General features: G+C 70.1%; 79 protein-coding genes and 3 pseudogenes (1 of these 82 running past the window's edge). 42 read left to right on the plus strand and 40 right to left on the minus strand.

The window, feature by feature from the left end:
* The 3 genes from ACIQVL_RS44395 to ACIQVL_RS44405 all read right to left on the minus strand — a co-directional run.
* Nucleotides 1-1777 carry the 5' portion of a flavin-containing monooxygenase gene (locus ACIQVL_RS44395; protein WP_403478330.1) on the minus strand. The gene continues 23 nt to the left of window position 1, outside the view, so only the first 1777 of its 1800 coding nucleotides appear in the window; its start codon is at nucleotides 1775-1777; the stop codon falls past the left edge of the window.
* A gap of 79 nt (nucleotides 1778-1856) precedes the next feature.
* Nucleotides 1857-2648, minus strand: a complete 792-nt coding sequence (locus tag ACIQVL_RS44400) for an SDR family NAD(P)-dependent oxidoreductase (protein WP_403478331.1) — start codon at nucleotides 2646-2648, stop codon at nucleotides 1857-1859.
* 46 nt (nucleotides 2649-2694) lie between these two features.
* The gene (locus ACIQVL_RS44405) at nucleotides 2695-3717 is read right to left on the minus strand and encodes an SGNH/GDSL hydrolase family protein (protein WP_403478332.1); all 1023 of its coding nucleotides are present in this window, start codon (nucleotides 3715-3717) and stop codon (nucleotides 2695-2697) included.
* 102 nt (nucleotides 3718-3819) lie between these two features.
* On the opposite strand from ACIQVL_RS44405, the gene ACIQVL_RS44410 reads away from it, so the two are divergent.
* Nucleotides 3820-4602, plus strand: coding sequence for an SDR family NAD(P)-dependent oxidoreductase (locus ACIQVL_RS44410; RefSeq protein ID WP_403478333.1), 783 nt, complete (start codon nucleotides 3820-3822; stop codon nucleotides 4600-4602).
* An 85-nt stretch (nucleotides 4603-4687) separates the two neighbouring features.
* On the opposite strand, the gene ACIQVL_RS44415 is transcribed toward ACIQVL_RS44410, so the two are convergent.
* Nucleotides 4688-6625: a flavin-containing monooxygenase gene (locus tag ACIQVL_RS44415; protein WP_403478334.1), complete on the minus strand. Its 1938-nt coding sequence runs from the start codon at nucleotides 6623-6625 to the stop codon at nucleotides 4688-4690.
* A gap of 185 nt (nucleotides 6626-6810) precedes the next feature.
* On the opposite strand from ACIQVL_RS44415, the gene ACIQVL_RS44420 reads away from it, so the two are divergent.
* The gene (locus ACIQVL_RS44420; protein WP_403478335.1) at nucleotides 6811-7731 is read left to right on the plus strand and encodes a cyclase family protein; all 921 of its coding nucleotides are present in this window, start codon (nucleotides 6811-6813) and stop codon (nucleotides 7729-7731) included.
* Nucleotides 7732-7767: 36 nt separating this feature from the next.
* Here ACIQVL_RS44420 and ACIQVL_RS44425 read toward each other — a convergent pair whose 3' ends face one another.
* Nucleotides 7768-9465 (minus strand): AMP-binding protein, encoded by a 1698-nt coding sequence (locus ACIQVL_RS44425; protein WP_403478336.1) that lies wholly within the window; start codon nucleotides 9463-9465, stop codon nucleotides 7768-7770.
* A 190-nt stretch (nucleotides 9466-9655) separates the two neighbouring features.
* Between ACIQVL_RS44425 and ACIQVL_RS44430 the strand changes: the two genes are divergently transcribed.
* The 3 genes from ACIQVL_RS44430 to ACIQVL_RS44440 all read left to right on the plus strand — a co-directional run bounded on the left by ACIQVL_RS44430 (nucleotide 9656) and on the right by ACIQVL_RS44440 (nucleotide 11735).
* The gene (locus tag ACIQVL_RS44430) at nucleotides 9656-10480 is read left to right on the plus strand and encodes a mycofactocin-coupled SDR family oxidoreductase (RefSeq protein WP_403478337.1); all 825 of its coding nucleotides are present in this window, start codon (nucleotides 9656-9658) and stop codon (nucleotides 10478-10480) included.
* Nucleotides 10481-10570: 90 nt separating this feature from the next.
* Nucleotides 10571-11245 carry a TetR/AcrR family transcriptional regulator gene (locus ACIQVL_RS44435; protein ID WP_403440760.1) on the plus strand — a complete coding sequence of 225 codons (675 nt, stop codon included), beginning with the start codon at nucleotides 10571-10573 and terminating at the stop codon, nucleotides 11243-11245.
* A 103-nt stretch (nucleotides 11246-11348) separates the two neighbouring features.
* Complete coding sequence (locus ACIQVL_RS44440; RefSeq protein WP_403478338.1) at nucleotides 11349-11735, plus strand: carboxymuconolactone decarboxylase family protein; 387 nt, start codon at nucleotides 11349-11351, stop codon at nucleotides 11733-11735.
* A 77-nt stretch (nucleotides 11736-11812) separates the two neighbouring features.
* Here ACIQVL_RS44440 and ACIQVL_RS44445 read toward each other — a convergent pair whose 3' ends face one another.
* Nucleotides 11813-12652: an SDR family oxidoreductase gene (locus tag ACIQVL_RS44445; protein WP_403478339.1), complete on the minus strand. Its 840-nt coding sequence runs from the start codon at nucleotides 12650-12652 to the stop codon at nucleotides 11813-11815.
* A 25-nt stretch (nucleotides 12653-12677) separates the two neighbouring features.
* On the minus strand, nucleotides 12678-13484 hold the full coding sequence (locus ACIQVL_RS44450) for an SDR family oxidoreductase (protein ID WP_403440753.1): 807 nt from the start codon (nucleotides 13482-13484) through the stop codon (nucleotides 12678-12680).
* A 224-nt stretch (nucleotides 13485-13708) separates the two neighbouring features.
* Between ACIQVL_RS44450 and ACIQVL_RS44455 the strand changes: the two genes are divergently transcribed.
* Nucleotides 13709-14062, plus strand: coding sequence for an isochorismatase family protein (locus ACIQVL_RS44455; protein WP_403478340.1), 354 nt, complete (start codon nucleotides 13709-13711; stop codon nucleotides 14060-14062).
* A 317-nt stretch (nucleotides 14063-14379) separates the two neighbouring features.
* Nucleotides 14380-15282: an HAD family hydrolase gene (locus ACIQVL_RS44460; protein ID WP_403478341.1), complete on the plus strand. Its 903-nt coding sequence runs from the start codon at nucleotides 14380-14382 to the stop codon at nucleotides 15280-15282.
* A gap of 48 nt (nucleotides 15283-15330) precedes the next feature.
* Here the strand turns inward: ACIQVL_RS44460 and ACIQVL_RS44465 are convergent, their stop codons facing one another.
* From ACIQVL_RS44465 to ACIQVL_RS44485, 5 genes are all read right to left on the minus strand, one after another.
* Complete coding sequence (locus tag ACIQVL_RS44465; RefSeq protein ID WP_403478399.1) at nucleotides 15331-15696, minus strand: tetratricopeptide repeat protein; 366 nt, start codon at nucleotides 15694-15696, stop codon at nucleotides 15331-15333.
* Nucleotides 15697-15800: 104 nt separating this feature from the next.
* Nucleotides 15801-16907, minus strand: a complete 1107-nt coding sequence (locus ACIQVL_RS44470) for an LLM class flavin-dependent oxidoreductase (protein WP_403478400.1) — start codon at nucleotides 16905-16907, stop codon at nucleotides 15801-15803.
* A 91-nt stretch (nucleotides 16908-16998) separates the two neighbouring features.
* Complete coding sequence (locus ACIQVL_RS44475; protein ID WP_403478342.1) at nucleotides 16999-17403, minus strand: MarR family winged helix-turn-helix transcriptional regulator; 405 nt, start codon at nucleotides 17401-17403, stop codon at nucleotides 16999-17001.
* Nucleotides 17404-17475: 72 nt separating this feature from the next.
* A complete protein-coding gene (locus ACIQVL_RS44480) occupies nucleotides 17476-17814 on the minus strand; it encodes a GNAT family N-acetyltransferase (protein ID WP_403478343.1) in 339 nt (112 codons plus the stop codon).
* Between the two features lie 22 nt (nucleotides 17815-17836).
* The gene (locus tag ACIQVL_RS44485; protein ID WP_403478344.1) at nucleotides 17837-18760 is read right to left on the minus strand and encodes a pirin family protein; all 924 of its coding nucleotides are present in this window, start codon (nucleotides 18758-18760) and stop codon (nucleotides 17837-17839) included.
* 121 nt (nucleotides 18761-18881) lie between these two features.
* Here ACIQVL_RS44485 and ACIQVL_RS44490 point away from each other — a divergent pair, with 121 nt between their 5' ends.
* Complete coding sequence (locus tag ACIQVL_RS44490) at nucleotides 18882-19370, plus strand: carboxymuconolactone decarboxylase family protein (protein WP_403478345.1); 489 nt, start codon at nucleotides 18882-18884, stop codon at nucleotides 19368-19370.
* Nucleotides 19371-19490: 120 nt separating this feature from the next.
* Here the strand turns inward: ACIQVL_RS44490 and ACIQVL_RS44495 are convergent, their stop codons facing one another.
* On the minus strand, nucleotides 19491-19958 hold the full coding sequence (locus ACIQVL_RS44495) for a MarR family winged helix-turn-helix transcriptional regulator (protein ID WP_403440736.1): 468 nt from the start codon (nucleotides 19956-19958) through the stop codon (nucleotides 19491-19493).
* 109 nt (nucleotides 19959-20067) lie between these two features.
* Nucleotides 20068-21018 carry an NmrA/HSCARG family protein gene (locus ACIQVL_RS44500; protein WP_403440733.1) on the minus strand — a complete coding sequence of 317 codons (951 nt, stop codon included), beginning with the start codon at nucleotides 21016-21018 and terminating at the stop codon, nucleotides 20068-20070.
* 384 nt (nucleotides 21019-21402) lie between these two features.
* Here ACIQVL_RS44500 and ACIQVL_RS44505 point away from each other — a divergent pair.
* Nucleotides 21403-21783: pseudogene (locus ACIQVL_RS44505) on the plus strand (transcriptional regulator); the annotation flags it as partial.
* 119 nt (nucleotides 21784-21902) lie between these two features.
* Nucleotides 21903-24593: a cellulosome protein gene (locus ACIQVL_RS44510; RefSeq protein ID WP_403478346.1), complete on the plus strand. Its 2691-nt coding sequence runs from the start codon at nucleotides 21903-21905 to the stop codon at nucleotides 24591-24593.
* 319 nt (nucleotides 24594-24912) lie between these two features.
* On the opposite strand, the gene ACIQVL_RS44515 is transcribed toward ACIQVL_RS44510, so the two are convergent.
* The 3 genes from ACIQVL_RS44515 to ACIQVL_RS44525 form a co-directional block, all read right to left on the minus strand.
* Nucleotides 24913-25890, minus strand: a complete 978-nt coding sequence (locus ACIQVL_RS44515; protein ID WP_403478401.1) for a threonine/serine dehydratase — start codon at nucleotides 25888-25890, stop codon at nucleotides 24913-24915.
* Nucleotides 25887-27518, minus strand: a complete 1632-nt coding sequence (locus ACIQVL_RS44520; protein ID WP_403478347.1) for an ISL3 family transposase — start codon at nucleotides 27516-27518, stop codon at nucleotides 25887-25889. Before ACIQVL_RS44520 ends, ACIQVL_RS44515 begins: the two co-directional genes overlap by 4 nt.
* A gap of 414 nt (nucleotides 27519-27932) precedes the next feature.
* Nucleotides 27933-28436, minus strand: coding sequence for a TetR/AcrR family transcriptional regulator (locus tag ACIQVL_RS44525; RefSeq protein ID WP_403478348.1), 504 nt, complete (start codon nucleotides 28434-28436; stop codon nucleotides 27933-27935).
* 187 nt (nucleotides 28437-28623) lie between these two features.
* Between ACIQVL_RS44525 and ACIQVL_RS44530 the strand changes: the two are divergent.
* Nucleotides 28624-29044: pseudogene (locus ACIQVL_RS44530) on the plus strand (TetR/AcrR family transcriptional regulator); the annotation flags it as partial.
* 513 nt (nucleotides 29045-29557) lie between these two features.
* Here ACIQVL_RS44530 and ACIQVL_RS44535 read toward each other — a convergent pair.
* Together ACIQVL_RS44535 and ACIQVL_RS44540 are read right to left on the minus strand one after the other, a co-directional pair.
* Nucleotides 29558-32062 (minus strand): SpoIIE family protein phosphatase, encoded by a 2505-nt coding sequence (locus ACIQVL_RS44535; RefSeq protein WP_403478349.1) that lies wholly within the window; start codon nucleotides 32060-32062, stop codon nucleotides 29558-29560.
* Nucleotides 32063-32364: 302 nt separating this feature from the next.
* Nucleotides 32365-33135 carry an SDR family NAD(P)-dependent oxidoreductase gene (locus ACIQVL_RS44540; RefSeq protein WP_403478350.1) on the minus strand — a complete coding sequence of 257 codons (771 nt, stop codon included), beginning with the start codon at nucleotides 33133-33135 and terminating at the stop codon, nucleotides 32365-32367.
* Between the two features lie 125 nt (nucleotides 33136-33260).
* Here ACIQVL_RS44540 and ACIQVL_RS44545 point away from each other — a divergent pair, with 125 nt between their 5' ends.
* The gene (locus tag ACIQVL_RS44545; RefSeq protein WP_403478351.1) at nucleotides 33261-33908 is read left to right on the plus strand and encodes a TetR/AcrR family transcriptional regulator; all 648 of its coding nucleotides are present in this window, start codon (nucleotides 33261-33263) and stop codon (nucleotides 33906-33908) included.
* A gap of 1199 nt (nucleotides 33909-35107) precedes the next feature.
* On the opposite strand, the gene ACIQVL_RS44550 is transcribed toward ACIQVL_RS44545, so the two are convergent.
* The 7 genes from ACIQVL_RS44550 to ACIQVL_RS44580 all read right to left on the minus strand — a co-directional run bounded on the left by ACIQVL_RS44550 (nucleotide 35108) and on the right by ACIQVL_RS44580 (nucleotide 41694).
* Nucleotides 35108-35602 carry a GAF domain-containing protein gene (locus ACIQVL_RS44550; RefSeq protein ID WP_403478352.1) on the minus strand — a complete coding sequence of 165 codons (495 nt, stop codon included), beginning with the start codon at nucleotides 35600-35602 and terminating at the stop codon, nucleotides 35108-35110.
* Between the two features lie 63 nt (nucleotides 35603-35665).
* Nucleotides 35666-37033, minus strand: coding sequence for an alkaline phosphatase family protein (locus ACIQVL_RS44555; RefSeq protein ID WP_403478353.1), 1368 nt, complete (start codon nucleotides 37031-37033; stop codon nucleotides 35666-35668).
* Nucleotides 37030-38187 (minus strand): metabolite traffic protein EboE, encoded by a 1158-nt coding sequence (gene eboE, locus ACIQVL_RS44560; protein WP_403478354.1) that lies wholly within the window; start codon nucleotides 38185-38187, stop codon nucleotides 37030-37032. Before eboE ends, ACIQVL_RS44555 begins: the two co-directional genes overlap by 4 nt.
* A gap of 7 nt (nucleotides 38188-38194) precedes the next feature.
* Complete coding sequence (locus ACIQVL_RS44565; RefSeq protein WP_403478355.1) at nucleotides 38195-39049, minus strand: TatD family hydrolase; 855 nt, start codon at nucleotides 39047-39049, stop codon at nucleotides 38195-38197.
* Nucleotides 39050-39051: 2 nt separating this feature from the next.
* Nucleotides 39052-39798: an EboA domain-containing protein gene (locus ACIQVL_RS44570; RefSeq protein WP_403478356.1), complete on the minus strand. Its 747-nt coding sequence runs from the start codon at nucleotides 39796-39798 to the stop codon at nucleotides 39052-39054.
* Between the two features lie 46 nt (nucleotides 39799-39844).
* A complete protein-coding gene (locus ACIQVL_RS44575) occupies nucleotides 39845-40690 on the minus strand; it encodes a sugar phosphate isomerase/epimerase family protein (protein ID WP_403478357.1) in 846 nt (281 codons plus the stop codon).
* 23 nt (nucleotides 40691-40713) lie between these two features.
* Nucleotides 40714-41694, minus strand: a complete 981-nt coding sequence (locus ACIQVL_RS44580) for an SCO3242 family prenyltransferase (protein ID WP_403478358.1) — start codon at nucleotides 41692-41694, stop codon at nucleotides 40714-40716.
* A 783-nt stretch (nucleotides 41695-42477) separates the two neighbouring features.
* On the opposite strand from ACIQVL_RS44580, the gene ACIQVL_RS44585 reads away from it, so the two are divergent.
* The gene (locus ACIQVL_RS44585) at nucleotides 42478-43365 is read left to right on the plus strand and encodes an MBL fold metallo-hydrolase (RefSeq protein WP_403478359.1); all 888 of its coding nucleotides are present in this window, start codon (nucleotides 42478-42480) and stop codon (nucleotides 43363-43365) included.
* A gap of 545 nt (nucleotides 43366-43910) precedes the next feature.
* Here ACIQVL_RS44585 and ACIQVL_RS44590 read toward each other — a convergent pair.
* Nucleotides 43911-44567: a TetR/AcrR family transcriptional regulator gene (locus tag ACIQVL_RS44590; protein ID WP_403478360.1), complete on the minus strand. Its 657-nt coding sequence runs from the start codon at nucleotides 44565-44567 to the stop codon at nucleotides 43911-43913.
* Between the two features lie 158 nt (nucleotides 44568-44725).
* Here ACIQVL_RS44590 and ACIQVL_RS44595 point away from each other — a divergent pair, with 158 nt between their 5' ends.
* Genes ACIQVL_RS44595 through ACIQVL_RS44610 form a run of 4 tightly spaced genes read left to right on the plus strand, consistent with a single transcriptional unit; the run spans nucleotide 44726 to nucleotide 48119 of the window.
* Nucleotides 44726-45931: a cytochrome P450 gene (locus ACIQVL_RS44595; RefSeq protein ID WP_403478361.1), complete on the plus strand. Its 1206-nt coding sequence runs from the start codon at nucleotides 44726-44728 to the stop codon at nucleotides 45929-45931.
* Nucleotides 45932-45973: 42 nt separating this feature from the next.
* The gene (locus ACIQVL_RS44600; protein ID WP_403478362.1) at nucleotides 45974-46171 is read left to right on the plus strand and encodes a ferredoxin; all 198 of its coding nucleotides are present in this window, start codon (nucleotides 45974-45976) and stop codon (nucleotides 46169-46171) included.
* Nucleotides 46168-47355, plus strand: coding sequence for an NAD(P)/FAD-dependent oxidoreductase (locus ACIQVL_RS44605; RefSeq protein ID WP_403478363.1), 1188 nt, complete (start codon nucleotides 46168-46170; stop codon nucleotides 47353-47355). Before ACIQVL_RS44600 ends, ACIQVL_RS44605 begins: the two co-directional genes overlap by 4 nt.
* The gene (locus ACIQVL_RS44610) at nucleotides 47352-48119 is read left to right on the plus strand and encodes an SDR family NAD(P)-dependent oxidoreductase (RefSeq protein WP_403478364.1); all 768 of its coding nucleotides are present in this window, start codon (nucleotides 47352-47354) and stop codon (nucleotides 48117-48119) included. The genes ACIQVL_RS44605 and ACIQVL_RS44610 overlap by 4 nt, the downstream gene beginning before the upstream one ends.
* 151 nt (nucleotides 48120-48270) lie before the next feature.
* Here the strand turns inward: ACIQVL_RS44610 and ACIQVL_RS44615 are convergent.
* A pseudogene (locus ACIQVL_RS44615) lies at nucleotides 48271-48992 on the minus strand (demethylmenaquinone methyltransferase).
* Nucleotides 48993-49274: 282 nt separating this feature from the next.
* Here ACIQVL_RS44615 and ACIQVL_RS44620 point away from each other — a divergent pair.
* Nucleotides 49275-49400, plus strand: a complete 126-nt coding sequence (locus tag ACIQVL_RS44620) for an SDR family oxidoreductase (protein ID WP_403478402.1) — start codon at nucleotides 49275-49277, stop codon at nucleotides 49398-49400.
* A gap of 78 nt (nucleotides 49401-49478) precedes the next feature.
* Here the strand turns inward: ACIQVL_RS44620 and ACIQVL_RS44625 are convergent, their stop codons facing one another.
* The 3 genes from ACIQVL_RS44625 to ACIQVL_RS44635 form a co-directional block, all read right to left on the minus strand.
* A complete protein-coding gene (locus ACIQVL_RS44625) occupies nucleotides 49479-50948 on the minus strand; it encodes a carboxylesterase/lipase family protein (RefSeq protein ID WP_403478365.1) in 1470 nt (489 codons plus the stop codon).
* Between the two features lie 589 nt (nucleotides 50949-51537).
* Nucleotides 51538-53223, minus strand: coding sequence for a molybdopterin-dependent oxidoreductase (locus ACIQVL_RS44630; RefSeq protein WP_403478366.1), 1686 nt, complete (start codon nucleotides 53221-53223; stop codon nucleotides 51538-51540).
* An 11-nt stretch (nucleotides 53224-53234) separates the two neighbouring features.
* The gene (locus tag ACIQVL_RS44635; protein WP_355724604.1) at nucleotides 53235-53438 is read right to left on the minus strand and encodes a hypothetical protein; all 204 of its coding nucleotides are present in this window, start codon (nucleotides 53436-53438) and stop codon (nucleotides 53235-53237) included.
* 218 nt (nucleotides 53439-53656) lie between these two features.
* On the opposite strand from ACIQVL_RS44635, the gene ACIQVL_RS44640 reads away from it, so the two are divergent.
* A complete protein-coding gene (locus ACIQVL_RS44640; RefSeq protein WP_403478367.1) occupies nucleotides 53657-54916 on the plus strand; it encodes a sensor histidine kinase in 1260 nt (419 codons plus the stop codon).
* Nucleotides 54913-55548 carry a response regulator gene (locus ACIQVL_RS44645; protein ID WP_403478368.1) on the plus strand — a complete coding sequence of 212 codons (636 nt, stop codon included), beginning with the start codon at nucleotides 54913-54915 and terminating at the stop codon, nucleotides 55546-55548. Before ACIQVL_RS44640 ends, ACIQVL_RS44645 begins: the two co-directional genes overlap by 4 nt.
* A 229-nt stretch (nucleotides 55549-55777) precedes the next feature.
* On the opposite strand, the gene ACIQVL_RS44650 is transcribed toward ACIQVL_RS44645, so the two are convergent.
* The 4 genes from ACIQVL_RS44650 to ACIQVL_RS44665 all read right to left on the minus strand — a co-directional run bounded on the left by ACIQVL_RS44650 (nucleotide 55778) and on the right by ACIQVL_RS44665 (nucleotide 60742).
* Nucleotides 55778-57430 (minus strand): family 20 glycosylhydrolase, encoded by a 1653-nt coding sequence (locus ACIQVL_RS44650; protein WP_403478369.1) that lies wholly within the window; start codon nucleotides 57428-57430, stop codon nucleotides 55778-55780.
* A gap of 112 nt (nucleotides 57431-57542) precedes the next feature.
* Nucleotides 57543-58457, minus strand: coding sequence for a carbohydrate ABC transporter permease (locus ACIQVL_RS44655; RefSeq protein ID WP_403478370.1), 915 nt, complete (start codon nucleotides 58455-58457; stop codon nucleotides 57543-57545).
* Nucleotides 58454-59365: a carbohydrate ABC transporter permease gene (locus ACIQVL_RS44660; RefSeq protein ID WP_403478371.1), complete on the minus strand. Its 912-nt coding sequence runs from the start codon at nucleotides 59363-59365 to the stop codon at nucleotides 58454-58456. Before ACIQVL_RS44660 ends, ACIQVL_RS44655 begins: the two co-directional genes overlap by 4 nt.
* A gap of 3 nt (nucleotides 59366-59368) precedes the next feature.
* A complete protein-coding gene (locus tag ACIQVL_RS44665; RefSeq protein ID WP_403478372.1) occupies nucleotides 59369-60742 on the minus strand; it encodes an ABC transporter substrate-binding protein in 1374 nt (457 codons plus the stop codon).
* A 505-nt stretch (nucleotides 60743-61247) separates the two neighbouring features.
* On the opposite strand from ACIQVL_RS44665, the gene ACIQVL_RS44670 reads away from it, so the two are divergent.
* From ACIQVL_RS44670 to ACIQVL_RS44685, 4 genes are all read left to right on the plus strand, one after another.
* Nucleotides 61248-62225, plus strand: a complete 978-nt coding sequence (locus ACIQVL_RS44670) for a LacI family DNA-binding transcriptional regulator (RefSeq protein ID WP_403478403.1) — start codon at nucleotides 61248-61250, stop codon at nucleotides 62223-62225.
* A gap of 27 nt (nucleotides 62226-62252) precedes the next feature.
* Nucleotides 62253-64370 carry a beta-galactosidase gene (locus ACIQVL_RS44675; RefSeq protein WP_403478373.1) on the plus strand — a complete coding sequence of 706 codons (2118 nt, stop codon included), beginning with the start codon at nucleotides 62253-62255 and terminating at the stop codon, nucleotides 64368-64370.
* A gap of 135 nt (nucleotides 64371-64505) precedes the next feature.
* Nucleotides 64506-66017, plus strand: coding sequence for a family 43 glycosylhydrolase (locus ACIQVL_RS44680; RefSeq protein WP_403478374.1), 1512 nt, complete (start codon nucleotides 64506-64508; stop codon nucleotides 66015-66017).
* 117 nt (nucleotides 66018-66134) lie between these two features.
* Complete coding sequence (locus ACIQVL_RS44685) at nucleotides 66135-67748, plus strand: DUF5597 domain-containing protein (protein WP_403478375.1); 1614 nt, start codon at nucleotides 66135-66137, stop codon at nucleotides 67746-67748.
* A gap of 34 nt (nucleotides 67749-67782) precedes the next feature.
* Here ACIQVL_RS44685 and ACIQVL_RS44690 read toward each other — a convergent pair whose 3' ends face one another.
* Together ACIQVL_RS44690 and ACIQVL_RS44695 are read right to left on the minus strand one after the other, a co-directional pair.
* Nucleotides 67783-68460, minus strand: coding sequence for an SDR family NAD(P)-dependent oxidoreductase (locus ACIQVL_RS44690; RefSeq protein WP_403478376.1), 678 nt, complete (start codon nucleotides 68458-68460; stop codon nucleotides 67783-67785).
* A 101-nt stretch (nucleotides 68461-68561) separates the two neighbouring features.
* Nucleotides 68562-70274 (minus strand): IlvD/Edd family dehydratase, encoded by a 1713-nt coding sequence (locus tag ACIQVL_RS44695; protein WP_403478377.1) that lies wholly within the window; start codon nucleotides 70272-70274, stop codon nucleotides 68562-68564.
* Nucleotides 70275-70322: 48 nt separating this feature from the next.
* On the opposite strand from ACIQVL_RS44695, the gene ACIQVL_RS44700 reads away from it, so the two are divergent.
* From ACIQVL_RS44700 to ACIQVL_RS44725, 6 genes are all read left to right on the plus strand, one after another.
* Entirely contained in the window at nucleotides 70323-71150 is an 828-nt protein-coding gene (locus tag ACIQVL_RS44700) for an IclR family transcriptional regulator (RefSeq protein ID WP_403478378.1), read from the plus strand.
* A 135-nt stretch (nucleotides 71151-71285) separates the two neighbouring features.
* Nucleotides 71286-72146, plus strand: a complete 861-nt coding sequence (locus ACIQVL_RS44705; protein ID WP_403478379.1) for a fumarylacetoacetate hydrolase family protein — start codon at nucleotides 71286-71288, stop codon at nucleotides 72144-72146.
* A gap of 11 nt (nucleotides 72147-72157) precedes the next feature.
* A complete protein-coding gene (locus tag ACIQVL_RS44710) occupies nucleotides 72158-73192 on the plus strand; it encodes a zinc-binding dehydrogenase (RefSeq protein WP_403478380.1) in 1035 nt (344 codons plus the stop codon).
* A gap of 152 nt (nucleotides 73193-73344) precedes the next feature.
* On the plus strand, nucleotides 73345-74016 hold the full coding sequence (locus ACIQVL_RS44715) for a TetR family transcriptional regulator (RefSeq protein ID WP_403478381.1): 672 nt from the start codon (nucleotides 73345-73347) through the stop codon (nucleotides 74014-74016).
* A 101-nt stretch (nucleotides 74017-74117) separates the two neighbouring features.
* On the plus strand, nucleotides 74118-74990 hold the full coding sequence (locus ACIQVL_RS44720) for an LLM class F420-dependent oxidoreductase (RefSeq protein ID WP_403478382.1): 873 nt from the start codon (nucleotides 74118-74120) through the stop codon (nucleotides 74988-74990).
* 530 nt (nucleotides 74991-75520) lie between these two features.
* A complete protein-coding gene (locus ACIQVL_RS44725; RefSeq protein ID WP_403478383.1) occupies nucleotides 75521-75844 on the plus strand; it encodes a hypothetical protein in 324 nt (107 codons plus the stop codon).
* 266 nt (nucleotides 75845-76110) lie between these two features.
* On the opposite strand, the gene ACIQVL_RS44730 is transcribed toward ACIQVL_RS44725, so the two are convergent.
* Both ACIQVL_RS44730 and ACIQVL_RS44735 read right to left on the minus strand, forming a co-directional pair.
* Nucleotides 76111-77544: an ATP-binding protein gene (locus ACIQVL_RS44730; RefSeq protein WP_403478384.1), complete on the minus strand. Its 1434-nt coding sequence runs from the start codon at nucleotides 77542-77544 to the stop codon at nucleotides 76111-76113.
* The gene (locus ACIQVL_RS44735; protein ID WP_403478385.1) at nucleotides 77541-78230 is read right to left on the minus strand and encodes a response regulator transcription factor; all 690 of its coding nucleotides are present in this window, start codon (nucleotides 78228-78230) and stop codon (nucleotides 77541-77543) included. Before ACIQVL_RS44735 ends, ACIQVL_RS44730 begins: the two co-directional genes overlap by 4 nt.
* A gap of 173 nt (nucleotides 78231-78403) precedes the next feature.
* Between ACIQVL_RS44735 and ACIQVL_RS44740 the strand changes: the two genes are divergently transcribed.
* Entirely contained in the window at nucleotides 78404-80809 is a 2406-nt protein-coding gene (locus tag ACIQVL_RS44740; RefSeq protein ID WP_403478404.1) for an MMPL family transporter, read from the plus strand.
* A gap of 291 nt (nucleotides 80810-81100) precedes the next feature.
* Nucleotides 81101-81406, plus strand: coding sequence for a transposase domain-containing protein (locus ACIQVL_RS44745; protein ID WP_403478386.1), 306 nt, complete (start codon nucleotides 81101-81103; stop codon nucleotides 81404-81406).
* A gap of 685 nt (nucleotides 81407-82091) precedes the next feature.
* On the opposite strand, the gene ACIQVL_RS44750 is transcribed toward ACIQVL_RS44745, so the two are convergent.
* Entirely contained in the window at nucleotides 82092-83882 is a 1791-nt protein-coding gene (locus tag ACIQVL_RS44750; RefSeq protein ID WP_403478387.1) for a substrate-binding domain-containing protein, read from the minus strand.
* Between the two features lie 361 nt (nucleotides 83883-84243).
* Here ACIQVL_RS44750 and ACIQVL_RS44755 point away from each other — a divergent pair, with 361 nt between their 5' ends.
* The 10 genes from ACIQVL_RS44755 (at nucleotide 84244) to ACIQVL_RS44800 (ending at nucleotide 102803) form a co-directional block, all read left to right on the plus strand.
* The gene (locus ACIQVL_RS44755; RefSeq protein WP_403478388.1) at nucleotides 84244-85779 is read left to right on the plus strand and encodes an ABC transporter substrate-binding protein; all 1536 of its coding nucleotides are present in this window, start codon (nucleotides 84244-84246) and stop codon (nucleotides 85777-85779) included.
* Nucleotides 85780-85815: 36 nt separating this feature from the next.
* Nucleotides 85816-86757 (plus strand): ABC transporter permease, encoded by a 942-nt coding sequence (locus ACIQVL_RS44760; RefSeq protein ID WP_403478389.1) that lies wholly within the window; start codon nucleotides 85816-85818, stop codon nucleotides 86755-86757.
* Entirely contained in the window at nucleotides 86754-88541 is a 1788-nt protein-coding gene (locus tag ACIQVL_RS44765) for a dipeptide/oligopeptide/nickel ABC transporter permease/ATP-binding protein (RefSeq protein WP_403478390.1), read from the plus strand. Before ACIQVL_RS44760 ends, ACIQVL_RS44765 begins: the two co-directional genes overlap by 4 nt.
* A gap of 3 nt (nucleotides 88542-88544) precedes the next feature.
* Entirely contained in the window at nucleotides 88545-89399 is an 855-nt protein-coding gene (locus tag ACIQVL_RS44770; protein WP_403478391.1) for an ATP-binding cassette domain-containing protein, read from the plus strand.
* Nucleotides 89400-89526: 127 nt separating this feature from the next.
* Nucleotides 89527-92223, plus strand: coding sequence for a GH116 family glycosyl-hydrolase (locus ACIQVL_RS44775; protein WP_403478392.1), 2697 nt, complete (start codon nucleotides 89527-89529; stop codon nucleotides 92221-92223).
* A 50-nt stretch (nucleotides 92224-92273) separates the two neighbouring features.
* A complete protein-coding gene (locus ACIQVL_RS44780) occupies nucleotides 92274-95087 on the plus strand; it encodes a family 78 glycoside hydrolase catalytic domain (protein WP_403478393.1) in 2814 nt (937 codons plus the stop codon).
* A 35-nt stretch (nucleotides 95088-95122) separates the two neighbouring features.
* Nucleotides 95123-97519, plus strand: coding sequence for a glycoside hydrolase family 3 N-terminal domain-containing protein (locus ACIQVL_RS44785; RefSeq protein WP_403478394.1), 2397 nt, complete (start codon nucleotides 95123-95125; stop codon nucleotides 97517-97519).
* Nucleotides 97512-99011 carry a family 43 glycosylhydrolase gene (locus ACIQVL_RS44790; protein ID WP_403478395.1) on the plus strand — a complete coding sequence of 500 codons (1500 nt, stop codon included), beginning with the start codon at nucleotides 97512-97514 and terminating at the stop codon, nucleotides 99009-99011. Before ACIQVL_RS44785 ends, ACIQVL_RS44790 begins: the two co-directional genes overlap by 8 nt.
* Before the next feature lie 79 nt (nucleotides 99012-99090).
* A complete protein-coding gene (locus ACIQVL_RS44795) occupies nucleotides 99091-101475 on the plus strand; it encodes a glycoside hydrolase family 3 N-terminal domain-containing protein (protein ID WP_403478396.1) in 2385 nt (794 codons plus the stop codon).
* Between the two features lie 113 nt (nucleotides 101476-101588).
* Nucleotides 101589-102803 (plus strand): multidrug effflux MFS transporter, encoded by a 1215-nt coding sequence (locus tag ACIQVL_RS44800; RefSeq protein WP_403478397.1) that lies wholly within the window; start codon nucleotides 101589-101591, stop codon nucleotides 102801-102803.
* Nucleotides 102804-103080: the final 277 nt, after the last annotated feature.

Raw genomic sequence — 103080 nt, forward strand, 5'->3', positions numbered from 1 at the left:
CGGTGAACTCCCCGCGCTGCCGCCACTCGGCGAGCATCTCGAAGTACGCCGTGGAGGTGCCCGGGTAGTTCGCGTTCTTGCGGGGCCTGTCCTCGGGGCGCCCTTCGTTGTTCCAGCGTCCCGGTGTGCAGTCCTTGAGGAAGCCGCCCGAGCCCAGCAGGACCAGGCCGGAGCCGTCGACCACCTGCTCGACGTATGCCTCCTCGGCCTGCCGGGTGACGTCCGCGATCACTCCCTGCCGTTCGAACTCGGCGATGAGGAAGGAGATGTGGCGCGCGGTCTCCTCCAGGATGTGGGAGAAGTTGATCGCGGCGGTGCCCTGGGTGTAGTTCGGCGGCAGCAGGAAGAAGTTGGGGAAGCCGCTCGACATCACACCGTGCAGCGTCTCCGGACCGTCCTTCCACTTGCCGGAGAGGGTGCTGCCGTCGCGGCCGGTCACGTCGAGGCCCACCCGGTCCGTGTACGCGGAGTCCTGGTCGAAGCCGGTCGCGAGGACGAGGCAGTCGAGCGGGTACTCGACGCCGCCGACGACGACCCCGCGGGGGGTGATCCGTCGGACCCCCTGTCCCTGGGTGTCGACCAGCCGCACGTTCGGCCGGTTGAAGGCCGGCAGGTACTCGTCGTGGTAGCAGGGGCGCTCGCACTGGTAGCGGTAGTAGGGCTTGAGCGCCTCGGCGGTCCCGGGGTCCCGTACGGTCGTGTCGATCCTGGCCCGGATGGTCTCCATGTGCCGCAGGTCGGCCAGCTCCCGCCGTTCCGCGAGCTGTTCGGGCGTGGGTCCGCCGTGCTCGTCGCTGTCGGGTACCGCGTGGTAGAAGACGGTCCATCCGTCGCCGACCAGGTCCTCGGTGACCTTCTCCCCGTTGGTGACGCGGGTGAAGTTCTCCCGCCGCCGCTGCTGCCAGCCCGGCTCCAGGGTGCGGAACCAGTCCTGGTCCGTCTCCCGGTTGTCGCGGACGGCGACCGTGGAGGGGGTCCGCTGGAAGACGAGGAGCTCGCGGGCGGCCGCAGCGAGCGGGGCGACGATCTGGACGGCGGACGCGCCGGTGCCGACGACGCCGACCGTCTTGTCCCCGAGCCTGGTCATGGGGCTGGAGGCGTCACCGCCGGTGTAGTCGTAGTCCCAGCGGGAGGTGTGGAACAGCTTGCCCTCGAAGTCGTCGATGCCCTCGATGGCAGGCAGTTTCAGCGAGGTGAACGATCCGTGGGCCACCACCGCGTACCGGGCCCGGAACCCGTCCCCGCGGTCCGTGCGCACGGTCCACCGGGCGCTTGGCTCGTCCCAGTCCAGTCCTGTCACCGACGTGTGGAAGAGCGCGTGGTCGTAGAGCCCGAAGTGCCGGGCCAGCCGCTGGGTGTGGGTGTGGATCTCGGCGCCGTAGGAGTAGCGGTGCCGGGGCATGTAGTCCAGCTCTTCGAGCAGCGGCAGGTAGATGTACGACTCGACGTCGCACATCACGCCCGGGTACCGGTTCCAGTACCACACGCCTCCGACATCGCCTCCCTTCTCCACGATGCGGATCCGGTCGAGGCCCGCCTTGCGCAGATGGGCGGCGGTGAGCAGGCCGCCGAATCCGCCGCCCACCACGACCGCGTCGACGCTGTCGTGCAGCGGCTCGCGCGGTACGACGGCCGTGAACGGGTCCTCGACCAGCTCCCCGTGTCGCGCGAGGTCGAGGACCTCGCTGCGCGAGGGGTCGAGGCGCTTGTCCCGCTCGGCCCGGTACCTGGCGCGCGCCCGATCGAGATCCGTGCGCTCGGCCGAAGTCTGCGTCATGCCTGCTTCTCCGTTCTGTGGCGTTCGAGGATGCCCTGGTCCGCGGCCCGCCTGCTCGCCGAGATGCCGGCGAGCCGCGTCAGGCCATGGACGCGCCACCGTTGACGCGGACGACGTGTCCGGTGACGCACCGGCTCGCTTCCGACGCGAGGTAGAGGACGGCGTGGGCCGAGTCGATCGGCTCGGCGACCCGGCCGAGGGGAGCGGCGGCGGCCATCCTGTGGCCGAGTTCGTCGAACCCGCTCTGCCGGAACCCGCCGGAGGGGTCCGTGTGCCGCTGCCGGGTGATGCCGGTGTCCGTCCAGCCGGGTGCGACGCCGTTGACCCGGATGCCGCGGGGTCCCAGTTCGACGGCGAACGTACGGGTCAGGGCCTCGCCGCCCTTCTTCGTGGCGGCGTAGGACCCCGTGCCCGCGGTGGCGAAGTCGATGATCGTGGACAGGGTGTTGACGATGCTCGACCCCGGCCGCATCACGCGGGCCGCGGCCTGGCAGCCGTAGAGGACGCTCTTGAGGTTGACCGCGAGGACCCGGTCGAACTCGTCCGGCGGGACCTCCGTGAGGGGGCGGCGGATCATGATGCCGGCGTTGTTGACCAGGACGTCGAGGTGTCCGAACCGGGAGACCGTGTCGTCGACCAGCGCGGTCACGGCGGCCGGATCCGCCACGTCCACCTGCCGGGCCACGGCTGTCCCGCCGTCCTTCGCGACGCCGGCCGTGGTGGCCTCGGCGCTCTCCGCGTCCAGGTCGGCGGCGACGACCCGGGCGCCGGCCGCGGCGAGCACGCCCGCGACGGCCCGTCCGATGCCGCTCCCCGCGCCGGTGACCACCGCCACCTTTCCGGTCAGCCGGAACGCCTGTGCCAGGTCCATCTCGTCTCTCCCCACTGCCGTACGGCGGTTGCGTGCTGGTGTTCCGTCAGCGGCCGGACACCGGACGCGCCGGTGGCGTGTGTCGGCCGAGTCCGGCCGCGACGTGCGGCGTGACGCGCTCGGCGAGGGCGCGGTGGCCCTCGTCGCCCGGGTGCACTCCGTCCACGAGGTGTGCGGCCGGTACGAGGTCCCGCCCCGGGAGCAGGACCAGACGGTCGTCCTGGGTCGCCTCGGCGAAGCGGCGCACCGCGTCCTCCATCGCGGCGCGCAGTTCCGCGAGGCTCGCGCCGAAGCGGTTGGGTACCTTCTCCGCCGCCGGACGGACGATCGGGCTGACGACGAGGACGGGGACGTCGGGCAGGCCCTGGCGTACGGCGGTGAGGTAGAGCCGGGTGGTCTCGGCGAGCTGGGCGGGGCTCGTCGGCAGGGACGAGTAGGCGTTCGTTCCCCACGCCAGGGCCACGGCGGCGGCGCCGGAGGCGGCCACGACGTCGGCGGTGGGCAGTTCGCCCCGGGCGGCGCCCGCGAAGCCGAGGTTGACCAGGTCGAGGCCGAGCGCCTCGGCGACCAGGGTGGGCCAGGCCAGACCGGGCGCCGACACCGACCAGCCCTGGGTGACGGAGTCGCCGTACACCACCCAGCGAGGTCCCGGCTCGACGGGTTCGAGGCGGCGGTCGGCCCCCAGGGCGACGACCCTCACCTCGGCCGCCTCCGGGAAGTAGACGCGCACGACGCTGCTCGGGTCGCGCGCGGGCAGCACTATCAGCTCAGTCCCGCCACCGGGCGGCAGGGGCACCAGCCGGGCCGGGAAACCCGGCACCCGTACGGCGAAGGCCTCGGGGAGAGTCGGGGCCGGCACGCTGGTCCGCTCCCCCGTCTCCACCGTCAGCTCGACCGTCGACGCCGGGCCGGTGAAGGCCAGATACAGGCCGGCCGGCACCCGGGCGGCCCGGACGGTGTCGGCCGTCAGCTTCGTGCCGACCGCGAGCGGCAGCCGCGAGCCGCCGCCGGTCCAGGACACCCCCGGCAGGACGCCGTGGAGGAAGCGTTCGGGCTGAACCCGGATCATTCGAGCACCGCCCCTCTGTCATCAACTGCCCTGCTATTGAATGTTTTCAGCTGATACATCTATATTTCCTGATCGATATACCTACAGAGCTGAGGTGTAGCGATGAGCATCACGGAACTGACCCCCGATTACCGTGGGTTGATCGACCTGACGGGCAGACACGTCCTGGTCCTCGGCGGTGGGCTGGGCATCGGCCGCCAGACCTGTCTCGCCGCGGCGGGCGTCGGCGCCAAGGTGTCCGTGGTCGACGCGGACCGGAAGCGGGCCGAGGCGGTCGCCGAGGAGGTCGGCGGTCTGGCGCTCACCGGTGACGCGACCGTCCGCGCGGACGTCGAGCGGATCTTCGGCGACGCCGTAGAGCGCTTCGGTCCCGTCCACGGGATCGCGGACATCATCGGCATCGCCGACAACGGCCCGCTGGGCGACGTGACCGACGAGCTCTGGCAGCGTGGGCTCGACCTGAATCTCCGCCATGCCTTCCTGGCCCTGCAGATCGGTGCGAAGGCCATGCCGGAGGGCGGTGCGATGGTGTTCGTCGGCTCCGTCTCGGGCCTGCGGTCCGCTCCCGGCCACGCGGTGTACGGGGTCGCGAAGGCCGGTCTCTCCAACCTGGTGAGCACCGCCTGCCTCGAACTCGGCCCGGGCATCCGCGCGAACGTCGTCGCGCCCGGTCAGACGGCCACCCCGCGCATCGCCGAGCGCCATCCGGAGCCCGGTTACTACGAGCGGGCGGGCGCCCGGGTGCCACTCGGCCGGGTGGGCGCGACCAGCGACATCGCGTCGGCGATCCTGTTCTTCCTCACCGACCTGTCGGCGTGGATCACGGGCCAGACACTGGTGGTCGACGGCGGCACGGGCCGGAAGTTCGCGTACGCGGAGTCCTGACGTCCGCGGTGGCGGGGCGGCGCGGCAGGGGACGCGCGCAGCCGCCCCGCCCTGCGTGGTCGCGGGCTCGCGTCCCGGCCGGTGTTCAGCCGAAGTCATAGTGCTCCGGCTCGAACCGGGCGAGGAGCTCGTGGTACTCCTCCAGCCGCCAGGGCGCGTTGACCTGCTGCCTGCCGAACTCGTTGACGTAGTAGTTGCGTTCCGTCGAGGCCGGGTCGTACCAGACGAGGGCGCGCATCGCCGCGTCCAGGCGGCGGTTGTAGTCCTCGAAGACCTCCTCGCGGACGGTCAGATACCTGTGCCCCGTCTCGACGAGGGCGACCAGCGCCTCGCCTATGTAGCGCGCCCAGGTCTCCATCCACACGATGAGCGACCCGGAGCGGTTCTGCGCGTTGGGGCCGTACATGATGAACAGGTTCGGGAAGCCGGGCACGGTGAGGCCGAGGTAGGCGCGCGGACCGCCGCTCGCGGGGTCGCTCCACCGCTCCTCCAGGGTCTCGTCGGCGAGGCCGCGGTAGCGGGTCGGCCACAGGTATTTCTGGGTGACGAAGCCGGTGGCCGTGAAGACGAGGTCGTAGTCGCGTTCCCTGCCGTCCGCGGTGCGGATCCCGGTCGGGGTGAAGCGTTCGATGGTCTCCGTGACCAGCTCGACGTCGTCCTTGAGCAGCGAGGCGTACCAGTTGTTGTCGACGATGAGCCGGCGTGCCATGGGAGCGTGCCGGGGAATGAGCTTGTCCCACAGGTCGGGGCGGCTGCCCAGCTGGGACTTGACGTACCGGGTGAGGGTCTCGCGGTACGCGTCGTTCGCCTCGCTGACCAGACCGCCCGCGGCCTGCCACCGCGGGTCCGGCTCCTGGAGGACCTGGCCGCCGAGGCGGAGGGCGGCGGCGGAGTAGCAGTACCAGTTCCAGTAGTACGGCATGGTGTCCAGGAGCCAGCGCGTCTCCGGGCGGATGGGCTCGCCGTAGCGTTCGCGCGGGGTGATCCACTGCGGGGTGCGCTGGAAGACGCCCACGCTGCGGGCGCGGCTGCGCACGGAGGACAGCATCTGCACGCCGGTCGAGCCGTTGCCGATGATGGCGACGTCGCGGCCGTCGAGCCGTTCCCGGCCCGTGCACTCGGCGGTGTGCACGACCTCGCCACGGAAGCCCTCGACGCCGGGCACGTCAAGTCGCCTGGGGGTGGCGAACAGCCCGCTCGCGCTCACCACGGCGTTGGCGGTGAGGTGCCGCACCCGGCCGTCCACCACGGCCTCGATCGTCCAGCGCCCGGTCGCCGCGTCGAAGGACGCCTCCCGCACGTCGCTGTCGAAGCTGATGTGCTCGTGGACGCCGTACTTCCTGGCGACGTGTTCGAGGTATCCGCGTACCTCGCCGGCCCGGGCGAAGTACTCGGTCCACGGATAGTTCTTCTCGAAGAAGAACTGGTAGAGGAAGTTGGTGGTGTCCACCCGCACGTCGGGGTAGGTGTTGATGCTCCAGGTGCCGCCCAGTTCCGAGCGCCGCTCGTAGATCGTGTACGGGATGCCCAGGTGCTCCAGTTGTACGGCCATGGCGATGCCCCCGAAGCCGGCGCCGACGACGGCCACGTGGAAGTCCTCGGGCAGGGCGGGTCGCGGGCCGGTCCACCGGGCCAGCCTCGGATGGTCGTCGAAGGCGGCGAGTCCACGCCGGTAGGCCCAGTCCCGGTCGGTGAGCTTCTCGCCGCCGAACGCCTCGTACATGCGCCGCAGTTCGGCGTCGTCGGGGCGCGTCTCGGTGAAGTCCTCGGGTGGGTCGAGCAGGAATTCCCTTGCCTGTGCCCGCAGTTGGTCGACGGCCTCGTCGGCGACGACGGTCTGCCGGAGCGCGCCGCCGTACATCGGGACGGTCCTCAGCTCCAGTTCGAGCAGGGACTCGTCCGCGGTGGCCTGGTACAGCGCGAGCCTCAGGGCGTTCAGGTCCGCGTCGTCCAGTGCGCGGTCGACGAACGCCCGGTCCACGCGCGGTGACGCTCCCGGCGCGGGACCGTCCTTCCCCGTCATGTGGTTCCTCCGCGCCTGGTCATGGTGCTCCTCCCCGGTCGACCGGATCCGACTTGAGGAAAGCAGGGGAGGGATCAACGCCCCGGTGGGGTTTCCACTGACCGGGATCCGCCCGGCAGGGCCTTGGACGAACGGGGTGAATGCCGGTCGACGCACAACGGCGAGAGGCGGAGACCGTGTTGAGTGTGGCCGAGTTCGACGTCCTGGCGGGGCAGGTGGGCAACTGGGGGCGCTGGGGCGTGGACGACCAGCGCGGCACGCTCAACCTCGTCACCCCCGAGGTGGTCAGGAGGGGGACGGCCGCGGTGGTCACGGGCGAGACCTTCTCCCTGGCCATGCCGTTGTCGCTGGACGGCCCGCAGAACGGCGTGGGGGTACGGGGCCGGATCAACCCGGTCCGGACCATGCTGGCCATCAACACACCGATGGGCCCCGGCCCGGACGCGGCCGCCTACAGCGACGACATCGTGGTGACCCCGACGCAGGCGGCCACGCATTGGGACGCGCTGTCGCACTGCAGCCACCGGGGCCTGATGTACAACGGCGTGCCCGCGGACGCCGTCGACGCCTTCGGCGCCGCGAGGCTCGGCATCGATACGGCCGGCCCCATCGTGTCGCGCGGCATTCTGCTGGACGTGGCCCGGCATCAGGGCGTCGACGTCCTGCCCGGCGGGTTCCCGGTCACGCGGTCCGTCCTGGAGGCCGTCGAGGAGGCCCAGGGGACCCCGGTGGAGGAGGGCGACATCGTCCTCGTCCGTACCGGACAGGCGTCGTACTTCCTCGCGGGCGACGTACCGCGCTATCGCCGGCCCGTTCCCGCGCTCGACTTCGACGCCCCGCTCTTCTTCCACGCGCGGGGGGCGGCCGCCGCCGCGATCGACAACATGCCCATGGAGCTGCTGCCGTCGAAGGCCGAGGACGTCATGCTGCCCGTCCACGTGCTGTGCCTGGTGATGATGGGCATGGTCCAGGGCCAGAACTGGGTGCTCGAAGAGCTCGCGGCGGCCTGTGCCCGGGACCGCCGCCACACCTTCCTGCTCGACGCGACTCCCGAACCCTTCCTGCACAGCACCGGCGGCCTGGTGAACCCCGTGGCCGTGCGCTGACGGGCACGGCCACGGCGGTCACGATGGTCACGACGGTCACGGACCGGTTTCCTCGACCGGCCCGTCCGCCGCCGGCGCCCGCAGCCGGTCGCGCAGTTCGTACTTGCGGACCTTGCCCGACGGGGCCCGCGGCAGGTCGGCGACCACCTCGACGCGCTCGGGCGCCTTCTGCGGTGCCACCCGGTGCCGGGCGAACAGCTCGCGTACCTCCTCGACGTCGAGGGTGCCGCCGTCGAGGACCACGAACGCGGCGACCCGCTCGCCGTAGCGCGGGTCCGGTTCGGCGACCACGGCCGCGTGCCGCACCCGGGGATGGGTGGCGAGGATGTCCTCGACCTCCTTGGAGGCGATGTTCTCCCCGCCCCTGATGATGATGTCCTTGATGCGGTCGGTGACGGTGAGCCGGCCGTCCCCGTCCAGCCGTCCGACGTCCCCGGTGCGGAACCAGCCGCCGGGCAGAAACGCCGAATCGTCGTGCGCCGGGTCCCGGTAGCCGACGAACTGGCTGGGGCCACGGGTCACGACCTCGCCCGTCTCCCCCGCCGGCCGGGAGCGCAGCTGCTCGTCGACGATCCGTATCTCGTCGCCGAACCGCGCGAGACCGTCGGTCGCCGCGCGCTGGTGCGCGGAGGCGTCCAGGGGCGAGGTGGCGCATCGGGGGTGCTCGGTGCTGCCGTAGGCGCGGGCCATGACGAGGCCGGCCGCGTCGGCGCGGGCGACCAGCGCGGGCGGGACGCCCGCGGCGCCGATCTGCACGAAGCGCAGGCTGGAGATGTCGTGGCCGCTCTCCTCGGCGGCCTTCAGGAGCGCTTCCACGTGCAGCGGTGTCCCGCTGGTGATCGTGCACCGGTACTTCTCGACGAGTTCGACGGCGCGCACGGGGTTCCAGCGGTCCATGTGGACCGTGTCGGTGCCCGAGACGATCCCGCTGCACGCGGCGAGCAGTCCGGCGACATGGCCCGAGGGCCAGGGGATGAGGCGGATGTCCTGCGGCCCGGCCTCGTTCATCAGGTCGCCCTTGCGGAGCTCGTGCAGCAGGGTGTTGTGCGTGTGCTGGACGCCCTTGGGGACGCCGGTCGTCCCGGAGGTGTAGATCAGCGCGCAGACGTCGTCGGCGTGCACGCCCGTGGGCAGAGCTGCCTGTGCGGTCCCGGCCACGAGGTCGGTCCAGGGCATCGCGCCGGGTGCGGTCCGGTCGCCGATCATGACGACGTGTTCGAGTCCCGGGCCGCCGTCGAGCCGGGCCAGGCGGTCGGTGAAGTCGATGGACCGCCAGGCGTCGGGCAGCACCAGCACCTTCGCGCCGGCGTCCCGCAGGATGACGCCGACCTCCGCCGAGCCGTAGATGTGGGTGACGGGGAGGACGACGGCCCCGGCCAGCCATGCGCCGAAGTACGAGACGATCAGCTCCAGGCGGTTGGGGACCTGGACGGCCACCACGTCGCCGGGCCGCACCCCCAGGGCGCGCAGCCCGGTCGCCGCACGCCCTGCGAGAGCCAGCACCTCGGCCAGGGTGACCGTGGTCGTCCCGGCATCGGTCCCGGTGCCGGTCCCGGTCTCCGTCTCGGTTCCCGTCCCGGCCTCCGCGGCGAATACGAACCGCGTCCCGGGGACGCGCCGGCCGGCGTCCGCGAGGGCGTCGGCCATGGTCCGCGACGAGTAGTGCCCCTCCGCGTACCAGCGTTCCCGCAGCCCGAGGAGGTCGCGCCGCCGCTGCTCGGGTGTCACGCTCACTGCCGTCTCCTCCGTCGCCGCATCACTCGACGGCACAGGGCTACCAGCCGGCGGCTTCGCCCGATGAGCCCGTTCCACTGAACGGAAGCCTGTCGCCCCCGATGCCGCCGGTCCCGGCATGCTGCGGGAGCGCACGAAGAAACCGAATCGAGCAATCAGGCAATCGAGCTATCGAGCAGAGGAGGCGCGGATGGCCGGGTCGCTCGTCGGCAAGGTCGCGTTCATCACCGGCGCGGCCCGCGGGCAGGGCAGGGCGCACGCGGTGCGGCTGGCCCGTGAGGGCGTGGACGTCATCGGGGTCGACATCTGCGGGGCCGTCAGGACGATGGACTATCCCAACGCGTCGCCGGACGACCTGGCCGAGACGGTGCGGCTGGTGCGGGCGCAGGGGCGCCGTATGGTCGCCCTGCAGGCCGACGTACGCGACTACCCAGGCCTCAAGGCCGCGTTCGACGAGGGGCACGCCGAGTTCGGCCGGCTGGACCTCATCCTCGCCAACGCGGGCATCGTCCGCTACACCGAGGAGGCGGGGGACGAGTTCGTCGAGATCTGGCGGGACATCGTCGACACCAACCTCACCGGTGTGTTCCACACGGTCCGGGCCGGTCTCCAGGCCATGATCGACGGCGGCCGGGGCGGCTCGATCGTGATCACGAGTTCCAGCGCGGGCATCAGGGGGACGGGCTCACCGAACGCGGGCGCGCAGGCGTACACCGCCGCCAAACGCGGACTCGTCGGCTACATGCAGACGCTGGCGAACGACCTTGCCCCGCACATGATCCGGGTGAACACGATCCACCCGACCGGTGTGGCCACCGGGATGACCCAGAACGAGGCGCTGGCCAGGAAGGCCGCGCAGCCGGACAGCGAGATCGCCCAGATGCGCAACGCCCTGCCCATCGACATCCTCCAGCCCGAGGACATCGCCGACGCCGTCGCCTACCTGGTGTCGGACCGGACGCGGTTCATCACGGGTGTCCAGTGGCCGCTGGACGCCGGATTCGGCGTCCGGTGACTGCACGGACCGATGGCTCACTCGGACTGGCACGGGTGCCTGCATTTTAAGTGCATTGACTTAAAGAGTGAGACGTGCTGGCATGGTCGGGTGACGGGAACGAGTCTGAGTTCGACCAAGGCGGAGATCGTGACGGCGGCCGAGCGGCTGTTCGCGCTGCACGGCATCGACGGCGTGTCCCTGCGGCAGATCGGCACGGCGGCGGGGGCAGGCAACAACTCCGTCGTCCAGTACCACTTCGGCTCCAAGGACCGGCTCGTCGACGCCGTCATCGAGTACCGCCTGCCCGCCCTGCACGCCCGCCGGACACAGCTGCTGGAGCGCCATCGCGCCGGTGACCTGCGGAGCCTGCTCAAGTGCCAGGCGCTGGCCATCCTTGAGCAGGGCGAACAGCCCGGCAGCCACTACCTGGGCTTCATCGCCACCCTGCGCCAGCAAGGCCACCAGGAGCTCCTCGACCGGCTGCCGGAAGAAGTACGCGCCTCGCTGCACGACTTCCACCAGCGGCTCGGAGCCCATCTGCCGCATCTGCCCGAGCACTTGCGGGCCCATCGGCTCGCCCGTGCGATGACCCTGATCGTGCAGACCGCCGCGGACCGCGAGCGCGCCCGTTCCCTGGGGCGGCCCGTGCCGCCCTTCGGCCTCGAACTGGCCGACCTGGTCGACAGCCTGGTCGGATCGCTGCTGGCGACCCCCTCGCCGGAGTCGCTCGCCCCGCTCTCCGAGGACGAGGCGGCCGGCGTGGCCTGGCCGCCCTTCATCTAGGCCCCTGTCCCGCCTCCTCCCCCCTCAGACCTCCTCCCCCCTCAGACCTCCTGCCCCTCGGATCCCTTCCCGGCGATCCCTTCCCTGTGACGATCGGAGTCCGATGAGTACTGCCCGCGACGACGGCTTGGCGCTGCTGCGTCAGATGATTCCGGACCTGACCTCCGGCGACAGCGACCAGCTCCGGCTTCGGGACGGGTTCGCGACCGGTCTCGGCGAGCAGAGCCTGGAGACCGTGTTCGGCCGGCTGTGGGTGCGCCCGGGGCTGGATCTGCGGGCCCGCAGCCTGGTGACCCTCGGCATCCTCATCGCGCTGCGGGCCGACGGCGAACTGCGGATCCACTTCCCCACCGCGCTGCGCAACGGCCTCACGCGCGAGGAGCTGGAGGAGGTCGTCTTCCACTCCGCCGCCTATGCGGGTTTCCCGGCCGCCGCCCTCGCGGGACAGGTCGGACGCGAGGTTCTGGACCCCCCGCAGTCCACGGACTGAATCGCCGGGCGGAGTACGAGGGAGGGACGGTGGCGTCGGCGCCACCGTCCCTCCCTCGTACTCCGCCCGGTCCACGCTCAGGGTGTCGGGATCAAGGTTCCGGCCAGCCCTCCGTCTACGAGGAGGTCCGTGCCGGAGATGAACGACGCGCGGTCCGACGCCAGGAACTCGACGGCGTCCGCGATCTCCAGCATCGTGCCCTGCCGGCCCAGCGGGGTCCGGGTCAGCAGGTCGCGCTTGGTCGGGCTGTGCTCGAACTCGATGGCGCCCATGGGGGTGGCGATGAGCCCCGGGGACAGGGAGACGATGCGCGCTCCGTGCTCGCCCCACGCGCCGGCCTCGCGCCGGCACAGGGACAGCAGGCCGTACTTGGAGATCTGGTACGCCAGGGCCCCGGAGCGGTTCTCCGGAGGCGTCTCCGCCTCGATGCGCTCGGCCGTCCGCTCGTCGTGAGGCTCCGTCAGCAGGGGCGCGACCGCCGGTGCCGGGGTGAAGCCGTGGCCCGCCAGCGAGGAGACGAGGATCGCCGCGGCCCCGGCGGTCGCGTGCGGCAGCAGCGCCCGGGTCACGAGGGCCGGTCCTGTGAGGTTCACCCGCAGGATCTGCTGGAAGTTCTCGGCGGCCGGGGAGAGTCCGGCGACATGCGCGAGGACCCTGAATCCGCCGGCGTCCGCCACCGCGCGGGCGAGAGAGTCGACCGACGTCGTGCTGGTCACGTCGCACGCGACGGGCTCGACGTCACCGCCCTCGTCGGTCAGCTCCCGGGCGAGGGTCTTCGCCCGTTCGGCGTCGATGTCCGCGACGAGCACCCGGTAGGCGTGGCTCAGGCGCCGCGCCACCGCCGCGCCCATGCCACCCGCCCCGATCACCACGGCCAGTCGCTGGTCCGGCCGCTTGCTCGCGTACGGATTGTCCATTGGGTCTCTCCTGTGTCGTGCGCTGCTATTCCTCGGCCAGGGCGGCCGTCTGCCGCCTCATGAACGCGTTCCAGTCGCTCGCCCGCTCCACCAGGACGTCCCGCACCCGTTCGTGCGTGAGGACCATGAACGTGTCCGTCAGCACCGCCTGTGCCACCTGCTCGCCCACGGTGTCCGCGGACAGGACGGCGAACTCCTCGCCGGGGCCGCGCGTGGCCACGACCGGCCCGAAACAGGGCAGCCGCGCGGCGGCGATGTTGGTCCTGACCGGTCCGGGGCACAGCAGGGTCACCCCGATCCCCCGTGGCCGCAGGTAGGCCCGCAGCCCCTCGGAGAGCTGCACGAGCGCCGCCTTGGACGCCGCGTACGGCAGCCGGTCGTACGAGTAGGTGTAAAGGCCCGCGACGGACGCGGTGTTGACGATGTGTCCCCGGCCCTGTTCGAGGAGGTACGGGACGAACACGGCGTTGCTGCGGACGACCGACATGAGGTTGATGTCGATGACGCGCTGCCATTCCTCCACGGGGATGCGGTCGGGGTGCCCTCGGGTGAGCACCCCGACGTTGTTCATCACGAGGTCGACCCTGCCGAAGCGGTCCAGGGCGGACGCCTTCAGCTCCTCGAAGGCCGTGTCGGCGGCGACGTCGCACCGCACCGTCAGGGCGGCGGCACCGTAGGAAGCGAGCTCGTCGACGACCGTCTGCGCGGCGGGCGCGTCGACGTCGGCCACGAGAACGTGCGCCCCGCGCCGGGCCAGGGAGTGGGCGGTGGCCCGCCCGATTCCACTGGCTCCACCGGTGACGACGGCGACCGCGTCCTGCAACGTGTCCATGCGCCGATGCCAACACGGATCACCGAATAAGTCAACTGCCTTAGAAGTGAGTGGAGCACGGTGGCGAGCGGAGCGGGAAGGGCCGGCTGTACGTCGCCGACCGCCGCGCCGCCGGCCACGGGCGGCGGAGCGCCCCTGAGGGGACAGCAATAGTTGACACTTCACCTATCAGTGATGTGTCATCTACGCGTACGGGAAACCCCGGGACGGGCTGAGGAGTTCCCATGAGCACGCCACCGATGCGCGGCCTGGTCGCACTGCCGCCGCCCGAGGCGAGTGTCCTGCTGCCGATCGACAGGCCGCTCGTCGACAGATGGGACGACCGGAGGGTGACGGACCGGGTACTGGCCACCGGACGCAGGAACCTGATCATCTCTGGCCTGCGCACGGAGACGTCGGTGTGCGCACCGGCCCTGCGGGCGGTCGCCGAGATGCTGGATGTCCACGTCGTCACCGACGCCTGCGGGGGTGTGCCGTTCGAAAGCCACGACAGGGCCGTTACGCGGAGCGGTGAGGGCTCTTCGCCAACCTTGGCCCGGTCGCGTCCGCTTGTCACCGCCCCTGCCTCCGGGTGGTAGGCCTTGCCCGGCCTCCGTCAGGTGTCTCGCCGTGACCCCACAGGTCGCCGCCGTAACGATCCGGTCACCCCCGCCCCCGTTCCCCCCTCTCCTGCCCGGCGCGACGATCCCGATCCGCCCGCCGGCCGGGCCCCGCGCGGACGCGACGCACAGTGCGGCTTGCTCCGCTGGGCCACTGGCGTGGCGGTCACCGTCCTCGTCTACGCCGCCCTCTTGACCATGACCGCGGGTGCCACGTCCCGCTACTGCTGCGATTAGCGAACACCCGTCGATCCCGACGTCGATCCGGAGTTCGATCCCCGAAGGTGTCACCACTCATGACCACCGTGCCGTTCCCGCCGCTCGCCGTGCCACCGAAGCTGGTCGCCACGGATCTGGACGGCACGCTGCTGCGCAGCGACGGGTCGCTGGCGCCCCGGACGAAAGCCGCGTTGGCCGCGGCGGAGGAGGCGGGGATATGCGTGGCGCTCGTCACGGGCCGCCCGCCGCGGAGCGTACCGGCACTGCAGGAGCGGATCAGGCCCCACGTGGTCATCGCCGCGAACGGCGCCACGGTCCATCTCCCGGACGGGGCCGTCGCCCAGACGTTCCCCATCCCGTTTCCCGCAGCCGTGCGGCTCGTGCGACGCGTACGCGCGGCCATCCCCGGGGTCTCCTTCGCCTTCGAGTTCGGCGAGGCCTCGGGTCATGAACCGACCTATCCGGACTGGTCATTCGGAGGCGAGGCAGTCGAACTGGTCGGTCCGGCCGAGGAGATACTCGCCCATGTCCCGGGCGGTCCCCTGGTCAAGATCCTCGGCCACCATCCCGCGCTCCCGTTGGCCGACTTCTACCGGCAGGCACGGCACACCGCCGGACCGAGCGCCGAGACCACGCACTCCACCGGGCTGTCCCTGGTGGAGTTCAGCGCGCCGCACGTCACCAAGGCGACCACCCTGGTCGCCTGGAGCGGCCGACAGGGTATCGCCGTCGACGAGATCGCCGCTTTCGGTGACATGCCCAACGACCTGCCCATGCTCCGCGCGGTCGGCCACTCCTACGCCATGTCCAACGGCCACCCGGACGTGCTGGCGGCCGCCCGCCATCGCGCGCCCTCCAACGACGAGGACGGCGTGGCCCGGGTGCTGGAGGGTTTCCTCAGCGCCCGGGTCCGCCGATCGACCGAGCGGGCCGGCGCATGTGGTGCACATGCGCCTGGCCCGGGATCCGTTCCAGGCTGATCGCCGGTGCGTGCGCATCCACCGCTCGCACCTGCGCCACCGCACCGCTCAGTCGCCGTCGGGGAACTCCCCGGAGAACGCGGCGGCCATACGCAGCCAGGGCTGTGCCTCGTCGTGGCGGCCCTGGCGTTGCAGGGTCCGGCCCAGCAGCAGGTGGGCGTAGTGTTCCACCGGGTCGCGCTCGACGATCCGGCGCAGTTGTTCCTCGGCGCGCCGCAGCTGTGCGGAGTGGTAGTAGGCGCGGGCCAGCAACAGCCTGGGGCCCGTCTGTTCCGGGGCCTCCTGGACGACGTCGGTGAGCAGCCGTGCCGCGCCGATGTAGTCCCTGCCCTCGAACAGCAGCTGCGCCCGCTCCCAGCGCTCGATGGCGCTCTCCTCGTGCGGTGCGCCGACGCCGTTGTCGAACAGGTGCAGAGCGCTTGCCTACCGGTCGGGCGCCACTCCGTCGGTGGCCGGGTAGTCGTTGAAGTTGTCGCTCATCGTTCCCTCCGTTCCCGAGCTGCGTGCGCAGGGTGGTCTCAGACCGCCCGTGCGGTGGTCGGTGTGCCGGCCGCGTCGCGTGCGGCGAGCAGCGAGGCATGGGTGGGGGCGTCGGGGACGCCGGCGGGCCGGTTCCCGGCGAATTCCTTCCGCAGGACCGGTACGACCTCCTCGCCGAGCATGTCGATCTGTTCCAGGGCGGTCTTCAGCGGGATGCCGCCGCCGTCCACCAGGAACAGCTGACGCTGGTAGTCCCCCGCGTACTCGCGGAAGGTGAGCGTCTTCTCGATGACCTGCTCGGGGGTGCCGACGGTCAGCGGGGTCTGCGCCATGTACTCCTCCATGGAGACCCCGCCGCCCATCACCGGTGAGTGGTCGAAGACCGGGCGGAACTCCCGCACGGCGTCCTGGGAGTTGCGGCGCATGAAGACGTGGCCGCCGAGGCCGACGATCGCCTGCTCCGGGCTGCCGTGGCCGTAGTGCGCGTAGCGCTGCCGGTACAGGTCGATCAGCTTCTGCGTGTGCTCCCTGGGCCAGAAGATGTTGTTGTGGAAGAAGCCGTCACCGTAGTAGGCGGCCTGCTCGGCTATCTCGGGCGAGCGGATCGAGCCGTGCCAGACGAACGGCGGGACACCGTCCAGCGGGCGCGGAGTGGAGGTGAAGCCCTGCAGCGGCGTACGGAACTTCCCCTCCCAGTCCACGACGTCCTCGCGCCACAGCCGACGCAGCAACGCGTAGTTCTCGACAGCGAGGTTGATGCCCTGCCGGATGTCCTTGCCGAACCACGGGTAGACCGGGCCGGTGTTCCCCCGGCCCATCGTCAGGTCCACCCGGCCGTCGGCCAGGTGCTGGAGCATCGCGTAGTCCTCGGCGATCTTCACCGGGTCGTTGGTGGTGATCAGCGTGGTCGACGTGGACAGGATGATCCGCTCGGTACGGGCGGCGATCCAGCCCAGCATCGTGGTCGGGGAGGACGGCACGAACGGCCTGTTGTGGTGCTCACCGGTCGCGAAGACGTCGAGCCCCACCTCTTCGGCCTTCTGCGCGATGGCGACCATCGCCTTGATCCGTTCGTGCTCGGTCGGCGCACGGCCCGTGTTCGGGTCCGTGGCCACGTCACCGACGGTGAAGATGCCGAACTGCATCGCCTTCAGCCTTTCCATTTTGTTGACGCATCAACTACATCGTGGGAACGCAGGCACCCCGGCGCCTATTCCGCTGCCGCCGGGCGCAGCGCTACTCGTACCGCTTGTCCAACTGCTCGACGACACGGCCCGCGACCCTCGCGAGCGTGCCGAGCTCCTCCGGTGCGAGAAGGTCGACGAAGAGATCGCGGACCGTGGCCACATGGCCGGGTGCGGCCGACGCGATCGCGTCCCGCCCTTGCGGGGTGATGACCACGAACGCGCCGCGCCCGTCCTCGGGGCACTCCATCCGGACGGCCAGCCCGCGCTTGACCATGCGGGAGATCTGGTGCGACACCCGGCTCTTCGCCCACTCCACCGCCTGGGCAAGGTCTGCGGAGCGCATACGGGCGCCGGGCGCCTCGGTGAGATGGACGAGCACGATGCAGTCGGCGGCGGACAGGCCGGAGTCCGTCCGCAGGCGGCGAGCCACCCGGCTGTGAAGTCTCTCCTGCATCCGGACCAGACGGCGTCAGGCATCACCCTCGGCGGGACCGGGCCGTCCCGGCGCCTCGTTCACCCGGAGCACTCAGCCAAGCTGCGCCTCCAGCCACCGCAGGACGTCCGGCGTGACCGGGTCGGTGATGTCCGCGAACTCGGCATGACGCCTGAGGAACTTGGCGACGTAGGGGCAGACCGGGACGATCCGCATTCCGGACGCGCGCACGTCGGCGAGTGCCTGCTGGACCAGCTGTGCCCCCAGTCCCTGGCCGGCGAAGGCCTCGTCGATCTCCGTGTGGAAGAAGACACGCTGCGCGCCCAGGTCACGGTAGGCGGTCAGACCGGCGCGCCGGCCGTCGACCAGGATCTCGTACCGGTGATCGGCGTCCGCACGCTCGACGACCGTGGTGGTGGAGGACTCGCTCATGGTGAGCCTTTCGTCAGGGGAGTCAGCGGGTCGGCGGGTTCCGGCGCGGTGTGAGCACGGCGTTCGGCAGGGCCGGTGCGGGGAGGCGGCCGCCGGGAAAGTCCCCGATGACGCCGAAGCGGTCGGAGGAGGCCTCCCAGTCCTCGCGGGCTTTCACGATGTCCTCGTGGCTGCGGCCGACGAAGTTCCACCACATGACGATCCCCTCCTCGAAGGGAGGTCCTCCGAGGAGGATGGTCCGCGCGGGGACGTCGGACTCGTTCACCATCGTCAGGGCGTCCACGCCGCGGGGGACGTAGCCGAGTTCCGCGGGCCGCAGCAGGGTGTCGATCAGGCGGACGTCCCCGCTGTCCACGAGGAGGCCGTGCTCGAAGGCCTCGTCCACGGCGAGGGTGAGCGCCGCGCGCGGTTCGATGACGATCTGGGCGCCGAGCAGCGGCGTGAAGGCCCGCACCGGAGAGGTCCGGCCCGCCAGCGAACCCAGAAAGACCCTGATCTCGGCCCCGTCGACCTGCCCGGGTTCGGGCACGTAGTGCTGGAAGTCCCGGGCGGTGTCGCGGTGTTGCTCAGGCAGTGCGACCCACAACTGGACGCCGTGGACGACGGTGGTGTCCGGGGTGGAGACCTCCGAGTGGGCGATGCCGTGTCCACCGGTCATGAGGTTCATCTCGCCGGGCCGGACCAGCGTGCGGGTGCCGAGGGTGTCGCGGTGCTCGACCTCGCCGCTGAACAGCCAGGTGACCGTCTGCAGGCCGGTGTGCGGATGCGGGGGCAGGTCCATGCCACCCGACTCGGCGACCCGGTGCGGGCCGTAGTGATCGGCGAAGCACCAGGCGCCGATGAGCGTGCGCTCCCGCTGCGGCAGCGTTCGCCGCACGTGCATCGCACGCGGACCGCCCAGCGGGACCTCACGTGCCGACAGGACGTCGACTTCCACGTTGCTCACCGAGAGCACCTCCCACACAATCTGGTTGTTGCATCAACTATAATGTCATGGTGGTCGGACAATGACCACGACACCGTCCGAACACTGGCCACTCCGAGCGTGGCCCGAAGGAGACCCCGACGTGAGCAACCTCCCCGACAGCTCCCCGCCGCGCAGGATCTTCATCGACAAGCAGAGCCCCAAGGCCTTCCATGCGCTGGTACAGGCCTCGGAGACGGTCCGGGCAACAGCCTCCGAGGCCGGGCTCGACCGCACCACCGTGGAACTGGTCAACCTCCGCGTGTCGCAACTCAACGGCTGCGCCTACTGCCTCGACGTGCACACCCGAGCGGCCCTGCGCGCCGGCGAATCAACGCGGAGACTCGGAATCCTGAGCGCGTGGCGGGACACCGACCTGTTCACTCCCCATGAGCGCGCCGCCCTGGCGCTGGCCGAGGCCACGACCGATCCGCTGAACACCGCGGCGCAGACATCTGCCTACGAGGCCGCACGGCAGGCCCTCTCCGAGGACCAGATATCAGCCGCGATCTGGGTGGCGGTCACCATCAACGCGTTCAATCGCGTGTCGGTCATGAGCAAGCACCCGGTGCCGCCGCTTCAGGACGAGTAGACGAACAGGTGCGGTCGGCCCGCCGCACCGCGGGACTGCGCTCGCGCAGGGGGCAGGGTGCGGCTCTCTCTCGGCAGGTCCTCGGCCGGTCCTCCGCCGGTCCAGCCGGACCTCGGCCGGTCAGGCCGGTTCCTCGTCCAGCTTCTCCACCACGCGCTCGGAGACGCGGGCCAGCAACCGCAGCTCCGACGGCGTGACGTGGTCGAGGAAGAGCTCGCGCACCGCCTCCACATGGCGCGGGGCAGCGGCCTCGATCATCGCCCGCCCCTCGTCCGTGATCACCACGAACGCGCCCCGGCCGTCCTCGGGGCACTCGTCCCGCACCACCAGTCCACGCTTCACCATCCGGGCGATGTGATGGGACATCCGGCTCTTCTCCCACTCCAGCGCCCGGGCAAGGTCGAGAAACCGCCGCCGCCCGTCCGGTACGTCCGTCAACTCGACCAGGACGGCGAAGTCCGCAGGCGACACGTTGGACTCCGCCTGCAACAAGCGGGACAGACGGCCCATGAGCCTCTCATGCATGCGGACGAAGCTCCGCCAGGCATGCTGCTCCTCCGCCGTCAGCCAACGCACCGTCTGCTCCATGGAGCAAGTGTAAACGTAGTTGACAGTTCACCGAATAGGCGCCGGATACCCACCGCATGCGCGCCCGCTTCAGCGGCACACCGGCGTGCCGCTGAAGACGCGTGGCGGGTCAGCCCACCTGGATGTCGGCGGCGTTCTCGGCGAGCCAGTCGTCGAAGCTCTTCAGCGCCGGGTTGATCTCCCGAAGGAGGTCCAGGTCACGGGCACCGGTGAACTCCTGGTCGAAGTCGCCGTAGTACTGGAACATGTTGGCGATCTCGTCGCCCGCCGGTACGCCCAGGGAGCGGAAGACGTCGTAGGGCACCGACTGGAAGCGCACCGGCTCGCCGATCGCGGCCCCCAGCTTCTGCGCGTACTGGGCGCCGGTCAGGTGGTCGCCGGCGAGGCCGACGGTCTGGCCGACGAACCGCTCGCCGCCCTTGAGGATGGCGAGCGCCGTGCGGCCGATGTCGTTCACGTCCACGCCCGCGAGCAGCTTGCCGTCCTCGAGCGGCAGGGTCAGCGTCAGCACGCCGTCCTCGGCACGCTTGGGACCCATCGCCGACAGGAAGCCCTGGAAGAAGAAGGTGGTGTTCAGGAAGGTGGTCGGCACCCCGGCCCGCCGGAACAGCTCGTTGCCCTCGCCCTTGGCGTCGAAGTGCGGGACGTTGTACTTCTCCTGGAGGACGGGCATCCGCTCGTCCTCCAGCGGCAGCAGCTCGCGGGTGTCCTCCAGCGTGGACCACACCACGTGCCGCAGCCCGGCATTCTGCGCGGCCCGCGCCAGAACCCCGATCTCCTCGGTCTCCTTGGCCGCCGAACCGTGCGCCCAGAAGTTGGTGACGAGGAAGGCGCCATAGGCACCCTCGAACGCCTTGTGCACGGTCGGCTCGTCGTGGAAGTCCGCCCGCACGACCTCCGCACCGAGCTCCGCGAGTTCCTTGGCCGCGGGCGAGTCGGGGTTCCGGGTGAGCGCACGCACGGTGAACCCCGAGTCCGGATCGGCCAGGATCGCCCGCGCGGTGCCGCCTCCCTGCGCGCCGGTGGCTCCGGCGACCGCGATGACCTTCTGCTCGCTCATGTCATTACCCCTGACGAAGAAGAGATCGTTGACGCATCAACCAAAGCACAATCCGGTTGACGAATCAACTTGCGGAGTGGGATCCAGCCACGATCGCCGTGAAAGCCGCCCGATCGGCGCACTGCAGGTGACCACCCAAGGCGCCCCCCGAAGCCGACACGGCCGCGCGGCCGGCGCGGCCCATCGCTGCGACGGGTCCAGATCCCCGGCATCCGGGATGGTTGATGCATCATCTTCTTGCTAGTCTCGAACGAACACATCCACTGAAGAAGACGGACGGAGTCACGAGATGTCCCTTGCAGTGCAGTTCTCCGAGTACGGCACCACGGAACGACTGCGTGTCGTCGACGTGACGCCCCCCACTCCCGGGCCGGGCCAGCGGCCCGCGACTTCCTCCCCCGACTGGGACAAGCCGCCAACGACGTCGCCGCAATGCTCCGTGGGGAGGCCGGCCGAAACCCCTACAGCAAGGACCTCACCGACCTCATCGGGGAGCTGTCCACCCGCAGCGAGACCTTCCGGAAACGCTGGGCTGACCACAATGTCCGGCAACACCGCACCGGACCCAAGAAAATCCATCATCCGGCCGTCGGGGATCTGGAGCTGAACTTCGAGACCATGTCCCTGGATTCCGACCCCAGCCTCACGCTCGTGATCTACACCGCCGTCCCCCACAGCCCCAGCGCCGACGCCCTCCGTCTCCTGGCCACCTGGGCCGCCACCCAGAACCAGTCGCAAGCCGACCTTCACGAACGCCTCACGTAAGCAACGGCGTCAACGCGGGCGCTGATCGTCAACTGCGCTGCCCATCGAACCGGTTCGACAATGCGTCGCATGCGCAGTCGAGCGTGGACATCCGACGCTTCGCACCCACGGAGGCCTCAGTGACCGCAGAGCCGGAACGACCGGTACGACCGCAAGAACAGGTGCGACCGGATCGGCCGGAGCGGCTCGTCATCGACCTCGGTACCGACACCGGCCCCTTCCACGGCGGTGCCGCCGGCACGCTGTACGGGATCTACGGAGACGGCGTACCGAGTCGCACCCTCGTCGAGGGCATGTACCTGCGCACGGTGTCGACGAAGGCGCAGGACGGCCCTCAGCACCCGGGGGCGGACGCACTGGAGATCCTGCCGCCGTTCGTGGATTCGGGCGGCCAGGACGTCTACATCTACCTGACCGACATCTACCGCGGGTTCCCCTACCGGTGGCCGGGCGCCACCGGCGCGGAGCGGCTCGCCGACTTCAAGGAGCGGATCGGGAAACAGGTCCGCCAGGTCCTGACCATGGGCGCCTACCGGCACCACGTCGTCTGCGTCCCCTTCAACGAACCCGAGGGGAACATGTTCGGCACCGGCGAGTGGAGCTACGACGGGACGTCCTGGCTGGACGACCCACGGCACTACTTCACGGCCTGGAAGGAGGTCCACCACCTCATCAAGGACCTCGCCCCGGACATCCGCATAGCCGGCCCCAACACCAGCGTCCTCTACGACCAGGTCAAGGACTTCCTCGCCTACGCCAAGGCCAACGACGTCCTCCCCGACGTGACGACCTGGCACGAGCTGTCGTCGCCCGCCGAGGTCCGCACGAACGTCGCGAGGTACCGGCAGATGGAGCGGGACGTCGGGATCGCACGGCTCCCGGTCAACGTCAACGAGTACGGCCACAACTACCACCTGTCCGTGCCGGGCCAGATGGTGCAGTGGGTCGCCGCCATCGAGGACTCCAAGATCGACGCGGACCTGGCGTACTGGAACATCGACGGCAACCTGAACGACTCGGCCGTGGAGGCGAACAAGGGCAACGGCCAGTGGTGGCTGTTCAACGCCTACGGCCAACTGTCCGGCCACACGGTCGCGGTGACCGCACCGCACCCCAACGTGCAGTACACGCTCCAGGGCGTGGCCACGCTCGACGAGGACAAGAGGCAGTGCCGACTGCTGTTCGGCGGCCAGGGAGGAGACGCGGACGTCGCCTTCCGGAACATCGACCCCGCGCTGTTCGGCACGACGGTGCACGCCAGCGTGTGGGAGATCCCGTGGACCGGGCAGGTCGGCGACTCGGCGCAGCCGCTGCGGCTGGCGGAACAGGAGATCGAGGTCGGCGCCGACGGCACCGTCACCCTGCCGATGAACGGCATGAACGGCATGAACGCCATGAACGGCATGAACGCCATGTCCGCGTACCAGGTCGTCCTCTCCCCGGGTGGGACCGGCAGAGCCCCGACGGCTCCGTCGCCGGGCCGGCGCAGGACCTACCTGGCGGAGGACGCCGCCCACACCGGCAGCGGCTACTCCAGGAACGGCCCCGAGGGGACGCCCTCCGACGTCGGGAAGTTCGCGACGTCCGGCACCTACCACGTGGGCGGCCTGCGCACCGGCTCGGACCTCGTACTCTCCTTCGAGGTGGAGGCGGACCAGGACGGGACGTACGACCTCAGCGTCTTCGCCAACTCCTACCACCTGGACGACCTGGTGAAGGACCAGGGGCCGACGAACGTCTTCCTCCGCGTGGACGGCCGGCACCCGCAGGAGCTGCGTCTGCCGCTCGGCTACAAGCGGGCGGTCTGGGGCCGCACCGACACCACGGCGGACCTGACCGCCGGCAAGCACACCGTCACGCTCGCCGCGCAGGATCCGGACCTCGGCGTCACCAAGGGCGACGCGTTCGTCGACAGGATCGACCTGGCGCTGCGGGACGAGAACGCGATCCGGCCGCCCGTGTACGAAGCCGGGTACGCCGATCTCCGCGGCACCCGGCCGGGTTACGGATACACCGACGCCTCGGGCCCCGGAGCGGTACCCCTGCCCGGAGGCGCTTCGGCGACCTTCTGGGTCCACTCGCCCGTCGACGGCGAATCGACCGTGTCCGTAGACCACTTGGGCGGCGGCCGGGCGGCCCTCGCGCTCAACGGGGAGAACCTGGACATCCCCCCGATCGGCGGCAGCGGGAAGGGCACGCACCCGGTCAAGGTGTTCCTGTCCGGCGGCATCAACAAGATCACCGTCACCGGCACCTCGGGGGAGCTCGTGCTCGACCGGCTCCGCGTCTCACGGTCGACGGGCACCCTGGTGCCCAGCGTCCACCAAGCCGAGAACGGCACGGTCTCCGGGACGGCCAGGGTGACCGGCGCGCACACCTTCGCAGTGGGCGGCAAGGCCGTCACGGGCATCGGCGGCGGCACCGCCAACGCCCTGACGATCGACGTGGTGGCCGCCGGGACCGGACGGCACGCCCTGACCATCCGCTACTCCAACGCCGAACAGGCCCCCGCCACCCACTACAACCCCGACCCGGTCGCACGCCATGCCGACCTCTCGGTCAACGGCGGCCCGCCCCGCAGAATCCTGTTCCCGACCACCCTGCACTTCAACAACTTCCGGGACCTCACCGTCCCCGTCACCCTGGCACAGGGCACCAACCGGCTCACCTTCACAGCCGACGAACTGCCCGACTTCGACGGAGACACCTACAACCAGTACGGCCAACGCTCCCCGTACGCACCAGTGATCGACCAGGTCACCGTCACACCGCTGGCGGCACAGTGGACCGCTCCGCAACCCCCGCTCTGACCAGCCAGTTCACTGCGTTTGTCTTCCTGGTCGCGGAGGTTGGGAGCGGAGGCGGGTGCGGCCGGCGCCGGTCTCCGAAGGAGACCACAGACGACCCGGCGCAGCCCTCCCCCCTCCACGCACGGGCCGTCGTCCGCGACCCTGAGCTGCTATCACCGGCAGCCCGTGGAGCGTCCCTGGATCCGGAGCCGTCCTGGCCCTCCGCGCTCTCATCAGCGACGGCGACTGCCCGCAGTCCTGGACCCTCCGCACCCACAGAGAACGCGGACGCCTGCACACCCGGCCCGACCAGGACAGCTACGAGCTCCGGGCCTGAGCATCAGGACCGGTGGAGGGGAGCCGCACCGACCCAACGGTGATAGGCGTCTACGTCGACGTTGCTGCCGCACACGATGGTGACCACGTGCCGGCCGGCGAAGCGGTCGCGGTCTTCGAGGATCGCTGCAATGCCAAGCGCGGCCGACGGTTCCACGACGAGGCCGGCGTGATCGAGGAGTATCCGCATGCCGGCGATGATCGACGCCTCCTGGACCAGGACAGCGTCGTCAGCAACCAGGAGGAGGTCGTCCAGGACGGCCGGAATCGGGTACCGGCCGGCGACGCCGTCGGCGATGGTGTCGGTCGAATCGGTGGTGACGACACGTCGTTCGCGCCACGAGTGTGTCAACGCCGGTGCGCCCAGCGGCTGGACGCAGATCACCTCGACTTCGGGTGCCAGGTCCTTCACCACATGACCCACGCCGGTGGCCAGCGCCCCGCCGCCGAGAGCGATCAGTACGGTGTCGAACGACGGGGCGGTGTCCACCAGTTCCAGGCCGATGGTCGCCGCGCCCTCGCAGGTCTCGATATCCAGGCTGTCTTCGAGCAGCCGGATGCCGTCGTGCCGCGCGATGGCCGCCGCCCGCTCGCGTGCCATCTCGTGGTCGCCGTCCACCAGCTCCAACCTGGCGTCCAAGGCGCGGATACGGTCAAGCTTGGCCACGGTCGCAAAGCGGGATGCCACGACGGTCACGTCGAGCCCCCGGCCACGCCCCGACCATGCGAGGGCTTGGCCAAGGTTGCCCGCGCTGGCGCACACGACGGCTCGCGAGCCGTTGTCGGCAAGCAGATTCGCCGTTATCTCGGTGCCACGGGCCTTGAAGCTGCGGACCGGGTTCGCCGTTTCGAGCTTGATGCTCACCGTGCACCCGAGATCGGGCTCCAGCGCCTCGCAGCGGTACAGCGGAGTGTCGAGAAAGATCGGGTGTCGGCGGCGGTTGAACCGTGGCTCTTCCAAGATTTCCGTGAAGCCGGTCAGTGAGTTGCCTGGGTTGTGACTCTGTGTTGCCGACGGTCGGCGGCCACGAGCAGGACGCGCTTGCGGAGTAGCGGGAGTCCGGCTCTGCCGCCCATCTGGCGCTTGAGGAACTTGATGTCCGTGACTCTGCCCTCGACGCAGCCCGAACTCCATTCCGTGCTCAGGCCAAGGACGACGGCGTCGAGGTCGGTGAGCAGGCCGTCGGCGAAGCCGCGGAGGCCGATGGCGGTGTCCGCTTGGGCTGCGGCGATCCATTCGGGCAGGCGGCTCGCGCTGCGGATGGCCATCATCGCGGCGAAGGAGCGGACGTGTCCGGTGGCGGCTTCGAGTTCGGGGCAGCGGGCCAGGATGGCCTTGAGTTTCTGCTGGTCGTCGTCGTTCATGCGGTCGGGGTTTCGGGTGATCCAGCCGGTGACCTTGCGGGTGCCGGGTGGCCGGTGTGGGTGCGGGGCATCGTCGGGCAGACGGCGCAAGCGCCGGAGGTAGTCGCGGACGACGGAGTAGGAGCCGGTGAAGCCGCGCTCACGGAGTTCGGCGTGGAGTTTGGCGCCGTTGGTGTGGCCCTCGTGCCACCGCTGGTGCAGGTAGGGCTTGTAGGGGTCCAGGGTGCTGGGGAGGTTCTGCCAGCGCCCGGTGGCCAGTTCCTCCCAGGTGACGGCGCGGGCATAACGGCGGACGGTGTTCCGGGACAGCTCCAGGCGGCGGGCGACGGCCCGGATGTTGAGGCCCTGGCCGATCAGATTGTGCACGGCGGTGTGGTGCTGCTGGACCCGCTCGGCCAGCCGGCCCGCGTGGGAGACCGGCGGGTGTAGGACTTCAGGGGGTGACTCCGGGGCGGGTGCCGGTTCGCGAAGGCAGGAACTGTGCTTGCTGACCAGGGACTTCACGGCCTCGGCGAGGTTGTGCCAGAGGTGCCACAAATCGGCGACCTGGACGGCGTCGGGGGCGCCGGCGCGAGCGCCGTCCGCGAAGGCGCCGCCGCGGTCGCGGCAGATGATCTCCACTCCGGGGTGGTCGGTGAGCCAGGCCGCGAACGTCGCCGACTCCCGGTCGGCCAGCAGGTCGATGGGTGCGTGGGTCTCGCAGTCGACCAGCACGGTGCCGTACTTGTGGCCCTTGCGGGTAGCGAATTCATCGACCCCGAGCACCCGGGGTGTCTGTGCGTACGGATCAGCCAGGTCCATGGCCAGGCTTAGCAAAGTGGTGTCGCTGACCGGAGCCGGCAGCCGGGCCGCCAGGCGTTCACCGGCGCGGCCCGCCAAGGCCACCGCGATCGCGCCCAACAGGCCCGTGAACTGCGGAGTCCGCCGACCGTAACGCACGGTTAGCCCATCAACCTGCTCGGCGAACGTCACTCTCGTGCAGCCTGGGTTGTCGCAGAACAGGCGCCGGATGGTCAACGTGATGGACACCCGCCGGCCTCCGACTGCGTCGTCGGCGAGCCGGCGCTCGTAGCCGCTGTGCCGACGTCTCGACAGAACCTCGCAGTCCGGGCACGACGCTGAGATCGCCGATGCCGTACTCGCCACGATCCGTAACAGACCGCCCTCTGCCGACACTTGCTCCACCAGCACCCCGCCAAGGTGCGGAAACACCGTCTTCAGCAACTCCCCACACTGACCGAGCATCCCGCCGCCCGTGACGGAGCGTCACCGGCGCACGGAAACATGACCGGCTTCACGGAAATCTTGGAAGAGCCACGGTTCAACCGTGTGCACGTACGCGGTGTCGGCTGGGACGTCACCGGTCCGAAAGTGCCCGAACCAGCTCTGCGCGGCCCAACAGCCCATGCCTCTCCATCTGCAGATACCTCCGCACGGCAATGCGGCCGGCGCGGGCCGCCTCCTTGGCCTCGCCACAAAGGGCGGGCATTCGCCATTACCCGGCTCACGGCCGCGCCGTGCCGCACCCACACCGCCTCGGCCAGCGTACGGAAGGCATTACTGTGCTGTGATGCACAGGCGACACCAGCACGACGGGCATCGTCTGGGAGTCGGCCCGACCGGGGCGCTCCTCCCAGGGCCGTGTCCGCCTCAGTCCCGTCAGCGAGGTGCGACGCCATTGAAGGCGATGTCAAGAATGCGAGTGACTGCATCTGCGGCCGACTCAGCCGCGGTCGCGATGGCGTTGGCCATGATGAACAGTTCCGCGGGTTTCACGTCCGCTCGGGCTGTGCCGTTCGCGGCAGCATCGGTGAGCAGCTCCGAGAGGGCCGCCTCCAGCGGCTCGTGCCAATTGCCAATGAGGTCTTCCCTCTCCCCGACGGTGTTGAGCGAGGCCGAAGCCAGGCCCTGGCGACAGATGAGGTACTCGACCAAGACCACCAGCCAGGCCCTGAGCGCCTGGCCGTTCTTCGTGGTCTCCAGCAGTTCACGGGCCGCGGCACTGAGTGCGCCCACGTCGGCGGAGTACACCTCGACCAGCAGGGAGTCGCGGGTGGGGAAGTGCCGGTAGAGGGTGGCGTTGCCGACACCCGCGCGGCGGGCGATGTCGTCCAGCGCGACCTTCGGACCCTCCTCGGCAACGGCCTCACGGGCGGCTGCCACGAGTCGTTCGTAGTTGCGGCGGGCGTCGGCCCGCAGTAGCCGGGGTGCCATCGTTCACTGCCTCCTAACCGGGGAATCCCCCGGTTATGCTACAGCAGCCAACGCCTCAAGCCGCCGGCGTCCAAACTCGCACGCCTGCCGACTGCGCCGAGCGACCTATCGGATATGAAGAAGCAGGACCACGGCCATCAAAGACGAGGCCCGCAGACAGCTCGCGGCCGAGGGCGCGGCCAAGCCGACGCTGCGGGCGGTCGCGCGCGAGCTCGGGATGGTCTCCTCGGGGCTCTACCGCTACTTCTCCAGCCGCGACGACCTGCTCACCGCACTGATCATCGACGCCTACGACTCCCTCGGCGAGGCCGCCGAGACCGCGCAGGCCGCTGCCGCCCCGGCGGAGCGCTGGGTCGCCGTGTGCGAGGCGGCGCGCCGCTGGGCGCTGGCGCATTCCGCACGAATACGCGCTGATCTACGGCTCACCGGTGCCCGGGGCTCCGCGCCGGACACGACCGTCCGACCGGCCGCTCGGGTCGCCCTTCGTGCTGATCGGCATCGTGCGTGAGGCGTTCGAGCGGCGCGGCCTGGCGCGTACGCCCGTCCCCGCAGACCTCGCGCCCTAGGTGTACTGACCCGTCAGGTTGGGGACGCGGCTGGCGGGTGGCTTGCCCTTGAGCGCGGTGTGTCCGCGGTGGAGATTGTAGGTGTGCAGCCAGTTCAATGGAGTCGTGGAGGACAATAACCGGCTCTTCCGGCACGCGGCCGCCCAACTCGCGCACGGGGCCGGGTGGGTCTTTCCGTAGCGGGACGCGGGGCGAGTCGGGCCGCTTGGCGGCGAGTGGCGAACCCGTGCGGTCGGCCCGCTCGGTGATCGCCCGTACCCGGCGGACGCCGGGAAGCCGATCGCGCCGAGGCGCGCTCGAACGGGCTCTCGGCGAGGGACAGCACGCCGTGGAGCGGGGCGGGCCGACCGTGGACGAGTCCGAGCGGGTGGAACGGCGGGGCGTCGGTGCGGCAACCGGCTGGTACTGCGGGCCAGTCGGAGCTTCCGCGTCGGCAGGGTGCCAGGGAGCCGCAGGGCAGTGACCCGCACAGCCTGGGCCGACGAGCAGCGAGCACAAGCCTGGTCATAGACCTAGATCCGCGTCCTGTTCCGCCCAGATCGTCTTGCCCGCGGCGCTCTGGCGGGTTCCCCAGCGTTGGGTCAGCTGAGCGACCAGGAGAAGCCCCCGGCCGCCCTCGTCGTAGGTGCGGGCGCGGCGCATGTGGGGAGCGGTACTGCTGGCGTCCGAGACCTCACAGATGAGGCTCCTGTCGAGGATGAGACGTAGCTGTATCGGCGGCTCGCCGTACCGGATTGCGTTGGTGACCAATTCGCTGACGACCAGCTCGGTGACGAAGGCGGCCTCGGTCTGGCCCCACGCTTTCAACTGCTCGACGGTGTCCTTGCGCGCCTTGGCGACGGCGGACGGATGGGGTGTCACACCCCAGGTGGCGACATGGTCGGCGTCGAGCGCGCGGCTACGGGCAACGAGCAGGGCCACGTCGTCCGCGGGCCGCCGCGGGAGCAGAGCTTCCAGGACCGTGTCGCACAGCGTCTCCAGGGAGGCCGCGGGACCGCTGAGGGCCTGGCACAACCGGGAGATGCCTTCGTCGAGGTCGCTGTCGCGGGACTCGATCAGGCCGTCGGTGTAGAGAGCGAGCAGGCTTCCCTCCGGAAGTTCGGTCTCGAACGACTCGAAGGGCAGCCCGCCCAGGCCCAGTGGGGGTCCCGCCGGAAGGTCGAGCAGTTCCACAGTGCCGTCCGGGCGCACCAAGGCCGGCAGCGGATGCCCAGCCCGGGCAAGCGTGCAACGACGGGAGACCGGGTCGTACACGGCGTACAGACAGGTCGCTCCGACATCCCCCGTGCCTTCCCCGGTGCCTTCCCCGTCCGAGTCGGCCGTCCCCCACGCTTCCGTCTTCGTATGACGAGGGGGGACGCCCACCGCGCCGTCCGTCTCGGTGGCCAGGCGCGCCACCAGGTCGTCCAGATGGGTGAGCAGCTCGTCGGGAGGCAGATCGATATCGGCGAGGGTGCGCACGGCGGTCCGCAGCCGGCCCATGGTCGCGGAGGCATGGATACCGTGACCCACGACGTCTCCCACGACCAGTGCCACCCGGGCCCCGGACAACGGGATCACGTCGAACCAGTCTCCGCCCACCCCGGCCCGCGCCCCGGCTGGGAGGTACCGGGATGCGACCTCCACGGCGGCCTGCTCGGGCAGACTCTGCGGCAGCAGGCTGCGCTGCAGGGTGACGGCCGTGCGGCGCTCGCGGGTGTAGCGCAGGGCGTTGTCGATACAGACCGCCGCCCGGGCCGCCAGCTCCTCGGCCAGCACCAGATCGTCCTGCTGGAACGGGTCGGGGTGCCGATGGCGGGCGAACACGACTACGCCCAGGGTGGTGCCGCGCGCCGTCAGGGGAACGGCCATCGCCGAGTGGAAGCCGAACTCGCGGATCCGGGAGCTGCGGAGCGAGTCTTTCGCCAACCAGTCGGGAATCGCTCGGTCGGTCACCTGGTAGAGCACTGCATGTCCTGACCGCAGGCTCTCTGCCGACGGGGAGCCCTCAGGGTACTGATCCACCTCGTCAACGGCGACGACGGCCTCGGGGGTGCCCGGAAACACGGACCGGTGGGCGACGCGCCGCAGCGCGAGAGGGGTGCCTGCCCTCAACGCTCCCGGAGGCTGCTCGGGTAGGTCGTCGAGGGACGTCAGCAGATCGACGCAGAGGAAGTCAGCGAGGTCCGGCACTGCCACGGCCGCCAGTTCCTCTGCCGTCCGCCTCACGTCCAGCGTGCTGCCGATACGGGTGCTGGCCTCCGCGATCAGCTGGAGACGCTTGCGGGCCCAGTACTGTTCCGTCATGTCGTGCGAGGTGGAGGCCACGCCCAGGACACGGCCGTCCTGGTCCTCCAGGCGGAAGAGGTGGATCGACCAGGCGTGGTCCCGGGTCTCGCCGGGGGCGCGCGCATGCCTCTCCAGGTACTGCGACTCACCGGTCTCCAAGGTCCTCAGCATCCGCCACTCGACCTCCTCGGCCACGGGGTCACCCAGCATCACGTCCCTCAGCCGGAGCCCGCGCATGTCCTCGTCGCTCAGGTCCATTGCCACCTCGGCGGCCTGGTTGCACCGGCGGTAGCGCAGACTCGTGTCGAGCAGCGCCGTCGGGCAGCACGGGGAGTCGAGCAAACCCCGCCTCATGAGCGCGTCGTCCCCGGGGCTGGGTTGTGTCCCGGCCACGGCGGAGACCAGGACCCAGTCGTGGGTCCCGCCCTCCAGCGCCCGGCGGTGAGCTATGACCCTGACCTCCAGACGGTGGCCGTCACGGTGCCGGAGAGTCAATGTGCCATGCCACCTCGGCAGCTCTGAAAAGAGCGGGAGAGCGCTCGCCGCAGGCTCGTCGGCGAGAAGTGAGACCGCCGGCCGACCCAGGATCTCTACCGGCAAGTAGCCGAGCAGTTGTTCGAATCCGGTGTTCCATCCCGTCACGATGCCGCGTTGGTCGACGGTGGCGAGCGCCGTGAACGCCGCATCCGCCTCGTTCGAGGTGAGGCCCTGTTCTGGGTCGCCGACGGGATACTGCTCCATGGCGCTCATCTCGCTCTCGTCCAGGTGCCTACCTTGCGCTGCGCTGACGCGCGCATGTCCAGCCGTGACTCCGGAACTCGGCGTTGCTGGTTTGTATCATTTTGCCATTTATGGCGTGATCCGTGGCAGGCGGCTGAGCGTCAAGGCGGAGTGGTCCTGCGGATTGGGCGGGTAATCAGCGAGGAACGGGGAGAAGGGGCCGCGGTGCCAGGCGCCAGCTGCGGTCCAGTCGCCTGCTTCCAGATGAGTGGCACCGCTTCCGGTTGACCGGAAGCGGTGGTTCGGATGCTTCGCGCGGTGGCTCAGCCGCGGGTGGTCATGCCGCCGTCGACCGACCAGGCCTGACCGTTGATCCACTCCGCGTCCGCGGACAGCAGGAAGGCGGCGGCGCCGGCCAGATCGGAGGGCCTGCCCAGCCGCGGACCGAGGACCATCCCCAGGACCGTGGCCTTCAGCTCCTCGGGCGCCTGTCGTTCCGCGGTCTCGCTCAAGGTGATACCGGGTGCGAGGGTGTTGCAGCGGACGCCCTGCTTGCCCCAGGTGGTGGCGATGTGCCGGGTCAACGCGTTGACGGCAGCCTTGGACGACCCGTAGGCGGGACGCACGGGCTCGCCCATCCAGGCGGTGCCCGACGAGGTGTTGACGATTGCGCCGCCGCCCTGGGCCAGGAAGTAGGGGATGACCGCACGGCAGGCGAGGGCGTAGCCGAACAGGTTCACCTCGAAGGTGCGGCGCCATACGGCCAGGTCCATCTCCAGCAGGTTCAGGTCCCGACCGAGGTTCTGGGGGGAGAGGTCGGCGCCGACATTGTACAGCCCGTCGACTCCGCCGAGTTCGGTGACGGTGGTGTCGATGAGCTGCTGGATCGAGCCCTCGTCGGCGAGGTCGAATTCGACGGCGAGCGCGGTAGCGCCGGCGTCGGTCAGGCGCTTGGCCGTGGCCTGCGCACCATCGAAGTTCCTGTCGCCGATGACGACCGAGGCGCCTTCCTCCGTGAGCCGCTCGGCCGTGGCCGCGCCGATTCCGGTTGCACCCCCGGCTATGACGATCCTCTTGCCCTGCAGTCCTCGCATGTCCCTCTCCCTCTCTGGTGGTGACGGTTCCAGGCGACTATAACCAGCAGGTGTTGGATTACCAACGACTAGTGGAAAATCGGCAGCTGTTGGCATTGTGGGTGTCAGGGGCTAGGCTGGCGAACATGGCCATGATCAAGAGCGGCGGTGCCGCGCCGGGCGATCGACGTGTGCGGCGCAGCCGGGCGGCTCTGCAGAGCGCCCTGATCGGTCTTGTCGAGGAGCGGGATCTCTCGCAGATCAGCGTTGCCGACGTGGTCGACCGGGCCGACGTGAACCGTTCAACGTTCTACGCCCACTATCAGGACGTGCACGAACTCGCTGAGGCTGCCTGCACCTCGATGATTGACGAGCTGATCGGGTTGGTCGTCTCACTCGACCTCGCCCGGGCGAACCTGTCGGATTCGGTGGCCCCGGACCCCGTACTGACGGCCTTCTTCACCCATCTCGTTGAGCATGCGGGCCTGTACCGCAGTCTGTTGGGGCCGACGGGAAGTGCCCGTGTCATCGAGCACGTACGCCTGCGCACCACGGCGGCCGCACACTCCTCCGGGTACCTTGGCGCGACGGACGACGTGCCGCCGTCGGACGCGGCCGACCCGTCCGACATCCCGCACGACGTCCCTGCGGCGTTCGCGGCCGGTGCTCTCCTGGGCGTGGCCGCCGACTGGCTGCAGCGCGGATGCCCGCGAACGCCGCTCGAGATGGCCATCCTGACCAAGCCGCTTCTGCTTATCCTGCCGGCCGCCGCCGGCGCGCCGCTCAAGCCGTAGCCCCTGGTGACCGTTGTGCCCCGGGGGGAGGCCGGATACTTCGCCACGGCCAGGGGACGAGACGAGACCAGTGCAGCGGCCCGCCGAATGCGGGTGAGTCGCAGGCGCCGGTCGAGCACTTCTCATTCCTCTTGGAGGGCTCGACGGTGCGCGTCGGCCTGGAAGGCTGTGCCAGGGCATCCGCTCCATCGCCGTGGCACTGCTGGACGGACCGGGAGGTGGGCTGCCGGACATGGTCCCGGACGGATCGGCGCCGTCGTTGCCGATGATGCCGTAGGTCTCCGAGCCGGCGGGGTGACGACGACATGGCCGTCGATGCGAACGCTGCCTACGGCCGAGCCGACCTCGGTAACCCTGTGCCCGAGCCCGCAAGCCCCCTGGCGGAGCTCGGTCCTGCCTATGTGGATCGAGGCGGTGTTCGTTCCTCAGGTCCCGTATCCGCTACCTGGACCACCGTGTTTGTGTCTCCGGTGGGGGCTGTTCGGTGTTCCGCGGTTCAACCGACCTGGGGCCGGTGACAGGTGTCGTTGTCGCTTCGGCTTCCGTGTCGTTGTACGGCGTCCGGCGCCGTGGCCATTCAGTGCCAGGGCCATACGGAGGCTCCGTCCCCCTTTGGGACGTCCTCCGGGTGAGAGGCGAGTGTGGGGGCTGCGGCACGCCGTGGTGATTTCCATCCTGGCTCGCGCGCGGACACCCTGCGCGGTGCTCACGGGAGCAGTGTGCCACTCGCACGGAGCAGTGGACGTGGTTCGGAGCGGCGCACTCGACTGGAAGCGGCGCTCTCGGGTCAGGTCGTCAGACACTCGTCCATGGCGGGGCGTCGAGACGCGTCCAGTCGCGTACATCCGCCGCGAGCACGATCTACCGTCGGCCCACGTGAAGCGGCATGGAAGCCGACCATCTGCTGCACTCCAAAGCTCCCGGAATCCAGTTGCAGGTAAACCGGCGGGGCCGCCCCGGAATCGAATCGGCCCCGCCCGACCTGCATTTTCGTTTAGCTCGCCAGGTCCATGCTGACCTGTGGCCCACATATCGAACCGAACGTTGGCCACAAAGCTCTCACCTGCGAAAACGCACCGCATCAGCCAGCGGGTCAGCACTTGACCAGCACGCGCCGGACATGTCGAGAGGCAGCCAACCACATGGTGCCCGGTGATGGTGCCCGCCGCGGGGCACCAGCCTGATTGTGGTCACATTCGCTACGCACCCTCTGACGGCTCGGACCCGCGATGCCGCACTTCGAGAACCGTGGCCGCGTCCTTGTTGAACGCCCCGATCTCGTCGTCGGTGAACGCGCGTACCTCGTCGAAGCCGAGCCCGACCACGGCGAGCACCCGCGTCTCGTCGTCCGGGTCGAAGACGGGCAGCGTGAGAGAGCCCCGCGACCCGGCGACGCGGCCCGCCTTGACCGCGACGCCAGTGGTGTCGTTCTGGAAGTCGTCGACGGCGACGGCCTCTCGGCGGTGTGCGGCGGTTCCGGCCATGCCCTTGCCGAAGGGGATGACGGAGGTGCCGTTCTGCACCGCGGGCGGCAGGTTGTGCGCCGCGACGAGGGCGATCTCACCCTCTCCCGCGAGTCCGGCGAGATGCACAGAACCGACGAAGCCGCCGTGCCGCTCCACGAAGGCGGCGAGCCAGGCCGCGATGTCGGGACGGGCGTTACGCAGAACGGTGTCATTGAGGGGGATTGACATCTGTATTCCTTGATGATCGAAGGAGGGAAAACGTGAAAGGTGGGCGGCAGGGGTCGGATGGAGTCAGATGTCTGCCAGCCGCAGGAGCAGCGCCTTCACCTCGGTGGCCGCGTAGGTATCCTGACCCAACTCCGGTTCGGAACACAGGAGTACGGGGGCGTGGTCGGGGTCGTCGGGCAGTCGGCCGTGGCTTCCGCGCACGCCGGAGGGGTCCAGCGGGACCGTGCGGATGCGGTAGCGGAAGCCCGCCTTCTTGCGCACCACCGAGCCGACGGCGCGCAGTCTCACCGCCGGGACGGTGTCGTCGTAGAGCAACTCGGCCGGGTCGTAGCCGGGTTTGCGGTGGATCTCGACCTGGCGGGCGAAGTCGGGGGCGCGGGCGTCGTCGAGCCAGTAGTAGTACGTGAACCAGGCGTCGGGGTCGGCCAGTGCGACGAGTTCGCCCGAGCGCTCGTGGTCGAGGCCGTGGGCGGTCTTGCCGTCCGCGTCCAGGACCTGTGCCACGCCCTCGAGGTCGCCGAGGAGCTTGGCGACCCCGTCGACATCGTCCGGGTCCTTCACGTACACGTGGGCGATCTGGTGGTCGGCGACGGCGAAGCCACGGGAGGTCCAGGGGTCGAGGTACTCCATGCCGTCCTGGGTGTGCACCTCCAGCAGACCGGCCCGGCGCAGGGCGCGGTTGATGTCGACGGGGCGGGACGCGGGGGCGATGCCGTACTCGCTGAGCGCCACGACGGTGGCGCCGGCGCGCTGGAAGTGGTCGATCAACGGGCGCAGGGCGTCGTCGAGTCGGCGGGCGGCGCGGATGGTCTCGGGTGAGGTGGGGCCGGTGCGCTGGGGCTCGTAGTCGAGGTGGGGGACGTAGACGAGGGTGAGGTCGGGCTGTTTCTCGTCGAAGATCTGGCGGGCGGCGCCGAGGATCCACTGGGTGGAGGGCAGGCCGGCGTTCGGTCCCCAGTAGGTGAACAGGGGGAACGGGCCGAGGCGCTCGGTGAGTTCGTCGTGCAGGGACGGTGGCCAGGTGTAGCAGTCGGGTTCCTTGGCACCGTCGGAGTAGTAGATGGGGCGCGGGGTGACGGTCCAGTCGACGTCGGCGCCCATGGCATACCACCAGCAGACGTTGGCGACCGTGTACCCGGGGACGGCCTTGCGTGCCGTCTCCCAGATCTTCTCGCCACCCACCAGGGCGTTGTGCTGCCGCCACAGCAGTACGTCGCCCACATCCCGGAAGTACCAGCCGTTGCCCACCACGCCGTGTACGCGAGGGAGTTCACCGGTGAGGAGAGTCGACTGGACCGTGCAGGTCACGGCAGGCAGCACGGTGTGGATACGGGCCCGGGAGCCACGCTCACCGAGGGCGGCGACGGCAGGCATGTGCCGCAGCAGATTCGGGGTCAGGCCCACGATGTCGAGGACCACGAGGCGTTTCATGACGGCTCCTCCTTGAGGCCGAGTCCGGTCAACCGGTCGCGGGCCCAGGCGAGTTCGGCGGCGATGCCGCCGGGGAGGTCGGTGGGGGGGTCGGGGAGGACGGACCAGGTGTAGGTCTCGACCTCAATGTGGTCGCAGTGGGCAGCCGGTCCGCCGAGGAGTCCGGCGAGTGCGTCGGCGAGGTGGGCGGCCGTCGTACGCAGGGGTGGCTCGGGGTCTGCATGCAGAGGAGCGTGGAAGTGGGTCCGCCACGGTCCGGAGGTCGTGGGCAGCCCGCCGTCCAGGGCGTGGCCGAGGTCGTCCGTGCCGGACACGTCCCCCAGGTGCCAGGTCCGGGTCTGGTGCAGGAAGCGGGGCTCGGCGAGTCTGCGCAGAGCCGCCCGGGCCGCGGGATCAGCGGGGTCGGCCGCCTCCACGGCGCACGAGGCCTGGAGCTTCACCACGGGGATGCCGGCCTCCGACAGCCGGTTCAGGGCTGCGGCCGGTTCCTCGAACTGGACGGCGAGGTGGCAGGCGTCCAGACAGACGCCGAGCCGTTCCGGGTCGAGGCCGCCCAGTTCCCGTACCGCCTGAGCGGTGGTCTCGACGACGCAGCCGGGCTCCGGCTCGAAGCCGACCCTGATACGGCAGCCGGTGCCCGCCTCGATGGCGGCGAGCCCGTCGGCCAGCCGGTCCAGGGCGCGCCGGGCAGCTCCCGCGCGCTCCGCCGGCCAGGGCTCCCGCCAGGCCAGCGGCAACGTCGAGACGCTCCCCCGCTCGGCGTCGTCCGGCAGCAGTGCGGCGAGCACCTGGGCGCAGTCCAGGGTGTACCGCAGCCGGGCCTCCTCCGCCCAGTCGGGGAGGTAGACGTCCTTCTTGACGACGTCGCGATGGAAACCGGCGTAGGGGAAGGCGTTGAGGGTGACGGTCTCCAGGCCACGGGCGGCGAGTTCGGTCTTCAGTCGCGCCAATTCGCCTGCGTCCGCGACGAGTTCGGACACCGCGTCACGCGCGAGCCACAGGCCCACGCCCAGCCGGTTAACGCCCAGCCGCTCGCACACGGGCTCGGCGTACTGGGCGAGTTGGGCCAGGACGCCGTCCAGGTCCTCCGCCTGGTGGACGTTGCTGCAGTAGCCGAGGTGGACGACGGTGCCGTCCTGGTGCCGGAAGCGCATGGGCGGCTCACTCTCCCCCGCGGCGGATGGAGTTGCCCTGGAAGGTCGAGGCGTCGTCCGGCTTGGGCTCGTCGAGGTCGAGGCGGCCGCTCTGTCCGTAGAAGGCGACCGGGTTGCGCCACATGACCCGGTCCACCGTGTCCTCGTCGAAGCCGGCGGCGAGCATCGCGTCAGCTGTTCCGCGGGTCTTGAGCGGGTCCGAACGGCCCCAGTCGGCGGCCGAGTTGACCAGTATCCGCTCGGTGCCGTGCTCCTTGAGGATCTCGACCATGCGGTCCTCACTCATCTTGGTCTTCGGGTAGATCGAGAACCCGGCCCAGCAGCCGCTGTCGAGGGCCATGCGCACGGTGAGCTCGTTGAGGTGGTCGAGCAGGACGAGTTCGGGGGCGATGCCCGACTCCCGGACCACGTCCAGGGTGCGGCGGGTGCCGGCCGCCTTGTCGCGGTGCGGGGTGTGCACCAGGGCCGGCAGGCCGTGATCGATGGCGAGTTGGAGCTGCCGGGCCAGGGCCTCGTCCTCTTCGGGGGTCATCGAGTCGTAGCCGATCTCGCCGACCGCGACGACCCGGTCCTTGGCGAGATAGCGGTCGAGCTCGTCCAGCACGGGGGCGCACCGCGGATCGTTGGCCTCCTTGGGGTTGAGCGCGATCGTGCAGAAGTGCTGGATGCCGAACTGGGCGGCGCGGTAAGGCTCCCAACCGAGCAGCGCGTCGAAGTAGTCGTAGAAGCTCTCGGGCGAGGTTCGGGGCTGGCCCAGCCAGAAGGCGGGCTCGACCACGGCGCGCACTCCGGCGGCGTGCATGGCCTCGTAGTCGTCGGTGGTGCGGGACGTCATGTGGATGTGGGGGTCGAAGATGCGCACGGTCAGGACTCTTCCTGTGGTACGGCCGCCCCGAGGGCGGCCAGGGCGCGGGTGGCGGCCTCGGGGCGAGTGGGTGCAAGGGCGCGGGCCCGGGCGGCCAGGGTGTCCGCGATGTCGTGGTGGGGGCGGACCAGCGGCCAGACGTCCTGCGGCACTTCCCGGCCGGCGGCGATCCGTTCGTGCGCGAAGTCGGCCAGCATGCGGGCCAGTTCCTCGTCGGCGCGCCGGTCGAGTCCGGTCACGCGCGAGAGCGGGATGTCGACGAAGACGCACTTGAGGACGGCCTGGCGGAACTCGTCGGTCGGCAGGTGAGCCGCGGTGTACGGGCCGAGGGCGGCCTCGACGACGCTGGTGTCGTTGCCGCGCAGGGCCTCGCGGATCAGAGTGAGGGCGAGGTCGCGGAACGGGTCCTGATCGGCAGCGGGGAGCAGCTGCAACGAGCGCAGGATCGCGCGCTGTTCGGCCGGATCCCCGTGCCGGTACAGGCCTGCCACCTCGTCGGCGAGGGCTTGGCCGCGCAGCGGAAGTGCGGTGAGCAGGGCGGCGCGCACCGCCTCGTCCGTCGTCCAGTGCTCGTCGAGAGAAGCTTGTCCGCAGCATCTTCGGGCCGCGGGGAACAGGGCCCGAATCGCGGTGGGCCGGTCGGCGATCCGGGCGGCCGACGCGTCCAGCCAGATGCGGGCGGTCGGGGTCAGATGGGATCGCGGGTCGGGGGGTGTCGTCGGCGGAAGGAGGGGGGCGGTGGGCATGACGGCCGAGCCTCCGGTGGGGCGGGAGGAGTGGGACAGGAAGGGGTTATGCCACTGCGGCGCGGAGGAATTCGATGGAGCGCCGGGCGACCTCGGGAGCGTCCAGCGCACCGCCCTGGATCTCCACGGAGACCAGCCCGCGGTGCCCGAGGGTGCGCAGTTCCGCGAGCACCGGTGGGAAGTCGATCTCGCCGGCGCCGAATTCGAGGTGCTGGTGGATGCCGCGCCGCATGTCCTCTATCTGTACGTTCAGCAGGCGCGGCGCCGCCAGCCGGACGCACTCCAGTACGGGCCGCTCCTCCACGCAGTGGGCGTGCCCGATGTCCAGGGTGATGCCGAACAGCTCGTGCCCGCCAAGGAGTTCTGCCAGACGCAGACACCGCGCGACGGTGTCGACGAGCATGTACGGCTCCGGTTCGAAGGCGAGCGCCACTCCGTACCGCTCCGCTGTCTCGAGCACCGTCGCGAGTCCGTCCGTCAGCCGTTTGAAGGCGTCCGCCTCCGACAGCCCGTCCGGCGCCGGGCCGCTGCACAGGTGCACGGTGGGAGACCCGATGTCGGCGGCGATCCGAACGGCGCGGTGCAGCAGGTCGGTTCTCCGCCCGTCCGTCTGCGCCATCAGCGTCGGGAGGTGTTTGCCCCGGGGGTCGAGGAGATAGGGCGCGCCGGTCTCCACCGTGACGTCCAGGCCGTAGCGGTTGAGGGAGCGGGCCAGGGCGGTGAGGCGCTGGGACAGGTCTTCGGCATACGGGTCGAGGTGGACGTGGTCGAGAGTGAGGGCGACGCCGTCGTAACCGAGGTCGGCGAGGATGCCGAGGGCCGCGTCGAGCCGGTGGTGGGTGAAGCCGTTGGTGCCGTATCCGAACTTCAGGGGCGTGGGGGGTGGTTCCATGCTGGTGGTACCTCACACAGCGTTCAGGTGGGGGATATGCGCCGGGCGAGCCGTCGCGCGAGGGGGTGGCCGACGCCGAGGACCGCGGCGGCGACCGGTGCCCCGGCTCGTGCGGTGAGCGCCGCCTGCAGCGGCATGAGAGCGAGGATTCCGGAGCCGACGGCTTTCCGTACGTTCTCCCCGGAGGGCTTGCGTACGGCTTTGAGCTGGGCGCTTCCGTAGGTGCCGAGGTAGGCGAGGGCGGCGCCGACGGTGACGAGGGCGGTGGACCGGGCGGCGTCGGCGCCTGCGACCGCCCGGCGCGGGGCGGCTTGGCCGGTGAGCCCGGTTCCGGAACGCCGCATGTCACGGGCGGCCCTGCTCAGAACCGGAACGACCGCCGCGACAGCCGTGGCAGTGGAGGCGGCCAGGGTCGCGGCCGGCAACCGGGCCGGTGCTCCGTGCATCTCGTGGCGGCTCAGGGCCATGAGCGTGTACGTGTGCGCTCCGACCAGCGCCGCCGGGCCCGCGCCCTTCCGCAGGACGCTGCCGGCCCGCCCGCCGGGGTCCGCCGCCAGCGCGCCCGCGAGAACGTCCACGGCGCGTGCGCCCGCCATGGCCGCCGGGCCCGCCGAAGTACCCTTGAGCCCCAGGTCGTACGCCCACACCAGCCCCGCCAGAGGCACGGCACCCAGCAGGCTGCGGCGCCCTCCGGTGACGGCCGCGAGTCCCAGACCGGCCGCGGTCAGACCGCCCGCGACGGCGAGTGCGGTGCGACGGGGCACCCGGCCCGACGGCACCGGCCGCTCGGGGCGCTCCACGGCGTCGATCGTGGCGTCGGCGTAGTCGTTGAGGGCCATCCCCGCCCAGTAGAGGCAGACGGACGAACCCACCACACCGAAGGTTCGGAAGTTCAGGGGGCCGCCCGCGGCCGCCGCTCCGGCGAGGACATCGCCAGGGACGCTCAGCGCGGCAGGCGCCCGGACGAGATGTACGAGGTCGGAGAGTCGCCTCCGTGTCTTCATGACCGCACACTAATCCAAATTTGCATCTTTCACATGGGTCACTCGTGCCGATCGAAGTGACAAAGGAAACAGAGAAGCCGCTTTCCTGATGCTGAACGCCGTGAGCACAGTGTTCAGTTGAGCCGGACCGGCACGGCGGTCACGGCTACCGCAGTCGCCGCACGGCGCCTTCTCCCCGTCGTGACCGGACACGCCGCGCCCGCCCGGTGACGGCGTCCCGCCGGGTGATGCATCCGATCAAGGCGCCGGGACCGCTCGGGGTGCGACGGGCCCCGGATGGCAGCGCTCCATCACGTCCGTGAGGTCTCCGGTCCAACCGCTCGGCACATGCCTGTGCCCGGACGACCTGACTGCCGTCGGGTGCGCGTCGAACCCCCACTCGTCGGCGTCGGGACGGTGATCGCGCTCAGCGCTTCGCGCCTGCGCAGTTGCCGACTCTCGTCGAGTCAGTTGATGCGGCGAGGGAGTGCGACGGTTTGCAGGCCATCCGAGCGGACGGCACCCTCCCAGATCATCGCTCGACGTGCTTCAGCCGGCGTGCTTCAGCCGGCGTGCTTCAGCTCGTGCGGCACGGAGACCGACCCGATGACGAGACCGCGCGTGCCTACCCGCTCGCGCTGCCGCGCGCGGCTCGCGCGTCCAGCTCGCGCACCGGCCTGTTTCGGCTTCCGGTACGCAGCTCCACATGACACCGACATCGACCGCGGGCCGGGGCTGGCCATCTACTTCTGGCTATGATATTTATGAGAAGAACGGTTCAGGCTATAACTAGATGGAGGACACATGAAACCCTTCACTTTCAAGGCCACGACTCATCGGGTGACGCGGGCGGGGCTTGGGACGCCGGTCGGTTCGGCGGTCATGGAGGACCTGATCGATCAGCCGGGTCCGGTCGAGATCAGGACGGTCGCCGCGGACTGGGAGGTGCCCCTGTCCGGGGTGGTCAACATCAAGCACCCCAAGGCCGTTCAGGCGGGCCTGAAGGACGGGCCGGAGGCGATCAAGATCTACGCCCACGTCGTACGGCATCCTGCGCACGGCGTCTTCCTGGTGGACACGGGTGTCTCCCGGAAGTTCGTGAAGGATCCCGCCGGCGAGGGGGTGGGCTGGGTGCTGAGGAAGTTCCAGGCCATCGACAAGATGAAGGCCCAGGAGAGCACCGCGGAGATAATCCAGGCGGAGGGAGCTCTGGCGGGGGTCTTCATGACCCATCTCCACCTCGACCACGTCTCCGGACTGCCCGACATCCCCAAGGACGTCCCGATCTACACGGGCGCCGACGAGGCCGAGGCACAGCTCTTCCTGAACCTGTTCGCCCAGGGAACGACCAATAACCTCCTGGAGGGAAGGCCTCCGCTGCAGGAGCTCCAGTTCGCCAAGGACCCGGACGGCAGGTTCGAAGGGGTGAACGACGTCTTCGGCGACGGCTCGTTCTTCGCGATCCTGACCCCGGGGCACACCACGGGACACCTCTCCTTCGTCGCCCGCACCCCGGCGGGCCCCGAGCTCCTGACCGGCGACGTGTCCCACACGCGCTGGGGCTGGGAGAACGACGTCGAGCCCGGCACCTTCCTGGCCGAGCGCCAGCCCAGCATCGACAGCCTGCTCAAGCTGAAGGCGCTGAGCAAGCGCCACCCGAACATGACCGTGAAGCTGGGACACCAGCCGTAAGCCCGGACACACCGCGACATGCGGCCGGCCGAGCGAGCGTGCCACAACGCCGAGATGTCCTTGCGTGACAGGAGAGCCGCAGCCGTTCAGGACTGCGATTCCCGCCGCCACCAAGGGCATCCGGCGTATGCGGCTCTCTCCAGTGGACGACACTGCCTTCGACGGAATGCGGGCGTCCACGACGTCGGGACGCTCCTGCGGGTGTTCCGGCCTGGGCACGTCCGTCAACTCGACACGGTCGCTGGGGCGTCTGGTCGAGCCCAGCACGCCCCGACAACGCGCCATGTCGAGTTTCGATGCCTGGCGGAGTCGGCAGCACCGCACCGACCTCCGCCACCGGATCGGCGGCGGAGGCGTGCCAGGATCGTTCACGTGCCCGCGGCCCAGTGGCTCACCTGGCACAAGGCCCGTCAGTCCACGCCACGGGCAACGAGGCCACAACTGCCGAGGGAGTCCCGTCGCCCACCCCTGACCGCCACAGCACGGCAAGCAACAGGCACCAGCCGTGCGCGACGACGGGGACCACCACCCCGCGCCAGGCTCGGCTAAGCACCGTCCGCGGGTCCGGGGAGCAGGCGGTTGAGTATCGAACGCTCCAGTTCGACCAGTCGCGCTTCGCTGCCGGCCTGGGGATGCGGCAGGGTCCGCCACAGGACGAGTTGGCCGTGCACGGCTGTCCACAGGTGAATGCCCAGCACCTGGGCCTCCGCGCGACGCTCGGGGGCCACCGCCATCAGGTAGGTATCCACGGCCTCGATCCATGCCTGGTACACGGTGCCCCTGGGGTGGTCCGATGCCATGCGACCCGTTGGCTCGTACTCCAGGCTGAACATCAGCCGGTACCGGCGGGGCTTGTCGACGGCGAACCGGCGATACGCAGCGACGGTGGCGAACATCCGCTCCCATGGACCCGCACCGCCCTTGGCCGCCGCCTCCCCTGCCCCGGCCATGTCCGCGGCCAGCCCGCGGTAGGCGTCCGCGAGCACGGTCCAGACCAGTTCGGCCTTGTCCTTGAAATGCAGGTAGACGCTGGGAGCGGCGATGCCCACCTCCCGGGCGACACCCCGCAGGGACAGCGCGTTCTCCCTTCCGGTCTCCTCCAGGATGCGGGTCGCGGCGTCCAGGATCTCCTGCCGCAGACGCTCCCCTTCCCCCCACGCGTTACTGACTCGCCGGCCCTGCCCCTGTCTGTGCCCTTCCACAACCGCTCCTTCTCTTCCCCCACAGCCGCTCGCCCCGCGCTGCAATTTTCGGCCATAACCGCGACGACCGGCACCTCCGCCCAACTCCCCATCACCTTACGGTGTTAGTCTCCTCAGGCAATCACGTAACACTGTTAGGTGAGCAGACAGGAGCAGCTATGCCTGCGACTTCGTCCAGTCCCGCGTACACCCTCGCCCACTCGAAGGACGCGCCCCTCGACCCGCCGCCCCTCCACACCCGGCTGCGCGAGGAACAGCCCATCACGCGTGTCTCCCTGCACGACGGCCGGCGCCACCCCTGGCTGGTGACCCGGTGGGAGGACGCCCGTACGGTGCTGGGCAGCCCGGCCTTCAGCACCGACATCACGCTCCCGAACGCGCCCATCGTCAGGGAAGGCCAGCCGCGAGGTCCGCTCGGCTTCTTCCAGGGGTACGACGACCCCATCCACGCGACGATGCGCCGCACCCTGACCCGGGAGTTCATGGTCAAGCGCGTCAACGCGCTGCGTCCGGGCATCGCCCGCCTGACCGAGGAACTCCTCACCGACATGACCAAGCACAACGGTCCCGTCGACTTCGTGGAGCACTTCTCGCTTCCGCTGCCGTCCCTGGTGATCTGCGAGCTGCTGGGCGTGCCCTACGAGGACCACGGGTTCTTCCAGGAGCAGTCGGGAATCATCGTCAACGTGAAGGCGACCGGAGAGGAGGCCGCTCGGGCCATCACCACCCTCGGCGAGTACCTGGTGGAACTCGTACGGGCCAAGCGCGCCACCCCCGGCGACGATGTGCTCACCCGGCTCGCCGCCCAGGCCGACGAGGGGATCATCAGCGACCAGGACGCCGCCGACCTGGGCTCCTTCCTGCTGTTCGCCGGCCACGAGACGACCGCGAACATGATCGCGCTGAGCACGATCACCCTGCTGCAGAACCCCGACCAGATCCCCTATCTGCTGGGCGGGCCCGAGCAGGCGACGGCCTCGGTGGAGGAACTGCTGCGCTACCTCAGCGTCGTGCACTTCGGGCTGCGCCGCACCGCCCTGGAGGACGTCACCGTCGGCGACGTCACCATCCCCAAGGGCGACGGCGTGATCATCTCCCTCAGCGTCGCCAACCGGGATCCGGAGTTCTACACCGCCGCCGACGACCTCGACCTGGCCCGCGCCAACGCCCGCCAGCACCTCGCCTTCGGATACGGCATCCACCAGTGCCTCGGCCAGCCCCTGGCCCGCGCCGAACTCCAGATCGTGATGCCGGAACTCTTCCGCCGCCTGCCCGATCTGAAGATCGCCGTACCGCCGGAGGAGATCGCGTTCAAGCAGAACACCTCCGTCTACGGCGTCCTCGAACTCCCCGTCACCTGGTAGGCGAAAGCCCCCGTTCCCCCCACGAAGATCAGGAAGAACGTCATGCGTGTAGAAGTCGACGTCCCCAAGTGTGTCGCCTCGGGCCAGTGTGTGCTGATCGCCCCCGACGTCTTCGACCAGCGGGACGAGGACGGCATCGTCGTCCTCCTCGACGAGACCCCGCCCGCCGAACTCCACGACGCCGTCCGCGAGTCCGCGACCGTGTGTCCCGCCGCGGCCATCCGGCTGGTGGAGTCGTGACCGGCATACCCGACCGCGTCGCCATCGTCGGCGCCTCCGCGGCCGGCCTCGCCGCCGCCGAGACGCTGCGCCGGGAGGGCCACACCGGCACCATCACCCTCATCGGCGACGAACCCACCGCACCCTACGACCGCCCACCGCTGTCGAAGGAGATCCTCTCCGGCGCCTGGGCCCCCGACAAACTGCCCCTGCGCACGGAGGCCGATCTCGACGCCCTCAACCTCGACGCCCGGTACGGCACCGAGGCCATCGGAGCGGACATCGCGGCCCGGACGGTGCTGCTGTCCGACGGCAGCGAGGTGTCGTACGACGGCCTGATCGTGGCCACCGGAGTCCGTCCCCGGCAGTTGCCCGGCACCGCGGCCCACACCCTGCGCACCCTGGACGACGCCCTCGCCCTCAAGGACCGCCTCGGCCCCGGGCGCAGCCTGGTCGTCGTCGGCGCCGGATTCCTGGGTGCCGAGGCCGCCGCCGTGGCGGCCGGCCTGGGCACCCGCGTCACCCTCCTCGAACCCGCCCCGGTCCCGCTGGCCCACGCGGTCGGCGAGGACGTCGGCCGCGTCCTCGCCCAAGCCCACCTCGACCACGGCGTCGACCTGCGCACCGGGACCGGCGTGTCCGAGGTCGTCCCCGACGGCGTACGACTGGCCGACGGCAGCCTCGTCGAGGCCGACTCCGTCCTGGTGGCCGTCGGCTCCCGGCCGAACACCGAGTGGCTCACCGGCAGCGGCCTCGCCCTCGACGACGGGCTGGTCTGCGACGAGTTCTGCGCCGCCGCCCCCGGGGTCTACGGCGCGGGTGACCTGACCCGCTGGCACAACCCGCTGTTCGGCACCTCGATGCGGATCGAGCACCGCACCCACGCCGCCGAGCAGGGCATGGCCGCCGCCCGCAACCTCCTCGGCGCGGGGCGGCCCTTCGGACCCGTCCCCTATTTCTGGTCGGACCAGTACGACATGAAGATCCGCGCCTACGGTTACCTGCGTGGGCACGACGAGGTGCGGATCGCCGAAGGCAGCCTTGCGGAACGGAAGTTCACCGCCGTCTACCGCACCGGCGACCGGCTCACCGGCGTCCTGTCCGTCGGCATGCCGCCCAAGGCGATCCGCCCCTGGCAGCAGGCCATCGCCGCCCGCACCCCCTGGCGCCAGGCCGTGGCCCCACTGGAAGGAGTCCCAGCATGAACAGCACCATCGACTTCGAGAGACGCGGGGTCATCGTCACCGGCGCCGGGTCGGGTATCGGACGTGCCGCCGCGCTGCAGTTCGCGCGCCTCGGTGCGAAGGTCCTCGTCGCCGACATCAACGCCACCGGCGCCGCGGACGTCGTCAAGGAGATCGAGGCGGGCGGCGGCACCGCACTCGCGGTCGTCGGCGACCTGAGCGACCAAGACGCCGTCGACGAGGTGATCACCACCGCCGTCGACTCCCTCGGTGACCTCACCGTACTGGTGAACAACGCCGGGATCATGGACAGCATGACCGCCACCGGCGACGTGAGCGACGCGGAATGGGAACGGGTCATCCGCATCAACCTCACCGCCCCATTCCTTCTGACCCGCGCCGCCCTGCCCTACCTGACGGCCGGCGGCCGAGGCGCCATCGTCAACACGGCGTCCGCTGCCGCCCTGCGCGGCAGTGCCGCCGGTACCGCCTACACCGTCTCCAAACACGGCCTGCTGGGGCTGACCAGGTCGACCGCGGTCATGTACCGGGACCGGGGCGTCCGCGTCAACGCCGTCGCTCCCGGCGGCACCCTGACCAACGTCATGGACTCCATCACCGTGGACGCGGACGGGGCGGCGGCCATCCAGCGCTACCGGGAGAACGTCGGCCGCGGTGCGTCGCCGGACGAGATCGCCGCGGCCATCGTGTTCCTGGCCTCCGACGCCGCGAGCAACATCAACGGTGTCGTCCTGCCCGTCGACAACGGCTGGTCGGCTGTCTGACACCCCCACACCAACCCACGGTGCCCGGCCCTCACCAAAGGGGGCCGGGCGCCACGCGTCGATACGGTGCAACGGAGTGCCCGCCTCCTGGCGACATCGGACGGCTCTATTCCAGCAGGAACCCCCTGCACTTATGGCTTGGCTCGAGTGCTCAGCCTGTTGCTACCGGGAACGAACCGGAATCCTTGACGCCCCGGTGCAGGGCCACGATGCCGCCTGTCAGATTGCGCCCGGCCGCCTTCGACCAGCCGGCCTTCTGCAGGCGCTCCGCCAGGGCGGGGCTGGTCGGGCCAGGCGCGGATGGACTCGGGGAGGTAGACGTAGGCCTCGGGGTTGGAGGAGACCGCGCGGGCGACCGGGGGCAGGGCCCGCATCAGGTACTGGGTGTAGACCGTGCGGAAAGGCGCCCAGGTCGGGTGCGAGAACTCGCAGATCACGACCCGGCCGCCGGGCTTGGTCACCCGATACATCTCACGCAGGGCCGCATTGAAGTCCTGGACATTGCGCAGCCCGAAGGAAGATGGTGACGGCGTCGAAGGTGTCGTCCTTGAACAGCAGCCACGCCGCGTCGCCCGCCGTCAGCGGCAGCCACGGGTGGTTCCGCTCGCCGACCCGGAGCATGCCGATCGAGAAGTCGCACGGGACGACGTACGCGCCCGTGCGTGCGAACGGCAGCGAGGAGGTGGCCGTACCAGCCGCCAGGTCCAGGACCCTCTGGGCGGGGCGGGCGTCGACGGCCTTGGCGACCTCCTTGCGCCACGCACGGTCCTGGCCGAGCGAGAGCACGTCGTTCGTCAGGTCGTATCTTTCCGCCACGTCGTCGAACACCGAGGCGACTTCGTTGGGCTGCTTGTTCAGGAAGGCACGGTTCACGGCCCCATTCCTGCAGTCCGCCCTCCGGGAAGAAGCGGCGGTCTCTTCCTCGCAGCCACGTCTTCCCCCACGCGCACGCCATCTCCCACACGTCATCGCCGACCTGCCCTTCCAGGCCGCCACGCGGCGCCGCTACGCCGCCGCCGTCCTGCTGGGGCGAGGCCGCGGTGAGGGCGGGTGCACGGCCGGCACGCTGATCGAGCAGTATGACGGGGCCTGTCCGCAGCCAGACCAGCCGCACTTCCTCACGCCAACCACCATGCCTGCCACGCCGGTTATATGGTGGTCCGTCGGCGCGGGACGTCACCGGACGAGACCGCCGCGGCAATGGTGTTCCTGGCCTCTGATGCCGCGAGCGACGTCAATGGTGTCGTCCTGCCCGTCGACAACGGCTGGTCAGCCGTCTGACACCCCCGCACTCACCAACGGTGCCCGGCTGACGTAACAGGGCCGGACACCACTGGTGGTTCTCACACGGCCCTGTGGCTAGCCGCCCTGGAGGGCGGTCCAGAAACCGCAGTTGTGCGTGTGCGCGAAGTCGGACTCGGTGTGCGACACGGACGGTACGAGTGACCGCATCTTCTGGGTGTGCCCGCTGAAGTGCGGCCAGGAGGAGGTGCCGGAAGCTGCGGGAACCCCATGCTTGGCGAAGTTCGTCCAGTACGTCTTCATGACCGCCGCCAGGTGCTGCTGCTGCGCCGAGAGGGCTCCCGGGAAAGCGGCGTGCGGCAGGCCCAGCAGGTACTGGAGTTCGGAGCCGTGGGCCGCGCCGTAGGGGAAGCCGACCGAGGGAAGGAAGTTCTCGGGGGCGTTCTGGTCGTTGAACTCATAGGCGTAGGTCGGCACGAAGCGGGAGGCGGACCGGTCCAGGATCAGCGCGGTGCAGGCGAACTTGGCGTCGGTGCCGACCGCGCTGAGGGCGAGGGCCGGGCTGGGGTACGCGGTGAGCGGGTACTCGGTGGCGACGGCCTCCGCCTGCGCCGCGGAGATCCCGAGCGTGGAGGAGATCATGGACTGGTAGTTGTCTGCCGTGACGGGGTAGCCCGCCAGTTCGCCGGCCGCTACGGACAGCCGCCATTCATCGTGGTTCGTGCCGTTGATGACCGGGACGCGGTTGAAGTGGCCGGTGGCGAACGCGGTTTCCAGCGACCGCGGCAGCACTTCGGTGTTGATGTTCGGCAGGTAGTACCCGTCGGTCTGGTTGGCCAGGAGGGTGGAGACGGGCACGTTCCGCAGGCAGGCCGCGGTCTGGTCGGCGCATCCCACCTTGTCCGCGAACGTCTTCCCGGACGCCTCGGCGGCCGCGAGCGTCGGCTGCGCCAGGCTGTAGGTTCCGCTCTGGGCGATCACGCGCTGGAACAGCCCCTTGGCCTGCGGCGACGCAGCCTGTGCCAGCGCGGACACACCGCCCGCGGACTGGCCGAAGACGGTGACGTTGTGCGGGTTCCCGCCGAAGCCGGCGATGTTGCGCTGCACCCAGCGCAGGGCGGCCTGCTGGTCCATGAGGCCGTAGTCACCCGACTGGCCGTGCGCGTCGGCCAGGGCCTGGTGCGCCAGGAAGCCGAGCGCACCGAGCCGGTAGTTGATGGTGACCACGGTCACGCCGTCCGCCACCAGCGCCGTGGGGTCGTAGAAACTGCCCGCGCCGCCGGTCAACTGGCCACCGTGGATCCACACCATGACGGGAGAGTGCGCGCCGGCCTGCTGGTGGCTGGGCGTGTACACATTCAGGTACAGGCAGTCCTCGGACGTGCTCGCCTGACCGAAGATCCCCGCTGACTGGGCACAGTCCGGCGCGAACCGCGTCGCATCGCGTACGCCGGCCCATCTCGCGACGGATTGCGGCGGCTGCCACCGCAGCGCGCCGACCGGCGGTGCGGCGTACGGAACGCCGAGGAATTCGTCGACCTCCCCCTTGACCAGGCCGCGAACCGCCCCGTCGGCGGTGTGCGTCACCGGTCCGCCGGCGGTCGCTTGTGCGCGTGGGACGCTCGTGCCGGCCGCAGGCGTTGCCGCGACCAGAGCCCCCAGGGTGATACCCAGGGCGGCTCCCGCTGCCGCCAGCCGAGTGCGGGCTCTCCATCCGGACCATGTCTTGAACATTCAGGACTCCCTACAGGCTGGCACCGACCATCACCCCCATACCTGAGCAGCTCAGGCTCATGAAAGGCACGGTGCGTCCGCCAGGTCTCAGCGCGGTGTTCGCGTTTCGCCACTCTGCCCACACAGACATGAGTTGACGTGTCACCCCGAAGGTATCCAGTTCGGGATGACACGTCAACTCATAATTGGGCCTCGGATTTCGGTCCCACCGCGACCAAGCTGAAGAACTGATAGCGGCTCGTGCGCCGGGCGATGCGCCGTTTCCACTTCCACGCAGGTGCTCGGATGTGTCTGAGCCGCGCCTTCGGGCCGGCCCTGAAGCACGGTGTGGTCATGGGCAGCTCGTCCACGCGGTGCTCAATACATGTCAGGTACCGCTTGGGCACGGCTGAGAGCGGAACCCATGAGACGCTCCGGGACCGGTCGAAGCTCCGGAGGCGCCTCAGGTGACCGTGACTTTGATCGTGTGCCAGCCGGTGGCCCCATCGGGAACCGGCTTCTGCTCTTTTCCTGTCTGCACCTGACCGGTGCGGTCGATGGCGCGTACCTGCAGCCGATGCTTGCCTGGCGTCGCCTGCCACGGCCAGCTCCATTGCCGCCATGTGTCCACCGACGGCACCGCCGCGAGCTGCGCCCGCTCCCATGGTCCGTCATCCACGCGGACCTCCACCGCGGACACCCCGCGATGCTGCGCCCAAGCCGCTCCGGCCACCATCACCTGCCCCTGCGCCAGCCGCCTGCCCGCGGCCGGTGTGTCGATCCGCGACTGGGTCTTCACCGGAGCCTTCTCCGCGTAACCCCGCCGTGCCCAGTAGGCGCTGAAGTCCGAGAAACTGCTCAGCTCCAGCTCCGTCAGCCACTTCGTCGCCGAGAGGTACCCGAACACCCCGGGCACCACCATCCGGACCGGAAACCCGTGCTCGACCGGCAGCGGCTCCCCGTTCATCCCGACCACCAGCAACGCGTCCCGACCGTCACGCAACGCCGCCGTCGGCATACCGGCCGTGTACCCGTCCACGGAACGGCTCACCACCTGGTCCGCGCCGTCGTCCGGCTCGACCTCGTCCAGCAGACCCTTGATCGGCACCCCCAGCCACCGCGCATTGCCGAGCAAATCGCCGCCGACCTCGTTGGACACGCAGGTCAGCGTGATGTACCGCTCCACCATCGGCATCGCGAGAAGTTGGTCGTACGTCAATGTCAGGGGCCGTTTCACCCGGCCATGAATCCTCAGCTGCCAGTCTTTCGGCTCCACCTGTGGCACCGACAGGGCGGTGTCGATGCGGTAGAAGTCCGCGTTCCTGGTGACGAACGGCTTCACTCCGGGCACGTCGACGGAGACCTTGGCGGGCAAGGTCGGTGCCGGACTCGCCGGGGCCGGCAGAACCACCGCGTCCCGGGCCGCGGCCACCCGCTGTGCCCAGAGCCGGCGTCCGCCCGGTACGGCCACCGCGGCCGCACCGATCGCCCCGATCGCCAGCGTGAGAAACCGCCGCCGACCCGCCGCCTGGCCCGTACCGTCCACCACCGGGGTATCGGCATCCGACGACGAACCGGTGCCTCTCGCGCTGGGGTCGGCTCCTCGCGCCGCCGCGTCCGTCTCCGGTGCGGACTCCTCTCCGAGATCCCGCGCCGATACCGCCGAGGGAGCAGGCAAGGTGCGCCGCAGCAGCGCGAGGAGGCCGGCGGCAGCCAGGGCACCGACAACGGAGGGCAGCGGATATTCCCAAGTGGCGCCGTAACGGGTGGCCGCCGCGAGCCCGCCGACCACCCCGAACAGAGCGACGCCGACCAGCCCGTACCAGAGTCGGCGCATGGCCAGTACACCGATGAACGCGGCGAAGACCGCCAGCACCAGGACGATGCCCGCCTGCAGCGCCAGCTTGTCGTACGTGTAGAAAACCGCGACCGCGAACTCCTTGACCGGAGTCGGCGCCGCGTCCACGGCGACGCCCCCCACCGCCACGAGCGGCGCGGAGGGCCCGCCCGTCGCGGCGGCCACCAGTTCACCGACGCCCAGGGCGAGCGCGGTGGCCGCGACACCGGCGAGTTCGCCGTACCACTGCTTCGGCGGCCTTTGCGGGGTAGGCCCGCCCGTCTCCCGACTCTCCATCTCGTTGCCGGACAACCGAGGGGCCCTTATCGGCCGACCCGGCGTCGCCGGGCCACGCCGACACCCAGCAGGACCAGACCGGCCAGCACCGCGATCGGCCCGAGGACAGCCCACATCGTTGTGCCGCTCATGGCCGAGCCCTTCATGACGTTGATTCCCTGCAACGTCCAGGTGGTGCCGGCCAAGATCAACAGTGCGCCGAAGATGAGGATGATCCAGTTCTTTTTCACAAGGGTGTCTCCAGGTCGGGAGCCGAAGTTCTCGACAACGAGCGTGCCGGTTCCGGGGCCGCGGCGTCGACAACGTTCGGATGGACTCCCTCGTCCACCGATCGGCTTACGCACCGCTCCACCGGTGCGTGGACGATCCCTGGCGCCGGGCCGGGCATCCTTGACACCGGTGTCCGTAAACTGGTGACCGGATCCCGGCGGGCGAAGGTGGGCAGGACGTGGCAGTGCGCAGCACCCTCCACCTCATCAACCGCCACCGCCTCGGATGGCATGTCCTCATCGGCGCTGTAGCGGTCCCTCTCGCCATCGCCATCGCGGCCGACATAAGTGTGCCGCTCGGACAGCGCCTGCTTGCTCTCGGTACGCTCGCCGTCATCGTCGCGTGGTACGCCCTGGTCTCCAGGCAGGTGATGGAGGACGGCAACGAGCGTTGGGCGATGGTCTATTTCGCCGCCCTGGCCGTCGCGTTCCCGCTCCTGCTCGCCATCGCCCCGCTCAGCGGCACACTCATGTTCGCGCTCAGCCCACAGCTGTTCGTGATGGTCACGAGGTGGCGGATACGCCTGCCACTGCTGTTGGTTCTCTACACCGAACTCGCCTGGGCCATGCTCGCGCGAGGGGGAGTCAGCCGCTACACACTGGCGATGGCCGGCGTGACCATTCTGGTGCCCATGATCGTGACGATCCTCGTGGGCGCCTATCTGACCGGCATCCGCGAGCAGAACCGCAAGCGGGCCGTACTGATCGAGGAGCTGACCACCACCCGGACCGCGCTGGCGCGCGCGGGCCACGAGGCAGGCGTCCACGCCGAACGTGAACGCCTGGCCGCCGAGATCCACGACACCCTGGCCCAGGGTTTCACCAGCGTTCTCATGCTCGCCCAGGCCGCCCGGACGAACCTGCTCCGTGATCCGACGGCCGCCGACGGACAGCTCGACATCCTGGAGAAGACGGCCCGTGAGAACCTCGCGGAGGCACGCTCGCTGATCGCCGCGCTGGCCCCGGTCGACCTGACCGGCCGTGGTCTCCCGGATGCGCTGGACCGGCTCGCCGCCCGGCACACCCGCGACACGGGTACACGCGTCGAGGTGTCGGTCCTCGGCGGACGGCCCGGCGCACCGACCGGCACCGACATCGCCCTGCTGCGTACCGCACAGGAGGCCCTGGCCAACATCGGAAAGCACACCGACGCCACGACGGTGCGGATCGAACTGCGCCACGCGCGAGATCTCATGACACTGGCCGTGACCGATGACGGCCAGGGCTTCGACCCGGCCACCGTCCGCGGGGGATACGGTCTGAGCGGCATTCGCGCCCGCGCCACCGGTCTCGGCGGAACCTGCACGGTGCTGTCGGCTCCGGGCCAGGGCACCACGGTGCGGGTCGAGGTGCCGCTGGCCCCGGCCGAGCAGGCGGCGCGCGGCCCCCAGCCCGTGGCCGATCTCAGTACCACCGAGCGGACGGAACCGGGCCGATGACCGTACGCATCCTGATCGTCGACGACCATCCCGTCGTACGCTTCGGCCTCCGCGGCATGCTGGAGACCTATGACGACCTGCGGGTCGTCGGCGAAGCCGGCTCCGGCGAGGAGGCGATCGTCCTCGCAGCCACGACGGGCCCGGACGTCGTGCTGATGGACCTGCGGATGCCGGGTACCGACGGCGCCACCGCGACGGCACGCATCCGCCAGGAGCATCCCGGAATTCGTGTGCTCGTGCTGACCACCTACGAAGGTGACGCCGACATCCTGCCGGCGATCGAGGCCGGCGCGACCGGATACCTGCTCAAGGACACCCCGATCGGCACCCTGACCGACGCGATCCGGGCGGCAGCCCGCGGCGAAACCGTCCTGGCCCCGCCGGTTGCCGCCCGGCTGGTGACGCACATGCAGGCCCCTGCCGGGGACCAGCTGACCCCCCGAGAAGTCCAGGTGCTCGACCTCGTCGCGCGCGGGCTCTCCAACAGCGAGATCGGCCGACAGCTGTACATCGGCGAAGCGACGGTGAAGACACACCTCCTGCGAACGTTCGTCAAGCTCGGCGTCAACGACCGGACCGCGGCCGTCACCATCGCCCTCTCCCGTGGCATCCTCGCCTCGCCGCACCAGTGAGCCCTCCGTCAAGGCCGCAGGATCGTGTCCGTGTCTGCGGCCGGGTTCGGCATGGTGACTGACGTGCGGAGCCGTTCCTCAGAGGCGCTGGCGCGTGATGAGGCCGTTCCGTTCCGGACTGCGTCGGGGTGGTGGCCATGGTCGAACGGAGGGCGCACACCAGCGGACGTGACGTGCCGAGGGTGACCGACCGCCAAGCCGGCCACCCTCCTGCGGCACAAAGCCCGGCTCAGCTCGGTGCCGAGCCAAGCTGCTGGACGATCGGTTCGAACTCCTCGTACGTGCTGACCAGAGGAGCCGACTCCCACGTCTTCTGTGCCATCACCCGTAGTCTCGGGAAGAGGGACGCGGCGGTCTGTTCCTCGGTCCAGGTGGTGGACCCGCCGCTCCAGAAGTGCACGGCGGCGCCGCGGTTGCCGGGCTCCGCCGGAGCGAGGTCGTGGAACGGAAACCCGGTGCCGTTGTCGTCGAAGTAGGCGAATCCGTGGAATCGGTGCACGGCCCAGTTCTCGTACATGGCGCGGGGCGTTGCCGGGGACGGGGAGCTGGGCACGGGGTAGGCGTATGTGGGATAGAAGCTGGCGTTGAGGACGGTATAGCCCTCGGTGACGAGCTCCTGAGGCGTCACCGGGTTCGTGCTGGGTATCGGCGTGTTGAGGTCCGTCCACCACTCCACGACGACGTTCTTGTCGACCGGGAAGAGACTGTCAGGGGTGAAGGTGTCGTTCCAGACCCGGAGCGTCCTGCCGCGGGAGCGCACCAGCTTGTTGAAGTCGTTGACGAGTCCGTGGATTCCGTCTTTCGCCGTGGCGGTCGGGCCGAGAGTGTCCTTGGCGTACGCGTCCAACTGCGGATACTTCAGGAACTCCGCCTCGCCGAGGAACTCGTCGCTGCCCATGTGCCAGTAGGGGGCGGGGAAGAGCGGAAGATACTCCTCGACGAGATCGCGGAGGAACTTCCGGGCGGCCGGGATCGAGTAGTCGATCTTGTTGGGGGCGATGTTTCCGTCCGTGTCCTTCAGCTGGAACTCGGGGTGGGATCTCAGCGCCCAGCCCAGGTGGCCGGGCATGTCGATCTCGGGCACCACGGTGATGTGGTGCCGCGCCGCCAGCTCGATCAGGCTGCGCACCTGATCCTTGGTGAGGTACTCCGGTGACTGCAGGCCGTCCCGGCTCTCGATGCGCCAGCCCTCGTCGTCGCTGAAGTGGATGTGCAGGTAGTTGAGCTTCAGGTAGGCCAGGTCCTTGATGTGCGCGGCCAGCCAGTCGTACGAGTGGTGCTTGCGGGCGATGTCGATCATCAGGCCGCGTTCCGCGTAACGCGGCCAGTCGCGGGCGGTACCGGCGGGGACCGTCGTGTTCTGCCGCAGGAGCTGGAGCAGGGTACGGGTGCCGTAGAAGACACCGGCCGACGCCCTCGCGCTGATGCGGACGCTCTCGCCCACGGTCAGGAGGTACCCCTCGGTGCCGAGGAGCGTGTCGCGTGCGCGAAGGTCGAGCACCACGTCGCCGCTCTGGGGGGCGTCGTTCGTGATCACGGTCCGGCCGGCGTGCCCGGTCAGGGCCCGCAGGTCCTCGGCGAGGAGGCCGGCGTCCGACCGCAGGCGGTGCGAGTCAGTGGGACGGACGAGAATCCTGGAGGACGGTCCGATCCGGAACGAGCCGGACCGGGCCGTCCACTCCCGCAGCGCGGGGATCGTGGCCGGCCGGGACGAGCCCCCGTCCGTGACCGGGCTGTCGGCCGTGGAGGCCGCAGTGGACGCGGTGGACGCGGTGGACGCGGTGAGCGGCGCGGCATGCGCGGTCTGCGCCGCGGCCACGCCGGCCAGCGTGCCCAGCGCGCCCGCCAGGATGCGGCGTCTGCTGAAACCGTTGTCGTTCAATGCCAGTTCCTCTCTCGACGGCGACGTCCGGCCGGTCGGACGGACGTCGGCACCTTGGACATGAACAGGGAGCATCCGTGCTCCGTCGGAACGTCGGTTCCGGGGGCGGGAGTTACTTCACCGCGCCCGCGGACAGTCCGGACTGCCAGAACCGCTGAAGCAGCAGGAAGGCGATGACAAGGGGAATGATCGAGATCAGGGCACCGGTGATGACCACGGAGAACAGCGCCTGGGATCCACCGCCCGCGTTGGCGGTGGCGTTCATCTGGGCGAGGCCGACGGTGACGGGGTACCAGCGCGGGTTGCTGATCATGACCAGTGGCAGGAAGTAGTTGTTCCAGGTGGACACGAGCGAGAACAGGAACACCGTGGTGAATCCCGGCACGGTCATCGGCAGCGCGATGCGGAAGAAGATCTTCGCCTCGCTCGCTCCGTCGATGCGCCCGGCCTCCAGGATCTCGTCGGGCACCGAGTCCGCCACATAGGCCCGCATCAGGTAGATGCCGATGGGGTTGACCAGGGACGGAAGGATCACCGCCCAGGGTGTGTCGGTGAGTCCCGCCTTGCTGAACAGCAGGTAGGTCGGGATGGCGAGCGCCGTCGTCGGTACGGCGATGGTGCCGAGGATCAGGTTGAACATGCCGGACCGGCCGGCGAAGGCGAACTTCGAGAACCCGTATCCGGCCGAGGTGGCCAGCAGGGCCGCCCCCAGCGCTCCGGCGACCGAGTACCAGGCGGAGTTGGCCATCCAGTGCCAGAACACGCCGTCGGAGTAGGTGAAGACGGCCTGGATGTTGTCGAACAGGTTGAAGTGCCCGGAGAACCAGAAGCCGAAGGAGTCGAAGAGGTCGCCGTTCGTCTTGGTCGCGGAGACGACCAGCCAGAAGAACGGCACGAGGAAGTAGCAGAAGAAGGCCAGGAGGAAGACGGTCGCGAGGACCGACTTGCGGTCCTTGCGGCGCCTGACCGGGGTGACAGGCTGCGTCGGCGTGTGTGAGACGGCGGGGGCGTCCAGGGTGCTGTTCATCGAGACCTCCTCAGCTTTCCGAGGCCGAAGACCACGTATGTCGCCACGAGGATGACGAGGCCGAGGGCGAAGGACACCGCGGCGGCGTAGTTGGTCTGCTGATCGGTGAAGGCGAGGTTGTAGACGTACAGGTTGGGTGTCCAGCCGGGTGTGATGGCCGAACCGGCCGAGGGGACGAGCACCTGGGGTTCGTTGAACAGCTGGAACGACCCGATGATCGAGAACAGCAGGATCACCCCGAGCGCGGGCCGCAGCAGGGGCAGCTTGACGTGGAGGGCGGTGCGGATCGGCCCGGCGCCGTCCAGCGCGGCGGCCTCGTAGAGCTCCCCAGGGATGGCCTGGAGCGCCGCGTACAGGATGATCATGTTGTAGCCGGTGAACTCCCACGTCACGACGTTGGCGATCGAGGGGAGCAGATGGCCGGCCGACAGGAAGTCCGGGTTGGACATTCCCAAGTGCTCGGCGAGCTGGGTGAAGGCGCCGAACTTCCGGCCGTACATGTAGCCCCACATGAGGCTGGCGACGACCGCCGGGACCGCGTACGGAACGAAATACGCCAGTCGGAAGACCTTCGGAGCCCATACCCGGCCCGAGTCGACGACGAGGGCGAAGACGGTGGCCAGCACCATCGAGAGGGGCACCTGGAGGAGGAAGAACTTCACGATCCGGGTCAGGCCCGCGCGGAGCTGGGGGTCGTGGAAGGCGTCGACGTAGTTGCCGAGGCCGGTGAAGACCGTTCCGCCGACGATCTGCGTACGGAACAGGCTCAGGTATCCGGCGTAGCCGAGCGGAGCCACGAACATCGCGATGAAGACGACCATGAAAGGCGCGACGAACAGGAACCCCGCCAGGCCGTGCGGCCGACGCTGTCGGGGGCGTCCTCGACGCCCGGGAAGTGCGAGAGCCATGACTCAGCCAGTCACCTTGAAGCCCTGCTTGCGGGCGTAGGAGGTGAGCGATTCCTGCCACCCGTCCAGCGCGTCCGACAGCGACTTCTTGCGCGTCAGGGCGGTGCCGACGGTCGGGTTGTAGCTGTTGGTGACGTAGTCGTTGAACGGGCTCCACTGGAAGTCGGCGCTGACCGTCTCGGAGTACTGCGAGAACAGCTGGTTGACCTTCTGGCCGCCGAAGAAGGTGGACTCGTGCCCGACGTACGCGGGGTCGCTCAGAGTGCTCCGCAGGGGCGGGAACAGCGACAGGTCGGTCGCCATGCTCAGCGACGACTTCTTGTCGTGGTTGATGAACATGGCGAAGGCGGCCGCTGCCTCCGGGTGCTTCGTCTGCGCGGTGACCGCGTTCGTCGAGCCGCCCCAGTTGCCCGACACCGCCGCCCCGTCGCTCCACTGGGGAATGGGTGCCACGCGCCACTTGCCGGAACTCTTGGCCGCGGCGCCCTGCAGGAAGAGCGGAGCCCAGCCGGCGGTGACCCAGGTGGCGTACGTGCCCTTGGTGAGGCCGGCGTACCAGTCGTTGTTGAAGTCCGGGTCGGCCGAGACGATCCCCTGCTGCACCAGCGGGGTCCAGAAGTCGGCCAGCTGCTTCATCTTCGACGAGTTGACGCCGATCGTGACGTTGCTCCCGTTCACCTTGAAGGGACGGGCGCCCGCCTGCCAGGCCAGCCCCAGCCAGTTCGGCGCGTCGTTGTCGGGCAGGTTCGTCATCGCGATCCCGGAAGTCGCGGAGTGCAGCTTGCGGCCCTGGGCGGCGAACTCCTCCCAGGTCTTCGGCACGCTCAGCCCGTAGTGGTCGAAGACGTCCTTGCGGTACAGCATGCCCATCGGACCGGTGTCCTGCGGAATCGCGTAGACCTTGTCCCCGACCGACACCTGCTTCCACGTCCAGTCGACGAAGTCGTCCTTCAGGCCGCCCGCGCCGTACGGTGCCAGGTCCAGCAGGTCCTTGGTGATGACGAACGCGCTCAGGGTGTCGAGCCCGATCTGGACCACGTCGGGTGCTCCCGTGCCGGCCTTGAGCACCGTCCTGAGCTTCTTGTACTCGTCGGCGCTCTGGCCGGCGTTGACGACCTTGACCTTGATGTTGGGGTACTTGGCCTCGAACATGGCCACTTGCTTCTTGAGATCGATCCAGGTCCAGAAGGTGATCTCGGTCGGCTTCTTCAGTGCGGCCGCCATGCTCGCCGACGACACCGGCTTGGCCGCCGTGCCGGACGAGCCGTCGGAGCCGGAACAGGCGGTCAGCGCCGTTCCCGCCGTGGCCAGGGCACTCGTGGCGAGGAAGGAGCGGCGGCTCCATCCTCTCGAAGGGGTCTCCGGCTGACTGATCATCAGTTGTGCTCTCCCTCTTCCGGGCGATCGGACGCCCTGGTGCTGTCGAACATCGACCGCGTCGGACACTGCATGTCGGCGCACAGGGACTGTGTCGCCTGGTCTGAGGCGGATGGATGCTCATCGCGCCTGTCGGCGGGGCTTCGGCGCACCCATACGTGAACCAGAGAGCATGACGCCTCTTCGGCCCGGGGGCCGATCACCGTGGCGATCGCCTTGTGCGCACCTTCGCGCTTTGACTACGAAGTCAAGCGGTACCTTGAATCGCGGGACATGCCGAAGTCAAGAGGTCCGCCATACCTTTTCCAACCCGCAATGACGGGCTGGTGACGTCGGACGGACGATCATCTGAGTTCTTCCCATTCCGTTATTGACTACGTAGTCTGGGCGCGTTCAACTTCCCGGTGCGGCAGCCGCCATCGGGCGGGTCGAGATCTGAAAGGATCGGTGAGTCGTGGTACCCACCGGCGGGGACGGGGTCGCTCCCCGGCCTGCGAGCACGGACGTGGCACGCCTGGCCGGCGTGTCGCAGAAGACCGTGTCGCGTGTGATGAGGGGCGAGCCGCATGTCCGTCCCGAGCTGCGGGAGAAGGTGCTGCGCGCCGCGCAGCAGCTGCGTTACCGCCCCAACGCGGCCGCCCGCAGCCTGACCTCCGGCCGGACGGGCCGGATCGGTGTCGTCGCGCTCGGCGCCCGGTTGTACGGCCCTGCGACGCTGATCGTCGCGGCGGAATCGGCAGCGCGCCGGCTGGGTTACGCGACCGTCGTCGCGCACACCGGCGAGGACGACGACCATGCTCTCGCCGGTCCGATCGAGCGGCTGCTGGAGCAGGGCGTCGACGGGATCATCCTGCCCGAGGACACTGACGAGGGCCCCATAACGGTCAACGTCGACGTGCCGGTGCTGACCATGGGACGGTTCCACGGCCTCGCGGCCCCGCGCCGGATCGAGGCGGCGGAGCGCGACGATCGCAGCGGCCAGGTGGCGACCCGCCACCTCATCGAGCTCGGCCACACCGAGATCCGTCATGTCAGCGGACCCGACCGCTGGTGGGCGGCGCGGGACCGTGCCGACGGCTGGCGCTCGGCGCTGACCGACGCCGGTCTGCCGGCGGTCGACCCGGTCGAGGGCGACTGGACCTGCGAGGGCGGCTACGCGGCAGGGCTCCGACTCGCCGAGGACCGGGCGATGACCGCGGTCTTCGTCGCCAACGACGAGATGGCGATCGGCGTGATCCGGGCCCTGCACGAAAGCGGCCGCCGCGTGCCCGACGACGTCAGCGTCGTGGCCATGGACGACATCCCCGCGGCCCGCTTCCTCAACCCCGCCCTCACCACCATCGTCCAGGACCTGGACACCATGGCGGCCGAGGGAGTCGCGCTGCTGGTCGAGGAGATCACCGCACCCACCTCCACGGGCCGCCGGATACATCTCGGTGAACCGGTCCTCGCCGTCCGCGAGTCGACCGCACCGCCCCGGTGAGCAACCCCCACACAGTCAGGAGTTCTCGTGACGAACACGTCGCGCCTGCCCCGCCAGATCCTCTTCGGAGCGGCCTATTACGCCGAGTACCAGCGCGGCCCACGCGTCACCGAGGACTTCGACCGGATGGCCGCGGCCGGGTTCAGCGTCATCCGCGTCGGAGAGTCCGTGTGGTCGACCTGGGAACCCGAGGACGGCCGCTTCGACGTCGACTGGTTGCAGCCCGTCCTCGATCATGCGCACGCCCGTGGCATCCGGGTCGTCCTCGGTACACCCACCTACGCGGTGCCACCGTGGCTCGCACGCAGGTACCCCGAGATCGCCGGTGAGACGTCCACCGGCGAACGTGTCGGCTGGGGCGCGCGCCAGGAGGTCGACTTCACCCACGCCGCGTTCCGCTTCCACGCCGAGCGGGTCATCCGCGTCATCATGGAGCGCTACGCCGGCCATCCCGCGGTGATCGGTGTCCAGGTGGACAACGAGCCGGGCTTCCATCTGCTGCACAACCACGTTGTCTTCCAGCGCTTCGTCGACCACCTGCGCCATCGTTACAAGGACGTCGAGACCCTCAACGAGGAGTGGGGGCTCGTCTACTGGTCGCACCGCCTGTCCGACTGGGCCGACCTGTGGAGACCGGACGGCAACGCACAACCCCAGTACGACCTGGCCTGGCGCCGGTTCCAGGCCGAGCAGACGGCCGAGTTCATCCGCTGGCAGGCCGGCATCGTACGCGGCTACACCGAACCCGGGCAGTTCGTCACGACCTGCATCGCCTATCAACTTCCTGCCATGAACGACGAGTTGGTCTCCCGCGAACTCGACATCACCTCAGGCAACGCCTACTACGGCATGCAGGACGCGCTGCTGCTCCCGCAGCCGCACCCCACGCAGCGGAACTGGTTCACCACAGGCGTGCCCGCCCTGCACCTGACGGCGGACCGCATGTACGCCTCCCGCCAGGCGCCGTTCATGGTGACCGAGACGGTCGCGTCGTCGATCAACGACGCCGGGCGCATCAAGCCCGCCTACGACGGGCAGTGGCGCCAGGCCGCCTGGGCACTGGTCGCCCGCGGCGCCAAGATGATCGAGTACTGGCAGTGGAACACCCTGCGCTTCGGCGCCGAGACGTACTGGGGCGGCGTCCTTCCGCACAGCGACGTCCCCGGTCGCGCCTACCACGAGATAGCGGGGCTGGGAGCCGAGTTCGCCGCCGCTGGCGAGACGGTGGCCGACCTGACGCCGCACAGCGACGTCGTCTTCCTGTACTCCTCCGCCAGCAAGTGGCTGATGGAGAAACAGCCCCTGCTGGCCGATGCGCACGGCGCCCCCGACCGGCACGCCTACCGGGAGATCTTCGACGCCTTCTACCGGGGTGCCTTCGACGCCCGGCTGCAGGCACGGCTGGTCCACGACGACCAGATTCTCGACGGAGCGCCAGGACAGGAAAGCCCGGATCCCGCACGGTTCGCCGCACAGCACCCGCTGCTCGTCGCCGCGGGCACGCAGGTGACCGAGCGACGCCTGCTCGACTGGCTCACCGCCTACGCCGCCGTCGGCGGACACCTGGTCCTCGGCCCGCGCACCGGCTACACCGACGAGGAGGGCCGCGCCCGGGAAGAGGTCGCGCCTCCGGTGCTGTCCGGCCCCGCGGGGGCCTCCTACGGCGAGTACAGCAACTTCGACACGGACATCCCCCTGACCGCCGGCCAGGACGGCGGGCTGCGGCTGCCGGGCGACGCGACCGCCACCCGCTGGGCCGACGGCCTGGTGGCCGGTGACGCCCAGGTCCTGGCGGTCTACGAGCATCCGCACTTCCGGCGGTTCGCGGCCGCGACGACCCGGTCGCACGGCAAGGGCCGCATCACGTGCGTGGGTACCCTGCCGGGCGTCTCCTTCGCCAAGGCCCTGTTCGAGTGGGCGCGCCCCACAGCCGCGCTCTGGAACGAACTGCCGCAGAGCGTCACGGTCAACAGCGCGACCAACAACGACGGCCAGAGGGTGCACATCCTCCACAACTGGGCTTGGGAACCGCAGACGGTCACCGCTCCCGTCGACCTGGAAGACATCCTCGCCGAACGCAAGTTCCGCGCCGGGGACATCGTCGAACTGGGGCCGTGGGACGTCGTCGTCACCGTCGAGCCGTGATCGTTCCGGCTCCGCCGACCGCGCGCCGCGCTCGCCACGTCTCGGCCGCTCTCCATCACCGAAAGAAAACCGTCCCATGAACCAGACAGCCGCCGGCCACGCACGGCCGGGCGACGACAAGACGGAGATCACACCATGACCCGCCGGCCCAACCCGCTGATCCCGGGCTTCAACCCTGACCCGAGCGTGGTGCTGGTCGACGGCGTCTACTACCTGGTGACCTCGACGTTCGAGTACCTTCCCGGCCTGCCGGTGTACCGCAGTACCGATCTCGTCGAGTGGGAACACATCGGCAACGTCGCCGAGCGCCCGGAGCAGGTCGCCGTCGGCTCCGTCGTCACCGGCGCCGGCGTCTTCGCACCCACCATCCGGTACCACGACGGGCTCTTCCACGTCATCGTCACGGTGGTCGGCAGCCCCCGGGGCTGCGTCGTTTTCACCGCCACCGACCCCGCCGGCCCGTGGAGCGACGGACTGACCATCACCGGCGTCGACGGCATCGACCCGGACCTCGCCTGGGACGACGACGGCACGGCCTACGTCACCTACTCCGGGTTGCGGCTGTCCGGAAACGAAGCGGGTCGCCACTACGGCATCGAACAGTTCCGGGTCGACCTCACCACCGGCCGGGCTCTCGAAAGGCCGCGCTCGCTGTGGTCCGGCACCGGGCTGCGGTTTCCCGAGGCGCCGCATCTGTACCGGCGCGGCGACCACTGGTACCTGGTCATCGCCGAGGGCGGCACGGAACGCGGACACGCGGTGAGCGTCGCACGCGGAGCCTCACCCACCGGCCCGTTCACCGGGCATCCGGCCAACCCGCTGCTGACGGCGAGCGGGTCCCCACGCGCGGTCCAGAACACCGGGCACGCCGATCTGGTGGAAACGCCCGAGGGCGGTTGGGCGATGGTGCTGCTGGGCGTGCGTCCCATCGGGGAGGCGCAGGCGTTCTCCCCGCTGGGCAGGGAGACGTTCATCACCGATGTCACCTGGACCGAGGACGCCTGGCCGGCGATCTCCGCGGTCGGCCTCACTCCTCGTGCCGACACCGAGGGTCACGAGTTCTCGTTCGAGGACGCTATCGCTCTCGACGATCCCGGGTGGCTGGCGGTCCGCACCACACCGGGAGCCGTGGGCCGTGTCACCGACGGCCGCCTGGTACTGCGCGGCCGGGGAGCCGGCCTCGACGACCCGCAGCCGGTCTTCGTGGGCCGCCGCCAGCGCCACCTGAACGCCGTCGTGACCACCACGGTGGACGCGGCCGACGGCGTGGGCGGTCTGGCGACACGCTACGACGAACGGCATCACTTCGGCCTGGAGGCGAGAACGCAGGACGGCAGCACCAAGGTGACCGCATGGGCCGCCGTCGCCGGTCTGCGCCAGGAGTGGCACAGCTCATTCCCCGGCGGCCCGATCGAACTGCGCATCGAGTTCCAGGAACCGACCGAAGCGGCCACGGCCACGGGCGGGGACCGTATCCGGTTGCTGTCGGGCGGCACCCTGCTCGCCGAACTCGACGGACGGTACTGGACGTCGGAGACCTGCGCGTCCTTCACCGGCCGGATCGTCGGACTCCACGCGAGCGAGGGGACGGCGCGTTTCGCCGATTTCCACTACTCGGGGTGGGAAACCTCGCCCGCTGCGGGCTGACGGTGCCACGAGCCGCCGGCTGTCGGCTGTCGGTGCTGATGTCACCGCGCGGTAGCCGTACAGCGGCAACGGCAAAAGGCATCTCCTGCCCCAGGCCTTCCGCCTACCACCCCACCCATGATGGGAAGCCTCTTGAAAGACCTCTTCATCGACTCCGCCTCCGGCCAGTTGCTCGTCAACGGCGAGCCGTACCTGATCCGAGGCGTCGAGCTGCACAACTCCACGTCGTCCAGCGTGGAGTACCTTCAACCGCTCTGGAAGCGATGCGCCGACGCCGGGGTGAACACCGTGCTCGCCCCGGTGAGCTGGGAACTCGTTGAGCCGCGCGAAGGAGCGTTCGACTTCGGCCTGGTCGACGCCATGCTCGTCGGCGCCCGCGACCACGGGCTCAAGCTGGTGCTTCTCTGGTTCGGAAGCTGGAAGAACGCCTCCTCCAGCTACACGCCTGCCTGGGTCAAACTCGATCCGTCCCGGTTCCCCCTGCAGCGCGACGAGAACGGCGACCCGCTGGACAACCTCAGCCCGTTCTCCACGGCCAACCGCGACGCCGACGCCGCCGCCTTCGCCGCCTTCATGGAACACCTCGCACGCATCGACGGCCACGACCGGACCGTAATCATGGTGCAGGTGGAGAACGAGGTCGGCCTGCTCGGCGCCGCCCGCTCCCACGGACCGGACGCCGCTGCCGCCTGGGACGCTCCCGTACCGGCCCCCCTCCTGGACGCCCTGCGCTCCAAGGCCTTCCCCCACGTCCACGCCCCTGCCGAACCGCCCGCCCCGACATGGGGGGCTTTGACGGGCGACCCCGACCGCACAGCCGAGTTGTTCATGGCCTGGCACTACGCGGCCTACGTCCAGCACGTCGCGGCCGCGGGCCGGGAGCGCCACGACATACCGCTGTTCGTCAACGCGTGGCTGGACTCGATCATCCCGGACGCGTCGCAGCCCACGGACGTCACCTTCGCCGGCGGCCAGACACCCGGTGTGTTCCCCAGCGGAGGACCGCTCCCGCACGTCAACGCGGCCTGGAAGCAAGCCGCCCCCGCCATCGACTTCCTCGCGCCGGACGTGTACTTCGGCGACTTCGAGATCCCGTTCAAGGACTACGCGGACACCAACGCCGCCTTGTTCGTGCCCGAGTTGCGCGCCGACCGTCACGGCGTCTCGCACACCTTCCTCGCCATCGGGAGGTACGGTGCGATCGGAGTCGCGCCGTTCGGCTTCGACTCCCTCAAGGACGAGGAGACCCTCGACCTGCGCCGCACCTACGCTCAGCTCGCGGCACTCGACAGGCACATTCTCACCGCCTGGCCCCAGGACCGCGTGCGCGGCTTCAGGGTTCCGCCTGGCGAGAAGGAGACGCTCACGCTCGGGCAGCACCGGTTCGTGATCAGGGCTGACACGGCGTGCGGCGACGGCGAGGCCGTCGGCTACGGCCTCCTGCTGCAGAGCGACGAACACACGTTCATCGCCGCCGGCCACGCGTTCACGGTGGACCCGTGTCCGCGGGGCGACGGGCCGATCGCGATCCTGGAGGCGGACGAGCTCGTCGTGAGAAACGGCGAACTCGTGCCGCAGCGGAGGCTCAACGGCGACGAGACCTCCTCCGGAACCCGGATCAGGATCGCGGACGACCCGGCCCGAGCACACGGCTTCATGCCCGCCTCCGGAGTCCCGTCCGGTCTGGTGCGCTTCTCAGTGTACTCCCGGACGAGGAGTCTTTCGGGCTGAACCCGTGATGCCGGCCACCTGGCCGGAGTCTGGTTCAGTACGTGGCACGCCCACCGCTGATGTCGTACACGGCGCCGGTGGAGAAGCTGACGCGGTCGGAGCCGAGGAAGGCGACGAGTTCGGCCACCTCCTCGGGACGTCCGATCCTCCCCATCGGAATCAGGCTGGTGAGGCGTTCGAGTACGTCCGGCGCCGTGGTCTCGTTCATGGGTGTGGCGATGACGGCGGGCGTGACCACGTTGACCAGGACTCCGCTGGTGGCCAGTTCCTTGCCCGCTGCCTTGGTGAGGGCGATCACGGCGGCCTTGGACGCCGAGTAGACGGAAAGGTTGGGATTACCGTCCTTGCCGGCCATGCTGGCGAAGTTGACGACCCTCCCCCATCCCCGGTCCCGCATGCCGGGCACGAACAGACGCATGGTGTTCACGGTGCCCAGGACGTTGACGTCGAGGACGCGGAGCCAGTCGTCGCGCACGGTGTCCGGCAGCGGCTTGTTGGGCCCGACAATGCCGGCCGCGTTGACCAGTACGTCAATGGAGCCCAGCTCGTCGGTCGCGTGGCGAAGTGCCGCTTCGTCGGTGATGTCGACGCATATGTCGGCGGCTTCGAGGTCAAGTGTCGTCACCTTCAGACCGTCGGCTCGCAGACGCTCGGCAGCGGCCGCACCGAGTCCGCGGGCGCCGCCCGTCACGAGGGCCGTTCTGGCGTTCATGCGGTGACTCCTGTCGGGAAGGGGGATGTCGGCGGATGCCGCTTCCACGTGGGCCGACACGGCCGCGTCCGTGGCGAGGGATTGCCGGGGCTCGGAGCCGGTCAGTGGGACTCACGGGTGACCTGCGAGCCGCTGGCACCAGTGAGGAAGTCCAGGTCGGCGCCCGTGTCGGCCTGCTGGACGTGGTCGACGTAGAGCCGTTCCCAGCCGCGGCGGGGGGCGGCGAAGCCTGCGACGGTCGCCTCGTCGGGGGTGCGCCGGGCGAGTTCTTCGGCGGGGACTTCGAGGTCGATGCGGCGGGCCTCGACGTCCAGGCTGATGACGTCCCCGGTGCGGACCAGGGCGAGGGGGCCGCCGGCGGCCGCCTCGGGTGCCACGTGCAGCACGACCGTGCCGTAGGCGGTGCCGCTCATCCGGCCGTCGCAGACGCGGACCATGTCGCGCACGCCCTGTTCGAGCAGTTTCCTCGGCAGGGGCATGTTAGAGACCTCCGGCATGCCGGGGTAGCCCTTGGGGCCGCAGCCGCGCAGGACCATGACGGAGTCGGCGTCGATGTCGAGTTCCGGGTCGTCGACGCGGGCGTGGAAGTCCTCGATGCTGTCGAAGACGACCGCCCTGCCGCGGTGGCGCAGCAGGTGGGGCGAGGCCGCCGCCGGTTTGACGAGGGCGCCCCGGGGCGCGAGGTTGCCGCGCAGGACGGCGATGCCGCCCTCGGCCACCAGCGGCTTCTCCCGGCTGCGGATCACCTCGGGGTCCCAGACCGGGGCGTCGTCGAGGTGGTCCACCAGGGGGGTGCCGGTGACGGTCAGCGCCTCGGGGTCGAGCAGGTCGCGGACCTCGCGCAGGACGGCGAGCAGGCCGCCGGCCCGGTGGAAGTCGTCCATGAGGAACCGTCCGGCCGGCAGCAGGTCCACCAGGACCGGCACCCGGGAGCCGATGCGGTCGAAGTCGTCCAGGGTCAGGTCGATGCCCAGGCGGCCGGCGATCGCCAGGAGGTGGACGACGGCGTTGGTGGAGCCGCCGACGGCGGCGAGCGCCACGATGGCGTTGTGGAAGGACGCCTTGGTCAGGAAGGTGCCGGGCCTGCGGTCGGCGACGACCATGTCCACCGCGAGCCGCCCGGTGCGGTGCGCCGCCTCCAGGAGCCGGCTGTCGGGGGCGGGAGTGCCGGCGGTACCGGGCAGGGTCGTGCCGAGCGCCTCGGCGACGATGGCCATGGTGGACGCGGTGCCCATGGTGTTGCAGTGCCCGCGGCTGCGGATCATCGCGGACTCGGAGCGGGTGAACTCCTCGTTCGGCAGCGTGCCGGCCCTGACCTCCTCCGACAGCCGCCACACGTCGGTGCCGCAGCCCAGCGGCGCGCCCCGGAAGGTACCGGTCAGCATCGGACCGCCGGGGACGACGACGGCGGGCAGGTCGACGGAGGCGGCGGCCATGAGCAGCGAGGGGATCGTCTTGTCGCAGCCGCCGAGCAGGACGACACCGTCGACGGGGTTGGCCCGGAGCATCTCCTCAGTGGCCATGGCGGCCATGTTGCGCCAGAGCATGGCGGTGGGGCGCATCTGGGTCTCGCCCAGGGAGATCACGGGAAGGTTCAGCGGGATGCCGCCCGCCTCGTGGACGCCGTCGCGGACGGAGGCGGCCACCTCGGTCAGGTGTGCATTGCACGGTGTCAGGTCGGAAGCGGTGTTGGCGACGGCGATCTGCGGGCGGTCTGTGAACGCGTCGCCCGGTATGCCCCGACGCATCCAGGCCCGGTGGATGTAGGCGTTGCGGTCCTGACCCTCGTACCACTGTGCGCTACGTAGCTTCACACGCGCTCTTTTCAATAATCGGTACGGCGTTCTAGAGTTTGGAACACGATGGAGCATACGCAGATGTCCGACGGATCGGCAGACCTCGCGGACAAGAAGAACGCCGACCACGACGACACCAGTCGCCTGGTGGGGTCCGACCGGGTACTGGCCGTACTCAAGGAACTCGCCCGTCACCCCGACGGAGTGGGACTCGACGAGATGACCCGGGCGATCGGTGCGCCGAAGCCGACGGTGCACCGGGCGCTGGGCTCCCTGCGCCGGGCCGGGCTCGCCGACCAGGACGGCCGCGGCCGCTATCTGCTGGGCGACGAGTTCCTCCGCATGGCGTTCGCCCACCACGAGGCCCGCCCGGAACACGTACGCGTCAGTCCGTTGCTGGACACCCTGGCCACCCGGTTCGGCGAAACCGCGCACTACGCCGTACTCGACGGCCGCGAGGTGGTCTACCGGGCCAAGGTGGACCCGCCGAGCGGCGCGGTGCGGCTCACCTCCACAGTGGGGGGACGCAACCCGGCACACTGCACCGCGGTCGGCAAGCTGCTGCTCGCGTACCGGCTGCCCACTCCGGATGCGGTACGGGACTGGGTGGGCGCCGACCCGCTTCCGCGCCGGACACCGGGGACCCTGTGCACGGCCGAGGAACTGCACCAGGCGTTCGAGCTGACCCGGGAGCGCGGGTACTCCGTCGACGACCAGGAGAACGAAACGGGGGTCAACTGCGTCGCATTGCCCGTCTACGGGGCCGCGCCGGCCGTTCCCACGGGCGCGGTCAGCGTGAGCGCCGTGGCCTACCGCACCCCGCTGAGCACCCTGACGGACGCCGTCGAGGAGATCAGGGGTCTGCTCGGCGTTCTGGGAACGGCTCGCCCGTGACCCTCGCGGGCCCCGCCTCGGCGCGGACGTGCCGACCCGTTCACCCCGTCGCCTCCCCCGGCCGGTCCGGTCCGGCCGCCCTCGCCCTTTGTCTCGTCTGACCCGGCACACCGCCTCACCCTGGAGAACCGTCCCGTGTACCTCATGCGCATCGGCGCGCCCGGCGCCGAGAAGCCCGTCGCCCATATCGACACCGACACCTACGTCGATCTGTCCGACGTCGTGACCGACTTCGACGAAGCCTTCTTCGGTTCCGGCGGCATCGACCGCGTCCGTCCCATCGTGGCCAAGCGCGCCGCCGCCGGCCAGGTGTCCCGCCTGGCCGGCGAGCGGATCGGCGCACCGATCGCCCGGCCGCACCAGATCCTGTGCATCGGTCTGAACTACCGTGACCACGCGGCCGAGAGCGGTATGCCGGTACCCGACGAGCCGATCCTGTTCACCAAGTCGCCCAACACGCTGGTCGGGCCGAATGACGACGTGCGCATCCCGCGCGGCTCCACCAAACCGGACTGGGAGGTGGAGCTGGGCATCGTCATCGGCAGGCGTACCAGCTACCTCGACTCCGTCGACGAAGCCCGCGACGCGATCGCCGGCTACCTGGTCGTCAACGACGTCAGCGAGCGCGCCTTCCAGCTGGAACGGGGCGGGCAGTGGGCCAAGGGCAAGTCCGCCGAGACCTTCAACCCCGCGGGGCCCTGGCTCGCCACCACCGACGAGATCGACGACGTCCTCGCCCTGGACATGTGGCTGGACGTCAACGGCATACGCCGGCAGACGGGCAACACCAAGACGATGATCTTCGACCCGTACTTCATCGTGTATTACCTCAGCCAGTTCCTGGTCCTCGAACCGGGCGACCTGATCAACACCGGCACCCCGCCCGGCGTCGGCATGGGCTTCGACCCGCAGGTGTGGCTGCAGCCGGGCGACGTCATGGAACTGGGCATCCAGCAGCTGGGCAGCCAGCGACAGCACGTTCTCGCAGCACGGTGAACGACGCATCCATGCGCGCGTTCGTCCTGACGGGACCTGGCGCATACGAGGTTCAGGAGGTGCCGTCACCGGTGGCGGCCCCCGGCGAGGTCGTGGTCGACGTCGAACGGGTCGGCGTCTGCGGAACCGACGTCGAGTTCTTCACCGGCGAGATGGCCTACCTCCACAGCGGTCACGCCTCCTACCCTCTGCGTCCGGGCCACGAATGGTCCGGACGCGTTGCCGCGGTCGGTCGCGGCGTGGCCCGCTCCTGGATCGGACGGCGGGTCATGGGCGACACCATGCTCGGCGACGGCACCTGCAGGCGCTGCCTCAAGGGGCGCCAGCACCTGTGCGAGAAGCGCCAAGAGGTGGGCGTCCGAGGGGACCGGCCCGGTGCGCTCGCCGAACGTCTCGCCGTTCCGGTCACCTCGCTGCACGTCCTGCCCGACGGCGTCGACTCGGTCCTCGGTGCCCTGGTGGAACCCGGCGGCAACGCCCTGCGGGCCGCGCAGGCCGCCGCCCTCGGGCCCGGAACCCGCGCTCTGGTGCTCGGTCCCGGGACGATCGGCCTGCTGGTCGCGATGTTCGCCCGGACCACCGGTGCCGAGGTGCACCTGATGGGACAGACCGACGAGTCACTCGCGTTCGCCCGCGGCCTCGGCTTCGAGCACGTCTGGCGGGAGAACGAGATTCCCGCGCTGCGTTTCGACGCGGTCGTGGACGCCTCGAACGCCGTCCACCTGCCCGCCGCCGCCCTCGACCTCGTCGAGCCCGGCGGCCGGGTCGTCCTCATCGGACTGGCGGGCGAACCCAGCCGGATCGACACCCGCACCCTGGCCCTGAAGGACGTGACCGCCGTCGGAATCCTGTCCGCCTCCCCCGGCCTGGCCGCCACCATCCGGGCCTACGCCGCCGGAACCGTCGACCCGAGACCACTCGTCGCCGCCACCGTCGGCCTCGACCAGGTCGGTACCGTCCTCGCCGGACAGCGTCCGCCCGGCGCCGGACCCGGCCCGAAGATCCACGTCGATCCCCGACTGCCCTTTCCCAAGAGCGCGTCGTGACTGAACCCCCGGGCTTCCCTGCCGAGCACCACGCGACCTACATGCCGTAACAGTGGCGGCCCCAGCGGCCGTTGGCGTGGGAGGTGAACAACAATCGATTTGATCTTTTCGGCCAGAAATTGACCTAATCGCCAGCACATTAAAATCGCGTCATGACCTTCCAGCGTGCGCGCAGCGAGGAGCAACGTGACATCCGGCGTCGATCGATCCTGGACACGGCGGCGGCCATGCTGGAAGACATGCCGGTCAGCGAACTCACGCTCAACGAGCTGAGCCGCCGTGTCCAGCTGGCCAAGTCGGCCATGCTGCGCTACTTCGAGAGCCGCGAGGCGGTCCTGCTGGACCTGCTCGATGTCGCGCTGAGCCGCTGGGTGGCCGAGATCTCCACGCAACTGTCCGACAGCACCAGCCGACCGGGCTCGGCCCGCGAGCGCTGCGACCGCCTGGCCGCGCTGGTCAGCCGTTCGCTCCAGCAGCACGCCACACTGTGCGACTTGATCGCCGCTCAGTCCGGCGTACTGGAACGCAATGTGTCTGCCGAGGTTCTGCTGCGGTTCAAACAGTCCACCCACACCAGTCTCCGCAGGCTGGCCGACGCGGTCCGTCGTTACATCCCCGAACTCGACGAGGATTCCTTCAGCCTGTGCCTGACCATGCTGGTCACCGCCGGCGCGCTGTGGACACACGCCCGTCCTCCCGCCGGTACGCCCGCCCTCGTCCAAGCCGACCCTTCTCTGGCCGACCTCCACCTCGACTTCTCCGTCGACCTGGAAACCACCCTCGCCCGGCTTATCACCGGCACTCTGGCCCGGCGTGCCACCTGATCCCCATTTAATGTACCGGCGGTCCCTTGATAGTGGACCGCCGGTACACTAGTGTCGGGTCGGTAAGCATCCGGCCGCCCGTGAACCGGGAGTGAATCTTCGTGAAGCTCGGACTGCAGATCCCCAATTTCACCTGGCCCGGCGGACCCGCCACCCTGGGCGCCGACCTCGCCGCCATCGCACGCGCGGCCGACGAAGCCGGCTTCGAGTACCTGGGGGTCATGGACCACTTCTTCCAGATCCCTCCTGTCGGACCCGCCGACCACGACATGCTGGAGGCGTACACCGCGCTTGGTTTCCTTGCCGCCCACACCGAACGCGTCAAGCTGCTGACGCTGGTGACCGGCGTGCACTACCGGCAACCGGGCCTGCTCGCGAAGACGGTCACCACGCTCGACGTGCTGTCCGGCGGACGCGGCGTCCTCGGCATCGGCGCCGGCTGGTACGAGGAAGAGTCCCGCGGCCTTGGCCTGCCCTTCCCGCCCCTCAAGGACCGCTTCGAAATCCTTGAGGAAACCCTCCGGTTCGTACGGCAGATGTGGTCCGACGACGAGTCGGCGTTCGAGTCCAAGCACATCCACGCGGAACGGCTCCTCAACTCGCCGCAGCCACTGGCGAACCCGCATCCGCCCATCCTCGTAGGAGGCGAGGGCGAGAAGAAAACCCTGCGGCTCGTCGCGCAATACGCGGACGCGTGCAACCTCATGGCCAGTGATGAGCTGCCCCGCAAGCTCGACGTGCTGCGTGCGCACTGCGAGGCGGTGGGGCGCGATTTCAAGGAGATCACCGTAACCGTCACCGACGCGCTGGACGTCGGCAAGAACGGGGAGAACCTCGACGAGTTCAAGGCCCGCCTGCGCAAGTACGCCGGACTCGGAGTGGACGCCACGATCGTGGGATCGCTGGACGGCCCCGACCTCGATGTGATCAAGCTGGTCGGCGAGAAGGTCATCCCCGAAGCGGCCGCCTACTGACCACGCCGGAGTCCAGGCCGACCCGGCGGATTGTCCGACCCGTCCCACGTTCTCACCTGCGTCGACAAGTGCTTCGCCATGAGCAGGCTCGACTTGCCCGACGACGCCGGTCGGCCGGTCGAGCGGGGCCTGCTGCACACGACGCAGGACGGGAAGTTCGCCGATGACCAGGGCTCAGTGATGCCATGGGCGCGCCTGCTTCTCCGGTCCACCGCTCAACAGCGCCTGGAGCCGACGCGCAGAGGACAGTTTTCCCCCGGGAACCGCGGACGGTCCGGTCGTCCGGGGAGGGTCGCTGGTGCCGCGTACGACAAGGCGGGGGCTCACGACATGGTGCCACCGGTTCGACGCGGCCCTCCAGACGCTCCAGGAGCAGTTTCGCGGCTCCCGGATGGCCGACCGTCCGCACCACTCCACGAACCCTGGCCCGGGTCAGCGATGGCCGCTTGGTACTGCGCGGCCGGAAGGCCGGTCTCAACGGCCCGTAGCCGGTCTTCGTCGGCCGCCGCCAGCGCCACCTGAACGCCGTCGTGGCCACCACGGTGAACGTGACCGATGGCGTGGGCGGTCTGGGCACGCGCTACGACGAACGGCATCACTTCGGCCCGAAAGCGAGAACAGAGGGCGGAACCACGCAAGTGACCGCGTGGGCCGCCGTCGCCGGTCTGCTCCAGGAGTGGCACGACACGTTCCCCTCCGGCCCGATCGAACTGCGCATCGAGTTCCAGGCACCGAACGAGGTGGCCACGGGCGGGGACCGGATCCGGTTGTTGGCCTTGGTGGCCGGGAGGGCTAGGGGCAAGGCCGCTGTTTTAGGCAGTGACCTCGCGCCTAGCCCGGCACTGGGTCCGTGACCACTTGGTCGCCTGGGGCCTCGGACACCCCCGCGGTCCTCGACGCGCCACTCCTCACCTCCGACTGGAACGGGGGTTCGAGGTGTCGGTGACCGCCCTGGCCGACGACTCCGGCCTGACAGAGGTCTCGGACGAGGGCCGCGCGGAACCCCGGCTGCGGCTCGTGAGAGCGAACGACGAGACGGGCCGGGCCGGGGCCTGCACCTGGTGGAGACCCTTGCGACGGCTTGGGCGCGACCAGCCCCCACCAACCCGCCACCCGGAACTCAGGCCGACGGCAACGTCACCGTCACAGCCAGCCCCTCCCCGGGCGCTGTCCGCACCCCCACCTCGCCCCCGTGCGCCTCCACCACCCCCTGCACGATCGCCATCCCCAGCCCGCTGCCCTCCGCACTCCCCACCCGGAAGAACCGGTCGAAGATCCGCGCCGCGTCCTCCTCCGCCAGCCCCGGCCCCTCGTCGGCCACACAGACCCGCACCACCCCGTCCGACCGCTCCACCCCGAGGGTCACCCCCGCCTCGGCCGGCGTGTAGGTCCGCACGTTGGCCAGCAGATTCCCCAGCACCTGCCGCAACCCGGACTCGTCGGCCCGCACCAGCACCGCACCCTCGGCCGCCACGACCACCGGCCGCCCCGGCTGCTGCGCCCGCAGGTCCTCCGCCGCGTCCCGCACCAGCCGGCTCACGTCCACGTTCCGGAACCGGATCTCGGGCCGCTGGTCGAGCCGCGCCAGCAGCAGCAGTTCGTCCACCAGCCGCCCCATCCGGTCCACCTCGCCGTGCATCCGGTCCCAGGCCCGACGCCGCTCCCCGGGCTCGCGCAGCATCCCCTTCTCGTACAGCTGGAGATAGCCGCGGATCGCGGCGAGCGGCGTGCGCAGCTCGTGCGAGGCGTCGGCGACGAACCTGCGCAGCTGGGCCGCGCTGCGCTCGCGCGTCCGGTACGCCGTCTCCACCTGGTGCAGCATGGAGTTGAGGGCCAGCCGCAGCTGCTCGACCTCCTCGGTCGGATGCTGGCTGGACGGCACCCGCCGGGTCAGGTCGCCCTCGGCTATCGCCGACGACGTCTCCACCATGTCCTCCAGCGGCCGCAGCTGGCGCCGCACGCTGTACATGGTCAGGCAACACAGCAGCGCGAGCAACAACGCGCCGACGGCGAAGTCCAGCTTGAGCGCCTTGGCTATGCCCTCGTGCAGCAACTCGGTGGACGAGGCCAGCAGGACGTACGTGCCGTCGGCGAGCCGGGTCGCCGTCACCCGGTAGGACGCGCCGTGCAGGGTGATGCCATGCGGGCCGAGATCTGCGACGAGGGTACGCGGGTCGTGCACGGCGGTCGCCAGTTCGCGTTGCGCCTCGGTGGGCGTCACCTCCAAGACGGCGAGGGCGTTCCCCTTGGCGTCCACGAAGGCGTAGATCGAATGCGGTGTCGGGTCGGACTTGGCAGGGGCGATCTGGTCGCGGACCACGCTGAGCGCGGCCAGCGAGTCAATTCCCCGCAGGGTGAGTCCCGAACCGGCCAGCGAGGTCCGCGTCTTGAGCAGCTCGGAGTCCACCTGGTCGAGCAGGTACAGCCGCATGCCCATGATGCTCACCGTGGCCGCCACCACGATGCCGACGGCGAGGAGCCCGACGTTGGCCAGGGTCAGGCCGCCGCGCAACGAGTGGATCCCGTGCCGTTGCCGGCGCTTGGCGAGGCTCATGTCAGGCCGTATCCGACGCCGCGCCGGGTGGTGATCACCGGTGCGCCCAGGGCGTCGAGCTCGTGCCGCAGGTAGCTGATGTAGGTCTCCACGACGGTCGACTCGGACGGCGCGTGCTCGTACTGCCATACGTGCCTGAGCAGTTGCGCCTTCGGCACGATCCGGCCGCCGTTGCGCACCAGGAAGCGCAGCAGCGCGTACTCGGTCGGGGTCAGCTCGACCGTGCGGCCCGCGCGGTGCACGCAGTACGTCGTCTCGTCCAGCTCCAGGTCGCCGTAGCGCAGCGGCGGGCGCTGCTGGATGACGTCGGCCGGGCGGGTGCGGCGCAGCACGGCGCCGATCCGGGCGACGACCTCGTCGATGTTGAACGGCTTGGTGATGTAGTCGTCGCCGTAGCCGAGCGCCCCGACTATCTCGGCCGGGGCGTCCCGCGCGGTCAGGAAGAAGAGGGCCAGGTCGGGCTGTCGGACGCGCAGTTCGCGGGCCAGCGCCCGCCCGTCGCCGTCCGGCAGCATCACGTCGAGCAGGGCCGCGTCCGGCCGGGTGCGCTCGGCCAGCGCGAGGGCGTCCCGGACCGTGCCGGCCGTCATCACCTCGAACCGGTGGAAGCGCAGGGCGATGGCGAGGACGTCCGCGATGCTCGGCTCGTCCTCCACGACCAGCACGGTGCTGCCTGGAGCCGTCATGCCCCCAGTATCGGCTCCTGCATCGACAACCGTAGGCGCCACAGTATTGGAGTTCCTTGAGAATCATGCGCACCACGTGTCCCGGCGCCCGGCGCTCCGCCGATCCTGTTGCGCGGGACCTGAGGGCCCACCGATAGAACCGACGAAACCAAGGAGCTTTGAACGTGACGGCATTGGCACGGTGGTGCTATCGGCACCGGCTGGTGGTCCTGCTGCTGTGGGTGGGGGCACTGTTCGGCGTGGTCTTCTCGGCCTCCTCGGCGGGCACGAACTACGCGAACGACTTCTCCCTCCCGAACACGGACTCCAAGACCGCGTACGACCTGATGCAGAAGGCCTTCCCGAACACCTCCGGTGACACGGACACGGTGGTCTGGAAGGTCACCGACGGCTCGGTGAAGGACCAGGCGGTCCGGAACCGCGTCCAGTCCGCCCTCGGCGAGATCGCGAAGCTGCCCGGCGTCGGCGCCGTCACCAGCCCCTACACCGGCACCCAAGGGGCCGCGCAGATCAGCGAGGACGGCACGATCGCCTACGCCCAGCTGACCTTCACCAAGCAGGCAAACGCAATCCCCACGGACCAGGTCCAGAAGGTCCTCGACACCGCCAAGGACGCCGAACGCAGCGGACTCCAGGTCGAGTTGGGCGGCCAGGCCATCCAGCGCGTCCAGGCGCCGCCACAGGGCCTGTCCGAGCTGATCGGCATCGTCGCCGCGGCCGTCGTCCTCTTCCTGGCGTTCGGCTCGTTCTTCGCGATGATCCTGCCGATCGCGATCGCCGTCTTCGGCGTCGGCATGGGCCTGTTCTCCACCCAGCTGCTCAGCCACACCACCGACATCCCGGACGTCGCCCCGCTGCTCGCCTCTCTGGTCGGCCTCGGCGTCGGCATCGACTACGCCCTGTTCATCGTCACCCGGCACCGGCGCGGCATCCTGCGCGGCATGGACCCGGAGGAGTCGGCGGTCACCGCCCTCAACACCTCCGGCCGGGCGGTGCTGTTCGCTGGCGGCACCGTCTGCATCGCGCTCGCCGGCATGCTGGCCACCCGGCTGCGCTTCCTGGACGGCGTGGTCATCGGCACGTCCTTGACGGTCGTGCTCAGCGTCCTGGCGGCCACCACCCTCCTGCCTGCCCTGCTCGGCTTCCTCGGCCCGCGCGTCCTCAGCCGCCGCCAGCGCCGCCGGCTCGCTGCCGAGGGCCCCGAGGCGGAGAAGGGGAGCGGCCCGGCGGCCCGCTGGTCGGCGTACGTGCAGAAGCGCCCGCGCGTGATCGCCGCACTGGCCCTGGTCGTCATGGCCGTCCTCGCCGTCCCCCTACTCTCCCTCCGCCTCGGCACCACCGACCAGGGCAACGACGACGCGTCCACGACCACCAGGAAGGCCTACGACCTGCTCGCCGAGGGCTTCGGCCCCGGCTTCAACGGCCCCCTCCAGGTGGTCAGCGCCGGCGGCGACACCGCGAAGCTGGTGCAGGGCCTGGAGTCGGCCCGGGGGGTCGCGCGGGTGGCCGAACTGCCGCCCGTGCGGGGCGTGACAGTCATCCAGGTCGTGCCCACCACCTCCCCCCAGTCCAAGGAGACGGACGAGCTGATCGACACCCTGCGCGACCGCGTCATACCGAGAGCGGGCGTGCAGGCGCACGTCGGCGGGGTGACGGCAATCTCCAAGGACTTCGCGTCCGTCACCGGCGACCGCCTGCCCCTCTTCATCGCGACGATCATCGGCCTGGGCTTCCTGCTCCTCCTGATCGCCTTCCGCTCCCTGGTCGTCCCCCTGACGGCCGCCCTGATGAACCTGATCGCGGCGGCCGCCTCCTTCGGCGTCCTCGTCGCGGTCTTCCAGTGGGGCTGGGGCCTGAGTCTGCTCGGCCTCGGCAAGGCGGGTCCGATCAGCGCGTTCCTCCCGGTCATCATGCTCTCGCTGCTCTTCGGGCTCTCCATGGACTACCAGGTGTTCCTGGTGAGCCGGATGCACGAGGAGTGGGTGCGCACGAAGGACAACGCGCGGGCCGTGCGGGTCGGCCTCGCGGAGACCAGCCGCGTCATCAACTCCGCGGCCCTGATCATGGTCTGCGTCTTCCTGTCCTTCGTCCTCAGCGGCAACTCCAGCGCGGCGATGGCGAGCGTGGGCCTGGCGGGAGCAGTCGCACTCGATGCCTTCATCCTCCGTACGGCCCTGGTCCCGGCGGCGATGCACCTGCTGGGCAGCTCCAACTGGTGGCTGCCGACGTGGCTGGACAAGCGGCTCCCGCACCTGGCGGTGGAGCCGGCGGAGGAAGCCCTGAACCCGACCGAACCCACCGGAGGAGCCACGGCGATCCAAGGCTTCGTCCTCACGCCGAACGGTGATCCGGTGGAGGACGCTGCGGTGACACTGATGGCCGAGGGCGGGCGTCAGCTGGACCGCACGACGACCCTGGCGAACGGTTCGTACACCGTGTCGGTCCCGTCCCCTGGTTCCTATCTGCTGGCGGTGACCTCACCGTCGTACGGCTCGAAGACCCGGCATGTGACGGTGACGGAGGGGACGCTGGTGTACGACGTCGAGCTGGCGGAGGGGGAGGTGGACGTCGTCAATTAGTCCTCGACTGACCGGCGCTGAGGATCTCGTCGATGGCGAGGCTGACCTTGGCGCCGATGGAGTGGGTCAGGGTGACGATCTCGTCGGGGGCAGTACAGACAGTCGTTTTCGTACTTGTCCCCCGGCGGGTCGGTCAGCACGTGGGGCCGTTGGCGCTTTCGGTCGACGATCACGTAAACCGGGATCTCGGCGCGCGTATGCCTTGACCTTGGCAGGAAGGTCGGCCTGCCACTGCTGCCGGTACGGGTGACGGCGTACTTGGTGTTGGCGATGTGTCTGTTCTCAGGGCAAATGTATGAGGAGGCAGCACGGCTGCTGGTGGATAGGCTGGGACGGTCGCGCCGGTGGCGGGGTTCGTGGGAAGTACCCGCCACCTCGGCGATCTCCCGGGTGCGCGCCCAGCTCGGCCCGGAGCCGCTGCGGGCGCTGTTCGCGCGAGTGTGCCGGCTGGTGACGAGTGTGGACACGGTCGGCGGCTGGTGGCAGTGGACGGCACCACGCTGGACGCCGCGGACACCGAGGACAACAACGTGGTTCTTCGGACGGCTGGGGTCCGGGGCGAAGCGAAGAGCGCGTTCCCGCAGGGTCGGCTCGTAGACCGCCCCAACGAAGCGAAATCCCCAGGCCGCGGCTTAAAACAGCGGCATCGGCATCGGGGCCAGGTGCCCGATCACCCGACCGCCGGCCTGCGACCTCGACCGAACGGTTGACGATGGAGTACTGCGGCTGCTCGGTCCGGAGCCGGGCGTGGTCGCGCCGCCCGCGACTCTCCCCCGGTTCTCCCCTTCGCTCACCCGACCGGACGATCTTCCCAACAGGGAACATGGAGTGCCCCAATGCGCGGATCCCGGCAGGTTGCAAAGCGGTCATGATGCCGCGGGACTCGTCCAGGCCAGTGCTTCGGTCGTAGCGGTCCAGCTAGAACCTCGACGAGCTCAAGACCCGCCTGCGGAAGTAGGCCGAACTCGGGGTGCACGCCACGACCGTGGGCTCGTTGGACGGCCCAGACCTTGATGTGATCAAACTGGTCGGCGAGGAGGTCATCCCCGAAGCGCTCCCCCACGTCGGCGGGGGCTTCACCGAGAGCCGTCTCGACTCGCCAGGCGACGCCGGTGCGGCTGGTCGAGCGGGGCTGGCTGCGCACGATGCGGAACGGGGAGTTTCCACCGCGCTATGAGATGTGCGGAGCACCGGCCATGCGGTCCGGAAGCAGCCGTAACAGGAGCGATCCCGAGGTCGCACTTCCGACCGACTGTCCTCCCCGCAGCGGAACAAGCGAAGTTCAGGACAGTCCGGTCGTCCGGGGAGGGGTGCTGGTGCCGCGTACGACAAGGCGGGGGCTCACGACATGGTGCACCGGTTCGACGCGGCCCTCCAGACGCTCCAGGAGCAGTTTCGCGGCCGTCGCACCGGTGAGCCGGTCCGACTGGTCGACGGTGGTGAGGGACACGCGGCCGATGGTCGAGGTGTAGATGTTGTCGTACCCGACGACGGTGAGGTCCTCGGGTACCTTCACACCTCGCTCCTCCGCCGCCCGCAGCACGCCGAGGGCGGCGATGTCGGCTCCGGCGAAGATCGCGGTGGGCGGCTGCGGCCGGGACAGGGCCTCGACCGCTGCTTCGTAGCCTCCCTGCTCCGTGTAGCCGGTGACGAGCACGTCCGGCTCCAGTCCGTGCTGTCGCATCGCCTCGGCATAGCCGTCGCGCCTCGCGGTGTGCGACAGGACATGGGGGCGCCTGAGCCCGCCGGAGGGCTGGCTGGTGTGCAGGACGCGGGTGTGCCCCAGCGCCACCAGGTGGTCGACCATGAGACGCGCGCCCTGGTGATCGTCGTCGACAACCGTGTCGAAGGCCTCGCCGCCGCCGTGCAGGGCGACGATGACCGTCGGGATTCCCGCGCCGAGTTCCTCTAGCCGTTCGACGTCCACCAGGGGAGCGATGAGGATCAGGCCGTCGACCTGCCGGTCGAGCAGCGCCTCGGTGCTGCGCTGCTGCCGCTCGGGAGTGGCACCGGCATCGACGAGGATCGCCTGCCAGGGCGTGTCATCCAGCGTGCGTGAGACGCTCTGGGACAGCTGCTGTGGGAAAGGCGACGTCAGTTCGGGCAGGGACACACCGATCGTGTAGGAGCGTCCACGCATCGCCCGCGCGGCGGCGTGCGGACGGTAGCCAAGGGACGAGATGGCCGCGGTGACCCGCGCTCGCATCTGTGGGCTGACACCGTACGCGCCACGAATGACCTTCGAGACCGCGGAGTAGGAGACACCTGCCTCGCGGGCCACGTCCTGGATCGTGACGCGCCGTGCGTCCTGCCCTGTGAGCGCGTTGAGGATACGGCGTGGTGAGTGGTCGTCCGGTTTCCCATGGGGTCCGCCGACGACGGGCTCTGTCGTTCGGCCGCCCAGCCGACGGCCGGAGGAGTCGACCTCCCGCCCGTTCTCGCCGCTCGCCTCCTGTCCTGGCGACCGAGGCGTCTGGAAGACCAGGCGTACGAACTGGTCGAGCGCCCGCAGCACATCGACGTCCCGGTCGAGCCGCCACTGCAGGGCCAGGCCGTCCTGCACCGCGAGCCAGAGTGCCGCCGCCTCCTCGGGGTCGACGCCCGGGCGCAGCGTCCCCGCGTCGAGCCGCTCCCGGAAGTTGGCGGCGAGGAGCTCGCGCACGCGTTGGTGGCGTCGCAGGAAGTACTCGCGGGCGGGGTGGCCGGCTCGCCCCGCCGCCGCGATGAGTTCGTTGCGCAGCAGGACCAGTTCGGGGGATCCATGACGCTCGTGGATCCCCCGTCCCAGGAAACGAAGCAGTGCGTCCGGTCCGGAGTACGGGTCGGTCAGCTCGGGGGCACCCTGCACCTCCGTCGCGGTGTCCTGTTCCGCGAGGATCGCCGTGAGGATCTCGTCCTTGCCACGGAAGTGGTGCAGCAGGCCGGCATGGGTCATGCCAGCTCGCTCGGCGATGTCACGCAGAGAAGCACCGTCGAAGCCGCGTTCGGTGAAGCTTTCGAGCGCGGCCTTCAGTATCGCGGCGCGCGTGGCGCCACGACGGCCGGCAGAACTCTTCCGCGACGTGCCGCTCATGCCCTGGACTTCCCTTTCGCCGGCGGGGCGTCGGCCTCAGGCTAGCCGACGCCTTGCCCGCAACCATTCTTACCACGTGGTTAGTCAATTGAGCCACGGTCGGCCGTTCAGCACGTGCATCCGGGGCCGCACGCCGATCCCACCGCACGGCGGAACTTTGTCTGGAGCTTCAATATCTCCAGGTCAGAGCGGCAAGGCCGCCATCTTTGCGAAACCATTACCTTCCCGGGGACTTGACGCGGGTGAGGCCGGTTCTTACCGTCCTCGTCCGTAGATCGTTGCACGACTCCTCTCCGTACAGGTCATGCAGCGACGCATCCGGCGCCGGGACGCGCCTGGTCCTCCACTCCTAGGAGCAGTCATGCAGCGCAAGCAACAACGGGCCTTCATCGCGCTCGGCCTTCCTCTCGCGACGGGGTCGCTCGTCCTCACCGGCTGCACCGGCGGCTCCTCCACGACCGGCACCGGGTCGTCCTCGGGTGGGGGCAAGGGGACGCTCACCCTGGTGGAGACCGCGGACATCCAGGGCTGGGACCCTGCCAACCAGCCCAGCTACCAGAACTGGACGGCACCCGCGGTCTTCGACAGCCTCTTGCGCTGCGACGAGCACAACAACCCGTCGCCGGCCGTGGCCCAGACCTGGAAGGTGAACAAGGAGAGCACCGGGATCACCCTGCACCTGAAGTCCGGGCTGAAGTTCTCCGACGGCACCGCGCTCGATTCGGCGGCCGTGAAGGCGTCGTTCGAGCACGTCGAGAAGAGCCCCAACTCCAGCCGCTACGCCAACCTCAAGATCACGACTCCGGACTCGTCGACCGTCACGATCACCTGGCCCGACCAGCAGCCCCTGATCGTCCGGAAGATCTGCGACGCCTGGCTCGCCAGCCCGAAGTGGCTGGCCGGCGGCAAGCTCAACGGCACGCCCGTCGGATCCGGACCCTACGTCCTGGACTCCTCGGCCACCACCCGCGGCTCGGTCTACACCTTCACCAGGAACCCGTCGTACCGGAACCCCAAGGCCTTCCCGTACCAGAAACTCGTCGTCAAGATCATGACCAGTGAGACGGCGGCCGTGAACGCGCTCAAGACCGGGCAGGTCGACGGCACCCTCATCACCCAGGCGTCGTACAACGAGGCGAAGACGTCCGGACTGGGCATCGCGACGATGTCGGGGAACACCACACGGCTGCTCATCACCGACCATCTGGGCAAGAAGGTTCCCGCCCTCGGGAAACTCGACGTCCGGCGCGCGATCAACATGGTCTTCGACAAGGAGGCGATGGCGAACAAGCTGTACCAGGGCCACGCCACGCCGGCGTCGCAGATCTTCCGGCCGGGCACCTCGGCCTACATCAAGGGCCTGAAGGACCCCTACCCCTACAACGTCGCCGAGGCCAAGAAGCTCATGGCCAGGGCAGGCTACGCCAACGGCTTCACGGTCCAGATCCCCTACATGCAAGGGGTGGGGCTGGACGCGCTGCTGCCGTACGTCACCCAGCAGCTCAAGCTCATCGGCATCACGGTCAAGCAGGTCACGCTCTCCGGCCCCAACGCGATCTCGGAACTCCTGAGCGGGAAGTACCCGATGCCGCTCTGGCAGTTGGGGAACTACGGCGATCCACTCCAGGACATCCAGGACTACGCCCTGCAGGACGGCATCTGGAACGTGGAGCACCAGAAGGACACGAAGATCGCCGAGTTGTGGACGCAGATCCTGGACGGCGACAAGGAGCAGCGGATCCAGGCCGAGCAGGCCGTCAACCGCTACATCACCGACCAGGCCTGGTTCGCACCCATGGTCTACCCGCAGAACTTCTACGCCTACAGCAAGCGCGTCAGGATCCCCGAGATCACGGACTTCTCGCAGCTGAACCCGCAGCTCTGGGACTTCAAGTAGCCGCCGCCCCGCCCTTTGAGTGATCGGACTCATCCCGTGCTCATCACCGCCTTGAAGAAGGCCGCCCGTGCGGTGGCGGTCCTGCTCGTGGTCACCTTCGCGACCTTCACCCTCGTGTTCGGCAACGGGCCGGGAATCGCGCGTGGCGTTCTGGGCACCACCGCGACCGAGTCCGACGTCCGGCAGGAGGTGGTCAAACTCGGTCTGGACCAGCCACTGCTCGTCCAGTACGGCAAGTGGCTGCAGCACGCGGTCACCGGCAACCTCGGCGACTCGTTCTTCACGGGCCAGCCCGTGACGTCGACCCTCGCGACGAGGCTGCCGGTGACGCTGGCCCTCATCGTGCTGGCGCTCGTGCTGACCTCCGTGCTCAGCGTGCTGCTCGGCGTCGCCGCCGCCGTGTACGGCGGCTGGGTGGATCGTGTGGTGCAGTTCCTCGCGGTTCTCGGCACCGCCGTCCCGGCGTTCATCGTCGCGATCGTCCTGGTTTTCGCGTTCGCGATCTCGACGCGAATACTGCCGGCCACCGGGTACGTCTCACCCGACCAGAGCCTCGGGGGCTGGGCCAGGTCGGTTACCCTCCCGGTGCTCGCCCTGCTCATCGGGTCCATCGCGAGCGCCGCCTCGCAGTTCAGGGGCGCTGTCCTCGACACGTTGTCGCGCGACTTCGTGCGGACCCTGCGGGCGCGGGGCATCCCGGAAACCGTCGTCCTCTTCCGTCACGTACTGCGCAACGCGGCCGGGCCCGGCCTCACCGCGCTGAGCCTGCAGACCATCGGGCTGTTCGGTGGCGCGGTCTTCATCGAGCAGGTGTTCGCCCTCCCCGGGATGGGCGAATTGAGCACCACCTCGGCCCAACAGGGCGACGTCCCGGTGGTCATGGGGTGCGTGCTGGTGGCCATCGTCATCGTGCTCGTCGTCAACCTGCTGGGCGACCTCGCGACCGCCGCTCTCAACCCGAAGGCGAGGACCCGATGAGCACCACTCCCGACATCGGGGCCCTGTCCCCCGCGGCCGCGCCGGAGATTCCCGCGCCCGTGCGCGGGCAGTCGGTCCTGCGACGCCTGCTGAAGAACCCGCTGGCGGCGCTCTGCCTGGGCTACCTGCTCCTGGTCGTCGTGTTCGGCCTGTCGAGCCCATGGCTGGCACCCACGTCCGCGAACCTGTCGGACCTCGACGACGTGAACGCCGGGCCGTTCTCGGCCGGCCACCTGCTCGGCGCGGACAGTTCCGGACGCGACATTCTCTCCCGGCTCATGTGGGGCACCCGCGAGACGCTGCTCGCCTGTGTGATCATCCTCGTCGTCTCCGTGGTCCTCGGCCTGACCACCGGCCTGGTCGCGGGCTTCTACCGGGGCCGCTTCGAGGCGGTCGCGAGCTGGGTCTCCGACGTGATCATGTCGCTGCCCGGAATCGTCCTCCTCATCGCCCTGTACGCACGCACCGGACCGAACATCGTCGCGGCCATGACCGTCTTCGGCCTCATCGTGGCCCCGACCTACTACCGCCTCGTCCGGTCCATCGTCGTCGGCGTCCGCACCGAGCTCTACGTCGACGCGGCCAAGGTCGTGGGCCTGTCGGACCTGCGGATCGTCGGACGGCACGTCCTCTGGGCCGTCCGGGCCCCGGTCGTCATCCAGAGCTCCTTCATCCTCGCCGCCGGTATCGGCATCGAGGCCGGCGCCACCTTCCTCGGGCTCGGGGACCCGGCGAAGTCCTCCTGGGGCGTCGTGCTGCAGGAGGCCTTCAACAACATCTACAACGACAAGGCCAACGTCGTGTGGCCCGCGCTGCTCATCAGCCTCACCATCCTGGCGCTCATCCTGCTCGGCAACGCGCTACGGGACGTGCTGCAGAGCTCCTCGACGGTGAGGCCGCCGTCCCGCCGGCGCCGTACGCGGATCATCGCCCGCGCGGCCGGAACGGCCGCCGCGAGCACGTCGCAGGCGGCTCCCGCCCCGCCGGACACGATCCTCTCCGTCCGGGGCCTGCGCATGGGATACCCCGACGAGTCGGGCGGCGTGCGGGAAGTCGTGCACGGCATCGACCTCGACGTGCGCCGCGGCGAGATCCACGGGCTGGTGGGAGAGTCCGGTTCGGGCAAGTCGCAGATCGCCTTCTCCACCCTCGGCATCCTGCCCAAGGAGGCCGTCGTCCTCGGCGGGAGCATCCGGCTCGACGGCGACGACCTGCTCGCCGACGGCGAACTGATGCGGCGGGCGCGCGGTCGGCGGATCGCGTACGTGCCGCAGGAGCCGATGTCGAACCTGGACCCGTCGTTCACCATCGGAGCGCAGCTCACCCAAGGTCTGCGCGCGGTGAAGAAGGTGTCGAAGGCCGAGGCGAAGCGGCAGATGCTGGGGCTCCTCGCGCAGGTCGGCATCAACGACCCTGAGCGTGTCTTCGGCCTCTACCCGCACGAGATCTCCGGCGGCATGGCACAGCGCGTCCTCATCTGCGGAGCGGTGGCCTCCGACCCCGACCTCATCGTCGCCGACGAACCCACCACCGCGCTCGACGTGACCGTACAGGCGGAGGTCCTCGAACTGCTGCGCACCCTGCGCGACGAGCGCGGCCTCGCGATGATCCTCGTCACCCACAACCTCGGCGTCGTCGCCGACCTCTGCGACACCGTCAGCGTCATGAAGGACGGCCGGATCGTCGAACGCAACGACGTCGACTCGCTGTTCACGTCCCCCGCCCAGGCGTACACGCAGGAGCTGCTGTCCTCCTCGCGCCAGGTCGAGATCCTGGAGGTGTGAGAGATGGACCCCCAGCCGCTCCTGCGAGTGGACGACCTGGTCGTCCGGTACGGCGGCCGTCGCGGCGCCACGGTCATCGACCACGTCACCTTCGACGTCCACCCGGGAGAAACCCTCAGTCTGGTGGGCGAGTCCGGTTCCGGGAAGACGACGATCGGCCGCGCCGTCCTCGGTCTGGCCCCGGTGACCGGCGGATCGATCACCTTCAACGGCGAGACGATCAGCGGGATCTCCCGCTCCCGGCGGCGCAAGGTCGCCCGCGGTGTCCAGGTCGTCTTCCAGGACCCGTACTCCTCGCTCAACCCGTCGATGACCGTGGCGGACATCCTCGTCGAGCCGCTGGCAGGCGCCGGTATCACGGACGGCAGGGACCGGGTACGCGAACTGCTCGACGCCGTCGGGCTCCCCGCGGACGCCGGCCGACGCTACCCCCGGGAGTTCTCCGGCGGCCAGCGCCAGCGCATCGCCATCGCCCGCGCCCTGGCGCTGCGTCCTTCGCTCATCATCTGTGACGAGCCGACCAGCGCCCTCGACGTGACGACACAGGCTCGCGTGCTGTCCCTGCTCGCCGACCTGCAGAAGGAGACCGGCGTCGCATACCTGTTCATCAGCCACGACCTCGGCGTCGTGAACTCGATCAGCGACCGGATCGCGGTACTCCACCAGGGACGGATCGTCGAGATCGGTAAAGCGCGCGACATCGCCGCGAACCCGCAGGACCCGTACACGCGCAGGCTGCAGATGGCGGCGCCCGTCGCGGATCCGCAGAAGCAGCGGGCACGGCGGGCCAAGCGGCTCGAACTCGCCGCGCTCGAACACGACGCGCTGTCCGAACAGGACGCGACCCACAGCGCCTGACCCCCGCACGGCATCCGGGACACCAGCGGCTCCAGCACACCTACCACCGGGTGCGGGCCACGCTGCCCGCACCCGCGGCAGCAACGCGCATGCCGGTTCATCGAGGAGGAAGAAAGGTATGGAAAGCATGGGAAGACCCCGTGTCACCAAGTGGTGGCGCGCGACGGCACTGGCCGTCCTCACCGGCGTCCTGTCCACGGGGCCGGCGGCCACCCATTCCTCCGCCGACGCCGGCCCCGCGGCCTCGTCAGCGGGCCGGGACTTCTTCACCTACCCCGCGGCGGCCACGGTGCGCGACCTGGGGGACATCGCCTCCGCACCATGCCCCTCAGACGCCTCGCAGGTGTGCCAGGGGACCACGCCCTCGCCGTACGAGCCGGTCCTGGGCAACTACCCGCTCGACGTCACCGGCCTGGGAGTCCCCCTGGGGGGCGTCGGGGCAGGGTCCTTCATGGTCAACCAGTCGGGGACCTTCGGCCCGTGGTTCTTCGGCGGGTCGCAGGACGACAGCTGGGAGATGCGCGCGCTCCCGCAGGCGGCCTTCCACGTCCGCGAGCAGGTCGGCGGGGCCCCGGCGACCACCCGTACGCTCGCGACCAAGGGTCCCCAGGTGACGGGCACGACCGGCCCGGTCGCTGACCGCTCCTGGGAGTCACCCCTGCCGACCTGGAACCTGCTGCGGAAGGGCGAGGGCTCCTACGCCGCGCTGTACCCGTTCGGCTGGACGAACTACACCCCGTTCAAGACCGACGTGTCGATGCGCTTCTTCTCACCGATCGTCGCAGGAGAGGACCGCCGGACCTCGCTGCCCGTGGCGTACTTCGACGTGCGCCTGGCCAACCACACCACGTCGACGACCGACGTCTCGGTGATGTTCACCATGCCGAACGTCGCCGCGCACGAGGACCGCAAACCCGCCACGGTGCGCACCGGGCTCAAGAGCCGGTTCCACACCGACGCCAGGACCGGAGTGCAGGCCGTCACCATGTCGGCCGACGATCCCGGCAACACCGCCGACGCCGCGGAGTCCGAGTGGACCATCGCCGCACGGCCGCGGTCCGGCCAGAAGGTCACCTACACGACCTCCTGGAACGCCGACGGCGACGGCAGCGACGTCTACGCCCCGTTCGAGAAGACGGGCCGGCTCACCGACGCCCCGCTCGACTCCTCCGCGTCGGCCGGCGCCGTCTCGGTCTCCATGAAGCTGAAGCCGGGACAGGTCTCCACCGTCCCGTTCGCACTGACCTGGGACTTCCCGCAGGTCTCCTTCGCCGACGACAACACCGTCTGGATGCGCCGCTACACCGACTTCTACGGCGCGAAGGAGACCTCGCACAACGACTACGTAAAGGGCAGCTACCCGTTCCACCAGAGCTTCGCCATCGCCGACGACGCCCTGGCCGGCCATGACCGAGCCCTGCGCGACGTACTGCGCTGGTGGGAGCCGATCGCCACGAACCCGGCGTACCCGGTCGCGTTGCGGACCGGAGCGCTCAACCAGCTGGCGCAGGTGCCGTTCAAGACAGCCTTGTGGGAAGGCGGCCTCGTCTCCAACAGCGTGACACCGACCGGAGGGAAACGGTTGGGCACATCCGTGCCCGGCACACACCTCTACCTCGGCGTCGACTCCCCGGCGGGCGGTGAGGCCAACGGCGGCATGGGCACCGAGGTCGGCACCTTCAGCTACCTCGCCTACAGCCAGGTCTTCCCCACCATCGAACGGGACCGGCTGCGCGCCAAGGTCGAGGCCGTCCTGGCCGACCCGACCGGAGACCCGTACGACCCATCGGTCACCTCGTCCACCGACCCCTCGGTCTACACCGCCAACGGCGACCCGTTCGTCACCCGGATACAAGGCCCCCAGCAGGCACCCGGGACCGTGTGGTTCATCGACCGGCCCAGCGAGAACGCCTTCAGGCTCTACGACTACGCACGCAGCCACCACGACAGGAAATTCCTCGCGACGGCATACCCGGCGATGAAGAAGCTGCTCGCCTACGTCCAGGCGACGATCCCCGCGAAGTCCGAACTGCCCGAAGCTCCGTCACTGCTGAACCCGGACCCTGACCTCAAGAGCCCGCTGCCCTACGCCAACGTCTTCGACATCATCCCCGTCAACAAGGTCGACGCCTACACCTCCCAGCTCTACCTGCTGGCCCTTGAGGCGGTCATCGACGCGGGCAGGCAGCTTGGAGAGGTCCCGACCAGGCTCACCGCCTGGCAGGCACGACTGGACCGGGCCAAGGCGGAGTACGAGTCGGTGTTCTGGGACGCGGCACACCACTACTACCGCTACACACCGGGCCCGACGGCGACCCAGGACAGCGTCCTGCTCGCCACGTTCTTCGCCCAGCACCTGGCCGAGCGTGCGGGTCTGCCCGACCTCGTCGACCCGGCCCACTACCAGCGGCAACTGGCGTGCACCTACTCCCTGTTCGTCTCCCGCACCGACGCGCAGGGCCGCCTGCTCGGCGCGCCGAACATGGCCCTGCCCGCCGACGTCCCGTCCTTCCCCTACGTCCACCCCTACCTGGGTACACGGTTCGAGACGGAGGTGTGGCCGAGCGCCAACTACGCGACCGCGGCCGCCTATTACGCCGCCGGCAGGCGGTTCGGTGACGCGGCGCTCCAGCAGGACGGCCTCGAGATGGCCGGCGCCGTGGCCACACAGATCTGGCAGGTGCCGGAGAACGGCTTCCAGTTCGACGCCCCCATCGGCTGGAACCAGGCCCGGACCGACCACTACACCTACCCGGCGTTCGAGAGCGGCCTCGCCGCCTGGGAGGTGTTGGACGCCATCCAGCCCGTCAAGATCCCCAGCTAGCCCCCTGCCCGGCGTCTCGTACGCCCCACCTCCCACCAGGAGAAGCCCAGATGTGCACCTGCGCCCCACCGACCGCCCCGCGTGTGGAGCACCACTCCGACGGCCCCGCCGTACTCGGGGTCGGCACGGCGACGCCCCGCCTGTCCTGGACGGTGCCCCGGGCCGACCCCGGATGGGAGCAGACAGCGTACGAGATCGAGGTCACCCGCACCGGCCGCACCCATTGCGTAGTGGTCGAGGGGGACGACCAGGTGCTCGTCCCCTGGCCCGACCGCCCGCTCACCTCCCGTGAACAGGCGTCGGTGCGCGTGCGGGTGGCCCACAAGGAGGAGTGGTCGGCGTGGAGCGCGCGGACCACCGTCGAGGCCGGCCTGCTCTCGCCCGCGGAGTGGACCGCGCGCTTTGTCAGCCCTGTCGGGCTCGGGGAACCGGGCCAACCCGCTCCGGTGCTGACCGGAACGCTTCACGTACCGGGGCGAGTGGTCCGGGCGCGGCTCTTCGCCTCTGCCCACGGTGTCTGGACCGCCACCCTGAACGGCGGGCGCGTGGGCGACGAGGTGCTGGCACCGGGCTGGACGGCTTACCGGCACCGCCTGCGTTACCGCGCGCACGACGTCACCGACCTCGTGCGAGAGGGCGACAACCGTCTGGAGGTGCTGCTCGGCAACGGCTGGTGGCGCGGCCGTCTCGGCTTCCTCGGACAGCGCGCGTTCTACGGCGGCCGGCTCGCCCTGCTGGCCCAGCTGGAGGTCACGACGGACGACGGCGCGGTCCACGTGCTCGCCACCGACCCGACCTGGACGGCACGGGAGAGCGAGGTGCTGGCGGACGACCTCTACGACGGGCAGCGCACCGACCTGCGCCGGCGGGCGGACCCGCCGACGGCGACCTGCCCCGTCGAGGTCGTCGAGGGGGACCTCGGCCGTCTGGTCGCTCCCGACGGCCCGCCCGTACGGGTCACCGGGACGCTTGCGGCGCTGCGGGTGTGGACCTCTCCGTCAGGGCGGACGCTCGTCGACTTCGGTCAGAACCTGGTCGGCTGGGTACGGCTGCGCGTGCGCGGGCTCGGCGCCGGTGACGAGGTCGTCGTACGCCACGCGGAGGTGCTGGAGGACGGGGAGCTGGGCGTTCGGCCGCTGCGGACCGCCAAGGCCACGGACTCCTACGTCGTGGCAGGCCCCGACGAGGTGGTCCTCGAACCGTCGCTGACCTTCCACGGCTTCCGCTACGCCGAGGTCTCGGGGGTGCCCGGCCTGCGGGCCCGGGACGTCACCGCGGTGGTGCTGGGGTCGGACCTGCGGCGGACCGGCTGGTTCGAGAGCTCGGAGCCGCTGCTCGACCGCCTCCACGAGAACATCGTGTGGGGGGCGCGCGGCAACTTCCTCGACGTGCCGACCGACTGCCCCCAGCGCGACGAACGACTCGGCTGGACCGGCGACATCCAGGTCTTCTCGCCCACGGCGGCCTTCCTCTTCGACAGCGCCGGGTTCCTCGGCTCCTGGTTGCGGGACCTCGCATGCGAGCAGCGACCCGACGGCTCGGTCCCCTACGTCGTCCCTGATGTCCTCGATGACAGCGACCCGGTCGCGGCGGCCTGGGGTGACGCCGCCACCGTCGTGCCGTGGGTGCTGTACCAGCGCACGGGCGACACCGGCGTGCTGGAGCGGCAGTACCCGAGCATGCGGGCGTGGGTGGACCGGATCACCGCACTCGCGGGCGAGGACCGGCTCTGGAAAGGCGGCTTCCAGTTCGGCGACTGGCTCGATCCGAGCGCACCGCCGGAGGCCCCGGGCCGCGCCACAACCGATCCCGACGTGGTCGCCACCGCGCACCTGGCACGCTCGGCGGAGATCCTCGGCAGGGCGGCGGCGGTTCTGGGCCGCGACGCCGAGGCCGAGCGGTACGCAGTGCTGGCCGCACAGGTGCGGGAGGCGTTCGCCCGGGAGTACGTCACACCCGCCGGCCGGATCCTCTCCGACTCGCAGACGGCGTACGCCATGGCCCTGCGGTGGGACCTGCTGCCGACGCCCGAGCAGCGGACGGCCGCCGGGCGGCGGCTCGCGGATCTGGTACGACTCAGCGGCTTCCGCATCAGCACCGGCTTCGTGGGCACCCCCCTGGTGACCGACGCACTCGTCTCCACCGGGCACGCCCCGACGGCCTTCCGGCTGCTCTTCCAGACCCGGTGCCCGTCCTGGCTCTACCCCGTGACGATGGGCGCGACCACCGTGTGGGAGCGCTGGGACAGCATGCTGCCCGACGGCAGCGTCAACCCCGGCGAGATGACGTCCTTCAACCACTACGCCCTCGGCGCGGTCGCCGACTGGCTGCACCGCCGCGTCGCCGGCCTGGCGCCCGCCGCACCCGGTTACCGCGAGATCCTCGTCCGGCCGACCCCGGCGACAAGGCTCACCCATGCCGAGGCCCGCCACCTCACTCCCTACGGTGAGGCACGGGTCCGCTGGCAGCGCTCCGACGGCCGACTCCGCCTCGACGTCCGAGTCCCCGTGGGCGCCACCGCGCTGGTCCACGTCCCCGGCATCGAGGAGCCGGCCAAGGTCGGCCACGGCGAGCACTCCTGGACCGTCGCCGATCCGGTGACCACGCCGAAGCCGCTCGGGCCCGCCGCGAGGGTGCGCGACGTGCTGGACCACCCGGAGACCTGGGCCGCGGTCGTCGCCGCGGCCACCGAGACCGGGGTCGCCCCGCACGGAGAGCCGGAGGCCGCCGAACGGCTCGCCGCCCACCTCGACGCGCCCCTGACGGACCTCGCAAACGCTCTGGCCCCGGGAGAGCTGTACCTCCCCGGCGCGCCGGCGCTACGCGAGCGCCTGCGCGAACTGTTCGGCCGACCCACGACGTGACGCCCCCGCACCACCCCCAAGGACAAGGAACCGGCATGACCTTCGCCCACAGCGACGCCCGTCTCTCCCCCGCCGAGCGCGCTGACCTACTGCTCCGCGAGATGACCCTGGCGGAGAAGTGCGCCCAGCTGGTCGGCGTCTTCCCGTGGTCCCTCATTGGCCCGGACTGCTCGGACGCGGCCGGTGCCGAGGACCTGCTGCGCACTCCCCCGGGCCACGTCGCGGGTCTCACCTGCGACGATCCCGCACGGCTCGCCCTGCTGGCCGGGGCTGTGCAGCGGCAGTACGTCACCCGTACCCGCCTCGGCGTCCCCGCCCTGGTCCACATGGAGGCCCTGAACGGGTTCATGGTCGGCGGACATGTCGTCTTCCCCACCGGCACCGGACTCGCCGCCACCTGGAGCCCCGACCTCGTCGAGGCCATGACCCGGCTGATCCGGGAGCAGATGCGGCGCACCGGGGTGCGCCAGGCGCTCGCCCCCGTACTCGACGTCGCACTGGACCCGCGGTGGGGGCGGGTCCACGAGACGTACGGCGAGGACCCGTACCTGACCGCGGCACTCGGCGTCTCCTATGTCCGCGGGCTGCAGGGCGAGGACCTGCGCACCGGCGTCGTCGCGACCACCAAGCACTTCCTCGGCTACGGTCTGGCCGAGGGCGGCGTCAACCTCTCCGCCGCGGAGACGGGCGCGCGCCGGCTGCGGGACCTGTTCGGCTACCCGTTCGAAGCGGCGGTGCGACTGGCCGGGCTGCGCTCGGTGATGAACTCCTACGGCGACGTCGACGGCGTCCCGGTGGGCGCCAGCCGGGAGGTGCTCACGGATCTGCTGCGCGGCACGATGGGCTTCGAGGGGTTCGTCTCCTCCGACTACACCACCATGGGACACCTCGTCGACCGCCAGCGGGTCGCGGACGATCCGGCCCAGGCCGCACGGCTCACCCTGCACGCCGGGCTCGACGTCGAACTGCCCACGGAGTGGGCTTTCGGCGCGGCCCTGGCCAAGGAGGTGGAGGCAGGCCGGGTCGAACCGCGTGATCTCGACCTCGCGGTAGAGCGGGTACTGCGCGCCAAATTCGAGCTGGGGCTGTTCGAGAACCCCTACCCGCAGGAGAGCATCGACGTCACCGCGGTGGCGCAAGAGGGGCGCGAACTCTCCCTCGAACTCGCACGGCGCTCGGTCGTCCTGCTGCGGAACGACGGCACGCTGCCGCTGGCACCAGGCTCGCTCCGTGTCGCCGTCGTCGGCCCGCACGCCGACGCGGTCACGCTGCAGTTCCCGACGTACACCTATCCCGCCTTCCGGGAGATGACGACGCGTATGGCGCGCGGCGAGCTCGGCAACGCGATCGGCGTCGAGACCACGATGGCCTCCTGGAACGAGAGCGTCTTCCCGCCCCGCGAGGCGGAGTCCTTCCTGCGCGAGCAGTACGGTGCCACCTCGCTCACCGAGGAGATCGCGGCCCTGGCGAGCGCCGTCGAGACCGAGCCCGGCTGCGCGCTCACCACCGAACTCGACGCGGAAGCGCTGGACCGGGCCGTGGCCGCCGCGGAGGCCGCCGACGTCGTCGTGCTGGCGCTCGGCGGGGCGAGCCTGTGGTTCAACAGCGCCCGCACCGAGGGCGAGGCCAGCGACTCCGCAGACATCGCCCTGCCGGCCTCGCAGGTCCGGCTCGCCGAGGCGGTGGCGGCCACCGGAACCCCCCTGGTCGCCGTGCTCGTCCAGGGCCGCGCCTACACCCTGCCGCGGGCCGTCGCCGAGGCGGCCGCGATCGTGGTGGCGCCCTACGGCGGCCCCTTCGGCCCCAAGGCCGTCGCGGAAGTGCTCTTCGGAGTGACCGAGCCGACCGGCAGACTGCCGTACACCATCCCCCGGCATGTCGGGCAGCTGCCCGTCTACCACCACCAGCGCAACGGCACGGGACGCCGCAACCCGTACCCGCCCGCCGTACCGCAGCACTATCTCGACATGCCGGCGACTCCGCTGTTCACCTTCGGTCAGGGGCTGTCCTACACGGACTTCACGCTCGGCGGACTCACCGCCGACACGGAGGTCGACACGACCGGCACCGCGACCATCGCGGTCACCGTCACCAACACCGGGGTGCGGGCCGGCGCGACCGTCGTACAGCTCTACCTCAGCGCGACCACGACCGGCGTGACCAGGCCCGCCCAGCAACTCGGCGGCTTCGCCCGGGTGGAGCTGGCCCCGGGCGAGGCCCGCCGCGTGGAGTTCCGCGTAGCCGCCGCCCAGCTCGGCTGCACCGACCTCGCGCGGGAGTTCGCCCTCACGCCGGGCACGGTGCGCTTCTTCGTCGGTCTCGACTCGGACGACCGGGCGCTGGAGGGCGCCTTCGAACTGGTCGGCGAGCGGCGGGTCCTCACCAGCACGCAGCGTGCCTTCCTCTCCGAGACGGTGGTCCGCGATGCGTGACGGGACGACGCGGCGCGAGCCGCCCGGCAGCGGGGCCACCGAGCCCGTCGTGCCCGGGTTCTACCCCGACCCCACCGTCTGCCGGGTGGGCCGCGACTACTACCTGGCGCACTCCAGCTTCGAGTACTTCCCGGGGGTGCCGCTCTTCCACAGCCGCGACCTGGTCTCCTGGACCCAGCTCGGCAACATCCTCGACCGCCGGTCACAGTTCCGGCGCGGTGACGCGCGGCCCTCGACCGGCATCTACGGCTCGACCCTGCGCCACCACGACGGCCGCTTCTGGTTCATCACCACGAACATGAGCGACTTCAGGGCCGGCCAGCTCCTCGTGCACGCCGAGGACCCGCGGGGGCCGTGGAGCGAACCCGTCTTCGTCCCCGCGGCGGTGGGCATCGACCCCGACCTGTGCTGGGACGGCGACCGCTGCTACCTGACCTGGAACGCGCTCGACTTCGAGCACCCGCAGCAGATCCTGCAGGCACCGCTGGATCCGCACAGCGGACGCCTGCTCGCCCCGCCGTACCCGGTGTGGCAAGGCAGTGGGATGCCTGCGGCGGAGGGGCCGCACCTGCACCGCATCGGCTCGACGTGGTACCTCTTCCTGGCGGAGGGCGGGACGGAACGCGGCCACTGCGCGACCGTCGCCCGCGCTCCCCACCCCTGGGGGCCGTTCGAGCCGTGCCCGCACAACCCCGTGCTGACTCGCCGGAGTTCGGTCCACCCCGTGCAGAACGCCGGGCACGCCGACCTGGTCGAGGCGCCCGACGGCTCGTGGGCGGCGGTCTACCTCGGTGTCCGGCCCCGCGGGTCGACGCCCGGGTTCCACGTGCTCGGGCGGGAGACCTTCCTCGCCGGCGTCGAATGGACCGACGGATGGCCCGTCCTCGACGAGGGAAAGTACGACGTTCCCCGGACGCCCACCCGGTTCGCGGACGACTTCTCCGACGACCGACTGCACCCGCGTTGGGTGGTGCCCGGCGGCGAGCCCGCACAGGTCGCGGCCAGGCATCCCCTGGGCGGACTGGAGCTCCGTCCCGCCGAAGGAGGGGCGGACGGGCCGCTCTGCGCACGGGTACGCGACCACGTCTGGACGGCGGACGCGACCATGGCCCGGGCCGGCACCTTCGCGGTGCGCCTGGACGACCGCCACTGGTACGCCCTCACCCTGCAGGAGAGCACGGTCAGGGCACAGGCGCGCGTCGGCGACCTGCGACAGCAGCTCACGGCCGTGCCGGTGACCCGCGAGACCGTGGTACTGCGGCTGTCCTGCCACCTTCCCTCGAGCCGGACCGTGCCCCTGGGCCACGCGGGTCCCGACGAGATCGTCCTGTCGTTCGACGACGGCACCGGCTTCACGGAGCTGGCCCGCCTCGACGGCCGTTACCTGTCCACGGAGGTCGCCTCCGGTTTCACCGGCCGGATGCTCGCCCTGGGCCCGGCCGAGACAGGCGGGCGCGTGCTCTCGGTCGAGTACGTCCCGCACGGGTCATGACCGCCGCCGCTCCTCAGGTTTCTCCGACTGCTCTCCTCACGACCGACCGGCGAGCGCCGGCCCCGGAAAGGACTCCCACGTGACTCCCGCCGACCCTGCCGACCGTCCTTGGCAGGACCCCACGCTGCCGGTCGCGGAACGCACCGCCCTGCTCCTCGCCGCCATGACCCTGGAGGAGAAGGTCGCCCAGCTCGGCAGCCAGTGGAAGCTCGAACCCCTGCCCCAGGAGCCGGAGTCGGCATCGGACGACGATCCGCACCGCATGGCTCCGGTGTCCGAAACGCCTGGCGCGGTCCCGCTGGAGGAGGCCGCCCGCCACGGGCTCGGACAGCTCGCCCGGATCTACGGCAGCCGTCCCGTCGCCCCCGCGGAGGGCGCAGCCGACCTCGTCCGCCGCCAGCACGTCGTCATGGCGGGCTCCCGGCTCGGCATTCCCGCGGTCATCCACGAGGAGGTGCTGAGCGGCCTGACCGCGTGGCAGGCGACGGCTTATCCGACGCCCCTGGCCATGGCCGCCACCTTCGACCCCGGTCTCGTCGAGCGCATCGCCACCGCGGTCGGACACGACGCCGTCGCCCTCGGCGTGCACCAGGGGCTCGCCCCGGTCCTCGACGTGGTGCGCGACTACCGCTGGGGCAGGGTCGAGGAGACCCTGGGGGAAGACCCGTACCTGGTCGGCATGATGGGCGCCGCCCACGTGCGCGGGCTTGAGAGCACCGGGCTGGTCGCCACGCTGAAGCACTTCGCCGGCTACTCCGCCTCGCGCGGGGCACGCAACCACGGCCCTGTGTCGATGGGCCGGCGCGAGCTGCTCGACGTCATGCTGCCGCCCTTCGAGGCCGCACTGGCGCTCGGCGGAGCACGCTCGGTGATGAACAGCTACACCGACGTCGACGGCGTACCGGCCGTCGCCGACCGCTGGCTGCTCACCGAACTGCTGCGCGACCAGTGGGGTTTCACCGGCACGGTCGTCGCCGACTACGGGGCCATACCGATGCTGCACACCGTGCACCGCACCGCCGCTTCGCCCGGCGAGGCGGGTGCCCAGGCGCTCGCCGCCGGAATGGACGTCGACCTCCCCGACACCGCCGCCTTCGGTGACAGGCTCGTGGTCCGGGTACGCCGTGGCGAGGTGCCCGAGGCGCTCGTCGACCGCGCCGCGAACCGGGTGCTCGCTCAGAAGGTAGAGCTCGGCCTCCTCGACGCCGGATGGACCCCGGAGCAGTCGGTCGCGCGGGCATCGGACATCGAGCTCGACTCCGCCGCGCACCGGGCACTCGCCAGGGAGGCGGCCGAGTCCTCCGTGGTGCTGCTGGACGCCGGCACCGCCCTTCCGCTGCTCGGACAGGGCCGTCCGGCACCGCGCCGGGTGGCCGTCGTCGGACCGTGCGCCGACGACGCGCACACCCTGCTGGGCTGCTACGCGTTCCCGAACCACGTACTGCCCGGTCATCCCGGGCACCCCATGGGAATCGAGGTCCCGACCGTCCTCGAGGCGGTGCGTGCCGAGTTGCCCGAGGCCGACATCGCCCACGCGCCGGGCTGTGCCGTGCTCGGCTCCGACCGCTCGGGCCTTCCCGAGGCGGTCGCCGCCGCTCAGGGTGCCGACGTGTGTGTCGCGGTCGTGGGCGACCTCGCCGGCCTGTTCGGCAAGGGCTCCTCCGGCGAGGGCTGCGACAGGCAGGACCTCACTCTGCCCGGGATACAGGCGGAACTCCTGGAGGCGCTGCTCGCGACCGGCACCCCCGTCGTCGTGGTCGTCCTCTCCGGCCGGCCCTACGCCCTGGGCTCCGTCCACCGCCGGGCGGCGGCGCTGGTGCAGGCGTTCTTCCCCGGCGAGGAAGGCGCGGCCGCGATCGCCGGAGTCCTCTCCGGCCGGGTGAACCCCTCGGGTCATCTGCCCGTGCAGGTGCCCCGGGAGCCGACCGGACAGTCTCACACCTACCTTCAGCCGTCCCTCGGCGGCGCCGAGCCGACCTGGGTCACCACTCTCGACGCCACGCCGCTGTTCCCCTTCGGCCACGGCGGCTCCTACACCACGTTCGAGGTGTCCCACCTGCGGCTCAGCGCCACCGAGGTGCCGACCGACGGCGAGGTCGAGGTGACCGTGCGGCTCGCCAACACCGGCCCGCGCACCGGCACGGAGGTCGTCCAGCTGTATCTGCGTGACGTGGTGTCCTCGGTGGTGCGCCCGCTCCGGCAGCTCGCCGGCTTCGCGCGCGTCCGGCTGGAGCCGGGCGAGGAGGCGGACGTGCTGTTCGTCCTCCACGCCGACGTCACCTCGTTCACCGGGGCCGACCTCCGACGCGTCGTCGAACCCGGAGAGATCGAGGTGTTCGTCGGCACCTCCGCCGCCGAACTCCCCTGTCGGGCGCTCGTCCGTCTCACCGGCCCGCAGCGGACAGTGGGCCATAACCGCCGACTGCACACCCCGGTCCGCACCCGGCGGCTCGCCGACCACTGACCCTGAGTCACCTCCACCGTTCACGCATTGTCACATCTCCAACTGCACAGCGGGACCGGCCTACGACGGCGCCGGGAGACCCAGACACTCCGAAGACCGTCGAGGAGTACCACGTGTCCCTCAGAACCTGCACGTCCGACCTGCCCACCCGGCGGGCGAGCCACGGCACCGTCGTCCTGTACTTCCTCGCCGCCCTGGGCGCGTGGACGGTGGATCTCTACCTCCCGGCGCTGCCCGCGCTCCGGGCCGACCTGCGCGTGAGCCCGGCGGCCGCGCAGCTCACGCTCACGGCGACGACCGTCGGTTTCGCGGCGGGTCAGCTGCTCGTGGGCCCGTGGAGCGATGCGGTCGGGCGACGGTTTCCGCTGGTGGCCACTGTCGGGCTGCACGTGATGGCGAGTTTTGGTGTGGCCCTGGCACCGGAGATCTACAGCGTCCTCGTGTGCCGGTTCCTCCAGGGGGCCGGCGCCGCGGGAAGCGCTGTCGTCGCCGTGGCGGCGATCCGGGACATGTACACAGGGCGGCGGTTCGTCAGGGCGCTGGCCCGTCTCGCCCTGATCACCGGCGCCGCGCCCATCGTGGCTCCCACCCTCGGTTCGCAACTGCTGCGGCTGGTGGACTGGCGGGGTCTGTTCGTGTGTGTGGCCGCCTACGGTCTGGCAGCCCTTCCGTTGGTGGCGGTGTTCCTGCCCGAGACACTGCCTCCGGCACACCGGCACTCCGGTGTGCGACCGGCCGACATCACGGCGCGTTACGCACGGCTTCTCAAGGACCGGACCTTCACGGGCACGGCGCTCATCGGTGGTCTCGTCGTCTCCGGCGTGTTCGCCTACCTGACCTCCTCCCCGTTCCTCATCCAGCAGGTCTACGGCTTGGACACACAGAGCTACGGCCTCCTCTTCGCAGCCCAGGCCGGCTGTTTCCTGGTCGGCAGTCAGGCCGGCTCCCGAGTCATCCTGCGGTTCAGTCCGCAGAGGCTCCTGTGTGTGTCACTGCCGCTCCTCGCCCTCTCGGGATATGCCGTCGCGGCAGCGGCGCCCCTGCACACGGGACTTGTGGGCCTCGTCTGCCCGACCATGCTCTTCCTGTTCTCCGCCGGCCTGTCCGTACCCTGCCTGCCCGTGCTCGCGCTCGGCCGCCACGGTCACCAGGCAGGGACGGCGGCCGCACTGCTCGGAGCCGTCAACTTCGGCTTCGCCGGAGTGATGTCACCGGTCGTCGGGGCGATCGGTCTGAGCACGGCGGTTCCCACCGGGCTGGTCATGGGACTCACCGCGACCGCGGCGACCGGCCTCCTTCCCCTGCTCCTGCGACGGAAGGAGCGATAACCCCGCCTCGGTGAGCGCCGGGGCACCCCGTTCGCGGGTTGCCGTGGTCCATTTCGCCGGCCGACTGGGGCGGCCGGTGCGGCCGGATCCGTCAGGAGCCGTACGCGGCAGCGAAGTTCACTCCCCGCGGTGACTGACGCAGGCGCAGTTGACCGAGTGAACCGGTTCGGTTCGCGTCGGGGTCAGTCCTCGCTGGGCGCCGCGGGCAGCTTCGCCTGGATGAGGTCCATGACCGTCGAGTCGGTCAGGGTCGTGACATCGCCCAGCTGCCGGTTCT

The sequence above is a fragment of the Streptomyces sp. NPDC090499 genome, assembly GCF_044769305.1.
GTDB lineage: Bacteria > Actinomycetota > Actinomycetes > Streptomycetales > Streptomycetaceae > Streptomyces.

What these genes read in the sequence shown, in the direction of transcription:
- ACIQVL_RS44400 (WP_403478331.1), bottom strand. Translation starts at nt 2,648, where the DNA reads ATGGACCTGGCACAGGCGTTCCGGCTGACCGGAAAGGTGGCGGTGGTC.
- ACIQVL_RS44405 (WP_403478332.1), bottom strand. Translation starts at nt 3,717, where the DNA reads ATGATCCGGGTTCAGCCCGAACGCTTCCTCCACGGCGTCCTGCCGGGG.
- ACIQVL_RS44410 (WP_403478333.1), top strand. Translation starts at nt 3,820, where the DNA reads ATGAGCATCACGGAACTGACCCCCGATTACCGTGGGTTGATCGACCTG.
- ACIQVL_RS44415 (WP_403478334.1), bottom strand. Translation starts at nt 6,625, where the DNA reads ATGACGGGGAAGGACGGTCCCGCGCCGGGAGCGTCACCGCGCGTGGAC.
- ACIQVL_RS44430 (WP_403478337.1), top strand. Translation starts at nt 9,656, where the DNA reads ATGGCCGGGTCGCTCGTCGGCAAGGTCGCGTTCATCACCGGCGCGGCC.
- ACIQVL_RS44440 (WP_403478338.1), top strand. Translation starts at nt 11,349, where the DNA reads ATGAGTACTGCCCGCGACGACGGCTTGGCGCTGCTGCGTCAGATGATT.
- ACIQVL_RS44445 (WP_403478339.1), bottom strand. Translation starts at nt 12,652, where the DNA reads ATGGACAATCCGTACGCGAGCAAGCGGCCGGACCAGCGACTGGCCGTG.
- ACIQVL_RS44450 (WP_403440753.1), bottom strand. Translation starts at nt 13,484, where the DNA reads ATGGACACGTTGCAGGACGCGGTCGCCGTCGTCACCGGTGGAGCCAGT.
- ACIQVL_RS44455 (WP_403478340.1), top strand. Translation starts at nt 13,709, where the DNA reads ATGAGCACGCCACCGATGCGCGGCCTGGTCGCACTGCCGCCGCCCGAG.
- ACIQVL_RS44460 (WP_403478341.1), top strand. Translation starts at nt 14,380, where the DNA reads ATGACCACCGTGCCGTTCCCGCCGCTCGCCGTGCCACCGAAGCTGGTC.
- ACIQVL_RS44470 (WP_403478400.1), bottom strand. Translation starts at nt 16,907, where the DNA reads ATGCAGTTCGGCATCTTCACCGTCGGTGACGTGGCCACGGACCCGAAC.
- ACIQVL_RS44475 (WP_403478342.1), bottom strand. Translation starts at nt 17,403, where the DNA reads ATGCAGGAGAGACTTCACAGCCGGGTGGCTCGCCGCCTGCGGACGGAC.
- ACIQVL_RS44480 (WP_403478343.1), bottom strand. Translation starts at nt 17,814, where the DNA reads ATGAGCGAGTCCTCCACCACCACGGTCGTCGAGCGTGCGGACGCCGAT.
- ACIQVL_RS44495 (WP_403440736.1), bottom strand. Translation starts at nt 19,958, where the DNA reads ATGGAGCAGACGGTGCGTTGGCTGACGGCGGAGGAGCAGCATGCCTGG.
- ACIQVL_RS44500 (WP_403440733.1), bottom strand. Translation starts at nt 21,018, where the DNA reads ATGAGCGAGCAGAAGGTCATCGCGGTCGCCGGAGCCACCGGCGCGCAG.
- ACIQVL_RS44520 (WP_403478347.1), bottom strand. Translation starts at nt 27,518, where the DNA reads ATGCTCGGTCAGTGTGGGGAGTTGCTGAAGACGGTGTTTCCGCACCTT.
- ACIQVL_RS44535 (WP_403478349.1), bottom strand. Translation starts at nt 32,062, where the DNA reads ATGGAGCAGTATCCCGTCGGCGACCCAGAACAGGGCCTCACCTCGAAC.
- ACIQVL_RS44540 (WP_403478350.1), bottom strand. Translation starts at nt 33,135, where the DNA reads ATGCGAGGACTGCAGGGCAAGAGGATCGTCATAGCCGGGGGTGCAACC.
- ACIQVL_RS44545 (WP_403478351.1), top strand. Translation starts at nt 33,261, where the DNA reads ATGGCCATGATCAAGAGCGGCGGTGCCGCGCCGGGCGATCGACGTGTG.
- ACIQVL_RS44550 (WP_403478352.1), bottom strand. Translation starts at nt 35,602, where the DNA reads ATGTCAATCCCCCTCAATGACACCGTTCTGCGTAACGCCCGTCCCGAC.
- ACIQVL_RS44555 (WP_403478353.1), bottom strand. Translation starts at nt 37,033, where the DNA reads ATGAAACGCCTCGTGGTCCTCGACATCGTGGGCCTGACCCCGAATCTG.
- eboE (WP_403478354.1), bottom strand. Translation starts at nt 38,187, where the DNA reads ATGCGCTTCCGGCACCAGGACGGCACCGTCGTCCACCTCGGCTACTGC.
- ACIQVL_RS44570 (WP_403478356.1), bottom strand. Translation starts at nt 39,798, where the DNA reads ATGCCCACCGCCCCCCTCCTTCCGCCGACGACACCCCCCGACCCGCGA.
- ACIQVL_RS44575 (WP_403478357.1), bottom strand. Translation starts at nt 40,690, where the DNA reads ATGGAACCACCCCCCACGCCCCTGAAGTTCGGATACGGCACCAACGGC.
- ACIQVL_RS44580 (WP_403478358.1), bottom strand. Translation starts at nt 41,694, where the DNA reads ATGAAGACACGGAGGCGACTCTCCGACCTCGTACATCTCGTCCGGGCG.
- ACIQVL_RS44585 (WP_403478359.1), top strand. Translation starts at nt 42,478, where the DNA reads ATGAAACCCTTCACTTTCAAGGCCACGACTCATCGGGTGACGCGGGCG.
- ACIQVL_RS44595 (WP_403478361.1), top strand. Translation starts at nt 44,726, where the DNA reads ATGCCTGCGACTTCGTCCAGTCCCGCGTACACCCTCGCCCACTCGAAG.
- ACIQVL_RS44600 (WP_403478362.1), top strand. Translation starts at nt 45,974, where the DNA reads ATGCGTGTAGAAGTCGACGTCCCCAAGTGTGTCGCCTCGGGCCAGTGT.
- ACIQVL_RS44610 (WP_403478364.1), top strand. Translation starts at nt 47,352, where the DNA reads ATGAACAGCACCATCGACTTCGAGAGACGCGGGGTCATCGTCACCGGC.
- ACIQVL_RS44645 (WP_403478368.1), top strand. Translation starts at nt 54,913, where the DNA reads ATGACCGTACGCATCCTGATCGTCGACGACCATCCCGTCGTACGCTTC.
- ACIQVL_RS44655 (WP_403478370.1), bottom strand. Translation starts at nt 58,457, where the DNA reads ATGAACAGCACCCTGGACGCCCCCGCCGTCTCACACACGCCGACGCAG.
- ACIQVL_RS44660 (WP_403478371.1), bottom strand. Translation starts at nt 59,365, where the DNA reads ATGGCTCTCGCACTTCCCGGGCGTCGAGGACGCCCCCGACAGCGTCGG.
- ACIQVL_RS44665 (WP_403478372.1), bottom strand. Translation starts at nt 60,742, where the DNA reads ATGATCAGTCAGCCGGAGACCCCTTCGAGAGGATGGAGCCGCCGCTCC.
- ACIQVL_RS44680 (WP_403478374.1), top strand. Translation starts at nt 64,506, where the DNA reads ATGACCCGCCGGCCCAACCCGCTGATCCCGGGCTTCAACCCTGACCCG.
- ACIQVL_RS44685 (WP_403478375.1), top strand. Translation starts at nt 66,135, where the DNA reads ATGATGGGAAGCCTCTTGAAAGACCTCTTCATCGACTCCGCCTCCGGC.
- ACIQVL_RS44690 (WP_403478376.1), bottom strand. Translation starts at nt 68,460, where the DNA reads ATGAACGCCAGAACGGCCCTCGTGACGGGCGGCGCCCGCGGACTCGGT.
- ACIQVL_RS44700 (WP_403478378.1), top strand. Translation starts at nt 70,323, where the DNA reads ATGGAGCATACGCAGATGTCCGACGGATCGGCAGACCTCGCGGACAAG.
- ACIQVL_RS44710 (WP_403478380.1), top strand. Translation starts at nt 72,158, where the DNA reads ATGCGCGCGTTCGTCCTGACGGGACCTGGCGCATACGAGGTTCAGGAG.
- ACIQVL_RS44715 (WP_403478381.1), top strand. Translation starts at nt 73,345, where the DNA reads ATGACCTTCCAGCGTGCGCGCAGCGAGGAGCAACGTGACATCCGGCGT.
- ACIQVL_RS44730 (WP_403478384.1), bottom strand. Translation starts at nt 77,544, where the DNA reads ATGAGCCTCGCCAAGCGCCGGCAACGGCACGGGATCCACTCGTTGCGC.
- ACIQVL_RS44735 (WP_403478385.1), bottom strand. Translation starts at nt 78,230, where the DNA reads ATGACGGCTCCAGGCAGCACCGTGCTGGTCGTGGAGGACGAGCCGAGC.
- ACIQVL_RS44745 (WP_403478386.1), top strand. Translation starts at nt 81,101, where the DNA reads ATGTATGAGGAGGCAGCACGGCTGCTGGTGGATAGGCTGGGACGGTCG.
- ACIQVL_RS44750 (WP_403478387.1), bottom strand. Translation starts at nt 83,882, where the DNA reads ATGAGCGGCACGTCGCGGAAGAGTTCTGCCGGCCGTCGTGGCGCCACG.
- ACIQVL_RS44755 (WP_403478388.1), top strand. Translation starts at nt 84,244, where the DNA reads ATGCAGCGCAAGCAACAACGGGCCTTCATCGCGCTCGGCCTTCCTCTC.
- ACIQVL_RS44765 (WP_403478390.1), top strand. Translation starts at nt 86,754, where the DNA reads ATGAGCACCACTCCCGACATCGGGGCCCTGTCCCCCGCGGCCGCGCCG.
- ACIQVL_RS44770 (WP_403478391.1), top strand. Translation starts at nt 88,545, where the DNA reads ATGGACCCCCAGCCGCTCCTGCGAGTGGACGACCTGGTCGTCCGGTAC.
- ACIQVL_RS44775 (WP_403478392.1), top strand. Translation starts at nt 89,527, where the DNA reads ATGGGAAGACCCCGTGTCACCAAGTGGTGGCGCGCGACGGCACTGGCC.
- ACIQVL_RS44780 (WP_403478393.1), top strand. Translation starts at nt 92,274, where the DNA reads ATGTGCACCTGCGCCCCACCGACCGCCCCGCGTGTGGAGCACCACTCC.
- ACIQVL_RS44785 (WP_403478394.1), top strand. Translation starts at nt 95,123, where the DNA reads ATGACCTTCGCCCACAGCGACGCCCGTCTCTCCCCCGCCGAGCGCGCT.
- ACIQVL_RS44790 (WP_403478395.1), top strand. Translation starts at nt 97,512, where the DNA reads ATGCGTGACGGGACGACGCGGCGCGAGCCGCCCGGCAGCGGGGCCACC.